The sequence below is a fragment of the Pseudomonas azerbaijanoccidentalis genome (assembly GCF_019145495.1).
Taxonomy (GTDB): Bacteria; Pseudomonadota; Gammaproteobacteria; order Pseudomonadales; family Pseudomonadaceae; genus Aquipseudomonas; species Aquipseudomonas azerbaijanoccidentalis.
Window position 1 is genome coordinate 286361 of the sequence record NZ_JAHSTU010000006.1, and the last position, 83275, is coordinate 369635.

Here is an 83275-nt window from a genome sequence, read left to right on the forward strand (position 1 = left end):
GGTGAACATCCGCGACCTGTCGGTGCAATCCGCCACCGGCGCCAACCAGACCAGCGCGGCAAGCAATGAACTGTCGCGCCTGGCGGTGGACCTGAACAGCATGGTTGGACGGTTCAGCCTGTAACGGCAAAAGCCAAAAGATCGCAGCCTGCGACAGCTCCTACAGGGAAACGCGCATCTCTGTGTAGGAGCTGCCGCAGGCTGCGATCTTTTGATCTGCAAAAGCTTTTTGACAGCATCACATTTCAACAGGTTAGAATCGCTGGCACGCAGACTGCATGGTCAGTTTGTGCCCGCCTTTCAGCTTTCTGGAGTACTGCCTTTGAATGCGACGACCATCAACAGCCTGTTCTTGATCGGCGCGTTGCTGGTAGGTGCAAGCATTCTGGTGAGCTCACTTTCGTCCCGCCTCGGCATCCCGATTCTGGTGATCATCCTGGCCGTGGGCATGGCGGCCGGCGTCGACGGCGGCGGCATCATCTTCGATAACTACCCCACGGCTTATCTGGTCGGCAACCTTGCGTTGGCGGTGATCCTGCTCGACGGCGGTTTGCGCACGCGGGTGTCGAGTTTCCGGGTGGCGTTATGGCCGGCGTTGTCGCTGGCCACAGTCGGGGTGTTGATTACCACCGGTTTGACCGGCATGGCCGCCGCGTGGCTGTTCGACCTCAATATGATTCAGGGTTTGCTGATCGGCGCCATCGTCGGCTCTACCGACGCCGCGGCGGTGTTCTCGCTGCTGGGCGGCAAAGGTCTGAACGAACGGGTCACCGCCAGCCTGGAAATCGAATCCGGCAGCAACGACCCGATGGCGGTGTTCCTCACCGTGACCCTGATTGACATGCTCGCCAGTGGCCAGACCGGCCTGCACTGGAGCCTGCTGACCCACTTGCTGCGCGAGTTCGGCATCGGTGGCGTGATTGGCCTGGGCGGTGGCTGGCTGATGCTGCAACTGGTCAACCGGATCAACCTGGCCACCGGCCTGTATCCGATCCTGGTGATCGCCGGCGGCTTGCTGGTGTTTGCCCTGACCAACGCCTTGCACGGCAGCGGATTCCTGGCGGTCTATCTGTGCGGCTTGGTGATCGGCAACCGTCCGGTACGCAGTCGCCACGGCATTCTGCACATGCTCGACGGCATGGCCTGGCTGGCACAGATCGGCATGTTCCTGGTGCTGGGGCTACTGGTCACGCCTCACGACTTGCTGCCGATTGCCCTGCCGGCGTTGGCCCTGGCGCTGTGGATGATTCTGTTTGCCCGACCGCTGTCGGTGGTGGTTGGCCTGCTGCCGTTCAAGGCATTCCATGGCCGCGAAAAAGCCTTTATTTCGTGGGTCGGCCTGCGCGGCGCGGTCCCGATCATTCTGGCGGTGTTCCCGCTGATGGCCGGCCTGCCCAATGCCCAGCTGTACTTCAACCTGGCGTTCTTTATCGTGCTGGTGTCGTTGCTGGTGCAAGGCACGAGCCTGCCGTGGGTCGCCAAATTGCTTAAAGTGACGGTTCCTCCGGAGCCGGCACCGATCTCCCGGTCCGCCCTCGAAGTGCACGTCACCAGTGAGTGGGAGCTGTTCGTTTATCGCCTCGGCGCCGAGAAATGGTGCATCGGTTCGCCCCTTCGCGAACTGAAAATGCCCGAAGGCACTCGCATCGCCGCCCTGTTTCGTGGCCAGCAACTGCTCCATCCGTCGGGTAGTACGGTGCTGGAAGTCGATGATTTACTGTGTGTAATCGGCCATGAGCACAACCTCGCGGCGCTCGGAAAACTCTTCAGCCAGGCACCGCAACGGGGCCTGGATTTGCGCTTCTTCGGCGACTTCGTTCTCGAAGGAGATGCCCAGCTGGCCGCGGTTGCTGCCTTGTATGGGTTGAAGGTCGAAGGCATCGATCCGGAGATGTCCCTGGGCAAGTTCATTGCCCAGAAAGTGGGGGGTGCTCCGGTCGTCGGCGACCAGGTGGAGTGGAACAACACCATCTGGACTGTCGCGGTCATGGACGGGAACAAGATCGGCAAAGTGGGCGTCAGATTCCCCGAAGGAAGTCGCCCGGGTCCGGGCTTGTTCCTCTAAACTCCATTCTTCGCCTCGTATTTGATCGGTCTCTATGTCAAGCCTGCGCACCTTTTTCATCATGGCCCTGCTGGGCCTGAGTCTCTCTGTCGGCACCTTGCAAGCCGCCGAACCGCCCACCCGCGATGCCGTGCAGACGAGTCTGGACAAAATCGCCGACCGCAAACTGCCGGAGGCCGATCAAAAGGCTTTGCAGTCCATCCTGCAAGGCACACTGACACAGCTCAACAATAAGCGTGACTACGAGCAGAAACTCAGCGATCTCAAGCAGCAACTGGCCACCGCCCCCAAGCAAACCATCGAGAACCAGCGTGAGCTGACGCGTCTCAAGGCCAGCGCCGTGGTGCCGGTGGCGCAACGCTTCGCCAAAGAGTCGATCCAGCAACTCGAGCAAATGCTCACCGAGCGCTCGACCCAGCAAAGCGATCTGCAAAAAGCCCTGGCGGACGCCAACAGCCTGATCATCACCGCCCAGACCCGTCCGGAACGCGCCCAGGCGGAAATTTCCAGCAGCCAGACCCGCATCCAGCAGATCAACAACATCCTCAAGGCCGGCAAAGATGCCGGTAAAACCCTGAGCGCCGAACAGCGCGACCAGCTCAACGCCGAGCTCGCCGCCCTCAACGCCCTGATTCCGCTGCGCCGCCAGGAACTGGCCGGCAACACGCAATTGCAGGACTTGGGCAACAGCCAACATGACTTGCTGTCGGAACGGTCCGACCGCCTGGACCATGAAATCCAGGAACTGCAAAACCTGATCAACCAGAAGCGTCTGGCGCAGTCTCAGGAAACGGTTACCCAGCAATCGATCGAAGCCCAGAAGGCCGGCGGCAGCAGCCTGCTGGCGACTGAAAGTACCGCCAACCTGAAGCTGTCCGACTACTTGCTCAAAAGCACTGACCGGCTTAACGAAGTCACCCAGAAGAACCTGCAAACCAAGCAACAACTCGACAGCGTGACCCAGAGCGACTCGGCGCTGGATGAACAGATCAACGTGCTCAAAGGCAGCCTGCTGCTCTCGAAAATCCTCTACAAACAGAAGCAGGCTCTGCCGCGCCTGAAGGTCGACCGTGACCTTGCCGACCAGATCGCCGACATTCGCCTCTATCAGTTCGAAGTCAGCCAGCAACGGGAACTGCTCAGCAATCCGGCCACCTACGTCGACAACCTGTTGGCGACCCAGCCACCGGAGCAAGTCACCCCGCAGCTGCGCAAGAGCCTGCTGGAGCTGGCGACGACCCGCGCTGACCTGCTGGAACGCCTGAACCGCGAATTGAGCGCGGTGCTCAACGAATCCATCACCCTGCAACTGAATCAGAAACAATTGCTCAGCACCGCACAAAGCCTGCGGGCAACGCTCGATGAGCAAATGTTCTGGATTCCCAGCAACAAACCGCTGGACCTTGAATGGATCCACAGCGTGCCGGATCGCCTGCAACGTCAGGTCGATACCCTGCCGCTGGCGTCAAGCCTGAGCGAACTGACTGATGGCCTGACCCAGCGACCGCTGCTGTTCCTGCCGCTGGCACTGTTGATCGGAGCCCTGTTGTGGCGTCGCAAACAACTGTATGCCCGCCTGAACAAGGTTCACCAGGACATCGGCCACTTCAAGCGCGACAGCCAGTGGCACACGCCGCAGGCGATCCTGATCAATATCCTGTTGGCGATGCCGGTCTCGCTGGGTCTGGCCCTTTGCGGTCTGGCCCTGCAGATCGATGCCCGCGGGCAAAACGCCAACATGGGCGCAGCGTTGCTGCAAATGGCCCAGGCGTGGCTGGTGTTCTACACCGCCTACCGGATTCTCGCGCCAGGCGGCGTGGCCGAACTGCATTTCCGTTGGGAAAAGCCCCAGGTCGAATTCCTTCGCGGCTGGGTTCGCCGCCTCGGTATGGTGGTGATGGCCCTGGTGGCGGTGGTCGCCGTTGCCGAGTTGCAACCGGCCGGGCTGGCCGACGACGTGATCGGCATGCCGGTGGTGCTCACCTGCTACGCCTTGATGACTTTGCTGCTCAGCCGCCTGCTGATCAGCAGCCCGACCCACGAAAACGCCTCGCTGTTCCGCAAGGCCGTGGGCATCATGTTCACCGCCCTGCCCGTCGCGCTGTTCGTGGCCGTGTGCTTCGGCTACTACTACACCGCCCTGAAACTCAGCGACCGCTTGATCAACACCCTGTACCTGTTGATGTTCTGGCTGGTGATCGAAGCCACGTTCGTACGCGGCCTGAGCGTCGCCGCACGTCGCTTGGCCTACCAGCGCGCCCTGGCCAAACGTCAGGCGGCCAAAGAGGCCGGCGACGGCGAAGCGGTGATCGAAGAACCGACCCTGGACATCGAGAAGGTCAACGAGCAGTCCCTGCGCCTGATTCGCCTGGCCCTGCTCGGCGGTTTCATGGCGTTGCTGTATTGGGTCTGGGCCGACCTGATCACCGTGTTCTCGTATCTGGACAACATCACCCTCTACGAATACACCAGCGGCACCGGCGCCAACATGAGCATGGTGCCGATCAGCATCGGCGACATGCTCGGCGCACTGATCATCATCGGCATCACCTTCGCCCTGGCGCGCAACCTGCCCGGCTTGCTGGAAGTGTTCGTGCTGTCCAAGCTCAATCTGGCTCAGGGCAGCGCCTACGCCACGACCACGCTGCTGTCCTACGTGATCGCCGGTGTCGGCTTCGTCTCGACGCTGTCGACCCTCGGCGTGAGCTGGGACAAGTTGCAGTGGCTGGTGGCGGCGCTGTCGGTGGGCCTCGGTTTCGGCATGCAGGAGATTTTCGCCAACTTCATCTCCGGCATCATGATTCTGTTCGAGCGCCCGGTGCGGATCGGCGACACCATCACCATCGGTAACCTCTCGGGCACGGTGAGCAAGATCCGCATCCGCGCCACCACCATCACCGACTTCGACCGCAAGGACATCATCGTCCCGAACAAGACATTCATTACCGGGCAACTGATCAACTGGTCGCTGACCGACACCATCACCCGGGTAACGCTCAAGCTCGGGGTCGACTACGGTTCCGACCTTGATCTGGTGAAGGAGCTGCTGTTGAAGGCCGCACGGGAAAACCCACGGGTTCTCAAAGAACCCGAGCCGCACGTGTATTTCCTGAACTTCGGCGAAAGCACCCTCGACCACGAGTTGCGCATGCATGTGCGCGACCTTGGCGACCGCAACCCGGTACTCGATGAGGTCAACCGCTTCATCAATCGCGAGTTCAAGAAGCAGCACATCAACATCTCGTTCCGGCAAATGGAGGTTTACCTCAAGAACCTGCACGGCCAGGAATACAAAATGGTGCCGATCGAGCCGGAAGCGAAAACCATCGTGCCGCTGACCGATGGCAAACAACCACCGCAAATGCCACCTGCCGCCAAACTCGACTAACCGGCCTTTCCCCAGCAGAATGCTCGGACATTCTGCTGGAGCCGGCCCTTGAAAGCCCTCGACGAACTGACCTTCGATAATCGCTTCGACCGCCTGGGCGATACGTTTTCCGCCCACGTGCTGCCCGAGCCCATCGACAATCCGCGCCTCGTAGTCGCGAGCCCGGCCGCCATGGCCCTGCTGGATCTCGACCCGGCCGTGGCCGACACGCCCGAGTTCGCCGAGCTGTTCAGCGGCCACAAGCTCTGGGCCGACGCGGTTCCGCGGGCGATGGTCTACTCCGGGCATCAATTCGGTTCATACAATCCGCAACTGGGCGACGGTCGTGGGCTGTTGCTGGGCGAGGTGTACAACGAGGCCGGCGAGCACTGGGACCTGCACCTCAAGGGCGCTGGCCAGACACCGTTTTCGCGCATGGGCGATGGCCGCGCTGTGCTGCGCTCCTCGATCCGCGAGTTCCTCGCCTCTGAAGCCCTGCACGCGCTGAACATCCCGACCACCCGCGCTCTGTGCGTGATCGGCTCCGACACCCCGGTCTGGCGTGAAAAACAGGAACGCGCCGCCATGGTCCTGCGTCTGGCACCGAGCCATGTACGCTTCGGGCACTTCGAGTATTTCTACTACACCAAGCGCCCCGAGAAGCAGAAAGAACTCGGCGATCACGTGCTGGCCATGCACTTCCCCGAATGCCTTGAGCAACCGGAACCGTATCTGGCGATGTTCCGCGAGATCGTCGAGCGCAACGCCGAACTGATCGCCAAGTGGCAAGCCTATGGTTTCTGCCACGGCGTGATGAACACCGACAACATGTCGATCCTGGGCATCACCTTCGACTTCGGCCCGTTCGCCTTCCTCGACGACTTCGACGCCAATTTCATCTGCAACCACTCCGATGACCAGGGCCGCTATTCCTTCAGCAACCAGGTGCCGATCGGCCAGTGGAACCTCAGCGCGTTGGCCCAGGCCCTGACGCCGTTCATCAGCGTCGAGGCCCTGCGCGAAACCCTCGGCCTGTACCTGCCGCTGTTCCAGGCCCATTACCTGGACTTGATGCGCCGTCGCCTCGGCCTGACCACGGCTGAAGAGGACGACCAGAAACTGCTGGAACACCTGCTGCAACTGATGCAAAACAGCGGCGTCGATTACACCCAGTTCTTCCGGCGACTGGGCGAGGATTCACCCGCCGCGGCCATCGCTCGCTTGCGCGATGACTTCGTCGACATCAAGGGCTTCGATGCTTGGGGCGAGCTCTACGTGGCCCGTGTCGCCCGTGAAGGCGAGCTGAACCAGGAGCAACGTCGCGAGCGGATGCACGCGGTCAATCCGCTGTACATCCTGCGCAACTATCTGGCGCAAAAAGCCATCGATGCGGCAGAGAACGGCGATTACTCAGAAGTGCGTCGTCTTCATGCCGTACTGAGCAAGCCGTTCGAAGAACAACCGGGGATGGAAAACTACGCCGAGCGGCCGCCGGAATGGGGCAAGCATCTGGAGATCAGTTGTTCGTCGTGACAGGGTTCAATCCAGAGGATCGATGGCACTGACGACTCGCGCAACGATGTCAGCCATCGTAACGTCATCAAGCCGCTCGATAAATTTGGCCGAGCCGTCACGCACTCGCTGCTCGATGTCAAAACTACGTACCTGGTTGCACACTGCAACGCCGTTCGTTTCGTGGCCGGAGACGATGACCGCCAGTCCGGAGCTTCGGCTAAAACTCCCACCGCTGGTCACTGGCACGGTCATGCTGACGCCAAGCGAATTGATTTCTCCTGGCGTGATCACCACAAAACGATGGCGATTCATCATCTCCCGACCTTTTACAGGGTTTGGGTCAATCCAATAAACATCTCCCCGTTGCGGGGCCTGACGACGAACCATCAACCCAACTCCCGACCGACTGGTCCGCCTTCACGAGCTGGCTCAGTTTCTTTGTTCAGTTGCGCCATCTCTTCGGAGCCTTCAAGAAGCTCTGCAAGGCTGTAGCGTTTGCGAGAAGGTAGTGAAACCGGGCGGGCAATCAGCTCACCGTCCACCACATTCAATTCAAGCTGCGCTCCAACCTCCAGATGCAGCAGCTTAAGCAGAGTGGGTGGGAGGGTAATCACCGCAGCGCCACCCTGACGGCGAATTTTGGAAATCACGGACATGGGAAAACTCCTATCCGATAGAAATTGAGAGGTTTCAAACCCTGAGTAAGTGCAACAAAAGTAGCACGCCGTAAAAGTCAAAGCGAACACCTCACAAGCCGAATGGGCACCGAGTTGCTTCCAGCGTAGCTCCCGAATAAAACCTCAATACCGGGAACATGTGTGCAATTACGACCGCTACCCCTGTAACCATGAACCCGCGGACTTGATTAATCCCACGCGTGACTCCAGATCAGGGTCATTGATTGCTCAACCCTTTGGAGCGTGACAATGTCCGATCCCCTGCTCATCCCCTGCCCACACTGCAACGGCCTCAACCGCATCCCCGCCGAGCGCCTGGGCGACCACCCAAAATGCGGGCGCTGCAAGGCCGACGTCCTGCTGAACAAGCCTTTCGAATTGAAACAGGGCGACTACGCCAGCCAGATCAAGGGCGATCTGCCGTTGCTGGTGGACGTGTGGGCGGACTGGTGTGGGCCGTGCAAGTCGTTTGCGCCGGTTTTTGAACAGGCCGCTGCGCAATTGGCCGGCAAGTGCCGACTGGCCAAGCTGGACAGCGAGGCCAACCAGCAATTGTCGGCTCAGTTGGGGATTCGCTCGATTCCGAGCCTGATTTTGTTCAAGAACGGCCGGGAAATCGCACGTCAGAGCGGGGCCTTCCCGTTACCGCAGTTGATGAGTTGGTTGCGTAGTCAGGGGATTTGACACAGCTCTAAAAAATCGCAGCCTGCGGCAGCTCCTACAGGGGCATCAGCGTCCAATCCGTAGGAATTGCCGCAGGCTGCGATCTCTTTGTTTCTCAGGCATTTTCCAGCAGGTTATGCAGCTCGACGAACTGCTGCGTCAGCTTGTGTCGTGGGTCGAGGTGGATCAGCGGCGTGTTGGCCTGATGGGACTCACGCATGCGCACCGAACTGGCCAGATACACCGGCAACACCGGCAGGCCTTCGGCAATCAGCTCGTCGAGAATCTGCTGGGGCAGGCTGGCACGGGCCTGGAACTGGTTGACGACGATGCCTTCCACTTCCAATCCTTCGTTATGGTCTTCCTTCAATTCTTCGATTTCCGCCAGCAGGCCATACAGCGCCTGACGCGAGAAACTGTCGCAATCGAAGGGAATGAGCACACGATCAGCGGCAATCAACGCAGAAACCGCGTAGAAATTCAGCGCTGGCGGGGTGTCGAGGTAGATTCGATCATAATCTTCGCTCAGCTCCTCCAGTAATTTTCTGAGCTTGTTGATCTTGTGCTTGGCTTCGAGCTTGGGCTGCAGGTCCGCCAATTCCGCCGTGGCGGTGACAACGTGGAGGTTTTCGAACGGGGTTTCGTAGATGTCGACCTGGTTTTTCTTGGAGAAAGGCCCTGAAGACAGGGTCTGCTTGAAGAAATCGGCAATCCCCATCGGAATGTCGCTACCGGTGAGGCCCGTCAGGTACTGAGTGGAGTTGGCTTGGGCATCGAGGTCCACCAACAGGGTGCGATAACCCTCACTGGCGCTGACTGCCGCCAAATTGCAGGCAATGCTGGATTTGCCTACCCCACCTTTCTGATTGAACACCACGCGCCGCATGTCAAAACCTCCGTGTATCAAAGAATGATCGAGTGTAGTGGTCGATGGTGTTGCTTCGCTAGCTCCCCGGCAAGGGACTACACAGTCAGTCGTCATCTCTGGCTTGAAACCGGGCAAACACCTCGTTAAATCGCCGCCAGAGCCGACAGACGGACTGATGAAAATGTGAATAATTGGCAGTCGTTCAGTTTTCGCGAACTAACCGGTACATCTCATTGAGCAAAATGTAACCAGCATTTGCTACACGTTCGTCGCACCGGGATAATGCGCACCACTCGGCGCCTCGCGCCACGTAGGGTGCGCCGTGCATTTGCGCCACTCACCGCGTCAAGGAAGCCCCAGGGGCGGGATGAATGTCTGTGATCAATTTCAACATCGCCCAGTGGCGCGCGTGGGCCCCGGGGCTCGAAAGCGTGGACGACTGGCAGGCCTGGAGTCGACAACCCGTCGTACTGCCGGGCAGCGATGCGGCCCCGGACGTCTCGTTTCTGCCGGCCATGCAGCGCCGACGTCTCAGCCGGCTGGCGCGGATGGCGTTCAGTGTCGGCTGGCCCTTGGCCGAGGGGCGTCAGGATTTGCCCTTGGTCTTTGTTTCCCGGCACGGCGAAACCCCGCGCACCTTCGACATTCTCAGCGAACTGGCCATAGAACAACCGCTGTCACCGACCCAGTTCAGCCTGTCGGTGCACAACGCGATCATCGGCCTGTGGTCGATCATGCGCGGTGAAACCAGCGAGATGACCGCCCTTGCCGCAGCCGGCGACGGTCTGGAACACGGCATGCTGGAAGCCGCCGCGTTGTTGAATGAAGGCGCGCCGGCAGTGTTGCTGGTGGTGACGGAAGAACAACCGCCAAAAGCCTATTCGACGTGGATCGATGACGTGCCATTTCCGTACGCCGTCGGCCTGTTGATCACGCCTGGCAATGACTGGCAGCTGTCCCTGAACAGCCCCTCGGATGCGTTGTCCAAAACTCGCTGGCCCCACGCGCTGAATCTGTTGCGAACGCTGCTGGGCCAGCAAACCACCTGCCAACATGCCTGGAAAAATCGTGTATGGACCTGGCAACGCAACCCATGACCGAGAAAAACCGCGACGCCTACTATTGGCGTCTGCTGGCTACCGCTGCAAGCTTCACCCTCTTCGGGCTGGGCGGGTTGTGCCTGCGCCTGATTGTTTTCCCATTGCTCGGCTGCCTGCCGGGTGATGCCCGGACTCACCGCCTGCGCGCGCGGCACATGGTGAGCCGCTGTTTCTGGTTTTTCGTGCAGTTCATGGCCCGCGTCGGCGTGTTGACCTATGACATTCAGGGTGCAGAAAAGCTCGGACGCCCAGGGCAGATGATTATTGCCAATCATCCCTCGCTGATCGACGTGGTGTTCCTGATCGGCCTGGTGCGGCACGCCAACTGTGTGGTCAAGCAAAGCCTCTGGGAAAATCCCTTCACGCGCGGTCCGCTGCGGCGCACCGAATACATCAGCAACGATGGCAGCATGGACATGCTCGATGCCGCTGCCGACGCCCTGAAAGAAGGTCAAACCCTGATCATCTTTCCCGAGGGCACCCGTACCCAGCCGGGTCAGGCGCCGGCCTTTCATCGGGGGGGAGCGGCAATTGCCGTGCGGGGTGCGAAAATCCTCACCCCCGTGGTGATCAAGGTCAACCCGACGACTTTGACCAAGGCGGAGCCCTGGTATCGGATCCCAAAGCGTCGCGTGCACTTCAGTTTCCGCGTTGGGGCCGATATAGACCCACAGGCCTTTGCTGCGTTAGGCCCGGCCCCTCAGGCCTCGCGCAAGCTCAATGATTACCTACATTCTTACTTTATTAAGGAGCTCGCCGAAGATGAGCGATCTGCACCGTGATATCAAAATGCTTATCATCGACGCCCTCGGCCTTGAAGACATTAGTGTCGACGACATCGGCGATGACCAGACGCTGTTCGGCGAAGGCCTGGGCCTGGACTCCGTAGACGCTCTGGAACTCGGCCTGGCCATCCAGAAAAAGTACGGCATCAAAATCGATGCCGACGCCAAGGACACGCGCAATCACTTCAGCAACGTGGCGAGCCTTGCGGCGTTCGTCACCGCAAAACAGGCAGCTTGAGACCGGACCATGCAAACTCGTGACGACATTTTCAACACCCTGCGCGATGCCTTGGTCGAGCTGTTTGAACTGGACCCCGAGCGCGTCAGCCTCGAATCCAATCTGTATCAGGACCTGGAAATCGACAGCATTGACGCGGTCGACCTGATCGACCACATCAAACGCCAGACCGGCAAGAAAATCGCCGCCGAAGAATTCAAATCGGTGCGTACCGTCAGCGACGTCGTCGAGGCGGTCTACCGTCTGGTTCAACCGGCCGCATGAGCCGATTGATCGGCCTTGGCCTGCTGCTGGCGGGCCTGCTGTACCCCTTTGCGGTGTATTTCGGCATGGAGCACTTCGCGCCGTGGCAGTTTGGGCTGCTGCTGGGCAGTCTGTGGCTGGCTCGCGCGGTGAGCGGCCGCCATAAACCCGGCAGCCTGTGGATGGCCTCGGCAGCCATCGTGTTTTGCCTGCTGCTGGCACTGTTCGACAGCCCGGCGCTGCTGCGCTGGTATCCGGTGCTGATCAGCGCTTTCATGCTCGCGCTGTTCGGGTTGAGCCTGAAATACGGCCCGCCAATGGTCGAACGACTGGCCCGCCTGCGCGAACCGTACCTGCCCGCCAAAGCCATTCGCTATACCCGCCAGGTGACTATCGCCTGGAGTGTGTTTTTTCTCTGCAACGGTTTGTGCGCCGCCGCCCTGACGCTGTGGGCGCCGCTGAGCTGGTGGATGTTGTACACCGGCCTGATTTCCTACGGATTGATAGGCCTGATGTTTGCCATTGAATGGCTGATACGACAACGGGTACGAGGCCACCCATGAATTGGATAAAACTTGAGCAGTTGCTGCTCAAGGCCGAGCCGGAGCGTGCCGTAACGGCCGACCCGCAACTCGATCACGCACACCTGTGCGCACAGGCCCTGAGCCTGGCCGCCGGCCTGCAAGCCCAAGGCGTGCAGCGCATGGCCGTGCACCTTGAAGACGCCGCCGAGCTGGCGATTGCCCTGCTGGGTGCCTGGCGTGCCGGGGTCAGCGTGCTACTGCCGGCCGACCTGCAACCACAAACCCGTCAACGCTGGTCGAATGACGTGGACGTGTGGATGACCGATCAGCCCGACGATGCGCACCTGAGCGATTACCGGCAATCACCGCTCAATGCTGCGGCACTGGATCTCGATCAATGTCGGCTGAGCCTGTGCACGTCCGGGTCCAGCGGTGAGCCCAAGCGCATCGAAAAATCCTTGCGGCAACTGGCCAATGAGGTCGAAGCCCTGGAACAGCTGTGGGGTGCGGATCTTGGCCCGGCCTGGATCATCGGCAGCGTTGCCACGCAACACATCTACGGTCTGCTGTTTCGAGTGCTGTGGCCGCTGTGCGCCGGACGCCCGTTCTTGCGCAGGCAATTGGCTTTCCCGGAAGACCTGCAACGCGCCAGTCGCGAGCATCCGGCCTTTGCCTGGGTCGCCAGCCCGGCGCTGCTCAAGCGCATGGGCGATAACCTCGATTGGCCTTCATTGAGCGCAGTGCGCCGGGTGTTTTCGTCCGGAGGCGCGTTGCCGACCGAGGCGGCCCAGAGCCTGCACCAACGCTTGCATCAGTGGCCGACGGAAATTTTCGGAAGCTCGGAAACTGGCGGCATCGCCTGGCGCCAAGGACTGGCACTCTGGCAGCCGTTTGCAGATGTCAAACTGAGCCAGGACGATGACGGCGCACTGCTCATCGCCTCACCCTACTTGCCCACCGGGCACGTCGAGCACACTGCGGATGCCGCGCGAATCGCCAGTGATGGCCGCTTCGAACTGCTGGGTCGACTGGACCGCATCGTCAAACTGGAAGAGAAACGCATCTCGCTGCCGATGCTGGAGCAGGCACTCGTGGCCCACGCCTGGGTGGCCGAAGCACGGCTTGGCGTCGTCCAGGAAAACCGCGCCTCGCTGGGGGCGCTAGTGGTTCTGACAGAGGCGGGTCTGCATGCCTTGCGCAATCAAGGTCGACGCACGCTCACCGCGCAGTTGCGCCAACACTTGAGCGAGCATTGCGAAGCGCTGGCCCTGCCACGACGCTGGCGCTTGTTGCGGCAAATGCCGGTGAACAGCCAAGGCAAACTGCCCCAGACCACAGTCGAAGCCTTGCTGCTGGCACCACGCCCCAAGGCCCCGGAAGTATTGGAGCAGTCCGAAACCGCGGGCGAATGGAGCCTGCAACTCGCCGTGCCGCCGGACCTTGCCTACTTCAGCGGCCACTTCCCCACCGCACCGGTACTGCCCGGGGTGGTGCAGGTGGAATGGGCGCTGAACCTGGGCCAGCAATTGATGAACCTGCCGAAGAAATTCGCCGGCATGGAAGTGCTGAAGTTCCAGCAACTGGTGCGTCCAGGCGATGAAGTCCAATTGCACCTGCGCTTCGACCCGGTGCGCAACAAGCTGTATTTCGCCTATCGCAATGAAACCGCAACGTGCTCCAGTGGGCGGATTTTGCTGGAGGCGAACGGTGAGTAAGTCAGGATTTTTTGTAGCAACTGCCGAAGGCCGCGTCCGAGCGCGAAGCGCTCGCCTGTGGAGCACCACGACTCTCCTGAAGGAACCCGATTGCCGGGTGACGACCGCTTCGCGGCCGAACGCAGGCTTCGCCAGCTGCTACAAGGGCGAGGTGTGAGTCAATATGCATAGCCCCTGCGCAATCATCCCCGTCTACAACCATGAAACCGCGATCACCACCGTGGTCGATGCCCTGATCGCCTGTAACCTGCCGTGCATTCTGGTGGACGATGCCAGCAGCCCGGCGTGTGCCAGGGTCCTCGACCGCCTGGCCCAGCGTGACATGGTTTACCTGATTCGCCTCGCCGCCAACCAGGGCAAGGGCGGGGCGGTGATGACAGGCCTGCGTGAAGCCTCGCGCCTGGGTTTCAGCCATGCCTTGCAGGTGGATGCCGACGGTCAGCATGACTTGCAAGACGTGCAACGGTTTATCGAACGGTCACGCAACCATCCCCACGCGGTGATCTGCGGTTACCCGCAATACGATGAAAGCGTGCCCAAAGGTCGCCTGTACGCCCGCTACCTGACCCACGTCATGGTCTGGATCAACACCCTGTCGCTGCAGATTCGCGACTCCATGTGCGGCTTCCGTGTCTACCCGTTGCCGCCGGTCCTGGCATTGATCGACACCGCGAAAATCGGCAAGCGTATGGATTTCGACTCGGACATTCTGGTGCGCCTGGCCTGGCGCAATCAGCCGATGCAGTGGCTGCAAACCAAAGTCCACTATCCGCTGGACGGTGTTTCGCATTTCCGCATGTTCCACGACAACGTGCTGATTTCGAGCATGCACACCCGGCTGTTCTTCGGCATGTTGTTGCGCTCTCCGATGATCCTCTGGCGACGGTGGCGAGCATGAGTACAGAAAAACAACACTGGGCCGACCGCGAGGAACGCGGCAGCTTCTGGCTGATGAAATTCACCGCCCTCGCCGCCAAAGTACTCGGTCGCCGACTGTTGAGCCCGTTGCTGTACGGCATCGTCTTGTACTTCTTCCTGTTTGGCCGCAGCGCCCGCCTGAGCGCCTGGCAGTTCCAGCAGCGTTTGGCCGACTGGAGCGGCCGCAACGAATTGCGCCCGACCCATTGGCGCGTGTTCGGCCAGTTCATGGCGTTCGCCGATTCCATGCTCGATAAGCTCGACGTGTGGAACGGCAAGCTGAGTATCGAGCAGATCGAAATCATCGACCCGGCACTGCTGCGAAATCAGCTGCGCGGTACACGTGGACAGATGCTGGTCGGGGCGCACCTGGGCAATCTCGAAGTCTGTCGCGCACTCGCGGAAATCGGCGAAAAGGTCACCATGAATGTGCTGGTGCACACCAAGCACGCTGAGCAATTCAACCGTTTGCTGGGCGAGGCCGGTGCGACTAATCTGCGCCTGATCCAGGTCAGCGAACTGGACCCGGTGATCATGCTGCAACTGCACGACCGCCTGGAACGCGGCGAGTGGCTGGCGATTGCCGGCGACCGCGTGCCGCTGCATGGCGGGCGTAGCGTAACCGTGGATTTCCTCGGTTACCCGGCCGCGTTTCCCCAAGGGCCATGGCTGCTGGCCGGCCTGCTGAAATGCCCGGTCAACTTACTGCTGTGCCTGAAGAAGCCCGACGGTGACTATCGCCTGACCATTGAACCGTTCGCGGGCTCGATAACGTGGAAGCGCAGCGACCGTGAGCAGGTCATTCATCAGTGGGCCTCCCGCTACGCCGAGCGCCTGAGTCACTATTGCCTCGACGCGCCTCAACAATGGTTCAACTTTTACCCTTTCTGGAAGACCGATGACGACGCCCACGCTTGAGCCGGTAACCTTCGGCGAACTCCCTTTGCGTATCGAAGACGTGCTGGCCCTGGCCAACCGTCAGGCACCGACGCAGCTGCAGGACGATACCGCGTATCGCGAGCGCATCGCCAAGGGCGCACGGTTCCTCGACTCCCTGCTGGACAAGGAAGGCGTGATCTACGGCGTGACCACCGGTTACGGCGATTCCTGCGTGGTGGCAGTGCCGCTGCATCACGTCGAAGCGTTGCCGCAGCACCTGTACACGTTCCATGGTTGCGGGCTGGGCAAACTGCTCGACGCTCAGGCCACCCGTGCGGTGCTGGCGGCGCGGTTACAGTCGCTGTGCCACGGCGTTTCCGGGGTGCGCGTGGAACTGCTGGAACGCCTGCAAGCGTTTCTTGAGCACGACATCCTGCCGCTGATTCCGGAAGAAGGCTCAGTCGGCGCCAGCGGCGATTTGACGCCGCTGTCCTACGTCGCTGCCACCCTGTCCGGCGAACGCGAAGTGATGTTCCGTGGCGAACGTCGACAAGCCGCCGATGTGCATCGCGAACTCGGCTGGCAGCCGTTGGTGCTGCGTCCGAAAGAAGCCCTAGCGTTGATGAACGGCACCGCGGTGATGACGGGCCTCGCCTGTCTGGCATTCGCCCGCGCCGATTACCTGCTGCAACTGGCCACGCGCATCACTGCGTTAAACGTGGTCGCGCTGCAAGGCAACCCGGAGCATTTCGACGAGCGCTTGTTCGCCGCCAAACCGCATCCGGGGCAGATGCAGGTCGCCGCGTGGCTGCGCAAGGATCTGGCGATCGACGCGCCGACCGCGCCGCTGCATCGCCTGCAAGACCGCTATTCCCTGCGTTGTGCGCCTCACGTCCTCGGCGTGCTGGCCGACAGCCTCAACTGGCTGCGTTCGTTCATCGAGATCGAGCTCAACAGCGCCAACGACAACCCGATCATCGACGCCGAAGCCGAGCGGGTTTTGCACGGCGGGCACTTCTACGGCGGCCACATCGCGTTCGCCATGGACAGCCTGAAAAACCTCGTGGCCAACGTCGCCGATCTGCTGGATCGGCAACTCGCCTTGCTGGTGGATGAGCGCTACAACCATGGCTTGCCGAGTAACCTGTCCGGCGCCACGGCTGATCGGGCGATGCTTAATCACGGCTTCAAGGCCGTGCAGATCGGCACCAGTGCCTGGACCGCCGAAGCGCTGAAAAACACCATGCCGGCCAGCGTGTTCTCGCGCTCCACCGAGTGCCACAACCAGGACAAGGTGAGCATGGGCACCATCGCCGCCCGCGATGCGATCCGTGTGCTGGAGCTGACCGAACAAGTCGCCGCCGCCACGCTGCTCGCCGCCAACCAAGGCGTATGGCTGCGCGGTCAGGCCGAAGACGCGCGACCACTGCCGCCAGCGCTCGCGGCCATGCATGAAGCGTTGGGCAAAGATTTCCCGCCGGTCATCGAAGACCGCGCGCTGGAAGGCGAATTGCGCCTGTGTCTGCAACGCATCGCCGCACAACACTGGAGGCTGCATGCGTAGCAAGGGAGTGCTTCACACCGATACGGAAATCCTCGTGCCGTTCTTTGATGTCGACAGCATGAACGTCGTCTGGCACGGCCATTACATCAAATACCTGGAAGTCGCCCGCTGTGCGCTGCTGGACAAGATCGGCCACAACTACAACGCCATGTCCGAGTCGGGCTACGCGTGGCCAGTGATCGACCTGCAATTGCGCTATGTACGCGGTGCGGTGTTCGGTCAGAAACTCAACGTGCGCGCCAATCTGGTGGAGTGGGAGAACCGGCTGAAGATCAATTACCTGATCAGCGACGCGCAAACCGGTGAACGCCTGACCCGCGCGGTCTCCGTGCAGGTGGCCGTGGACATGAGCAATCGCGAGATGCAACTGGCTTCGCCGAAGGTCTTCACCGATGCGGTCGAGAGGGCTCTGCCATGATTGTCTGCCGCCCCCGTTCCCCTGTGGGAGCGAGCCTGCTCGCGATGGTCGTTAACGATGACGTTGGGCACCTGACACCTCGCAGCGCTCTCAGGTTTTTCGCGAGCAAACTCGCTCCTACAGTGTTCTGCGTGTTGTTGGCGATTCCGGGGCTCGCTCAGGCATTCGACCTGCAACAACTCAGCGATCAACTGGCCAAGCCGGATGTCATCCACGGCCAATTCACCCAGGAAAAACACCTGCGCGCCCTGCCAAAGCCGCTGACCAGCAAAGGCACGTTCGTGCTGGCGAAAAATCACGGTCTGCTGTGGCTGCTCAAATCACCGTTGCAGCAGGATTACCGCATCACCGACAAAGGCATTGCCCGTCGTGACGCCAACGGTTGGCAAATGCTGCCGGGCAAGAGCGCTGGCGCCGAACAGAACCGTTTGTTCCTCGCCGTACTGCAAGGTGACAGCAGCGGACTGCAACGGGATTTCGAGCTGTCGCTGAGTGGCGATGCGCAGAGCTGGAAACTGACACTGCTGCCGCGCTCGATATTGCTCAAGCAGGTGTTCAACCAGATCAACATCACCGGTGGTGAACTGGTGCACAGCATCGAACTGCTTGAAACCCAGGGTGACAGCACCTTGTTGCGCATGCAGGACAGCACCAGCGCCCAACCGTTGAGTGACGCGGAGCAAAATGACTTTGCTCAGTGAACGCAGGCTGCCGTGGCTGTTCCTGATCCTGCTGCTGGCAGTGATCGCGCTCGCCGGGTGGCAATGGCGCGACGGTGCTCCGTTGTCGGCCAACCTGATGGAACTGGTGCCCGGCACTGCGCCGGACGCGTTGGAGCAGCGCGCCGAACAGCGCATGCAAGAACCACTGAACCGCGAAATGCTGGTGCTGGTCGGCCATGAAAATCGAGAGCAAGCCATCGCGACAGCGCGAACACTGGGCGACCAATGGCAAGCCAGCGGCCTGTTCGAAAAGGTCCAGTGGAACCTGCAAGCTGACTTGCCGGCGCTGCGCGCGCAATTGCTGCAAGGTCGATTGGCGATGCTCTCCGCCGACGACCGACAGCAACTGATCGAGCACCCCGACGCCTTTATTCAGCAACGGGTGCAGGCGTTGTTCGACCCCTTCACCGGTTTCAGCCTGGTGCCGAGCCAGGACGACTGGCTGGGCCTGACCGGGCGCATCCAGAACAGCCAGCCGCAGCACGGCGCAGTGCAACTGGACATCGGCAGCGGCACTTTGATCGCCGACGCCGATGGCAAGAGCTGGGTGCTGCTGCGCGCACGCACCACCGGCAACGCCTTCGACATGAGCCTGCCGCTGCAAGTGGCCGACCTGCTCCAGCACAGCCGCGAAGAAGCGGCCAAGGCTGACGTGCAACTGTTGGCCGCCAGCGGTTTGCTCTATGCCGCCAACGGGCAAAAGCAGGCTTCCCGCGAGATGACCTGGGTCGGTGGCGGCGCCACGATCGGCATCCTGCTGTTGCTGCTGCTGGCTTTCCGGCGTTGGCGTGTGTTGCTGGCGTTTGTCCCGGTACTGGTGGGCATGCTGTTTGGTGCCGTGGCGTGCGTGGCGTTGTTCGGTCACATGCATGTGATGACACTGGTGCTGGGTTCGAGCCTGATCGGTGTCGCAGTCGATTACCCACTGCACTACCTGTCCAAGAGCTGGAGCCTCAAACCCTGGCGGAGCTGGCCGGCGCTACGCCTGACCTTGCCGGGCCTGACCCTGAGCCTGATCACCAGCGCCATCGGTTATCTGGCGCTGGCCTGGACCCCGTTCCCGGCGCTGACCCAGATCGCCGTGTTCTCCGCCGCCGGTCTGTTGGGTGCGTACCTGTCAGCCGTGTGCCTGCTGCCGGCACTGCTCAAGGGTGTGGAGTTGCGCCCGGCGCAATGGCCGCTGCGCGTGTCCGAATTTTTGCTGGCGCGCCGCGAAGACCTGCTCAAACACCTGAGCACGCCTGTGTTGTTGTCGCTGTTGATCGCTTTCTGCGTCGGTGGCCTGCTGCAACTGGACACCAAAAACGACATTCGCCAATGGGTCGGTGCACCCCAGCAACTGACCGACGAAGCGCAAGCCATCGCGCGCATTACCGGTTATCAACCCACCAGCCAGTTCTTCCTGGTGCGGGCCGCCAATCAACAGCAGTTGCTCGAACGGTCGAGCGCTTTGAGCGAGCGTCTGGATCAGTTGGTCAATCTGGAAAAACTCCAGGGCTATCTGTCGCTCGACCAATTGGTCAGCCAGCCAGACAACCAGCAAACAGTTCGCGAAGCCTTGGGCAAACTGCCGCAATTCTGGCAGCCACTGCTGGACGTCGGCGTGCCGGTCGAAGCGCTGCAAGCGGAATTGGCCCAGTTACAAACGCTGCCCATTGAAGACATCGACGCAGCGCTGGCCGGGCCGTTGGCCGAACCCTATCGCCTGTTGTGGCTAGGGCCAACCGACGACGGTGTGGCCGCGATGGTCAGCCTGCAAGGTGTGAACAACCCAACCTTGCTGCAAGTTCAGGCGGAAGACCTGCCGGGCGTGGTGCTGGTGGATCGACTGGGCGAGCTGAACCGCGTGTTCGCAGCCACCCAGATCAGTGCCGCCGAACTGAAACTCGCTTCCTGCGCGCTGATCGTGCTGGTGTTGATCCTGCCGTTCGGTCTTGGCGGGGCGTTGCGCATCGTCTCCCTGCCTTTGCTGGCGGCGTTGTGCAGCCTGGCCAGCCTTGGTTGGCTGGGACAGCCGCTGACGCTCTTCAGTCTGTTCGGGCTGCTGCTGGTGACGGCGATCAGCGTCGACTACGCGATCCTCATGCGCGAACAGGTCGGCGGCGCCGCTGTGAGCCTGCTGGGCACCTTGCTGGCCGCGTTGACCACCTGGCTGTCGTTCGGCCTGCTGGCCGTGTCGAGCACGCCGGCAGTAAGCAATTTTGGTCTTTCCGTGAGCCTGGGCCTGATCTTCAGTTTTCTGCTTGCCCCTTGGGCCGGGCGCCATGTGCAGGCCCTGCCCGTCGCGGAGCCGGCAGCGTGATGGTCGTTGTGTTCTGGGCAATGGCCCTGGCGCTGTTCGCCGTGGCGACCCGGGTCGGACGCCACTTCGGCCTGATCCCGATCGTCAGCCAGTTGCTGTTGGCGACCATCGGCCTACCGCTATTGATGTACTTCTGGATCGAACCGCAATGGCAACTGAGCGGCGCCGCGCTGGTCTCGCCGGGCTGGCTGAAAAACCTCTACAGCCTGAGCTTCGCACTGCTGCTGGGCTACATCCTCAGCGATGTGATCGACCTGCAACTGGATCGCCAAAGCCTGAAGATCGCCCTGCCGAGTTTCTGCATTCCGTTTGCCTGTGGCCTGGTCACGGCCGTCTGGCTGTTGCCGCCGCAACCGTGGATCAGCTCGCTGGCGGTCGGTCTGTTGTTCGCCATTACCGCCATCCCGGTACTGTACCTCTACCTGCGTCACATCGATTACCCACCCGCCGCCACCCGGCGTCTGGTGCAGACCGCGATCCTGATCGACCTCGCCTGCTGGACCCTGTTCGGCATCGCCCAAGGCAGCCTGCACCTGAGCAGCCTGTTGCTGCCCTTGGCCGGCGCTTGCCTGCCGGTATTCCTGCGGCTACTCGGCCTGCGCCAGTTGTGGCTATACAGCCTGGGCTTTTTTGCCCTGCTGGTGGTGGCCGAACACTACAAGCTCAATGCGCTGATTTTCGGCATCGGCTATGTGCTGATCATGGCCGCCCTGAAAGCGCCGCTGGTGCTGCCGTTGCCGGCCATTTGGATGAACCGTTTGCAGACTTACTGTGCCATTCCGCTGATCCTCACGTTCGGCATTGTGCAGATCAACGTACACAGCGCGATGGAAAGCCTCGGCTGGCTGCAACTGGCGGCATTATTGCTGTTGCCGATCGTCAGCAAATTGCTGGGCAACTGGATCGGCCTTGGCTGGGCCGGCGCCTCGTTTCAGGGTGCCAGCCGCTGGCGGGAAAGCGTACTGCTGAACATTCGCGGCCTGAGCGAGATCGTCTTTCTCAACCTGCTGCTGCAACAACAGCTGATCAGCCCGGCGCTGTACTTCGCCTTGATGCTGATGGGCCTGATCGCGACACTGCTGCCGGCACTCGCCGGTATGCACCGGATTCCCCTGAACGCTGCCGCCCCGGCAAGGAGCCACCATGCCAACCGTTGAATTACAACGTCACCCGATCGTGGTCATCGGAGCCGGCCCTTCGGGCGCCATCGCCGCGGCGCTGCTCAAGCGCAAGGGCCATGACGTGCTGGTCATCGAGCGGCAGCATTTCCCCCGGTTTTCCATCGGCGAAAGCCTGTTGTCCCACTGCCTGGATTTCGTCGAAGAAGCGGGCATGCTCGACGCCGTCAACGCGGCCGGTTTCCAGCTGAAAACCGGGGCTGCTTTCGCCTGGGGCGAGCGCTACAGCACCTTCGATTTCGGTGACACGTTCACGCAGGGCAAACCGACGACTTTTCAGGTCCAGCGCGCCGATTTCGACAAGCTGCTGGCGGATCAGGCCGCACTGCAAGGCGTGGAAATCCGCTACGGCGAAACCATCGTCAGCGTCGATATCGATCGAGCCAAACCACTGCTCGGCGTTCAACGCGAAGACGGTAGCGAGTACCGGATCGAAGCGGGTTTCATGCTCGATGCCAGCGGCTATGGCCGCGTCCTGCCGCGCTTGCTCGACCTGGAGGCACCGTCGAACTTCCCGGTGCGCCAAGCCGTGTTCACCCATGTCGAAGACCATATCGACAACCCGAATTTCGACCGCACGAAAATCCTGGTCACCACCCATCCCACCCAGCGCGATATCTGGTTCTGGACCATCCCGTTCAGCAATGGTCGTTGTTCGGTCGGCGTGGTCGCGGCCGCGGAGCACTTTGAAGGCCGCACTGACAATCTGGACGAGTGCCTGCGCGGCTTCATTGCCGAGACGCCGAGCCTGTCCGGGGTACTGAACAACGCCGTTTGGGATACGCCGGCGCGCACCATCGGCGGCTACTCCGCCAATGTCAAAACCCTGCACGGACCGGGTTTTGCCTTGCTGGGCAATGCGGCGGAGTTTCTCGATCCGGTGTTTTCCTCCGGCGTGACCATCGCCATGCGTTCGGCGAGCATGGCTGCCGCGGTGCTGCACCGGCAGTTGCAAGGCGAAACGGTCGACTGGCAAGGCGAGTTCGCCGAACCGCTCAAGCGCGGCGTTGATACCTTCCGCTGCTACGTCGAGGGCTGGTACGCCGGGACTTTCCAGGACGTGATTTATTTTCCCGGCGGTGCTCCGGATATCCGCCGCATGATCAGTTCGATCCTCGCCGGCTATGCCTGGGATGAGCGCAACCCGTTCGTCGCCGAACCCAAACGCCGACTGCGGATGCTGTCGGAACTCTGTGCCAGGGATGCCACATGAGCTACTTGAGCAACACGTACGTCGAAGAAACCCGTTTCGGTCTGTGGTTCCTGCGCAGTCACACGTGGCAGCATCATGTGCTGCGCGTGGCGATCAACGATTTGCGCAACCTGTTCAGCGATGCGCTGCCGACGCACCCAGTGTTGCTCGACGCCGGTTGCGGCCAGGGCAAATCGTTTCGCTATCTGCACCAGGCCTTCATGCCCGGCCGTCTGATCGGCGTGGACGCCGACCCGCGAAGCCTGAAACAGAGTGGTGAAGAAGCGGTCAATCAAGGTATGACGGTGGAGTTGATCGGCAGCGATTGCGCGACCCTCGCCGTGCCCGACGCCAGCGTCGATCTGTTGTTCTGCCACCAGACCTTTCATCACTTGGTTGAACAGGAACAGGCGCTGGCTGAGTTCTATCGCGTGCTTAAACCCGGTGGTTATCTGCTGTTCGCCGAATCGACCGAGGCTTACATTGATACCTGGGTGATTCGGTGGCTGTTCCGCCACCCGATGCACGTACAAAAGAGCGCCGCGCAGTACCTGGAGATGATTCGTCAAAAGGGTTTTCAGTTCACGGCGAACAACGTGTCTTACCCGTATTTGTGGTGGAGCCGCGCCAAGGATTTCGGCCTGCTTGAACGCCTGGGTCTGCGCCAGCCGAAGCCTTTTGGCCAGCGGGAAGAAACCCTGGTCAATGTGGTCGCGCGCAAACCGTTGGAAGGTGCCGTGTGATGCCAATTGCTGAACGCATAATTTGTGGGAGCGAGCCTGCTCGCGATAGCGGTGGGTCAGTCATCCGGTTTGCCGCCTGTGTCGCCGCCATCGCTAGCAGGCTAGCTCCCACGGGGATCACCGGCATTCTGTTGTTCGTCATCGTTCTATTGCTCAGCGCATGCGCCAGCCAGCCGCCGTTGCCCGAGCAAACGCCGAGCCTTTCGTTGCCGTTGCAATTGCACATCCAGCGTCTGCAAGCCGAACAACGTCAGGACTGGGTGCTGGTGATCCAGCAGGAAGGCCCGGCCCTGCGCTGGTCGATGATGGACTTGCTGGGTATTCCGCAGGCACGCCAAAAACTGCTGGGCAACGATTGGCAGGCTGACGGCTTGCTGCCGCCGAATCCGGAAGCCCGGGAATTATTTGCCGCGTTGTTGTTTGCGCTGACCCCTGAAAATGAACTGTCAGGCAACTATCCCAACGCTTGGCAGCACGGATCGCAACGTTCGCTGCCGGAGCGCTGGGACGTTCGCTATTCACAACCACTGAGCTTCGAATTGAGACTGAGCAGAGGCCCGACCTATCAAATCACGCCCCTGAGCGGTGACACCCCATGACGGCCTACCTGAACGCCCTCGGGGTGATTTGCTCGCTGGGGCGCGGCAAGGAGCAAGTCGCCCGCAACCTGTTCGCTGGCGATTGCTCCGGCATGCGCAGTGAGGCTGGCTGGGTGCCGGAGCGTGCGTTGCCGGTAGGCGCGGTACAGGGCGAACTGGCAGCCATACCTGCAGAGCTGAGCCGGCAGCGCAGCCGAAACAATCAACTGTTGCTTGAAGCCGCCCTGCAAATTCACCCGGACATCGAGCAAGCGATCCAGACTTACGGCCGCCATCGCATCGGCGTGGTGCTGGGTACCAGCACTTCAGGCATTGATGAAGCCAGTCAGGGGCTGGCCCATTATGTTCGTGAGCAACAGTTTCCGGACGCGTACGACTACCAGCAACAGGAGCTCGGCGCCCCGGCCAATTTCCTCGCCGACTGGCTGCAACTGAGCGGCCCGGCCTACGTGATCTCGACCGCTTGCACCTCCAGCGCCCGCGCGTTGATGAGCGCCCAGCGCCTGCTTGATCTGGGCGTGTGCGACGTGGTGCTGTGCGGTGGCGTCGACACGCTGTGCAAGCTGACGCTCAATGGTTTTTCGGCGCTGGAAGCGGTGTCCGATCAGCGCTGCAACCCGTTTTCGATGAACCGCAACGGCATCAATATCGGCGAAGCCGCCGTGCTGTTCCTGATGAGCAAACAATCCGGCGACGGCCCGTCGATTGCCTTGCTTGGCAGCGGCGCCAGCTCCGATGCGCACCACATCTCCGCGCCGGAACCGACCGGCCGTGGCGCACAGCAGGCGATGCACAAAGCCTTGAAAGGCGCCAGCCTGCTCCCGGAGCAGATCGCCTATCTGAACCTGCATGGCACCGCCACCCAGCACAACGACGCCATGGAAAGTCAGGCGGTGGCCTCGCTGTTCCCGGCTGGCGTGCCCTGTTCTTCCACCAAACCCATGACCGGTCATACCCTCGGCGCCGCTGGGGCGCTGGAGGCCGCATTCTGTTGGTTGAGCCTGAGCGCGCAAAATCACCAGCACAATCTGCCGCCGCATATCTGGGACGGTCAGGCGGATCCAGCCCTCCCGCCCCTGAAATGGGTGACCCCGGCCGATCGCCTGGCGTCCACTGGACCTCGCTACCTGATGAGCAATTCCTTCGCCTTCGGTGGTAACAACGTCAGCCTGATTATCGGAGACGCCCCATGATTGACTGGCCGCTCGCCGAACTGCTGCCCCACGCTGGCGACATGATCTTTATCGATCAGATCCTGGCGTTCGATGACGAGCAGATTCACACCCGTCTCACCGTCAAGCCCGACGGCCTGTTCAGCCTCCCCGACGGCAGCTTGCCGGCCTGGGTCGGTATCGAACTGATGGCTCAGAGCGTTGCAGCCTTCGCCGGCTGCCATGCGCGCCAGCGTGGCGATGCGGTGGCGTTGGGTTTCCTGCTCGGCAGTCGTAAATTCGAATGCAACGTCGAAAGTTTTCCGGCCGGCACCGAATTGACCATCCACGGCCTCCGCTCGCTGGAAGACGACAACGGCATGGGCGTGTTCGAATGCCACATAAACGGGGCCGGCATTCACGCCAGCGCCCGTCTGAACGTGTATCGCCCGCCTCAAGCGGCCCACTATCTTCATGAACCTGCAGGAGTCCAGTCATGACTGAATCCGTACTGGTCACCGGTTCCAGCCGTGGCATCGGCCGCGCCATCGCCTTGCGCCTGGCCCAGGCCGGGCATGACATCGTGCTGCATTGCCGCAGCGGCCTGGCCGAGGCCACGGCCGTACAGGCCGAAATCGAAGCCTTGGGGCGGCATGCGCGCATCCTGCAATTCGACGTTTCCGACCGCACCACTTGCAAAGCGATTCTTGAGGCCGACGTGGAAGCCCACGGCGCCTATTACGGCGTGGTGCTCAACGCCGGACTGACCCGTGACGGTGCTTTTCCAGCGCTGAGCGAGGATGATTGGGATGTAGTGATGCGCACCAATCTCGACGGTTTCTACAACGTGCTGCACCCGGTGATGATGCCGATGATTCGTCGTCGCGCCGCCGGACGGATTGTCTGCATCACCTCGGTGTCCGGGTTGATCGGCAACCGTGGCCAGGTCAACTACAGCGCCTCCAAGGCCGGGCTGATCGGCGCGGCCAAGGCATTGGCGATTGAGCTGGGCAAGCGCAAAATCACCGTTAACTGTGTCGCCCCCGGCCTGATCGACACAGCCATGCTCGACGAAAACGTGCCGGTGGAAGAACTGATGAAAATGATCCCCGCACAGCGCATGGGCACCCCTGAAGAGGTGGCCGGCGCGGTGAATTTCCTGATGTCGGCGGAAGCCTCGTACATCACCCGGCAGGTTCTGGCCGTCAATGGAGGCCTGTGCTGATGAAGCGCGTCGTCGTCACCGGCATGGCCGGCATCACGTCCCTGGGCAGCGACTGGGACACCATCGCCGAGAGCTTTGCGGCCAACCGCAGCGGCATCCGCCGGATGGACGAGTGGGATCGCTTCACCGAACTCAATACACGTCTGGCCGGACCCATCGACGATTTCAAAGTGCCGAGTCACTGGACGCGCAAACAACTGCGCAGCATGGGCCGGGTTTCGCGGCTGGCGGTTGGCGCAGCGGAACAGGCGTTGACCGACGCCGGGCTGCTCGGTGACGAATCAATCAAGGACGGACGCATGGGCGTCGCTTGCGGTTCATCGACTGGCAGCACCGACGAGATCAAGGCGTTCGGCAACATGCTGCTCAACTCGGTGGCCGAAGGGCTCAATGCCAACTCCTACGTGCGGATGATGCCGCACACCACGGCGGCGAACATCAGCATCTTTTTCGGCCTCACCGGGCGCCTGATCCCCACTTCAAGCGCTTGCACCAGCGGCAGCCAAGGCATCGGTTATGCCTACGAAGCGATCAAGTTTGGCCGCTTGCCACTGATGCTTGCCGGTGGCGCCGAAGAGCTGTGCCCGACCGAAGCCATGGTCTTCGACGCGCTCTACGCCACCAGCCTGAAAAACGACACCCCGCAGCTATCCCCACGCCCTTATGACAGCGGCCGCGATGGCCTGGTGATTGGTGAAGGTGGTGGCATGCTGGTGCTCGAAGAGCTGGAACACGCTTTGGCGCGCGGCGCACATATACATGCCGAAATCGTCGGCTTCGGCAGCAACGCCGACGGCCAGCACACCACCCGTCCCGAGCAAGTCACTATGCGCCGAGCCATGGAACTGGCACTGGAAGACGCAGGGCTGCAACCGTCGGACATCGGCTACGTCAACGGTCATGGCACTGCCACCGAGCAGGGTGACATCGCCGAAACCCAAGCCACCAGCAGCCTGTTCGGCGAACACATGCCGATCAGCTCTCAGAAAAGCTTCCTCGGCCACACCCTCGGCGCCTGCGGTGCACTGGAATCCTGGTTCAGCATCGAAATGCTCAACCGCGACTTGTACATACACACCCTGAACCTCGACGAAGTCGACCCGCACTGCGGCAAACTCGATTACCTGCGCGGCGAGTTTCGGCAGATGAGCAATCAGTTTGTGATGAACAATAACTTTGCGTTTGGCGGGGTAAATACTTCGCTGATTTTCAAACGCTGGGTGTAACAGCGCGAATCGGGTAGGAGCCAGCTTGCTGGCGATAGCGGACTGTCAGGCGACATTGATGTCGCCTGCTCTGACCTCTTCGCCAGCAAGCCGGCTCCTACAGGTTTTATCACCGTGTCACGGTTTCAATGGCTCGACCTTCCTCGTCAACAACTCCACAAACGCTTTGGCCATCGCCGACTTCTGATCTTTGCGCTGCACCAGCCACACCGCTGATATCGCCGCCGGATCCAGTAATGGCCGATAGACTACGCCATCAATGCGCATCCGCTGATAGGAAGCCGGCAGCACCGATACACCTAGCCCCGCTGCCACCAAACCGATAATGGTCATCGCCTCGCCCGCCTCTTGAGCGAAGTGGGGGCTGAAACCGGCATCACGGGCCAGGCTCAGCAATTGTGCATACAGCCCACTGCCGTAACTGCGCGGGAAAAACACGAAGGGTTCGAGGGCCAACGCGGACAGGAACAAACCCTCTTCACTGCCGTTGACCAACGGATGCTTGGAGCTGAGAACCGCTACCAGTGGCTCGCGCATCAGCTCAACCACATCAAGGCAATCCGGCAGCCCGAGCGGGCGCATGATGCCGACTTCAATTGACTCGTCCACCAACGCATCGGCCACCTGGGTGCTGCTCATCTCCCGCAGGTTCAGGTGCACCGCCGGGAAGCGCTGGCGAAACGAAAAAATCGCCTGGGGGATCGTCGAGTTGAACGGAGCCGATGAGGTGAAGCCGATTTTCAGTTCGCCCAGCTCGCCCAATTGCGCTCGACGTGCCACATCCGCAGCCTTGTCGACCTGCGCCAGGACCAGCCGCGCCTCTTCCAGGAACAACCGACCGGCTTCACTGAGCTCGACCCGACGATTGGTACGTTCGAACAGCCGCGCGCCCACTTCCTGTTCCAGCGCCTGAATTTGCTGGCTCAACGGAGGCTGCGAGATGCCCAGCACCTGTGCGGCGCGGCCGAAATGCAGTTCTTCGGCGACGGCGATGAAGTAGCGCAGATGACGCAATTCCATGAAAACCCCATTAGGTCGTAGAAGCTATCAAACAGGTCGAACAATATATTGGATTGAATCATTAGCCAGCTATATGCTTTTTTCATTGCCTGACCGGCTGCGCTCCTCCGAGGTCCATCGTGAAAACTGCTGTCGCCCCACTCGCCCATGAAGTTCCACCCGCCGCACAGGGCGATGTCGTTGCTGAGCTGGCGGAAATCTACATCGAAAAAGGCACGCCGGCGTTCATGCGCACAGTGTTGGCGCTGTTCTGCGGCGGCTTCGCGACGTTCGCCCTGCTCTACTGCGTACAGCCGATGATGCCGCTGCTGTCGCACGAATATTCGATCAACGCGGCGCAGAGCAGTCTGATCCTGTCTATCGCCACCGGCATGCTTGCCATTGGCCTGCTGATCACCGGTCCGATCTCCGACCGCATCGGGCGTAAACCGGTAATGGTGGCGGCGCTGTTCGCTGCTGCGCTGTGCACCATGGCCAGCGCGATGATGCCGAGCTGGCACGGCGTGCTGGCCATGCGTGCGCTGATCGGATTGTCGTTGAGTGGCCTGGCGGCGGTTGCGATGACCTATTTGAGCGAAGAAATTCACCCGCAGCACATCGGCCTGGCGATGGGTTTATACATCGGCGGCAACGCCATCGGCGGGATGAGCGGACGCTTGATCACCGGTGTATTGATCGACTTCGTCAGCTGGCACACGGCGATGCTGGTGATCGGTGGCCTGGCGTTGATTGCGGCGGCGGTGTTCTGGAAAATCCTCCCCGAGTCGCGCAACTTCCGCGCCCGCTCGTTGCACCCGCGCAGCCTGCTCGACGGCTTCACCATGCACTTTCGCGATGCCGGTCTGCCGCTGCTGTTCCTCGAAGCGTTTGTGCTGATGGGGGCGTTCGTCACGCTGTTCAACTACATCGGCTACCGCTTGCTGGCCGAGCCGTATCACATGGAACAAGCCTTCGTCGGCCTGCTTTCGGTGGTGTACCTGTCGGGCATCTACAGCTCGGCGAAAATCGGCTCGCTGGCAGACAAACTCGGTCGACGCAAAGTGCTCTGGAGTACCATCGTGCTGATGCTCTGCGGCCTGGCCCTGACAATGTTTACCCCGCTGCCGCTGGTGATCATCGGCATGCTGATCTTCACCTTCGGTTTCTTCGGTGCCCACTCGGTGGCCAGCAGCTGGATCGGCCGCCGCGCCACCAAGGCCAAAGGCCAGGCCTCGTCGCTGTACCTGTTCAGCTACTACGCCGGTTCGAGCATCGCCGGTACGGCGGGCGGGGTGTTCTGGCACCTGGGCGGCTGGAATGGCATCGTCCTGTTCATCGGCGCGTTGCTGGTGGTGGCGCTGCTGGTCGCGTTGAAACTGGCGAAGTTGCCGCCATTGCCGGGAAGCGGTGCGACTATCTGAGCACCACCCGCGCCTCCAGCAACCCATCGCGGGTCTCCAGTGTCAGCGCTTGCAATAACACCCCGTCGCGTTCGAGGCGGTCCAGCCATGGCAACAAGGTCATGGCTTCGCCGCTGAGCGTCAGGCGCAATTGGTCGTTGTCGCTGTCCATCTGCTGCAATTCAAGCCCTGTCGCCGCCGCACTTTCGCTGATGCGCAATGACAGCGGCTGGTCGGCGGGCTGGGAAGTCTGGCTGCGAGGCTGCGACTGTTGCAGCTGCGCCGCCAGCGCCCGTTGCTGTTGATATTGGCGTTCGGCGATCACGAGCCGTTGTTGCGTCGGCTGCCAGATCAGCGTGAATGCCACCACGCTCAACATGAACATACCCAGCGCCAGTAGCAATCTCTGCTCGCGCAGGGACAGGCGCTGAAACTTCACGATTGCCGATTTGACTCCGATCAACGTCATGCACCTTGCTCCACAGTCAGGGTCGCCTGCACTCGCTGGCGAGCCTTGTTTGAACTATCGACTCGCATCGTCATGCCTTGTTGTCGCCCGCGCTCGCGCAGCTGCTCCAGTTCGGCAAAGTTGTTGGCTGTGAGCTGGATTCGCCAACCATCGCCTTCACGAAACTCGATGCGCTGAACCTCGACATTGCTGGCACCGATCACTTGCTCGACCAGTTTGACCAGCCCTGCAACACGACCGTCCTGTGCTTTAGTGCCTTGGCCTTGCAAGGCTTTGAGCTGCGCCGAAAGGTCAACGATGCGGGTCTGCTGCGGGTACAGCGCCTTGAACTGTTGCTCGCTGCGGCTGTAGAGCTGACGGCTTTCGCTGTCGAGAAAACGGATTCGCGTTTCACTCGCGCCCCAGTTCAGCAGTGCGATCATCAACATCGCCAACCCGCCAAGACGCCAGGGCATACGCAGGCGGCGAGGGGCGAAATCGCCCTGCAACAGATTGATTGCATTGCCGTGTTCGAGCCTCAGCCAAGAGTCAGTTTCGACCGTGTCGTAACGTTCATCGCGCCATTGAATATCCGAGGGCAAATGGGGCATCATCAATACCAGGGCGTCTTCGGTCAATGTCAGACGTGCGGGTAAGGCACCGCCCAGCAGCCAACGGCCAAACCACCAGACGCCGATCGCTTGATCACAGGGCAACACATCAGCGTCGACGCACACCGAACGCACTTCAATCCCACCCTCCGCCAACAACGCCAGCACCGCAGCAAAACGTTCCCGGCCAATCACCATCAACGGATACCGTCCCAGCGAGTCACGGGATCCCATGCTCAGGTGCAGACGTTCCAGTGTTTCGCTCAGTTGCTCTTCAATCGCGAAGGCGAGGGTTCGTGCATCGGGCGCGCGTCGCGATGGCCAAGGTTCAGAGCACAGCCAGCTGCATAACTCCATGGGCAGCAACACATCGACGGGCTGTCCTTTCAGCGACTGTGCCGCGTGGTTCAGGGTCGCGGGTTGTCGTTGCCCTGTTTCAGACCACGTGCAGCAGGGCCAATCCATCGTGGGGGCAGCCAAGCCTTCGGGTGTCAGGTAAAGCCAGTTTTTCATCGCGCTGTCTCGTTGCTGTTCGACGGCAGAACCCGCCGTTGCAGGATGTTCAATTGGCGCGTCTTGGGGTCGCGTTCAACGTCGGTAGCCAGTCGCAGACGGCTTTGCCCTTGGGTGACCTGGACCGTGATTCGATACCAGCGGCTCTCGATGCCCAGGCCGTGGCTGCTCAAGCCTTTGCCCGATAACAACGGGTCCTGTGTGAAGGCCTGAGCGCTCGACCAGGGTGCCGTCGAACGCTGGCGCAGCAAGGCTGCCGCCTCAACCGTATCGACGCCGTCCAGGGTGCGCAGAATCAGCTCCGGTGCCGTGTTGATGTTCAGCGCCGCATCCGCAGGCAACAGTGCGACCCAGGGTTCGAGTCGACGCAACTGCTCGCCCTCGACACCGGACAGCAGGCGCAACTGGCTCAAATCGCGCAAGGCGCCTACTTGCTTCGGTTGCCACTCCGGCAGTTCCAGCAGCTGGAGCAAGCGTGCCCAGCGCTTGAGCGTGACCGGGGCAATCTGGCCCTGATGCAACACGGCATTGACATTGAAGCGGCCGGCCAGGTCCTCGATGCTGATGCTGACCTGCGCGTCCTCGACGTCGAAAACCGGGACCTGATCAGGTATCCGGTCGCTGTCTGTTTGCTGCGCCTTTACCAGCGACAACCCCAAGATTTCCCCGGCCATGCCGAGTTGACGCAAGTGCAGTTGCTGCAGGTGTTGCCCGGTGCTTTGCAGCAACAGTCGATGGCTGCGCAGCACCCCACCGATGATCAACAGCGCCAGGCTCATGACCAGCAAGACACTGATCAACGCCACGCCACGTTGGCGCGCCCTCACCGCAACGCCCCTGGCAAAAGCATCACGCGGCGGATTGCCGGGTAACGCCCCGTCGACACCTGCATTTCCACCGCCAGTGGTGCGGTGACAGTCGGTCCGGTCGACCACTCGCTACGCCAACCCGTGCGTGCATCGAACAGGCGCCAACGCAAGTCACGCACGTCATCGAGCAGCATTTTCCGCTGCACGACTGACGCACCTTCAGCCTGGCTCTCTCGCCACAACGCGCCATTGTCGAGGCGGTAAGTCAGCGCTTGCCGTTCGCTGCGCGGCAGGTCCAGCGGGTTACGCCAGTTGCCGCGTTGCCATTGCAATTGCGCCTCTCGCAGCACGACTGGCTGCTCCGTGGCGTGAAGCACGTCACGTTCGATCACCGCGATGGCACGCTGCAGATTCCGAAACTCACGCTCGTGGGCCATGCTGCCCTGCTGCACACGCACCACGCCGTCGAACAGCGTCCAGCTGGCCAGCCCCAACAGCGCGAAGATCGCAATGGCGATCACCAGTTCCAGCAAGGTGAACCCGACCTGCTTACTCATCACGATCAGCGATCCAGCCAGTGGCTTGATGCACGGTCTGCTCGCGGTCGGCCAGACTGACATCGATCTCGACTTTGAGCAGGCGTGGCTCGGTGGTATCAGCGATGCGCTGGCGCAGCCGCCAATCACGATTGGCCATGTGCACTGCGTGCTGCGATTGCCCGTGGGCCAGGCCAGATTGCAGGCGCAGCTCATTCAACTGGTTGTCCGCCAGCCACGCCGCCAACAGCCGTTCTTCGGCCGCAGCAGATTGCTTGAGCACGTATTGGCTCGCCGACAGCACAGCCGTTGCCAGGGTCGCGAAAATCGCCAGCGCCACCATGATTTCCAGCAGCGTGAAGCCGTCCATGCGCGGTCCAATACGAGGCTTAACCATCGATGACCACCTCACCGATGCCATCGCTGGTGAGGCGCGACCAGATTCTGTCCCTGACTTCGAACGTCACGGTGAAGGAGCTGGTTTCATCACTGCTCAGCATGAGCAATTGAGGCGGGCCTTCGTCGGCGCCCAGACTCACGGAATACCCATCCTGCTTCAGGCGCAGCCGCAGTTGATCGGGCCAGCGATAAACCGCCGTCATCGCCTCCCAGCCCCGCACGTCGAGCCGCATCGCCCGGTAACCGTCGACACTCAACCGCACCCCGTACTCCTGCCCTTCGATCACCGCTCTTTCACGCAATTGCCGAATCATCCCGGCGAGGGTGTCCGCCTCGTGCCGGGCCTGGCGCGCCGGGTTCATGCCGGTGGCAAAACTGACCATGCCCACCAGTACGCCGATCAACACGATCACGATCATCAATTCCAGCAATGTGAACCCCCGACAAGAACGCCGCATCAGTCAACCACCCCAGTTACCGATGTCGGCGGCAGCTCCTTCCCCGCCAACCACGCCATCGGCGCCAAGGGAGTACAAATCGTAAGTGCCGTCGACCGATTGAATGCCTGGATTGAGGTACTGATACGGTGTGCTCCACGGGTCCACAGGCAGGGCTTTCAAGTAACCGTTCGGGTTCCAGTTGCGCGCTGCGGGCATGCCCGACGGGCGTTTGCTCAAAGCTTCCAGCCCTTGCTGCGTCGAGGGGTAGTGGAGGTTGTCGAGGCGATACATTTCCAGGGCGGTGGCGATGGCCTGGATATCGACTTTGGCAGCGGTGGCTTTGGCCTGATCGGGACGGCTCATGAACTGCGGCACCACGATGGCCCCCAGAATGCCGATGATGACCACCACCACCATGATTTCGATCAGGGTAAAACCGCGCTGGGAGGAGCTGTGACGTAAAGCGTTCATGGATCAATTCACCAATTGGTTGAGGCTGAGAATCGGAAGCAGGATGGCCAGGACGATCAGCAGCACCACGCCGCCCATCAGCACTAGCATTGCCGGCTCGAACAGGCTCACCACCAGCGCGATGCGCGCGGCCAGGGTGCTTTCCTGTTGCTCGGCGGCACGGCTGAGCATGCGGTCGAGTTCGCCGGCCCGCTCACCGCTGGCGATCATGTGCAGCATCATCGGCGGGATATCACCGCTCAGTTCCAGGCCGCGGGTCAGGGTGCCGCCCTCGCGAACCGAGCGGGCGACGTCGGTCATGCGCGCGCGGATGGTCAGGTTGCCAATGACGGCGGCGGCGATTTCCAAAGCGTCGACCAAGGGCACCGCGCTTTTGCCGAGGATCGCCAGGGTGCTGGCGAAACGTGCGGCCTCCATCGCCCGCAGCACTTCACCGATGATCGGCAGATTCAACAGCAGCCGATGCCAACGCAGCCGCCAGACCGGCTGGCGCAGGCTCCAGCGACAAAGACTGATCAGCGTCACCAGTACGCCAAGCAACAGTAGCCCATGGCTGCGCAGCCCGTGACTGGTGCTGATCAAGGCCCGGGTCAGCCACGGTAAGGGTTGCCCGCTGTCGACGAAGATTTTCACCACGTCCGGCACCACATAACCGAGCAGAAAGCCGACGATGACCACGCTGGCGAGCATCAGGATCAACGGGTACACCAACGCCATCTGGATTTTCTGTCGCGATGCCTGACGGGCCTGGGTGTACGCCGCCAATTGCTCCAGCACGTGCCCCAAATGGCCCGAGCGTTCTCCGGCCGCCACCGTGGCGCGGAACAGTTCCGGGAATGCCTTGGGAAACTGCGCCAATGCCGCGGCCAGCGCATGACCTTCCATCACCCGGCTTCTGACCGCCGACAGCAACCCGGCAACCCGTCGCTTGGCACTCTGTTTCGCCACAGCCTCAAGCGCTTCTTCCAGAGGTAAACCGGCTTGGACCAAGGTGGACAACTGCAAGGTCAGCAGCGCCAGATCGGCGCTACTCAGCCGTCCTGCGCCGGGTGTCGAATTCATGCCGCCACTGGCCCGAATCTCATTCAGGTCACGCGTCCACAACCCGCGCTCGCGCAACAGTTGTCGAGCATGGCGTGGGTTGTCGGCCTCCAGCCGGCCCTTGCATCGGCGGCCTTGGGCGTTATCGGCGCGGTAATCGAAGGTCGGCATGCCTCAGTCCTCGCGCGTCACACGCAACAACTCATCGAGGCTGGTCTGGCCATCGATCACCCGTTGGCGGCCATCCTGAAACAGACTGCGCGACACCTTGCGCGCCTCGTCGGTCAGTGCCTGCTCGCTGGCGCCCTGATGAATCAGTATCGAGATTGCCGGTGTCACGCTGATCAATTCGTAGATGCCGATCCGCCCGCGATAGCCGTGCTGACACTGCTCACACCCGACAGCCCTGAACAGCTGCAATGTCTTCGCCGTGTCCAGTCCCAGACGCTGGCATGCCGCGTCATCAGCGCTGTACGGCGCCTTGCAATGCGGGCACAACGTGCGCAACAACCGTTGGGCCAGAACCCCCACCAATGACGATGCCAACAGGTAAGCGTCCACGCCCATGTCCACCAGGCGCGTCACCGCACCGACCGCGCTGTTGGTGTGCAAGGTCGAGAGCACCAGGTGGCCGGTCAACGAAGCCTGAACCGCGATTTCGGCCGTCTCGCGATCGCGGATTTCACCGACCATCACCACGTCCGGGTCCTGCCGCAGAATCGCCCGCAAGCCACGGGCGAAGGTCATGTCCACTTTCGGATTGACCGGCATCTGCCCGACGCCGGGCAGGTGATATTCAATCGGATCTTCGACCGTCAGGATGTTGCGTGTCTGGTCGTTCAGGCTACTCAACGCGGCATACAGGCTGGTGGTTTTGCCCGAGCCAGTCGGCCCGGTCACCAGAAAAATACCGTGGGGTTTGCCCAACAATTGCCGGAGGGCCGCAAGGATGTCTGCCGGCATGCCAAGACGCGGCAACTCCAGGCGCCCGGCCTGTTTGTCGAGCAGGCGCAACACCACCCGTTCGCCGTGGGCCGAAGGCAAGGTCGAGACCCGCACATCCACTTCATGGCCTGCCAATCGCAAGGCCATGCGGCCGTCCTGCGGCACACGCTTTTCAGCGATATCCAGGCGTGCCATGACTTTGATCCGCGACACCAACAGCGTCGCCAGTTCTCGCCGTGGCCGAAGCATTTCGCGCAGTTGGCCGTCGATGCGCATACGCACCGACAGGTATTGCTCGAAGGTTTCCAGGTGCACGTCCGAAGCATGTTCACGCACCGCTTCGCTGAGCAGCGCGTTGATCAAACGGATGATCGGCGCATCGCCCTGCTGCTCCAGCAGATCAGCGGTTTGCGGCACTTGGTCGACCAGGCTCAACAGATCCAGTTCTTCATCCAGCCCTTGTGCGACTTGCTCGGCAGCACTCTGGCCTTCGCGGTAAGCCGTTGCCAGCCGCGTCGCAAATTCATCCGCTGACGACAGCCGCCAAGGCAAATCCCGACCACAGAGGCGGCGCACTTCGGCCAGAGCCGTCAACGGCGCATCAGCGCGCAACACAAGACTCGGCTCGCCTTCTTCGCACACCAGCAACACGCCGAAACGCCGGGCGAAACCGAAGGGCAGCGGCATGCATCCTTCAATCGATGGGCTCATGGCGCGGGTGATGCTGATTTGCGCAGGTCGAACACCGGCGCGCCGGAAACCGGCTCAAACAATTGCCGTGCATCCGCCGGCAGTAGCAACGAGTTGTTGTCCCGCGCCCCCGGCTGGCTCAAGTCCCGCAGCGCGTTGTAACGCCGCTGGCTGACTTCGGTCAGGTCTTCCTTGCTGCGCACGATGGTCGGCCGCAAGAACACCATCAGATTGCTTTTGGTTTGAGTGTCCCGGGTCCAGCGAAACAGCGCGCCCAGGTAAGGAATATCGCGCAACAGCGGCACCCCGCTTTTTTGCGTGCGCACGCTGTCGCGGATCAAGCCGCCAATGACGATGATTTCGCCGTCGTCCGCCAGGATGGTGCTCTTGAGCGCTCGCTTGTTAGTGATCAGGTCGGAGGAGTCGATGCCCGAAACCGACGGTGCGATGTCCGAGACTTCCTGCTCGACTTCCAGGCGCAGCGTCGATCCTTCGTTGATGTAGGGTTTGATCTTCAGGCTGATGCCGACGTCCTTGCGCTCGACCGTGGTGAACGGGTTGTCCGCCCCGCTGCTGTTGGTCGCGTAGGAGCCGGTTTTGAACGGCACGTTTTGGCCGACGATGATTTCCGCTTCCTGATTGTCGAGGGTCAACAGGCTCGGGGTGGACAGCAGATTGCTGTGGGTATTGCTCGCCAACGCCGAAATCAACGCGCCGAAACGGTCACTGCCCAGGCGTAACAATGCGCCTTCCGGCGCGGATTTTTTGTCGTCGAACGTCAGGCCTCCCACGATCGGGATGTCGGTGCCGGGGAAGTTGATGAAGCCTTTCGCGTCGCCCGTGTTCAGGCCCCACTGCACACCGACGGCTTCGGCGATGTCGCCGGAGATTTCGACAATCGCGGCATGGATCAGCACCTGCGCTCGCGGCTGATCCAACTGGCGCACGATGCTTTCGATGGTTCGAACCTGCGCCGGCTCGGCAATCAATACCAACGCATTTTGGCTCTCATCGGCCTTGATCATGAATGTCGCGCTGTTCGATGTGTCCTTTCCAGCGCCAAGGGCCGGAGTCACTTTACGGCCCTGCCCCATGCTTTCCAGAATCTGCGCGAGTTGTTTGGCATCGCTGTGTCGCAAGCGGATCACCCGGGCGTTATCCGGGCTTTCGGTAGCCGGGATATCAAGGCCACGCGCCAGCTCGGTCAAGCGTTGGCGAACCGTCGGCGGGCCGATGAGAATCAAGCGGTTGGTTCGGGTATCAGCCAACACTTGAATCGCGGTATCGGCATTGCGTTTGCCCAGCGATGTCTCCATCACTGACGCTATGTCACTGGCTTGTGCGTGGCGCAGTTGAACCACGGCATGCCTGCTGCTCTGCCCGGAATCCAGTTGCCGTACGACCTGGGCGATTCGTTGCGTGTTGGCCGCCGTGTCGGTAATCACCAGCGCATTGGCCGATACCGATGGCCCGACGTAACCATTGACCGACACCAGCGGCCTGACCAAGCCTGCGATGTCGTTGGCGCTGCTGGTATTCAACTCGATGACTTGAGTGACAAATTGCGAGGCCGTAGTGTTTTTTGCCGAGCCGCTGCCGGCGCGGGTTTTGGCTTCGGTTACCGGCGTGATCAGAATGCGGTCGCCTTCATCGATAACCGTGAAGTTATGGGCGTCGAGCACCGAGTAAAACAAACGGCGGACACCCTCTCGGTCGAGGGCCTGCCGAGACATGACCGTGATGCGCCCGGAGACTCTTGGGTCGAGCACAACGGTGGTGCCGAGAATGCCGGAAATCTCTTCGACGATATCGCGCAGTTCGGCGTTGTTCATCGCCAACTGCCATTTTTCTTGCGCGGCAGACAGCGCCCCCGCAAACGGGGTCATCGCCAAAACGGCAAGAATCAGCGCGCAGCGCAGGGTCTGCGCGCCAGTGAAGCTGTTCATGATTGGATCACTCTGACGGCCCGGAGAACGGGCGTAGAAAACGTGCAGACACAACGGGCGTTTGAGGCTCGGCTGGCGATTCAACTCGGCGCAGAAAATGTGCGACGGGTGATTGCAGGGTCAATCGTTCTTCCCCGCCTTTGTTCCACAGCACCACTTGATTGACCTCGACGCGGCGCAGAACACTGCCACCCGGCAAGCGCTCGCCGACCTGATACAGGCGCGGCCCTTGCGCATCGACCAGCAACGCTCTGGACAACCCATTGCTGACGACAAAACTGGCTTGCAGCGTCAGTGGCTCGGTGCTGGCTCGAAGCGTGGTATTCGTCGTCAATCCAAACACCGTGGCCACGGCTGTCGCATCCAGCGGCACGCGAGCAGGCTCATGGGTAAGCGTGCTTACTTCGGGTAACGCTGGGGCAAACTGTTGGCGAAAAAGCCAGGCCTGCCATACCTCGAACACGGCATACGCCAACGGCACAAGCAGCAACCCGACCTTGATCGGGCGAGAAGCTAAACGGGTCATCGCCGTCAGTGAAAACGTCACGACAGGTTCACTCGAAATTCAGCGGGAAGGCCCGGCGATCAGGCGACCCTTCGCAGGTCGCCTGAAGTGCTGCGGGAGGTTTAGAGCTTGTTCCACGCCATGTGCCAATGCGCACCGACGCCTGGCTCATATCCGTTTGCAGTCGGGCTGTATTGCTTGCAGTAGCCGGACTCCGGGAACGGCTTGCACTCAAAGACTTCGTTGGTCTTTGGTTGCAGCACTTTGGTACCCGCGGTGTAACCGCTGATGCCTTCCGGGAACACGAAGTCGTAGTCGGCACCGGCGCCTTCGCCGGTCAGCTTCGTGGTCTGGGTATCCTGGCGAGTGGTCCGGCCATCCAGAGTCGTTCCAACCAGGGTCAGGGTATGTGCGCCAGGGTTGCTACGAACATCCAGCGCCAGCCAGCTAGCGCCGCTGGCCACTTCGGCGGAGGTCGAGCCAACCGGCTTGTTGCTCTCGTCGAACAAGGTCGCTTCGACGTTCATTTTGCGATTGGAGATGATGCTGAAATCGACCTTGGCCACGCCCTTGTCCAGTACGTACTCAACTTGCTGGGAAGCCACCGAGAGACGAGCGGCGGCATCTTCCTGCATGTTCAGTTGCACTTCGTAGCGGGTCACACCGCTGTCTTTCTGTGCGAACACACTGTTGGTGCCTTTGACCGGTTCGATATCGCCGTTCTCACCACGAACGCCTGCGCGAACCAGTGTATGAGCCTGGTTGATGGCGTCCGCCAACTTGAACGACCAGTTGTTCGGCTGGCCTTCTTCGGCGCTGTTGATGGCGATCTCGACACTGAACTCCGGTTTTTCGCCATTGGCGGAGAACGCACGGGCCTTGACCTTGTCACCGACCAGCAACGTGGTCGAAGGGGAAATGCTGCCCACGGAGGACCAGCCACCCGGCAGCTCCGGCTCCGCGAGGATGTTCACGTCTGCCGGGTTATAGAACGCGGCATCGGTATCGCCCACGGTCCAGATCGCCAGGATGACGTGATGACCGGATTTGTCTGCGGGGATGGTGCAGTTGTGTTTGTCGCTGTTCGATGGCTTTTGATTGCCACCGTCGACGGTGCAGAAGGGAGTGCTTTCGAACGTGGCGCGTTTGAGCGCTTCGTTCGGGTTCCAGCCGTTACGGGTGATGAAGTACTCGTGTTTTGTGGCCGGATGAACGGCCGTGTAGTGCCATTGGAAATCGATGTTGCGATCCTTGATTTCCGTCAGTTGCCAGCGGGTAGCGGACTGCGCATCCAGTGCGGAGAACAACGAGTGACCACCGCTTGCAATCTTGCCGTCGACCGGTCCCTGCAAGGGAGCACCACCGACGCCGGCGGGAAAGCCCTTGAAGGTTTCGCCGACACTCTGTGGTTCGTACTGCGCGCCACCGCAGTTGGTGTTCAAGCCTTTCTGGCAGGCTAGCGCACGTGACGGCGGCACTTCCAGGTAGCCGTGAGCGGAAGCACTTTGAGAGGCGAACATTGCCGATAACAGGATCATTGAAGAAGTGCAGGCAGCAAACGCACGTCCCTTGTACGAAATATTTTTCATCACATGAATTCCAGACTACTTATCGAAATTTAAGGTGCACATGACTGCGGCACCGACGTTTGCGACATTGCTCAGAAGGGGGATGAGCAAGGGTCCGAAACCTTACTTGGATGAAACCACTTTCTATGTAGGGAAAGTCTCCACTGGCCGCAGGAATGGTCTCTCCGGCTGTTTCTCCGACATTGGATGAAGGAATTCTTACAAGCGGCGACGCCACCACTAAACATGAAATGAAGTGCAAAAAAAAACCTGTCCGGCGCCAAGCCGGACAGGCTTTCATTCACCGCACAGACGGTTATTCGTGGTACTGCGCCGACAGTTCATGGACTGCGCGCAAGAACGCACCGGCGTGTTCCGGATCGACTTCCGGCGTGATGCCGTGACCGAGGTTGAACACGTGGCCGCTGCCTTTGCCGTAGCTGGCAAGGATGCGCCCGACTTCAGTGCGAATGGCTTCGGGTTTGGCGTATAGCACCGTCGGGTCCATGTTGCCTTGCAAGGCGACTTTGTCACCGACGCGGGCACGGGCGTTGCCGATGTCGCAGGTCCAGTCCAGACCCAGTGCGTCGGCACCGGCGTCAGCGATGCTTTCCAGCCACAGGCCGCCGTTTTTGGTGAACAGGATCACTGGCACCTTGCGCCCTTCGTGCTCGCGGATCAGGCCGCTGACGATTTTCTTCATGTAGGCCAGCGAGAACTCCTGGTACGCCGCCGCCGACAGATTGCCGCCCCAGGTGTCGAAGATCTGCACCGCTTGCGCACCAGCCATGATCTGGCCGTTGAGGTAGCTGGTGACCGACTGCGCGAGTTTATCCAGCAGCAGGTGCATGGCTTGCGGGTTGTCGTAGAGCATGGCCTTGGTCTTGCGGAAGTCTTTCGACGAACCGCCTTCGACCATGTAGGTGGCCAGGGTCCATGGGCTGCCGGAGAAGCCGATCAGCGGTACACGACCGTTCAGTTCGCGGCGAATGGTGCTGACCGCGTCCATCACGTAACCGAGGTCTTTGTGCGGATCGGGAATTGGCAGGGCTTCGATGTCGGCCAGGGAGCTGACGACTTTCTTGAAGCGCGGGCCTTCGCCGGTTTCGAAGTACAGGCCTTGGCCCATGGCATCGGGGATGGTCAGGATGTCGGAGAAGAGGATCGCCGCGTCCAGTTGCGGATAGCGGTCGAGCGGCTGCATCGTGACTTCGCAAGCGAACGCCGGGTTCATGCACAGGCTCATGAAATCGCCAGCCTTGGCACGGCTTGCGCGGTATTCAGGCAGGTAGCGACCGGCCTGACGCATCATCCACACGGGGGTGACGTCTACGGGTTGCTTGAGCAGGGCGCGCAGGAAACGGTCGTTCTTCAGGGCAGTCATGTCGGCATCCGGAAAAAAAGTGCGGGCATTTTCTCAGAGCCGGAGGCAAAAGGCACGGTTGCAGGTCAGCCTTTTGTCTATCGGGTCAATTTGTCGCAATAAATACGCAGATTTCAGCAACACCCGGAAACCAATGTGGGAGCTGGCCTGCCAGCGATACAGACACCTCGGTGTGTCAGTTTGACCGAGGTGATGCTATCGCTGGCAGGCCAGCTCCCACAGGTATTGCATTACAGTCAGCGGGACGGGGTTAGACGCCCAGGTAATCCAGGATCCCTTCGGCGGCATTGCGGCCTTCGAAGATCGCCGTCACCACCAGGTCAGAACCACGAACCATGTCGCCACCGGCGAAGATTTTCGGGTTGCTGGTCTGGTGCTTGTACTGACCTTGTTCCGGCGCCACAACGCGGCCCTGGCTGTCGGTCTGGATGCTGAACTGTTCGAACCACGGCGCCGGGCTTGGACGGAAACCGAACGCGATGACCACGGCGTCGGCCGGGATGATCTCTTCGGAACCCGGGATCGGCTCGGGGCTGCGACGGCCACGGGCGTCCGGCTCGCCGAGACGGGTCTCGACCACCTTCACACCTTCAACCTTGTCTTCACCAACGATGGCGATCGGCTGGCGGTTGTAGAGGAATTTCACGCCTTCTTCCTTGGCGTTTTTCACCTCTTTGCGCGAGCCGGGCATGTTCGCTTCGTCACGACGATAAGCACAGGTCACCGACTTGGCGCCCTGGCGAATCGAAGTACGGTTGCAGTCCATCGCCGTGTCGCCACCGCCGAGTACCACGACCTTCTTGCCTTTCATGTCGACGAAATCTTCCGGCGACTTTTCAAAGCCCAGGTTACGGTTGACGTTGGCGATCAGGAAGTCCAGCGCGTCGTACACGCCCGGCAGGTCTTCACCGGCGAAACCGCCCTTCATGTAGGTGTAGGTGCCCATGCCCATGAATACCGCGTCGTATTCTTCGAGCAGTTGCTCCATGGTCACGTCGGTGCCCACCTCGGTGTTGAGGCGGAACTCGATGCCCATGCCGGTGAAGACTTCGCGGCGATTGCTCAGCACGGTCTTTTCCAGCTTGAACTCGGGGATACCGAAGGTCAGCAGGCCACCGATTTCCGGGTTCTTGTCGAACACCACCGGGGTCACGCCACCACGTACCAGCACGTCGGCGCAGCCCAGGCCCGCAGGCCCGGCACCGATGATCGCGACACGCTTGCCGGTCGGCTTGACCTTGGACATGTCCGGGCGCCAGCCCATGGCGAACGCGGTGTCGGTGATGTACTTCTCCACCGAACCGATGGTCACCGCGCCGAAGCCGTCGTTGAGGGTGCAGGCACCCTCGCACAGACGATCCTGCGGGCACACCCGGCCGCAGACTTCCGGCAAGGTGTTGGTCTGGTGCGACAGCTCGGCGGCGGCAAGGATGTTGCCCTCGGCCACCAGCTTCAGCCAGTTCGGAATGAAGTTGTGCACCGGGCACTTCCATTCGCAATACGGGTTACCGCAACCCAGGCAGCGGTGGGCCTGGTCGGCCGACTGCTGGGGTTTGAACGGTTCGTAGATTTCCACGAACTCTTTCTTGCGTTGACGCAACAGTTTCTTCTTCGGATCCTTGCGCCCGACCTCGATGAACTGGAAGTCATTATTCAGACGTTCAGCCATTTTAAAACCTCATCAAACTCTTCAGGCGCATATCACTGCGGGTTGGCACGGGTGCTGGAAAGCAACGATTTCAAGTTGGCAGCCTTCGGCTTGACCAACCAGAAACGGCGCAAGTAGTCATCGAGGTTTTCGGCGAGTTCACGACCCCACTCGCTATCGGTTTCCGCGACGTACTCGTTCAGCACGTTTTGCAGGTGACTGCGATAAGCTTCCATCGCTTCGCCGCTGATCCGCTGGATTTCCACCAGTTCGTGGTTGACCCGGTCAACAAAGGTGTTGTCCTGGTCGAGCACGTAGGCGAAACCGCCGGTCATGCCAGAGCCGAAGTTGTAACCGGTCTTGCCCAGGACGCAGACGAAACCACCGGTCATGTACTCGCAGCAGTGATCGCCAGTGCCTTCCACAACGGTGTGGGCACCGGAGTTACGCACGGCGAAACGCTCGCCCGCGGTGCCGGCGGCGAACAGCTTGCCACCGGTGGCGCCGTACAGGCAGGTGTTGCCGATGATGGCACTGTCCTGAGTCTTGTAGACGCTGCCCTTCGGCGGAACGATGACCAGCTTGCCGCCGGTCATGCCCTTGCCGACGTAGTCGTTGGCGTCGCCTTCCAGGTACATGTTCAGGCCGCCGGCGTTCCACACGCCGAAACTCTGACCTGCAGTGCCCTTGAAGCGGAAGGTGATCGGCGCTTTCGCCATCCCCTGGTTGCCGTGCTTGCGGGCGATTTCGCCGGAGATCCGCGCGCCGATCGAACGGTCGCAGTTGCAGATATCCAGGGCGAACTCGGCGCCGCTCAGGTCGTTGATGGCCGAACTGGCCATGTCGACCATTTTCTCGGCCAGCAGGCCCTTGTCGAACGGCGGGTTGCGTTCAACGCCGCAGAACTGCGGTTTGTCCGCCGGTACGTGGTCGCTGCCCAGCAACGGCGTCAGGTCCAGGTGATGCTGCTTGGCGGTCTGCCCTTCGAGGACTTCCAGCAGATCGGTACGGCCGATCAGCTCTTCGAGGGAGCGCACGCCCAACTTGGCCAGCCACTCACGGGTTTCTTCGGCGACGTAGGTGAAGAAATTCACCACCATGTCGACGGTACCGATGTAGTGATCCTTGCGCAGTTTCTCGTTCTGAGTCGCAACGCCGGTGGCGCAGTTGTTCAGGTGGCAGATGCGCAGGTATTTGCAGCCCAGGGCGATCATTGGCGCGGTGCCGAAGCCGAAGCTTTCAGCGCCGAGGATGGCTGCCTTGATCACGTCGAGGCCGGTTTTCAGCCCGCCGTCGGTTTGCACCCGGACTTTGCCGCGCAGGTCGTTGCCGCGCAGGGTCTGGTGGGTTTCGGCGAGGCCGAGTTCCCACGGTGCGCCGGCGTATTTGATCGAGGTCAGCGGCGATGCACCGGTGCCGCCGTCGTAGCCGGAGATGGTGATCAAGTCCGCGTAGGCCTTGGCCACACCGGCGGCAATGGTGCCGACGCCCGCTTCCGCGACCAGCTTCACCGAGACCAGCGCCTTCGGGTTGACTTGCTTCAGGTCGAAAATCAGCTGTGACAAGTCTTCGATCGAGTAGATATCGTGGTGCGGCGGTGGCGAAATCAGGGTCACGCCCGGCACTGCGTATCGCAGTTTGGCGATCAGACCGTTGACCTTGCCGCCTGGCAGTTGACCACCCTCGCCCGGCTTGGCGCCTTGAGCGACCTTGATCTGCAGCACTTCGGCGTTGACCAGGTATTCCGGGGTCACACCGAAACGGCCAGTCGCGACTTGCTTGATTTTCGAGCTCTTGATGGTGCCGTAACGCGCCGGGTCTTCGCCGCCTTCACCGGAGTTGGAACGCGCACCGAGGCGGTTCATGGCTTCGGCCAGGGCTTCGTGAGCTTCCGGCGACAGGGCGCCCAGGGAGATACCGGCGGAGTCGAAGCGCTTGAGCACCGATTCCAGCGGTTCGATCTCGCTGATGTCCAATGGTGTGTCGAGGGTTTTGACTTTCAGCAGGTCGCGGATCATCGACACCGGGCGGTTGTCCACCAGCGACGTGTATTCCTTGAACTTGCTGTAGTCGCCCTGCTGCACAGCGGCTTGCAGGGTGTTGACCACGTCCGGGTTGTACGCGTGATATTCGCCACCGTGGACGAACTTCAGCAGGCCACCTTGCTGGATCGGCTTGCGCGGGCTCCAGGCTTCGGTGGCGAGGGCTTTCTGCTCGGCTTCGATGTCGACGAAACGCGCACCCTTGATGCGGCTTGGCACGCCACGGAAGCTCAGGTTGCAGACTTCCTCGGACAGGCCGATGGCTTCGAACAACTGTGCACCACGGTACGACGTGATGGTCGAGATACCCATCTTCGACAGGATCTTGAGCAAACCTTTAGTGATGCCTTTACGGTAGTTCTTGAACACCTCGTAGAGGTCGCCCAGCACTTCACCGGTGCGGATCAGGTCGCCCAGCACTTCATAGGCCAGGAACGGATAAACGGCAGAAGCGCCGAAACCGATCAACACGGCGAAGTGGTGCGGATCGCGAGCGGTCGCGGTTTCCACCAGGATGTTGGAGTCGCAACGCAGGCCTTTCTCGGTCAGGCGGTGGTGCACGGCACCGGTCGCCAGCGACGCGTGGATCGGCAACTTGCCCGGGGCGATGTGCCGGTCACTCAGCACAACCTGGGTACGACCGGCGCGCACGGCTTCTTCAGCCTGGTCGGCCACGTTGCGGATCGCCGCTTCGAGGCCAATGCTCTCGTCGTAGTTCAGATCGATGATCGCGCGCTCGAAGCCCGGGCGATCGAGGTTCATCAGGGAGCGCCACTTGGCCGGGGAAATGACCGGCGAGCTGAGGATCACGCGCGAAGCGTGTTCCGGCGACTCCTGGAAGATGTTGCGCTCGGCACCGAGGCAGATCTCCAGCGACATGACGATGGCTTCACGCAGCGGGTCGATCGGCGGGTTGGTGACCTGCGCGAACTGCTGGCGGAAATAGTCGTACGGCGTGCGCACGCGCTGGGACAGCACGGCCATCGGCGTGTCGTCGCCCATCGAGCCAACGGCTTCGTAGCCTTGCTCGCCGAGCGGACGCAGCACCTGGTCGCGCTCTTCGAACGTGACCTGGTACATCTTCATGTACTGCTTGAGCTGATCGACGTCGTAGAACGCCGAACCGTGGTCGTTGTCTTCCATGGTCGCCTGGATGCGCAGGGCATTCTTGCGCAGCCATTGCTTGTACGGATGACGGGACTTCAGGCGGTTGTCGATCGCATCGGTGTCGAGGATCTGCCCGGTTTCGGTGTCCACGGCAAAGATCTGGCCAGGCCCGACACGGCCCTTGGCGAGCACGTCTTCAGGCTGGTAGTTCCAGACACCGATTTCGGACGCCAGGGTGATGAAGCCATTCTTGGTGGTGACCCAACGCGCCGGACGCAGACCGTTTCGGTCGAGCAGGCACACCGCGTAGCGACCGTCGGTCATTACCACGCCGGCCGGGCCGTCCCACGGTTCCATGTGCATCGAGTTGTATTCGTAGAACGCACGCAGATCCGGGTCCATGGTCTCGACGTTCTGCCACGCTGGCGGAATGATCATCCGCACGCCACGGAACAGGTCGATGCCACCGGTGACCATCAGCTCCAGCATGTTGTCCATGCTCGAGGAGTCGGAACCGACGCGGTTGACCAGCGGGCCGAGCTCTTCCAGATCCATCAGATCGTTGGTGAACTTGGTGCGACGGGCCACGGCCCAATTGCGGTTGCCGGTGATGGTGTTGATCTCGCCGTTGTGCGCCAGGAAGCGGAACGGTTGAGCCAGCGGCCATTTCGGCAGGGTGTTGGTGGAGAAGCGCTGGTGGAACACGCAAATCGAGGTTTGCAGGCGCTCATCGCTCAGGTCCGGATAGAAGGCGGTCAAATCCGCCGGCATCATCAGGCCTTTATAAATGATGGTCTTGTGCGAAAAGCTGCAGACGTAGTGGTCGGTGTCAGCGGCGTTGGCCACGGACGAGCGACGACGGGAAGTGAACAGCTTGACGGCCATGTCCTGATCGCTCAGGCCTTCACCGCCGATGTACACCTGCTCGATCTGCGGCAGGCGCTCAAGGGCCAGGCGGCCGAGCACGCTGGTGTCGATCGGCACTTTGCGCCAGCCGACCAGTTGCAGGCCGGCGGCCAGAATCTCGCGGTTCATGTTCTCGCGAGCGGCTTCGGCTTTGACCGGGTCCTGGTTGAAGAAGACCATGCCCACGGCATATTGCTTGGGCAGTTCAACGCCGAACGTTTCCTGGGCGATGGCTCGCAGGAACACGTCCGGCTTTTGAATCAGCAGACCGCAACCGTCACCGGTCTTGCCGTCGGCATTAATCCCACCGCGGTGGGTCATGCAGGTCAGGGCCTCGATGGCCGTTTGCAAAAGGGTATGACTGGGCTCGCCCTGCATATGGGCTATCAGGCCGAAACCGCAGTTATCCTTGAATTCATCTGGTTGGTACAGACCTGCTTTCATAGACACTTTCTCACCAGGCTGCCTCTTGTCGAGGCAAATTTCTTTTCAATTCAACCACTTACCATTCGCGCTGGACGTACGCCAGCTTTGCGGGGGCAAAAGGGAGGTCATTGTACACACCGACACGGAGGCTCACAAATTTGACGACGAAATGTCGCAAATCTATGTCGCATTTGTGAAAGGTTTAAAGCGATATGCTGTGCTAGTCAAAACTTTTTTAATTTTGACCGCAACGACTCAAAGACTACTGTGACGCAGACACCACAAGGCACGCGGCCTGTGGGGCCAGCGCGCTCTTGCAGAAATTTTGAGGTGCCGGGAGAGGCGGCCTGGGTAAGGCCGCCGAATCTTCAGCGAGCTGTTGCCAGTTCCTGTTGGACGCTGGCGACAGAGCGTGGCCAAGGTTTACCAGCCTGAACCTTCGCTGGCAAGGCCTTGATGGCGGATACAGCTGCATCACGGTTGGTGAAACTGCCGTAGGTGATGACGTAAAGCGGCTTACCGTTGAGGACTTTCTTGAAGTAACGGTACTCGCCGCCCTGCTCCTTGACGAAGTTTTGCGCGGTCGCTTCCGAGCTGGTGCCGAGGATCTGCACCACGTAGTTACCCGGTGCCTGACCGGCGTACCAGGTACCACCGGCAGCCTTGGTGGCAGCGACTGGCTTCTCGGCAGGCTTGGCGGCGGCAACGGCCGGTTTGGCGGGCGCCGGCGCAGGCTTGGCGGCTGGCGCTGGAACCGGTGCTGGCTTGGCAGTAGCGACCTGAGTCGGTGCAGGGGCAGGCTTGGCCACCGGCGTCGGTGCAGGGCCGGCCGGAATGCCCGCAGGCGGTGCGGTGGTGGTTACGGTCGGCGGCGTGTCGCTGGAACCTTCAAGTGGAACGCCATCGTCGCCTTCGGTAATGCCACCCGCTGCTTCGGCCAGAGGGCCACGCATGACAGGTTGCGAGTTACCGACCAACGGCAGCGGCATCGGCTGTGTATTGCCGGCAAATTCGACGGCTGGCGCGCCACCGTTCGCCTGAGGTGCACCCTGGCCGAGTGGCAATTGCGCCTGCTCGTTGGCCGGAGCACCGGTGGTCGGTGCTTTGCTGCGACCCGGCATCAACCAGGCGGCGGCTACCGCGACCACGACGACGGCGGAAATCGCCAATACGTGTTTCTTCGGCATATTGAACCCCATACTTGGACGCTTCACCGCTGAGCGGCTGGCAATCATGGCTTCGATCATTGCATCGCGGGCAACCTGGTTGATATTGCCAGGCCAACCCTCGGAGCTTTCGTGAATATCAGAGATCTGATCCGCGGTGAAAAGTTCGATACCCCGACCTGCCCCTTCAAGGCGCTGATCCAGGTATTCGCGGGTTTCTTCTTCGGTGTAAGGCTGCAGCTCGATGACGTGAAAGCGCTCTTCTTCAAGGCTCAACTGCTCAAGCTGGGCGATCATCGAGGACTCGCCGAACAGGAACACGTGCGGACGCCCTTCCGGCGCACCGGCACCCAGCGCCATCAACGCTTCAAGCGCGGATTCGTCGAGTTGCTCGGCGTCATCCACCAGCAGATAGACTTCCTGACCGGTGAGCGCCAGTTGCACCACCTGCGCCAGGATCGCGCCGATTTCCGCCTGGGCAACGTCCAGGGCTTGAGCCACTTGACGCAGCACACCCGCCGAATCGCCGGCGCCACGGGCGGAAACCACCACGCTCTGCACCGATTGCTTGTTGGTGCTGGCCACCAAAGCCTGACGCAACAGAGTCTTGCCACTGCCTTGTGGCCCCGTGACCACCAGCAGCAGTTGGCTGTAACGCGCCAGGTGATGCAGCTGCCCCAGCACGGGTTTGCGCTGGGCCGGGAAAAACTTGAAGCCAGGCACCCGTGGAGCAAAAGGGTCATGACTCAACTGGTAATGGCCGAGGAAAGCCTCGTCGGCATGCAAACTAGTCATCGCGTTCTTATTAACCTTTAAGCTGAGCCAGGGCGCGGTAATCCGCTCCCAGCGTGGCCTGTAGAACCTCTTTCGGATAATCGTCGGTCACCACCGCTTCGCCCATGTGGCGCAGCAGCACCAGGCGCAAACGACCGTCGATCACTTTTTTGTCAATTGCCATGTGTTCGAGGAAATTGGCTTGCGTCATCTCTTCCGGCGGAATCACCGGCAACCCGGCGCGCTGGAACAGCCGAATGCCGCGATCGCGTTCCTGTTCGCTGATCCAGCCCAGGCGCGCAGACATCTCAAGCGCCATTACGGTGCCAGCAGCGACGGCTTCACCGTGAAGCCAGACACCATAGCCCATATGGGTTTCGATGGCGTGACCGAAGGTATGGCCAAGGTTGAGCGTGGCGCGCACACCGGTCTCTTTTTCGTCAGCCCCGACCACCGCTGCCTTGGCGGCGCAGGAGCGCTCGATGGCGTAGGTCAGGGCTTGTTGATCCAGATTGCGCAGGCGGTCGACGTTTTCTTCGAGCCAGGTCAGGAACGGCTCATCGCAGATCAACCCGTACTTGATGACTTCAGCCAGGCCGGCAGACAGTTCGCGGGCCGGCAGGGTATTGAGGGAAGCGGTGTCGATCAGCACGACGTTCGGCTGATAGAAGGCGCCGACCATGTTCTTGCCCAACGGATGGTTGATCCCGGTCTTGCCGCCCACCGAAGAGTCGACTTGCGACAGCAACGTGGTCGGGACCTGAATGAAATCAACACCACGCTGGTAGCAGGCCGCAGCAAAACCGGCCATGTCACCGATGACGCCGCCACCGAGGGCGATCACGGTGGTACGGCGATCGTGCCGCGCGGTCAGCAGGCCATCGAAAATCAGTTGCAGGGTTTCCCAGGTCTTGAAGGCTTCGCCATCGGGCAGCACCACGGAAATCACCGAGAACTGCGCCAGACTGCGGGTCAGACGTTCGAGATAGAGCGGCGCAACGGTTTCGTTGGAGATGATCGCCACTTGCCGCCCGCGAATATGCGGGGCCAGCAGCTCAGGCTGGTCCAACAAACCTTCGCCAATGTGAATCGGGTAGCTGCGCTCGCCTAGATCGACCTTGAGTGTCTGCATGTGTCCCCACAGTGAAGATGTAATCAGGCGTCTTGCCTTGAATTAACCAATGTCCGCGGCCTCTGCTGGTGTGACGCCGTTCGGTAGCCATCCGCCACAACCTGGAGCGGTCATGGCAGGACGCCGAGGATAGCGCATTTCGTGCGGCGCTTTAACGGGGCGGAAGTTGCTGCAGGCGTTCCAGAATATCGAGCACAACCATACGCGGTGGCCGCTCATCGGTTTCCACCACCAGATCGGCGATTTCCCGATAAAGCGGATCGCGGACCGTCAGCAGATCCCGAAGCGTCTTGGCCGGATCAGCGGTACGCAGCAATGGCCGATTGCGGTCGCGCGAAGTGCGCCCGACCTGCTGTTCGACAGAAGCATGCAGATAGACCACCCGACCTCCGGCATGCAACGCCCGACGGTTGGCTTCGCGCATGACAGCGCCACCACCGGTCGCCAGCACCACACCGTCGTAATCACACAGCTCGGCAATCATTGCCTGCTCGCGATCACGAAAGCCTGGTTCGCCTTCCTTATCGAAGATCCATGGGATATTGGCGCCCGTGCGTAATTCAATTTCCTTATCGGAATCTTTGAATGGCAAGCGCAGCTCTTTGGCCAGCAACCGGCCGATGGTGCTTTTTCCAGCGCCCATCGGTCCTACAAGAATCAAATTTCGCACAGAATCAACGACTCACAGCAATCGCCTGGTTATTCATGATACGCGGAGTGAGAAACACCAACAGCTCGGATTTTTTCTCCGAAACCACGTCACGCCGGAAAAGGCGGCCAAGATACGGCACATCGCCAAGAAATGGCACCTTATCTACAACCTTGCTCTGAGTATTTGAGAAAACACCACCAATGACGATGGTCTCGCCATCGTTGACCAGGACCTTGGCGTTGACTTCGTTTTTCTTGATGGGCGGCACATCCTGGACCTTGTTCAGGTAGTCAGGTTCGTCCTTGGTGACCTTGACCTCCATGATGATCCGGTTGTCCGGGGTGATTTGCGGCGTCACCTCCAGCGACAGCGATGCCTCCTTGAAAGACACCGAAGTAGCGCCGCTGGAGCTGGCCTCCTGATAAGGAATCTCGGTGCCCTTGAGGATTTTTGCGGTTTCCTTGTCGGACGTGACCACCTTGGGTTGCGAGACAATTTCGCCGTTGCCGGTTTTCTCCATGGCGGTCAGTTCAAGGTCCAGCAAGACGTTGTCGGTGATGAAGGCGATGCCGATTCCCGAGGTATTGTTGACCGTCCCCAAATCGACGAACGGTGAGTTGGTGCTGGTGCTGCCCGGCGTGCCGATGGTCGATGACGCGTTGGCACCGTTGCTGACGCCTGAAGTATTCCAATTGCCCTTGTTCTGGATAGAGCCGCCCCAGCGCACACCCAGACTCTTGTCGTAATCGACGTTGGCTTCGACGATTCGTGCCTCGATCATCACTTGGCGTACCGGAATGTCCAGTTGCGCCACAATGCGCCGTAACTCGTCGAGCCGATCCTGTGTCTGGTAGGCAATAATGTTGTTGGTGCGCTCATCGACGGTGATCGATCCCCGCTCGTCGACTTTCGCTTCAGCGCTGGTCACCGACTGGAACAACTTGGCGATATCGGCTGCCTTGGCGTAATTGACCTGCAACAATTCACGCCGCAGCGGGGCCAGATCGGCGATCTGCTTCTGCGACTCCAGCTCCTGGCGTTCACGGGCAGCGATTTCATCGGCTGGCGCCACCAACAGCACATTTCCGATTTTGCGCTTGTCCAGCCCCTTGGTTTTCAACACCAGATCCAGTGCCTGGTCCCACGGGACGTTTTGCAGGCGCAACGTAATGCCACCCTGAACCGTGTCGCTGGCCACCAGATTGAGATTGGTGAAGTCGGCGATCAATTGCAGCACCGAGCGCACATCGATGTCCTGGAAATTCAGCGAGAGCTTTTCGCCACTGTAGGCATAGCGGTCAGCGTTACGCTTTTGCAGGTCGTCGACGGTCATCGGGCGGATGCTGACGGTCAACTTGTTGTCGGTCTGGTAAGTCGAATAATCGAAGGCGCCGCTGGGCTCGATAGTGATGGTGGCCCTATCGCCCGTGGCATTGGCATTGACGAACTGCACAGGCGTGGCGAAATCCTTGACGTCGAGGCGCACTCGCAACGGCTCGGGCAGGCGGGTTCTGGCGAAGCCGAGAATGATCTTGCCCTCGCGCTCTTGAATGTCGGGCGCGATGGTCGGATCCGACAGGTCGATCACTACATTGCCTTCACCCTGCGTGCCGCGCTGGAAGTCCACCCCGCGAATGGCCTTGCCGGACGGCGCAACGGCACGCGCTGGAGCTGGGCCCGGAACGGCGGTAGCGGTTGGCCTTTGTGCCGGAGCTTTGCCACCCTGCCCGACCACCACAAACAGGTTATTGCCCTCGACTCGCGTGTTGTACGGGGTCAGCTGGGTCAGATTGATGATCAGCCGCGTACGGTCCTTGGCCTCGACCACCGTTGCACTGCGGGCGTTGCCGGCACCCAGGTCACGGGTCTTGCTGGACAACTGACTGACTACACCGGGGAGATCGAGAGCGATCCGTGCAGGCGATTCCGTTGTGTATCCATTGGGGGCGGGAGGCGGCTCATCGAACGCCAACTTCAACTCGACGCGGTCGCCCGGCAGCGCGGCGACGTCCAGCGCTTTGAGATTGGCCGCTTGTACCATCGGCGACAGCAACGCTATCCATAGCGACATTCCGAGGGTGGAGAAAATCCTGTTCATTGTTCGAGTTCCACTATGAGTGCTCTTTCAAAGGGATGGTCCGCGGTCTTTCCAGCCAGGCGCCTTCGCCATCCGGGACGATTTCGACCACATCGACCTGGTCGCCGCTGATGGCGACTATTCGCCCATCGTTGCGCCCCAGGTAATCGCCGACCTTCAACCGATGGACCCCGCCGGCACCGCGCAGCAGCGCAAAGGAGCCCGCCGCATTGGACATCGTGCCGACCATTTCAAACTGCTCGATGTTGAAACCTTCGAGGTATTGCTTGACCCGACTGGGGTCTGGCTTGACGTTACGCGAGCCATGTTTCTGGCCGGCCAGGTCGACTCTGACCTGACGGGAAAACGGGCTGCGCAGGTTGGCCGCGTTGTAGGTGAATGTCGGGTAAGACCGGAATGTCGGCGTTGGTTCAATCTTTCCCGGTGCCCGCAGACGCATTTCATTCATGTAGGCGTCCAGGTCACCGAAGTCTTCCCCGCCACCACAACCGGCCAGCCCAAGCAGCAACACCAGCATGGCAAATCCACGAACAAGGCTCATTCCTGCAGCCCTTTGTCGTTGTAGCGGTAGGTCTTGGCAAGGATGCTCATGCGCAGTTTCGGCCCGCCGTCAGGATTGACCGGGGCCAGGTCGAAATCATGCAGGGTGACGATGCGGGGCAGCCCGGCGACGCCGCTGGCGAACGTCGCCAGGTCGTGATAGGCGCCGGTGACGGTGATCTGGATCGGCAGTTCGATGTAGAACGGTTGGGTGACCTCCGGCAGCAATTTGATTTCTTCAAACTCCAGGCCACTGCCCAGGCCTGTGCGGGTGATGTCTTCCAGCAAACCGGGCACTTCGGTATCACTGGGCAATTGCCGCAGCAGCACACCAAAGGAGTTTTCCATCTCTTTCATCTGTTGCGTGTAAAGCTCGAGATTCGCGGCCATGTGCGCCTTGGTGGCGAACTGTTCTTTGAGGGTCGACTCTTCTTCGCGCTTGAGGTCGAGCTGACTCTCAAGCTCGCTGGTGGAAAAACTGTAGCCCAGCGACAGCACCAACATCATCAGCAGCACACCCACCAAGACTTTGATCGCAGGCGGCCAGGAGCCAATGTTATTGGTGTCCAGTTCGTTGATATCGATTTTGCGCAGCCCTTCAAACCATTCAGAGAGCCTCATTTCCTGCCCTCCACGACAGCGGGCTGGGTCTGACGTACGCTCAGCTGAAAGACGTTGGCCTGGTCCAGTTGACCGGCGGTGGTCGCTTTCACTTCAGTCAGGCTGGGGGCATCGAACCAATCGGAGGCATCCAGGTTACGCATCAGATCAGATACACGATTGTTGGATTCAGCCGCCCCGGTGATCGACAAGGTCTTGCCGGACATTTTGACTTCGGTGAAGTACACCCCGTCCGGCAGGGTGCGCGCCAGCTGATCAAAAATTCGCCCACTGATCGGCCGATTGCCTTGCAGGTCCTGGATGATGCGCATGCGCTCGACCAGTTGCTGGCGACGCGCCTTGAGTTCACTGATCTGCTTGATCCGTTCGTCGACCACGACGATCTGCTTGCCGATGTAATCATTGCGCGCAACCTGTCGGTCGATGGCGCCGTTGATGGCCTGATTGGCAACCAGCACCGCACCCGCCGAGCCCACCAGCACGCCCACCAGAATCAGTAAAAAGCGCTTGCGGCGTTGTTCGCGCAGCTCCTCACGCCAGGGTAAAAGATTGATCCGCGCCATCAGTCAAAACTCCTGAGCGCCAGCCCGCAGGCGATCATCATGGCCGGGGCGTCGCTGGTCAGGGCTGCGGCATTGACCTTGCTGTTCAGGGTCATTTCGGCAAAAGGATTGGCAACCTGCGTCGGTGTGCCCAACTGCTGCTCGATCAATCGATCCAGCCCGGGAACCGAAGCAGTCCCGCCCGCCAAAAGAATCTGGTCGACCGAATGGTACTGACCGGACGCGAAGAAAAACTGCAAGGAACGGGACACCTGCTGCACCAGCGCCTCGCGAAACGGCTGCAGTACCTCGCGCACATAATCGTCCGGCAGACCGCCCTGTTTCTTCGCCAACCCCGCCTGTTCAACGGTCAGGTTGTAGCGACGCTGAATCTCTTCGGTCAGTTGACGCCCGCCGAACAATTGCTCGCGGGTATAGATGATCCGCCCGTTGTGCAGCACGCTCAGGGTGGTCATGGTTGCGCCGATGTCGACCACCGCCACCAGACGCTCTTTCGACGCTGCCAACTGATTGGCCAGCAACCCGAACGAACGCTCCAGGGCGTAGGCCTCGACGTCGACCACCCGCGCAGTGAGCCCGGCCAGGGTCAGTGCCGCCTCGCGAACTTCGACGTTTTCCTTGCGACAAGCCGCGAGCAGCACATTGACGCGTTCCGGGTTGCGCGCTGACGCCCCCTGGACTTCGAAGTCGATGGCGACTTCATCCAGCGGATAAGGGATGTACTGATCGGCCTCGATCTTGAGCTGGCTTTCCATCTCGTCATCGGAAAGTCCTGCGTCCATCTCGATGGTCTTGGTGATCACCGCCGATCCGGCCACGGCCACGGCAACGTTCCTGAGGCTGGTTTTGGCCTTGATCAGCACACGCGAAAGGGCCTGGCCTACACCTTCGAGTTCAGCAATGTTTTTTTCGATCACCGCGCTGGCAGGCAGGGGCTCGACCGCGTAGGCCTCGACCCGATAACGGTCGCCCTGGCGGCTCAGCTCCAGGAGTTTCACCGAAGTTGAGCTGATGTCGATCCCTAAAAGCGTATTGGCTTTTTTGTTGAAGAGTCCTGGCACTAGCAATTCCCTATGACTATCCGTGAGTTACGGACTCTGTAATGTGTGTTGCGTTCCCTCCGCCCGTCTTGACAGCAGCCGCGAATGACGCCTGCATCGGAAAAATGCTTATAATGCCCAGCGTTTTTTTTCCGCTTTTCTCAAGCGCGGGTCGTTCGCCTTTAGCCTGAACCCTGATGCCTAATTCATTCTTTGCCCTGGATATCCAAAAGCCTTGATTCGTCTGCTGAAATTTTTCGGTTGGTCCATCGTCGCGGTTTTCTGCGGACTGCTTCTGGGTCTGAGCGGGGCGTTTCTTTACCTTAGCCCCGGATTGCCGTCCGTGGAGGCGCTGAGAAGCATTCAGTTGCAGATTCCGTTGCGGGTCTACAGCAGCGACAACAAATTGATCGCAGAATTTGGCGAAATGCGCCGCACACCGATCAGGTTCGCCGACATTCCCCCCAATTTCATTAATGCGTTACTAAGTGCTGAAGACGACAATTTCGCCAACCATTACGGCGTCGACCCCAGCAGCCTGATGCGCGCCGCCACCCAACTGGTCAAGAGCGGTCACATCCAGTCTGGCGGCAGCACCATCACCATGCAGGTGGCGAAGAACTTCTTCCTGACCAGCGAACGCAGCTTCTCGCGCAAAACCACGGAAATCCTCCTGGCACTACAAATCGAACGGCAGCTGACCAAGGACGAAATCCTTGAGCTGTACGTCAACAAGATCTATCTGGGTAACCGCGCCTACGGCATCGAGGCCGCGGCGCAGGTGTATTACGGCAAGTCGATTCGTGATGTCAGCCTGGCGCAGATGGCGATGATCGCCGGCCTGCCCAAAGCCCCGTCGCGCTTCAACCCGCTGGCCAACCCGGCCCGCAGCAAGGAACGTCGCGACTGGATCCTGGGCCGCATGTACAAGCTCGGGAAAATCAGCGAGGCCGATTACACCACCGCAATCAACGAGCCGCTGAACGCCAGCTATCACGTGCCGACGCCGGAAGTGAACGCGCCTTACATCGCCGAAATGGCCCGCGCCGAGATGGTCGGCCGTTATGGCAGCGACGCCTATACCGAAGGCTTCCGTGTCACCACCACGGTGCCAAGCAACCTTCAGGAAATGGCCAACACCGCCCTCCACGAAGGCTTGATGACTTACGATCAGCGTCATGGTTATCGCGGCCCCGAGTCGCGCCTGCCCGGCAAGACTCGTGAAGCCTGGGCGACCGAACTGACCAAGCAGCGCACCATCAGCAGCCTTGAGCCGGCCATCGTGACCCAGGTCGACAAGACCGGCCTGCAAGTGCTGACCCGTACCGGCAGTGAACACGTCAACTGGGAAACCATGAAATGGGCTCGCCCGTTCCTGAACACCAACAGCATGGGCGCCAATCCGAAGCAGCCGTCGGATGTCGCACAGGTCGGCGATCTGATTCGCGTACAGCGTCAGCCGGACGACTCGCTGAAGTTCAGCCAGATCCCGCAAGCCCAGGGCGCGCTGGTATCCCTTGACCCACAGAACGGCGCGATCCGCTCGCTGGTCGGCGGCTTTGCCTTTGAGCAGAGCAACTACAACCGCGCGCTGCAGGCCAAGCGCCAGCCGGGTTCGAGCTTCAAGCCGTTCGTATACAGCGCAGCACTGGATAATGGCTACACCGCCGCCAGCCTGGTGAACGATGCGCCGATCGTGTTCGTCGATGAGTATCTGGACAAGGTCTGGCGTCCGAAGAACGACACCAACACCTTCCTCGGCCCGATCCGCCTGCGTGAGGCCCTGTACAAGTCGCGTAACCTGGTGTCGATCCGCCTGCTGCAAGCGATGGGCGTTGGCAAGACCATCGACTACATCACTCGCTTTGGCTTCAACAAGCAGGACCTTCCGCCCAACCTCTCGCTGGCGCTGGGCACCGCGACGCTGACGCCGATGGAGATCGCAACCGGCTGGAGTACGTTCGCCAACGGTGGCTACAAGATCACCCCCTACATCATCGACAAGATCGAAAGCCGCAACGGCGACACGCTTTTCGTCGCCAACCCGCCAAGCGTGCCCAAAGGCGGCGCTGCCACCGACGGCATCGCCGCCCCAGTCGCCGAAGCCTTTACGGTCAACGCAACGCCGAGCGACGCACAGACCGCGCAACCGGCGCCACAAACACCGGCCGTGGCTGAACGCATCGTTGATGGCCGCACGACCTACATCCTCAACAGCATGCTTGAGGACGTGATCAAGCTCGGCACCGGCCGTCGCGCCCTGGCCTTGGGCCGTGGCGACATCGCCGGCAAAACCGGTACCACCAACGAGTCCAAGGACGCCTGGTTCTCTGGTTACAACGCCGATTACGTGACCACCGTGTGGACCGGCTTCGACCAGCCTGAAAGCCTGGGCCGCAAGGAGTTTGGCGGCACCGTCGCCCTGCCGATCTGGATGAACTACATGGGCGCCGCACTCAAAGATCTGCCGCCTCACACGCAGCCAGAGCCGGAAGGCATCCTGAGCCTGCGGGTCGACCCGGTCAGCGGGCGTGCGGCCTCCCCTGGCACGCCAGGTGCCTACTTCGAGCTATTCAAGGCCGAAGATACGCCGCCATCCGCCAACGAGCTGGGTAACGGCAATGCGCCGGGCAGTCCGTTGCCGGCGGATGAGCAGGCGCCGATCGACCTGTTCTGATCGCAGCCACATTGAAAAGCCCCGCCTTCGAGAGAAGTACGGGGCTTTTTTGTGCCTGCGGGTTTTGTGATGACTGGACTGGCCTAATCGCTAGCAGGCTAGCTCCCACAGGGGACCGCATTTCAAAGGTGGGAGCTAGCCTGCTAGCGATCAGGCCATTACTACTGACACAAAACCTTCAGGCAATAAAAAACCCCGACTCATTACGAGCCAGGGCTTTCGGTTGAAGCGCTACAACGGCTTAGCCGTTGAACACGTCATCCACGCTTTTCAGCGGGTAGTTCTTCGGATACGGCAGGGTCGCCACGCCGGTCTCGATGGCAGCTTTAGCCACGGCATCGGAGATCAGGGTGATCAGGCGGGCATCCATTGGTTTCGGAATGATGTACTCACGCCCGAATTCCAGCTTGATGCCGCCGTAGGCGTCGCACACTTCCTGTGGCACTGGCAGTTTGGCCAGTTCGCGCAGGGCGTTGGCTGCAGCCACTTTCATTTCTTCGTTGATGCGCTTGGCGCGAACGTCCAGGGCACCGCGGAAGATGAACGGGAAGCCCAGTACGTTGTTGACCTGGTTCGGGTAGTCCGAACGGCCGGTGGCCATGATCACGTCGTTACGGGTGGCGTGCGCCAGTTCCGGGGAGATTTCCGGATCAGGGTTGGAGCAAGCGAACACGATCGGGTTAGGCGCCATCGACAGCAGGCCTTCAGCGCTCAGCAGGTTCGGGCCGGACAGGCCGACGAACACGTCAGCACCTTGCAGTGCGTCAGCCAGGGTGCGCTTGTCGGTCGCGTGAGCGAAGACAGCCTTGTACTGGTTCAGGTCGTCACGGCCGGAGTGGATCACGCCGGTACGGTCGATCATGTAGATGTTTTCGATGTTGGCGCCCATGCTCACCAGCAATTTCATGCAGGAGATGGCGGCAGCACCGGCGCCCAGGCAGACGATCTTGGCTTCCGGCAGGGTTTTGCCAGCGATTTCCAGGGCGTTGATCATCCCGGCAGCGGTCACGATAGCGGTGCCGTGCTGGTCATCGTGGAATACCGGAATGTCGCACTGCTCGATCAGAGCACGTTCGATCTCAAAGCACTCAGGTGCCTTGATGTCTTCCAGGTTGATGCCACCGAAGGTGATGGAGATGCGTTTGACGGTGTCGATGAAGGCTTGCGGGCTTTCGGAGTCGACTTCGATGTCGAAAACGTCGATGCCGGCGAAGCGCTTGAACAACACGCCTTTACCTTCCATGACCGGTTTGGAAGCCAGTGGGCCGAGGTTACCCAGGCCCAGAATCGCGGTGCCATCGGAAATGACTGCAACCAGGTTGCCTTTGCCGGTGTATTTGTAGGCCAGTTCAGGATCGCGGGCGATTTCGCGTACTGGTTCGGCTACGCCGGGGCTGTAGGCCAGCGACAGGTCGCGAGCGGTAGCGGTGGCCTTGGTGAGCTCGACACTCAGCTTCCCTGGACGAGGATTGGCGTGATATTCGAGAGCGGCAGTTTTCAGATCAGACATTTTGGCATTCCGCTTTTACTGTTGGACAGACTGGTCAGCGAGGATACGCGCCTCGCAAAATCCCCACAAGACTGACCGGTCACCCCTGTCAAGCGCCCTGCCCTACGACTTTGGGCCAAGAGCCGCGGAACACAAGGGATAGACTGTTCACAATCGACATAAAAAATGTCTACAATTTTTTATTACTGCGCCACCTGGATCATCGCCGGATCCGTCAATGGCAACATCCAGCGCGCCTGACCGTTCTGCAGCCCACCGCGGCGCGAACGATCCAGCACCCAGCCGCGAGCCTCAATCTGCTTGCCTTTGAGGCCTTCAAGCGAAGCCACGTCAAAACGGCCGAGCAAATTGGGTGCAACGCGCAGTACAACCGAATCCTGCAACTCGATCCAAACCCCGCCACGATTACGCTGAACCTTGCTGACACGACCGCTGAGCACGGCAAAACCGGAGGTGCTGATCTGATCCGCTTTCAGTACAGGTGACTGGCGCCAAACGCCGAGCCCAGCCTGGCGGGCACTACGTTCAGCCGCCTGCTGACAGTCAACCAGATCGACATTCGGCGCGACCGCCACCAGAAACCCGAGGCCTTCGGCGAGCATTTGCGCTTCGAGGTTGGCGCCGTCGGCGCCATAGACATGGGCCAGCGTGCGGCCATAACGGTCTTTGCTTTCTTGACCGGGTTGCAGATCGACCCGCCCGTCACTGGCTGCAATCAATGCTTCCAGGCGTTTACGCGCTGTGACCGCGAAGGGCTCGTCGGAGCGACCTTTCTTGCCCAGTTCCGGCGTATTCAGGCCGATCATGCGCACATTGCGCCCATCGTTCAGGCGCAGTGTGTCGCCGTCGACCACCCGCTGCACCGTGACGGATGTCAGGCCGGCCGGCGCCGGGCAGAAAGCCTGGGCGGCGGAGAGCCAAATCGCGGACACAAAAAAGGCGCCCACAAGGGACGCCTTTTTCATCAGCATGGAAAAACCGCAACGGCTTCCCAAGTTGATCGGCCTTAGGCCTTTTTCGCGCCGAAAGCACCGAAACGGTCTGCGAAGCGCTGAACGCGGCCGCCAGTGTCCAGAGTCTTTTGCTTACCGGTGTAGAACGGGTGGCATTCGTTGCAAACGTCGATCGCCAGGGCTTTGCCGAAGGTCGAACGAGTTTCGAACTTGTTGCCGCAGCTGCAAGTAACAGCTACTTCTGGGTATTCTGGATGGATATCAGCTTTCATGGTGTCTTCCTCGGGCTAGCGTGCCGCCACCCAACACTATTGTTGAATACCGCACGTAATTAGGCCGCGGATTCTACCAGACAATGCCAATCACGCAAGCTGTCCCTTAGACCGACCGTCTGCTAGGCTCCCGGCCCATGTGGGAGCGAGCCTGCTCGCGAAAGCGGTCTTCCAGACATGCAAATGTTGACTGACACACCGCTATCGCAAGCCAGCCGCCCGCTCCCACCTGTCATGTGCCAAGCCCTTTTATTGCCTGCTGATCGAGAACCCCCGCGTGCCCGACGCCATTCTGCGCCTCGCCCTGCCTTCGCCGCTGCGCCGCCTGTTCGATTACCGCGCTCCGGCGGGTGTGCAGCGCGACCAGTTGCACCCCGGCATGCGCCTGCGCGTGCCATTTGGCCGACGCGAGATGATCGGGATCCTGGTGGAAGTCGCCGACACCAGTGAGGTGCCGGCGGAAAAACTCAAGCCCGCATTGGCCCTGCTCGACGCTACGCCGCCGCTACCGCCCGCGCTGTTCAAGCTGTGCTTGTGGACTTCCCAGTATTACCAGCACAGCCTCGGCGACACCTTGAGCTGGGCGTTGCCGGTATTGCTGCGTCAGGGCGAACTGGCCGAAGCGCGCCAGGAACGCTTCTGGTCCGCCGCCCCGGGCGCCAGCCTTGATGACTCACGCATCGCCCGCGCGCCGCGCCAGCGTGAAGCGCTGGCGACGCTGGCCCAGCACCCCCACGGCGTCGCCCATCAACTGCTGAGCAAACTGATGCTGAGCAAGGACAGCCTCGACCTGTTGCTGGCCAAGGATCTGGTGCAGGTCGAGATTCGCCGCCACGCACCCGGCGCCCGTCATGAACACTGGCTCGCACAACCCGAGCTGCCGCTGAACCCGGAACAACGTGCCGCGTACGAAGCGATCCGCGCCGGGTTCGACAGTTATCACGCGTTCCTGCTGGCCGGCGTTACCGGCAGCGGCAAGACCGAAGTCTATTTGCAGTTGATCCGCGAGACCCTGGAGGCAGGCAAGCAGGCGTTGGTGCTGATCCCGGAAATCAACCTCGGCCCGCAAACCCTCGCGCGGTTCGAGCAGCGGTTCAATGCGCGCATCGCGCTGATCCACTCGGCGGTCAACGATCGCGAACGCCTCGACGCCTGGCTCGCCGCCCGCGATGGCGAAGCCGACATTATTATCGGCACCCGCTCGGCGCTGTTCACGCCGATGAAAAACCCGGGGCTGATCATCATCGACGAAGAGCACGACGGCTCCTATAAACAGCAGGAAGGCCTGCGCTATCACGCCCGCGACCTGGCATTGGTGCGGGCGCGGCAGGAAAACATCCCGATTGTCCTCGGCTCCGCCACGCCTTCGCTGGAAAGCCTGCACAATGCCTACACCGGCCGCTATGGCCTGCTGCGCCTGAACGAGCGCGCTGGCGGTGCCAAGCAACCGCGTTTCTTGCGACTGGATGTGAAGAGCCGCCCGCTGGACAGCGGCATTTCCGGACCGATGCAACAGGCCATCGGCCAGACCCTGGCTGCCGGCCAGCAAGTCTTGGTTTTTCTCAATCGCCGAGGTTTTGCGCCAACCCTGCTTTGCCACGATTGCGGCTGGATGTCCGAGTGCCAGCGCTGCGACGCGCGCATGACCGTGCACCAGCGCTACGGCGAACTGCGTTGCCACCACTGCGGCTACGTCGAGCGCGTGCCTCGCCAGTGCCCGAAGTGCAACAAGGTCGACTTGCGCCCGGTGGGAGCCGGCACCGAACGTGCCGAAGAACGCCTGGCGATTCTGTTCCCGGACTACCCGGTTTTACGGGTCGATCGCGACAGCACCTCGCGCAAGGACGCGATGAATCAGTTGTTCGCGACCATCCAGAAAGGCCAGCCGTGCATCCTGATCGGCACGCAGATGCTCGCCAAAGGGCACCACTTTCCCCGGGTGACCTTGGTGTCGATCCTCGATGCAGACGGCGGACTGTTCTCCGGCGACTTCCGGGCCAGCGAGCGCATGGCGCAGTTGATTGTTCAGGTGGCGGGCCGTGCAGGCCGCGCCGAGGAACCGGGCAAGGTGATCATCCAGACGCACCTGGCCGATCATCCGTTGCTGATACAACTGACCGAACAGGGTTATTTCGCGTTTGCCGAACAAGCCTTGAGCGAACGTCGCGCGGCGGGGCTGCCGCCATTTGCGCACTTGGCGTTGCTACGCGCCGAAGCGCACAAACCGGGCCAGGCCGAGGGCTTTCTCGATGAGGCATGCAACGAGGCCGAACGCCTTCTGACCGAACAGAATCTGACCGGCATTGAATTGCTCGGACCGGTGCCGGCGCCAATGGAGCGCCGGGCCGGGCGTTATCGCGCGCAGTTGCTGTTGCAGGCGACCGCGCGGGCGCCGCTGCATCGGTTGCTGGCGAGCTGGTTGCTGGTGCTGGAGCAGATGCCGAGCGGGCGGGCGGTGCGCTGGTCGCTGGATGTTGATCCGGTCGATTTGTATTAACCGGAAAAAGATCGCAGCCTTCGGCAACTCCTACAGTAAAGCGCAATCCGTGTAGGAGCTGCCGAAGGCTGCGATCTTTGCCGCATTTGTCACCACACATCCACAACCTGCCTGCTAAGGTTGGCAAGCCTGCCTCGGCAACGGATAATGCCCAGTTTTTCCACCAGCGCATGATGCGCCGCCGCGCCAGCGGTCGAAAGAGAAGACCATGAAAGACACCATTCGCCAGCTGATCCAACAAGCCATCACCCAACTCGTCAACGAAGGTGTGTTGCCTGAAGGCCTGTCGCCGGCGATCCAGGTGGAAAACTCCCGCGACAAGAAGAACGGCGATTTCGCCAGCAACATCGCCATGATGCTGGCCAAGCCTGCCGGCATGAAGCCACGCGACCTGGCGGAAAAAATCATTGCCGCGCTGCCGGCTGACGAAAACGTCAGCAAGGCCGAAATCGCCGGCCCTGGCTTCCTGAACTTCTTCCAGAACACCGACGCCTTGGCCTCGCGTCTGGACGCGGCCCTGGCCGACGCCCATATCGGCGTGCGCAAGGCTGGCCCGGTGCAGCGCACCGTGGTCGACCTGTCGGCGCCGAACCTGGCCAAAGAGATGCACGTCGGCCACTTGCGCTCGACCATCATTGGCGACGGCGTAGCCCGCGTGCTCGAATTCCTTGGTGACACCGTGATCCGTCAGAACCACGTTGGCGACTGGGGTACCCAGTTCGGCATGCTGATGGCCTACCTGCAAGAAAACCCGATCACCAGCGATGAGCTGTCGGACCTTGAGAACTTCTACCGCGCCGCCAAGCAACGCTTCGACGAGTCCGAAGAGTTCGCCGACCGCGCCCGCGGCCTGGTGGTCAAGTTGCAGGCCGGTGATCCTGACTGCCTGGCGCTGTGGACCAAGTTCAAGGATATCTCGCTGTCCCACTGCCAGAAGATCTACGAACTGCTCAACGTCAAACTGACCATGGCCGACGTGATGGGCGAAAGTGCCTATAACGACGACCTGATCAACGTGGTCAACGACCTCAAGGCCGCCGGCATGCTGGTCGAAAGCAACGGCGCCCAGTGCGTGTTCCTCGACGAGTTCAAGAACGCCGACGGCGACCCGCTGCCGGTGATCATCGTCAAGGCTGACGGCGGCTACCTCTACGCCACCACCGACCTGGCGGCCGTGCGCTACCGCAGCGGCACGCTCAAGGCTGACCGTGCGCTGTACTTCGTCGACCAGCGTCAGGCCCTGCACTTCCAGCAAGTGTTCGCCGTGGCCCGCAAGGCTGGCTTCGTGACCCATCCGATGGAAATGGAACACATGGGTTTCGGCACCATGAACGGCGCCGATGGCCGTCCGTTCAAGACCCGTGATGGCGGCACCGTGAAGCTGATCGACCTGCTGACCGAAGCCCAGGAACGCGCCTACACCCTGGTGAAAGACAAGAACCCTGAGCTGGCCGAAGGCGAGTTGCGCAACATCGCCAAGGTGGTGGGCATTGGCGCGGTGAAATACGCCGACCTGTCCAAGCACCGCACCAGCGACTACAGCTTCAACTTCGACCTGATGCTCAACTTCGAAGGCAACACCGCGCCTTACCTGCTGTACGCCTACACCCGCGTGGCCGGCGTGTTCCGCAAGCTCGGCAAGGACTTCAGCGAAGTCGAAGGCCAAATCGTCCTCGAAGCCGCGCATGAGCATGAGCTGGCAGCGAAACTCGCGCAGTTCGGCGAAGTGCTGAACAACGTGTCCGAGAAAGGCACGCCGCACATCCTCTGCACCTACCTGTACGACGTCGCCGGCCTGTTCTCCAGCTTCTACGAGAACTGCCCGATCCTCGCCGCCGATACCCCGGAACAAATGCAGAGCCGTCTGCGCCTCGCCGCGCTGACCGGACGCACCCTCAAGCAAGGCCTGGAACTCTTGGGCCTGGAAACACTGGAGCGCATGTAAGTTGGCTGCCAAGAAAAAACCTGCACCCAAGCGTGGCGCCAGCCGTTATCAAGCTCCAGCGAAGCAACCGATCCCGGGTTGGCTGTGGATGGCCATCGGCCTGACCGTCGGCGCATTCATCGTGTTCCTGATGAAACTGGAGCCGGGCAAGGGCAGCGATACGGTCAAGCGTGAAAAGGTCGAGCAGCAACAGAAAGCCACCAAGATCGCCGAAGCCAACAAGACCCCGCCGAGCCCGACGCAACCGGTGAAGCCGAAGTACGACTTCTACACCCTGCTGCCGGAGTCGGAAGTCATCGTGCCGCCGGATGCCGTGCCGGAGAAAACCCTGCCGACGCCGCAAGTGCCGGCCATTCCGACCACGCCGGTAACCCCGGCCGAAGCCGCGAAAATCGACACCGCCCGCGCCCAGGCAGCCCTGGCTGGCATTACGCCGCCGCCAGCGCCGCCCGTCACCAAGGCAGCACCGGTGACCAAGTTCTTCCTCCAGGCCGGTTCGTTCCGTAAAGAGACCGATGCTGACAAGGTTCGCGCGCAGATCATTCTGCTCGGCCAGGCGGTGGCGGTTGAATCGGGCACGGTGAAAGACGAAACGTGGTATCGCGTTTTGGTCGGACCGTTCAGCAACCGCGAGCAACTGACTACCGCACAGAAACAACTGGCGGGCGCCGGTTTCAGCAACCTGTTGTTACAACAACGCCAGAGCCGCTGATCAACCGCTGAAACAGCTCCCACAGGGAACACAAAACCCTGTAGGAGCTGCCGCAGGCTGCGATCTTTTCAAGCCTTGCACGGCATTCATCTTCCCGGCATAAAGAGCGAGATCAAAAGATCGCAGCCTTCGGCAGCTCCTACGCACCTCGCACCACTCGTCCCCTCTCCCGACCTACAGTTGAAATCCACTCCACCACCCCCATATGAATGGGCATAAGGCATTTTCGCCCCGCTGCGTGGAGACTCTTCCCTTGACCACCATCGTTTCAGTTCGCCGCCACGGCAAAGTCGTCATGGGCGGCGACGGCCAGGTTTCACTTGGCAACACCGTGATGAAAGGTAACGCGAAAAAAGTTCGTCGCCTGTATCACGGCCAGGTCATCGCCGGTTTTGCCGGTGCCACCGCTGACGCCTTTACCCTCTTCGAACGCTTCGAAGGCCAGCTGGAAAAACACCAGGGCCATCTGGTTCGTGCCGCGGTCGAGCTCGCCAAAGAATGGCGCACCGACCGTTCCCTGAGCCGCCTCGAAGCCATGCTCGCCGTCGCCAACAAAGACGCTTCCCTGATCATCACCGGCAACGGCGATGTGGTTGAACCTGAAGACGGTTTGATCGCCATGGGTTCCGGTGGTGCTTACGCTCAAGCCGCTGCCAGCGCATTGCTGAAAAAGACCGATCTGTCGGCCCGTGAAATCGTCGAAACCGCCCTCGGCATTGCCGGCGACATCTGTGTATTCACCAACCACACCCAGACCATTGAGGAGCAGGACTGCGCCGAGTAAGCCTTTTTCGGCCCCGTGCCACGGCTCATTCTTGCTTGAGGTCCTTTAAATACTATGTCCATGACTCCCCGTGAAATCGTCCACGAACTCAACCGCCACATCATCGGCCAGGACGATGCCAAGCGCGCCGTCGCCATTGCCCTGCGCAATCGCTGGCGCCGTATGCAGCTGCCGGAAGAGCTGCGCGTTGAAGTGACACCAAAGAACATCTTGATGATCGGCCCGACCGGCGTCGGTAAAACCGAGATCGCCCGTCGCCTGGCGAAACTGGCCAACGCACCGTTCATCAAGGTCGAAGCGACCAAATTCACCGAAGTCGGCTACGTTGGCCGCGATGTCGAATCGATCATTCGTGACCTCGCCGATGCCGCGATCAAACTGCTGCGCGAACAGGAAATCGTCAAAGTCCGCCATCGCGCCGAAGACGCTGCCGAAGAGCGCATCCTCGATGCACTGTTGCCACCGGCGCGCATGGGCTTCAGCAACGACGACGCCCCGACTGCCGATTCCAACACCCGCCAGCTGTTCCGCAAGCGCCTGCGCGAAGGTCAGCTGGATGACAAGGAGATCGAGATCGAAGTCGCCGAAATGGCTGGCGTCGATATCTCCGCGCCACCGGGCATGGAAGAAATGACCAACCAGCTGCAAAGCCTGTTTGCCAACATGGGCAAGGGCAAAAAGAAGGCCCGCAAGCTCAAGGTCAAAGAAGCGCTGAAACTGGTGCGTGACGAAGAAGCCAGCCGCCTGGTCAACGATGAAGAGTTGAAGGCCAAGGCCCTGGAAGCGGTCGAGCAGCACGGTATCGTGTTCATCGACGAAATCGACAAAGTTGCCAAGCGCGGCAATTCCGGCGGCGTCGACGTGTCCCGCGAAGGCGTGCAGCGCGACCTGCTGCCGCTGATCGAAGGCTGCACCGTCAACACCAAGCTGGGCATGGTCAAGACCGACCACATCCTGTTCATTGCCTCCGGTGCGTTCCACCTGAGCAAGCCGAGCGATCTGGTGCCTGAGCTGCAAGGTCGCCTGCCAATCCGTGTCGAACTCAAGGCCCTGTCGCCGGAAGATTTCGAGCGCATCCTCAGCGAGCCGCATGCTTCGCTCACCGAGCAATATTGCGCACTGCTGAAAACCGAAGGCCTGGGCATCGAGTTCCAGCCGAGCGGCATCAAGCGCATCGCCGAGATCGCCTGGCAGGTCAACGAGAAAACCGAAAACATCGGTGCCCGCCGCCTGCATACGCTGCTCGAACGCCTGCTTGAAGAGGTGTCGTTCAGTGCAGGTGACCTGGCCAGCAGCCACGACGGCAAGGTCATCCAGATCGACGCCGACTACGTCAACAGCCACCTCGGTGAATTGGCGCAGAACGAAGACCTGTCCCGTTATATCCTGTAGGTCACCTACTCTCCTGTGAGAACGAAACACTTGTAGGAGCTGCCGCAGGCTGCGATCTTTTGATCTGGTTTTTGAAGCAAGATCATATGATCGCAGCCTGCGGCAGCTCCTACAGATCGTTCCACATAGACGGACGACCAGCCATGACCCAACTCCCCACCGACATCAAACTGCACAAAGCCTCGAAAACCCTGACGCTCAAATACGCGTCCGGCGAGGAATACACCCTGCCCGCCGAATTCTTGCGCGTGCACTCTCCTTCCGCCGAGGTCCAGGGCCACGGCAAACCCATCCTGCAATTTGGCAAGATCAACGTAGGACTGAGCCAGGTAGAACCGGCCGGTCAGTACGCACTGAAATTGACCTTCGACGACGGCCACGACAGCGGCTTGTTCACCTGGGAATATCTGTACGAGCTGGGGCGACGTTATGACGCACTCTGGGAAGATTATCTTGCCGAGCTCAAAGCCGCCGGAAAAACCCGCGACCCCAACGAGTCTGTCGTCAAGCTGATGCTCTAGCCTGAGCCTCTTGCTCTTTAGAGGGCATTTTCTAATTTCATCTGTTTGAATGCTCCGCTTCAGGGTCGGCGTTTGGCCTGCTTGCGAAAAAAATTAAACTCGGGTAACCAATGGAGCTGGCAAGTTCCCTGCAGTGCTCTCTGCGAAATAAAAAGCAGCGATGCAGTATTAACGGTCACCCGAGCAGTAGTACCTGGCATTGGCTGTGTGACTACACAGCAGGCCCCGGTACTCGTCTCAGGACAATGGAGCGTCGTAGATGAGTAACAAGAATAACGATGACTTGAAGTATCAGGCCTCGGAAAACACCTTGGGACTGAATCCTGTCGTTGGGCTGCGTGGAAAGGATCTACTGGCTTCTGCTCGAATGGTGCTCAGGCAGGCCATCAAGCAACCGGTGCACAGCGCCAAGCATGTTGCGCATTTCGGCCTTGAACTCAAAAACGTGCTGTTCGGTAAATCCGAGCTGCAACCGACCAGCGATGACCGTCGTTTCGCGGACCCGGCCTGGAGCCAGAACCCGCTCTATAAACGTTATTTGCAAACTTATCTGGCGTGGCGCAAGGAACTCCACGACTGGATCGACGACAGCAACCTCGCGCCCAAGGACGTCGCCCGCGGGCACTTCGTGATCAACCTGATGACTGAAGCGTTTGCCCCGACCAACACGGCGGCCAACCCGGCGGCAGTCAAACGCTTTTTCGAAACCGGCGGCAAAAGCCTGCTCGACGGTCTCTCGCACCTGGCCAAGGACATGGTGCACAACGGCGGCATGCCGAGCCAGGTCAACATGGGCGCATTCGAGGTCGGCAAGAGCCTGGGCGTGACCGAGGGCGCGGTAGTCTTCCGCAACGATGTGCTGGAACTGATCCAGTACAAGCCGATCACCGAACAGGTCCACGAGCGCCCTTTGCTGGTGGTGCCGCCGCAGATCAACAAGTTCTACGTTTTCGACCTGAGCCCCGACAAGAGCCTGGCGCGGTTCTGCCTGCGCAACAATGTGCAGACCTTCATCGTCAGCTGGCGCAACCCGACCAAGGAGCAGCGCGAGTGGGGCCTGTCGACCTACATCGAGGCGCTTAAGGAAGTGGTCGACGTGGTCACCGCCATCACCGGCAGCAAAGACGTGAACATGCTCGGTGCGTGCTCCGGCGGCATCACCTGCACCGCACTGCTGGGCCACTACGCCGCGATCGGCGAAAACAAGGTCAACGCCCTGACCCTGCTGGTGAGCGTGCTGGACACCACCCTGGACAGCGATGTCGCCCTGTTCGTCGACGAGCAAACCCTTGAAACCGCCAAGCGCCATTCGTATCAGGCCGGTGTGCTGGAAGGCCGCGACATGGCGAAAGTTTTCGCCTGGATGCGCCCAAACGACCTGATCTGGAACTACTGGGTCAACAACTACCTGCTGGGTAACGAGCCTCCGGTTTTCGACATCCTGTTCTGGAACAACGACACCACGCGGTTGCCCGCAGCGTTCCACGGCGACCTGATCGAGATGTTCAAAAACAATCCATTGATCCGTTCCAATGCACTGGAAGTGTGCGGTACGCCGATCGACCTGAAGCAGGTCACGGCGGACATCTTTTCCCTGGCCGGCACCAACGATCACATCACGCCATGGAAGTCCTGCTACAAGTCGGCGCAACTGTTCGGCGGCAACGTTGAATTCGTGCTGTCCAGCAGCGGGCACATCCAGAGCATCCTGAACCCGCCGGGCAACCCGAAATCGCGCTACATGACCAGCACTGAAAAAATGGCGACCAGCGCCGAGGAGTGGCAAGAGAACTCCACCAAGCACACCGACTCCTGGTGGCTGCACTGGCAGGCCTGGCAAGCCCAGCGTTCTGGTGAAATGAAGAAGGCCCCGGCAAAACTGGGCAACAAGGCTTATCCGGCGGGCGAAGCGGCACCGGGCACGTATGTACATGAGCGGTAACTGACACACTCCGCGCTCCCTGTAGGAGATGCCGCAGGCTGCGATCTTTTAATGACCCGATCAAAAGATCGCAGCCTGCGGCAGCTCCTACAGGGGCAGGGGATGAATTCATAAACAGGGCCAGAAGCATGCCGCAACCGTTCATATTCCGTACTGTCGACCTGGATGGCCAGACCCTCCGCACGGCGGTACGCCCCGGCAAGCCTCACTTGACGCCCTTGCTGATTTTCAATGGCATCGGCGCCAACCTTGAGCTGGTGTTTCCGTTCGTCGCGGCACTGGATCCGGACCTGGAAGTCATCGCGTTCGACGTCCCCGGTGTCGGTGGATCGTCGACGCCGAACCGGCCTTATCGTTTTCCGGGCCTGGCCAAACTCACCGCGCGGATGCTCGATTATCTCGACTACGGGCAAGTCAACGTGATCGGCGTGTCCTGGGGTGGCGCACTGGCGCAGCAGTTCGCTTACGACTATCCGGAACGCTGCAAAAAACTGGTGCTGGCAGCCACGGCGGCAGGCGCGGTGATGGTACCGGGCAAGCCCAAGGTGCTGTGGATGATGGCCAGCCCGCGGCGCTACATCCAGCCTTCACACGTGATCCGTATTGCCCCGATGATCTACGGCGGCTCGTTCCGTCGCGACCCGACGCTGGCCGCCAGCCACGCTGCGAAAGTGCGGTCGGCGGGCAAGCTCGGTTACTACTGGCAGCTGTTCGCCGGCCTCGGCTGGACGAGCATTCACTGGCTGCACAAGATCCATCAGCCAACGCTGGTGCTGGCAGGCGATGACGATCCGCTGATCCCGCTGGTCAACATGCGTTTGCTGGCATGGCGAATTCCCAACGCCCAGTTGCACATCATCGATGACGGGCATTTGTTCCTGATTACCCGGGCCGAAGCGGTGGCGCCGATCATCATGAAGTTCCTCGAAGAAGAACGTCAGCGCGCCGTGATGCATCCGCATCCGGCGCCATTGGGCGGTTAAATCCGTCCATTGTCGGTCGGCAGGACGCCGCGCCGCGCAACAACCCGTTACAGCGTCTATGGTGTTCTGGTTCGGTGTGTTTGTTTTTGGCCTGAAGACGAAGGAGTGTTGACTGATGCGTGACAAACCAGCGAGGGACTCGTTACCCACTCCCGCCGCGTTCATCAACGCACAGAGTGCGATTACCGGTCTGCGCGGCCGGGATCTGATTTCAACGTTGCGCAGCGTCGCCGCCCATGGCTTGCGCAACCCGGTGCACACGGCCCGGCACGCCTTGAAACTGGGTGGTCAATTGGGGCGCGTGCTGCTGGGCGATACCCTGCACCCGACCAATCCGCAGGACAGCCGATTCGCCGACCCGGCATGGAGCCTCAACCCGTTTTATCGCCGCAGCCTGCAGGCGTATCTGAGCTGGCAGAAAGAAGTCAAAAGCTGGATCGACGAAAGCACCATGAGCCCCGACGATCGTGCCCGTGCGCACTTTGCGTTCGCGCTGCTCAACGATGCCGTGTCGCCGTCCAACAGCCTGCTCAATCCGCTGGCGATCAAGGAAATCTTCAACTCCGGCGGCAACAGCCTGGTGCGCGGGATCAGCCATCTGGTTGACGATTTGCTGCACAACGACGGCTTGCCCCGGCAGGTTACCAAGCAGGCCTTTGAAGTCGGCAAGACCGTCGCCACCACCCCCGGCGCCGTGGTGTTTCGCAATGAACTGCTGGAGCTGATCCAGTACAAGCCGATGAGCGAAAAGCAGTATTCCAAACCGCTGCTGGTGGTGCCGCCGCAGATCAACAAGTACTACATTTTCGACCTGAGCCCGCACAACAGCTTCGTCCAGTTCGCCCTCAAGAACGGCTTGCAAACCTTCATGATCAGTTGGCGCAACCCGGATGTGCGCCATCGCGAATGGGGGCTGTCGACGTACGTTGAAGCGGTGGAAGAAGCCATGAACGTCTGCCGCGCAATCACTGGTGCGCGCGAGGTCAACCTGATGGGTGCCTGTGCCGGCGGGCTGACTATCGCGGCGCTGCAAGGTCACTTACAGGCCAAGCGACAGCTGCGGCGCGTCTCCAGCGCGACTTACCTGGTGAGCCTGCTCGACAGCCAGCTGGATTCCCCGGCAACGCTGTTCGCCGACGAGCAAACCCTCGAAGCCGCCAAACGTCGCTCCTATCAAAAAGGCGTGCTCGATGGTCGCGACATGGCCAAGGTCTTCGCCTGGATGCGGCCCAATGATTTGATCTGGAGTTACTTCGTCAATAACTACCTGCTGGGCAAGGAGCCGCCCGCGTTCGACATCCTTTACTGGAACAATGACAACACGCGTCTGCCGGCGGCCCTGCACGGCGACTTGCTGGACTTCTTCAAGCACAACCCGCTGAGCCATCCGGGCGGTCTTGAAGTGTGCGGCACGCCGATCGACTTGCAGAAGGTCACCGTCGACAGTTTCAGCGTCGCCGGGATCAACGACCACATCACGCCGTGGGATGCAGTGTATCGCTCGACGTTGCTGCTGGGGGGCGAGCGCCGCTTCATCCTGTCCAACAGCGGCCATGTGCAGAGCATTCTCAACCCGCCGAGCAACCCGAAAGCCAACTATGTCGAGAACGGCAAATTGAGCGGCGACCCACGTGCCTGGTACTACGACGCCAAGCGGGTCGATGGCAGTTGGTGGACGCAATGGCTGGAGTGGATACAGCAACGTTCGGGTGCGCAAAAGGAAACCCACATGGCCCTCGGCAACCAGAACTATCCACCGATGGAGGCGGCACCCGGTACTTACGTGCGCGTGCGCTGACGTTCAAACGAACCACGGTCACCGTCGGCCGTGGCATGACCCGAATCACTAAGAAGACTGGATGAAAACCCGCGACCGCATCCTCGAATGTGCCCTGCAGTTGTTCAATCAGAAGGGCGAACCGAACGTTTCCACCATGGAAGTTGCCAACGAAATGGGCATCAGCCCAGGCAACCTCTACTACCACTTCCACGGCAAGGAGCCATTGATACTCGGGCTGTTTGAACGCTTTCAAGCCGAGTTGGCGCCACTGCTCGATCCACCGGCCGATGTAGAACTGGCCCCGGAAGATTACTGGCTGTTCCTGCACCTGATCGTCGAACGCCTGTCCCACTACCGGTTTCTGTTCCAGGATCTGTCGAACCTGGCCGGACGCCTGCCAAAACTGGCCAAGGGTATTCGCAACCTGCTCAACGCGCTCAAGCGTACGCTGGCCTCGTTGTTGGCTCGCTTGCAAGCGCAGGGGTTGTTGGTCAGCGATACGCAAGCGCTGGGGCAATTGGTGGAACAGATCACCATGACGCTGCTGTTCTCGCTGGACTACCAGCGGATTCTCGACCGTGAGGGTGAGGTGCGATTGGTGGTTTACCAGATCATGATGCTGGTGGCGCCGCACCTGTTGCCGCCGATCAAGGCCGCGACCGAGCAGATGGCGATGCAGTACCTCGAAGACCATGAATAGAAACCACCACGCGACAGGTAGCAGCTACCGAAGACTGCGTTCGGCAGCTGCTACCAAATCGGCGTCCACTGGTGCACAAACAAAAACGCCCGACCTTGGCAGGCCGGGCGTTTTTTTGAGCCCTGAGAATCAGGACTGACTGGTTGGCGTCGACGAGGCCGGCGCGGCAGTCGGGGTCACAGCAGGGGTTGGTGCGGTCGCGGAGTTCGATGCGCTGACCGGTGCGGCTACCGGGGTTGCCGGTTTCGCAGCAGCCACTGCTGGCTTGGCGGCAGCTTTGGGAGCGGCCGGTTTTTTCACTGCAGGCTTCTTCGCAGCAGCAGGCTTTGCCGCTGGCTTGGCGGCCGGTTTGGCGGCAGCGGTTTTGGCTGCAGGTTTAGCCGCTGGCTTAGCCGCCGTTTTGGCTGCCGGCTTAGCCGCCGGCTTGGCTGCTGGTTTAGCGGCTGCTTTGGCGGCGACCGGTTTGGCCGCAGTTTTAGCAGCTGCCGGTTTGGCCGCTGCGGTTTTTGCCGCTGGCTTGGCAGCAGGTTTAGCCGCTGCTTTAACCAGTGGTTTAGCCGCTGTTTTTGCAGCAGGTTTGGCAGCGGGTTTCGCCGCCGCGGTTTTCGCCGCAACAGGCGCAACCTTGGCACCGGTCAGTTTTTCGATCTGCTTGGTCAGGGTATCGACCTTGCTGTGCAGTGCCTTGACTTCATTGCGGCTCGGCACGCCCAGACGCGAAATGGCGCTGTTCAGACGCTTGTCGAAAGCGCCTTCGAGCTCATCCCACTTGCCCAGCGCGCGGTCTTTCACACCGCTGATGCGCGACTTGGCCGAAGAAGCGGAGTCCTTGGCGGCGTCGACTTTTTTGCCTACGGCACTCTTGGTGAGCTTCTCGGCTTTCTCGCCGTCCTTAACCAATGCATCGAAGAGTTTGCTGCCGTCGGTGTCGATCTTCGAGTACACGCCTAAACCAGCCAGCCAGATTTTCCGGGAGTAGTCTTCGACCTTCCCGATCCACGAGCTGCCTTCTTTTTCGGTGTTCTTTTTAACAGCCATCCCGTTCTCCTTAAGATTTACGCGCGACACGTTCGAGCAATGCCGTCAGCTCATCGAGCTTAGCAGAGAGTGTCTCAACGTCATGTTTAGACGGAATGCCGATACGATTCAAGGCACTTGCGACACGCGTGTCGAACGCCTTCTCGACCTTGTCGAGTTGAACTTCGACCTTGCCCTTGAAAGTGCTGACTTCATTCTTGGCTTCGTCGATCTCGGCATTCGCCGCTTCAAGTTTCTCAGCGACTACTTTTTTGCCTTTCTTTTCAACAGTTTGGCCAGTTTTTACCAACTCTTGAAAGTAATCGCTGCCCTCTTGGCCAACCTTGGCGTAGGCACCCAGGCCTGCCAGCCAGATCTTGCGGGCATAGGATTTGACGTCGCTCAGAGCACTGGTCGATGCGTCGATTTTTTTCTTCAAAATAACTTTGGCCATGGTTCACCTCACGCGCAGAAGGTTTGAGGAACTGCCCGGATAAGTGTCGGGCTCTGGCACAAAGTAGGGAGAAAAATTAGAAACGGCACCCTAACAAATGACATAAACCGGTGGTGCCTGGAAGAGATCGCAGCCTCGTTTCACTCGACAGCTCCTACAGATGCCGCGGTGTACACCTGTAGGAGCTGTCGAGTGAAACGAGGCTGCGATCTTTTCGGGATCAGACCAGGGCTTTATCCAGCGCCTTCTCGATTTCCGCTTTGATCATGCCGCTCATGGCCGACATCATCAGGCCCAGTTCCACATCGACCTTGATCAAATCGTCACTGACATGCACCGCGCCTTTCACGCCCGAGCGCTTGAGGTTCAGCGTGTCACCCGACCACTGCGGCTCCAGGCCATATTGCTCGTTGAGTTTCTGCGCCAGCTTGTCGGCCTTCTCGCGCGCCGCTTCCTTACCCAGGCCGTGGGCACGTTCAACACTGATACGGGCCATCGAATGACTCCTGTTTTGTTAATGCTTGTACGGTAAATCTTGACCGCTGCTGCGGCAAAACGTCCCGAGGGTGATCCATCTTACCTTCAGCCTTGCCAAGACAAAGCATCCCTTGGGGATTAGAATGTCGCGCATTCTCTTTTGGTGACAGCGATATGACTGATCAGCGCAAAGGCAGCGATGCCGAACCCACCACTCACTTCGGCTTCAAAAACGTTCCGGAAAGCCAGAAAGCGGAAAAAGTTGCTGAGGTTTTCCACTCGGTAGCCGCCAAGTACGACTTGATGAACGACCTTCTGTCGGGCGGCATGCACCGTCTGTGGAAGCGTTTCGCGATCGAGCTGTCGGGCGTTCGCACCGGCAACCGCGTGCTCGACATCGCCGGCGGCACGGGCGACCTGACCAAAAAGTTTTCGCACCTCGTTGGCCCGACCGGCCAGGTGGTGTTGGCCGACATCAACGAATCCATGCTCAAGGTCGGTCGTGACCGCCTGCTGGATCTGGGTGTGGCCGGCAACGTCGAATTCGTCCAGGCCGATGCGGAAAAACTGCCGTTCCCGGACAACCATTTCGACTGCGTGACCATCGCCTTCGGCCTGCGCAACGTGACGCACAAGGAAGACGCCCTGCGCTCCATGCTGCGCGTGCTCAAGCCGGGCGGCCGCCTGCTGGTGCTGGAATTCTCCAAGCCGACCAACGCACTGATGTCCAAGGCCTACGACGCCTACTCGTTCGCCTTCATGCCGCTGATGGGCAAGCTGATCACCAACGACTCGGAAAGCTATCGCTACCTGGCCGAATCGATCCGCATGCACCCCAACCAGGAAACCCTGAAGTCGATGATGGTCGAGGCCGGTTTTGACCGCGTGACCTATCACAACATGACCGCAGGCATCGTCGCCCTGCACCGTGGCATCAAGCCCTGATGCTGCTCGCCGGCCTGCTCGCCAGCGTTGAACTCGGTCTGAACCGGGTGCTTCGCCTCGACAGCACGGCGCTGCCGCGGCTCGCGCATTTGACCGGCAAAGTGATTGCCGTCGATTGCCGCAGCCCGGCGCTGCAACTGTTCATCCTGCCCAGCGATGAGGGCCTGATGCTCGCCTCCCAGTGGGAAACCGGCGCCGATTGCACCTTGCGCGCACCGGCCTCCAGCCTGTTGAAACTGGCGATGAGCAAGGACAAGACGTCCGTCCTGCATGGCCCTGAAGTCGAACTCGACGGCGACAGCGGCGTGCTGCTGGAACTGGCGGCGATCCTTCAGGACCTCGAACTGGACTGGGAGTATGAACTCTCGCGCTGGCTGGGACCGGTCGCCACGCAACTGGTTGGCGGTCATTTGCGCAGCCGCGCACGCTGGTATCAGCAAGGATTTACCAGCCTGGGCCAGAACCTGGGCGAATACCTGGCCGAAGAGTCGCGCGCCCTCGTCGGTCAGCGCGAAGCCGAAGCCCGATTCAGTGAACTGGACCAGATCAAGCTCGATCTGGAACGTCTCGAGGCGCGTTTCGAGCGCCTTTCCCGATCCCTCGACCCAAGCGATAACGCATGAAGCTGCTTGCCGTCCGCCGTTTGTTGCGCATCCAGCGCGTCGTGATCCGCTACCGCCTCGATGACCTGTTGTTCGCCCTGCCGCTGCCCTGGTTTCTGCGGGCGTTGCGTTATGCCTTGCCGTGGCGCTGGTTCCCGCGCAAGACCCTGGACCTGAGCCGTGGTGCACGCCTGCGCCTGGCATTGCAGGACCTGGGGCCGATCTTCATCAAGTTCGGACAGATCCTGTCCACCCGTCGCGACCTGCTGCCCGAAGACATCGCCGATGAGCTGATGAGGCTGCAGGACCGCGTGCCGCCGTTCGACTCGCAGGTGTCGGTCAAGCTGATTGAAGAACAGCTGGGCAAGAAAATCAGTGAAGTGTTCAGCCGTTTCGACGTCCAACCGCTGGCCTCGGCTTCGGTGGCCCAGGTGCACGCCGCGCAGTTGAAAACCGGTGAAGAAGTCGTCGTCAAAGTGATTCGTCCGGGTCTCAAGCCGATCATCGCCCAGGACCTGGCGTGGCTGTTCATATTGGCCCGCGCCGCCGAAAAATTTTCGGCCGATGCGCGTCTGTTGCATCCGGTGGACGTGGTCAGCGACTACGAAAAAACCATCTACGACGAACTCGACCTGCTGCGCGAGGCCGCCAACGCCAGCCAGTTGAAACGCAACTTCGAAGGCTCGCCGCTGCTGTATGTGCCGCAAGTCTATTGGGACTGGTGCCGGCCGAAAGTGCTGGTGATGGAGCGCATCTACGGCATCCAGGTCACTGATCTGGCAACCCTCGCCGACCAGCGCACCGACATGAAAATGCTCGCCGAACGCGGCGTGGAGATCTTCTTCACCCAAGTGTTCCGCGACAGTTTCTTCCACGCCGACATGCATCCGGGCAACATCTTCGTCAGCACCGTGAGCCCGTGGAGCCCGCAATACATCGCGATCGACTGCGGCATCGTCGGCAGCCTGACCCCGGAAGACCAGGATTACCTGGCGCGTAACCTGTTCGCCTTCTTCAAGCGCGATTACCGTCGCGTGGCGCAGTTGCACATCGATTCGGGCTGGGTGCCGGCAGAAACCAAGCTCAACGAATTCGAAGCGGCGATCCGCACCGTTTGCGAGCCGATTTTCGAAAAACCGTTAAAAGATATTTCATTTGGCCAGGTGCTGATGCGCCTGTTCCAGACCGCGCGCCGCTTCAACATGGAAGTGCAGCCGCAACTCGTTCTGTTGCAAAAGACCCTTCTGAACATCGAAGGCCTGGGCCGTCAGCTGTACCCGGACCTCGATCTGTGGAACACCGCGCAGCCGTTCCTTGAGCGCTGGATGCGTGAACGCGTCAGCCCAAAAGCCTTGATCGGCAACGTGCAGAGCCAGTTCGAACAACTTCCGCATCTGGCCAACATGGCCCGTGACCTGCTCGAGCGCATGTCCCAACCTCACGCCTACGACCCGCCACCACCGTGGCACCGACGTCGCGATGACTGGTTCCTGCGTCTGCTCGGCACGGCACATCTGGCCGGTGGCGCGATCCTTGCCGCGGGTGGTCCGTTGAACGAACTGGCCTACTGGCCGGCCGGGATCATGATGGCGGTCGGTTTGTATCTGGTCGTTCGTCGATAGCATCAATCAGCTGCAAGTTATAAGCTTCAAGTTATGTTCATAGCACTCATGTTTAATTCACGCCTGTAGATATGCGTTGCACAATACGAAGGATCGAAGCGCACTGGCTTTTACTTGCGGCTTGAAGCTTATGGCTTGGGGCTGCTTCAGGAACTGAAGATGAAAAACTGGCTGGACGAGATCAAATGGGACGCAGATGGCCTGGTGCCGGCGATTGCCCAGGATCACAAGACCGGGCGCGTCCTGATGATGGCCTGGATGAACCGTGAAGCGCTGGAACTGACCGCTGCTGAAAATCGCGCAATCTATTGGTCCCGCTCCCGTGGCAAGCTGTGGCGCAAGGGCGAAGAGTCCGGCCATGTGCAAACCCTGCACGAGATGCGCCTGGACTGCGACGCTGACGTTATCATCCTGATGGTCGAGCAGATCGGCGACATCGCTTGCCATACCGGCCGCCAGAGCTGCTTCTATCGCGTTTATGAGAACGGCGACTGGACCACCGTCGACCCGGTTCTAAAGGATCCGCACGCCATCTACTCCGCAGGACACAAACATGAGTGACACTCTGACCCGTCTGGCCGAGGTACTGGAGGAGCGCAAAGGCGCCGCCGCCGACAGTTCGTATGTCGCCAGCCTGTACCACAAGGGCTTGAACAAGATTCTGGAGAAAGTCGGCGAAGAGTCGGTCGAAACCATCATTGCCGCCAAGGACGCCGCCGTCAGCGGCGACTGCAGCGATGTGATCTACGAAACCGCCGATTTGTGGTTCCACAGCATGGTCATGCTCGCCCAATTGGGGCAGCATCCACAGGCTGTACTCGATGAACTGGACCGTCGTTTCGGTCTGTCCGGACACGCCGAGAAAGCCTCGCGCCCGTCCGCCTGAATAACGATTAGAGAGGAGCAGCAACATGGGCATTTTTGACTGGAAACACTGGATCGTCATCCTGGTTGTTGTCGTACTGGTGTTCGGCACCAAGAAGCTGAAAAACCTCGGCACCGACGTCGGCGAATCGATCAAGGGCTTTCGCAAAGCCATGAACGATGACGAGAAACCGGCCGATCCGACAGTGACCCCGGCCCAACCGGTTCCACCTGTTCAGCCACAGACCACCCAGTCCGTGAATCAGCCGCACACCATCGACGTGCAGGCGCAGAAAGTCGAAGAGCCGATCCGCAAAGACGTGTGAGCACTGACTAATGTTTGGTATCAGCTTCTCTGAACTGCTGCTCGTCGGCCTCGTCGCCCTGCTGGTGCTGGGCCCCGAGCGCTTGCCGGGCGCTGCGCGCACCGCTGGCCTGTGGGTCGGGCGACTGAAGCGCAGCTTCAACGCAATCAAACAGGAAGTTGAACGTGAGATCGGTGCCGACGAGATTCGTCGGCAACTGCACAACGAGCACATCCTGTCGCTTGAGCAGGAGGCGCGGAAGATCTTCACGCCGACCCAGCAAGAGCCGGCGCCGGTCGAACACGTGGGAGAGCAGACGATTCAAGCACCTGCCCCGGCTGCCGCGCCAACGCCTGCACCTGCCCCGGCAGTTGTAGAGCCTGCGCCCACTGTGGCTGCAGCCTCTCCGGTTGAACCCGTTACCCCTGCGGCAGCGCCCGTTGCGCCAGCCCCTCATGACCCAACATTGCCGCCGCGAGCCCCATGAGCGATCTTCCTGAAAACGACCAGCACATGCCGCTGGTTTCGCACCTCACCGAGTTGCGTACCCGCCTGCTGCGCTGTGTAGCGGCAATTTTCATCATTTTTGCCGGGCTGTTCGCCTTCACCCAGCAGATCTACACCTTCGTCTCGACACCGCTGCGCGCGTACCTGCCGGCCGGTGCAACGATGATCGCCACCGATGTGTCGTCGCCGTTCCTGACGCCGCTGAAGCTGACCATGATGGTCTCGCTGTTCCTGGCGATCCCGGTGATCCTGCATCAGATCTGGGGCTTCATCGCGCCCGGCCTGTACAAGCATGAAAAACGTATTGCCGTGCCTTTGCTGGTTTCCAGCATCTTTCTGTTTTATGCCGGCATGGCCTTCGCCTACTTCCTGGTGTTCCCGCTGATCTTCAAGTTCTTCGCCGCCGCCACTCCGGCCGGTGTGGAAATGATGACCGACATCACCAGCTACCTCGATTTCGTCATGACGCTGTTCTTCGCCTTCGGCGTGGCGTTCGAGATCCCGGTAGCCGTGGTGT

The 83275-nt window shown here is 60.6% G+C and carries 78 protein-coding genes (1 of these 78 only partly in view); 45 read left to right on the forward strand and 33 right to left on the reverse strand.

Annotation, left to right across the window (positions count from 1 at the left end; translation table 11 throughout):
* From KVG88_RS31405 to selO, 4 genes are all read left to right on the forward strand, one after another.
* On the forward strand, positions 1 to 124 hold the 3' portion of the coding sequence (locus tag KVG88_RS31405) for a methyl-accepting chemotaxis protein (protein WP_437179959.1). It extends 740 nt beyond the left edge of the window; 124 of the gene's 864 nt are visible here — the last part of the coding sequence; its start codon lies off the left edge, out of view; its stop codon occupies positions 122 to 124.
* Positions 125 to 322: 198 nt separating this feature from the next.
* Positions 323 to 2065, forward strand: a complete 1743-nt coding sequence (locus KVG88_RS20790; RefSeq protein WP_217872616.1) for a potassium/proton antiporter — start codon at positions 323 to 325, stop codon at positions 2063 to 2065.
* Between the two features lie 34 nt (positions 2066 to 2099).
* On the forward strand, positions 2100 to 5453 hold the full coding sequence (mscK, locus tag KVG88_RS20795) for a mechanosensitive channel MscK (protein WP_217872617.1): 3354 nt from the start codon (positions 2100 to 2102) through the stop codon (positions 5451 to 5453).
* A 48-nt stretch (positions 5454 to 5501) separates the two neighbouring features.
* Positions 5502 to 6965, forward strand: a complete 1464-nt coding sequence (gene selO / locus KVG88_RS20800; protein WP_217872618.1) for a protein adenylyltransferase SelO — start codon at positions 5502 to 5504, stop codon at positions 6963 to 6965.
* Between the two features lie 6 nt (positions 6966 to 6971).
* Here the strand turns inward: selO and mazF are convergent, their stop codons facing one another.
* Together mazF and mazE are read right to left on the reverse strand one after the other, a co-directional pair.
* The gene (mazF, locus tag KVG88_RS20805; protein WP_217872619.1) at positions 6972 to 7334 is read right to left on the reverse strand and encodes a type II toxin-antitoxin system toxin MazF; all 363 of its coding nucleotides are present in this window, start codon (positions 7332 to 7334) and stop codon (positions 6972 to 6974) included.
* Positions 7334 to 7603: a type II toxin-antitoxin system antitoxin MazE gene (gene mazE / locus KVG88_RS20810; protein ID WP_217872620.1), complete on the reverse strand. Its 270-nt coding sequence runs from the start codon at positions 7601 to 7603 to the stop codon at positions 7334 to 7336. Before mazE ends, mazF begins: the two co-directional genes overlap by 1 nt.
* 270 nt (positions 7604 to 7873) lie before the next feature.
* Between mazE and trxC the strand changes: the two genes are divergently transcribed.
* A complete protein-coding gene (trxC, locus tag KVG88_RS20815) occupies positions 7874 to 8308 on the forward strand; it encodes a thioredoxin TrxC (protein ID WP_217872621.1) in 435 nt (144 codons plus the stop codon).
* A 94-nt stretch (positions 8309 to 8402) separates the two neighbouring features.
* Here the strand turns inward: trxC and KVG88_RS20820 are convergent, their stop codons facing one another.
* Entirely contained in the window at positions 8403 to 9173 is a 771-nt protein-coding gene (locus KVG88_RS20820) for a ParA family protein (RefSeq protein ID WP_217872622.1), read from the reverse strand.
* 353 nt (positions 9174 to 9526) lie between these two features.
* Between KVG88_RS20820 and KVG88_RS20825 the strand changes: the two genes are divergently transcribed.
* The 20 genes from KVG88_RS20825 (at position 9527) to KVG88_RS20920 (ending at position 27877) form a co-directional block, all read left to right on the forward strand.
* Positions 9527 to 10252 carry a beta-ketoacyl synthase chain length factor gene (locus KVG88_RS20825; RefSeq protein WP_150703457.1) on the forward strand — a complete coding sequence of 242 codons (726 nt, stop codon included), beginning with the start codon at positions 9527 to 9529 and terminating at the stop codon, positions 10250 to 10252.
* The gene (locus tag KVG88_RS20830; RefSeq protein WP_150703456.1) at positions 10228 to 11037 is read left to right on the forward strand and encodes a lysophospholipid acyltransferase family protein; all 810 of its coding nucleotides are present in this window, start codon (positions 10228 to 10230) and stop codon (positions 11035 to 11037) included. The genes KVG88_RS20825 and KVG88_RS20830 overlap by 25 nt, the downstream gene beginning before the upstream one ends.
* The gene (locus tag KVG88_RS20835; RefSeq protein WP_150703455.1) at positions 11018 to 11278 is read left to right on the forward strand and encodes a phosphopantetheine-binding protein; all 261 of its coding nucleotides are present in this window, start codon (positions 11018 to 11020) and stop codon (positions 11276 to 11278) included. The genes KVG88_RS20830 and KVG88_RS20835 overlap by 20 nt, the downstream gene beginning before the upstream one ends.
* A 9-nt stretch (positions 11279 to 11287) precedes the next feature.
* Complete coding sequence (locus tag KVG88_RS20840) at positions 11288 to 11542, forward strand: acyl carrier protein (RefSeq protein WP_007992314.1); 255 nt, start codon at positions 11288 to 11290, stop codon at positions 11540 to 11542.
* The gene (locus tag KVG88_RS20845) at positions 11539 to 12084 is read left to right on the forward strand and encodes a COG4648 family protein (RefSeq protein WP_150703454.1); all 546 of its coding nucleotides are present in this window, start codon (positions 11539 to 11541) and stop codon (positions 12082 to 12084) included. The genes KVG88_RS20840 and KVG88_RS20845 overlap by 4 nt, the downstream gene beginning before the upstream one ends.
* Positions 12081 to 13760 (forward strand): acyl-CoA synthetase family protein, encoded by a 1680-nt coding sequence (locus KVG88_RS20850; RefSeq protein ID WP_217872623.1) that lies wholly within the window; start codon positions 12081 to 12083, stop codon positions 13758 to 13760. Before KVG88_RS20845 ends, KVG88_RS20850 begins: the two co-directional genes overlap by 4 nt.
* 163 nt (positions 13761 to 13923) lie before the next feature.
* Complete coding sequence (locus tag KVG88_RS20855) at positions 13924 to 14658, forward strand: glycosyltransferase family 2 protein (protein ID WP_150703452.1); 735 nt, start codon at positions 13924 to 13926, stop codon at positions 14656 to 14658.
* The gene (locus tag KVG88_RS20860; RefSeq protein WP_217872624.1) at positions 14655 to 15596 is read left to right on the forward strand and encodes a lysophospholipid acyltransferase family protein; all 942 of its coding nucleotides are present in this window, start codon (positions 14655 to 14657) and stop codon (positions 15594 to 15596) included. The genes KVG88_RS20855 and KVG88_RS20860 overlap by 4 nt, the downstream gene beginning before the upstream one ends.
* On the forward strand, positions 15577 to 17121 hold the full coding sequence (locus KVG88_RS20865; protein ID WP_217872625.1) for an HAL/PAL/TAL family ammonia-lyase: 1545 nt from the start codon (positions 15577 to 15579) through the stop codon (positions 17119 to 17121). Before KVG88_RS20860 ends, KVG88_RS20865 begins: the two co-directional genes overlap by 20 nt.
* A complete protein-coding gene (locus KVG88_RS20870) occupies positions 17114 to 17539 on the forward strand; it encodes an acyl-CoA thioesterase (RefSeq protein WP_217872626.1) in 426 nt (141 codons plus the stop codon). The genes KVG88_RS20865 and KVG88_RS20870 overlap by 8 nt, the downstream gene beginning before the upstream one ends.
* Positions 17536 to 18240 (forward strand): outer membrane lipoprotein carrier protein LolA, encoded by a 705-nt coding sequence (locus KVG88_RS20875; RefSeq protein ID WP_217872627.1) that lies wholly within the window; start codon positions 17536 to 17538, stop codon positions 18238 to 18240. The genes KVG88_RS20870 and KVG88_RS20875 overlap by 4 nt, the downstream gene beginning before the upstream one ends.
* Positions 18224 to 20563 carry an MMPL family transporter gene (locus KVG88_RS20880; protein ID WP_217872628.1) on the forward strand — a complete coding sequence of 780 codons (2340 nt, stop codon included), beginning with the start codon at positions 18224 to 18226 and terminating at the stop codon, positions 20561 to 20563. Before KVG88_RS20875 ends, KVG88_RS20880 begins: the two co-directional genes overlap by 17 nt.
* Positions 20563 to 21720 (forward strand): cation:proton antiporter, encoded by a 1158-nt coding sequence (locus KVG88_RS20885; RefSeq protein WP_217872663.1) that lies wholly within the window; start codon positions 20563 to 20565, stop codon positions 21718 to 21720. Before KVG88_RS20880 ends, KVG88_RS20885 begins: the two co-directional genes overlap by 1 nt.
* Positions 21707 to 22954, forward strand: a complete 1248-nt coding sequence (locus KVG88_RS20890; protein WP_217872629.1) for an NAD(P)/FAD-dependent oxidoreductase — start codon at positions 21707 to 21709, stop codon at positions 22952 to 22954. Before KVG88_RS20885 ends, KVG88_RS20890 begins: the two co-directional genes overlap by 14 nt.
* Positions 22951 to 23676, forward strand: coding sequence for a class I SAM-dependent methyltransferase (locus tag KVG88_RS20895; protein ID WP_217872630.1), 726 nt, complete (start codon positions 22951 to 22953; stop codon positions 23674 to 23676). The genes KVG88_RS20890 and KVG88_RS20895 overlap by 4 nt, the downstream gene beginning before the upstream one ends.
* Positions 23676 to 24275, forward strand: coding sequence for a hypothetical protein (locus tag KVG88_RS20900; RefSeq protein WP_217872631.1), 600 nt, complete (start codon positions 23676 to 23678; stop codon positions 24273 to 24275). Before KVG88_RS20895 ends, KVG88_RS20900 begins: the two co-directional genes overlap by 1 nt.
* Positions 24272 to 25468 carry a beta-ketoacyl-[acyl-carrier-protein] synthase family protein gene (locus KVG88_RS20905; RefSeq protein WP_217872632.1) on the forward strand — a complete coding sequence of 399 codons (1197 nt, stop codon included), beginning with the start codon at positions 24272 to 24274 and terminating at the stop codon, positions 25466 to 25468. The genes KVG88_RS20900 and KVG88_RS20905 overlap by 4 nt, the downstream gene beginning before the upstream one ends.
* A complete protein-coding gene (locus tag KVG88_RS20910; protein ID WP_150703441.1) occupies positions 25465 to 25926 on the forward strand; it encodes a hotdog family protein in 462 nt (153 codons plus the stop codon). The genes KVG88_RS20905 and KVG88_RS20910 overlap by 4 nt, the downstream gene beginning before the upstream one ends.
* A complete protein-coding gene (gene fabG, locus KVG88_RS20915) occupies positions 25923 to 26651 on the forward strand; it encodes a 3-oxoacyl-ACP reductase FabG (protein ID WP_217872633.1) in 729 nt (242 codons plus the stop codon). The genes KVG88_RS20910 and fabG overlap by 4 nt, the downstream gene beginning before the upstream one ends.
* Positions 26651 to 27877 carry a beta-ketoacyl-ACP synthase gene (locus KVG88_RS20920; RefSeq protein ID WP_217872634.1) on the forward strand — a complete coding sequence of 409 codons (1227 nt, stop codon included), beginning with the start codon at positions 26651 to 26653 and terminating at the stop codon, positions 27875 to 27877. Before fabG ends, KVG88_RS20920 begins: the two co-directional genes overlap by 1 nt.
* A 117-nt stretch (positions 27878 to 27994) precedes the next feature.
* Here the strand turns inward: KVG88_RS20920 and KVG88_RS20925 are convergent, their stop codons facing one another.
* Positions 27995 to 28897 carry a LysR family transcriptional regulator gene (locus tag KVG88_RS20925; RefSeq protein WP_217872635.1) on the reverse strand — a complete coding sequence of 301 codons (903 nt, stop codon included), beginning with the start codon at positions 28895 to 28897 and terminating at the stop codon, positions 27995 to 27997.
* Positions 28898 to 29016: 119 nt separating this feature from the next.
* Between KVG88_RS20925 and KVG88_RS20930 the strand changes: the two genes are divergently transcribed.
* On the forward strand, positions 29017 to 30297 hold the full coding sequence (locus KVG88_RS20930; protein ID WP_217872636.1) for an MFS transporter: 1281 nt from the start codon (positions 29017 to 29019) through the stop codon (positions 30295 to 30297).
* Here the strand turns inward: KVG88_RS20930 and KVG88_RS20935 are convergent.
* The 23 genes from KVG88_RS20935 to KVG88_RS21045 all read right to left on the reverse strand — a co-directional run bounded on the left by KVG88_RS20935 (position 30290) and on the right by KVG88_RS21045 (position 57318).
* The gene (locus KVG88_RS20935) at positions 30290 to 30745 is read right to left on the reverse strand and encodes a type II secretion system protein M (protein ID WP_217872637.1); all 456 of its coding nucleotides are present in this window, start codon (positions 30743 to 30745) and stop codon (positions 30290 to 30292) included. The genes KVG88_RS20930 and KVG88_RS20935 overlap by 8 nt on opposite strands.
* Entirely contained in the window at positions 30742 to 31848 is a 1107-nt protein-coding gene (gene gspL, locus KVG88_RS20940; protein WP_217872638.1) for a type II secretion system protein GspL, read from the reverse strand. Before gspL ends, KVG88_RS20935 begins: the two co-directional genes overlap by 4 nt.
* A complete protein-coding gene (locus KVG88_RS20945; protein ID WP_217872639.1) occupies positions 31845 to 32675 on the reverse strand; it encodes a type II secretion system minor pseudopilin in 831 nt (276 codons plus the stop codon). The genes gspL and KVG88_RS20945 overlap by 4 nt, the downstream gene beginning before the upstream one ends.
* Positions 32672 to 33214, reverse strand: a complete 543-nt coding sequence (locus KVG88_RS20950; protein WP_150703433.1) for a type II secretion system protein GspJ — start codon at positions 33212 to 33214, stop codon at positions 32672 to 32674. Before KVG88_RS20950 ends, KVG88_RS20945 begins: the two co-directional genes overlap by 4 nt.
* The gene (gene gspI, locus KVG88_RS20955; RefSeq protein ID WP_217872640.1) at positions 33207 to 33590 is read right to left on the reverse strand and encodes a type II secretion system minor pseudopilin GspI; all 384 of its coding nucleotides are present in this window, start codon (positions 33588 to 33590) and stop codon (positions 33207 to 33209) included. The genes KVG88_RS20950 and gspI overlap by 8 nt, the downstream gene beginning before the upstream one ends.
* On the reverse strand, positions 33583 to 34050 hold the full coding sequence (gene gspH, locus KVG88_RS20960) for a type II secretion system minor pseudopilin GspH (protein ID WP_150703431.1): 468 nt from the start codon (positions 34048 to 34050) through the stop codon (positions 33583 to 33585). The genes gspI and gspH overlap by 8 nt, the downstream gene beginning before the upstream one ends.
* A gap of 3 nt (positions 34051 to 34053) precedes the next feature.
* Complete coding sequence (gspG, locus tag KVG88_RS20965) at positions 34054 to 34503, reverse strand: type II secretion system major pseudopilin GspG (RefSeq protein ID WP_150703430.1); 450 nt, start codon at positions 34501 to 34503, stop codon at positions 34054 to 34056.
* Between the two features lie 3 nt (positions 34504 to 34506).
* On the reverse strand, positions 34507 to 35715 hold the full coding sequence (gene gspF, locus KVG88_RS20970) for a type II secretion system inner membrane protein GspF (RefSeq protein ID WP_217872641.1): 1209 nt from the start codon (positions 35713 to 35715) through the stop codon (positions 34507 to 34509).
* Between the two features lie 3 nt (positions 35716 to 35718).
* On the reverse strand, positions 35719 to 37176 hold the full coding sequence (gene gspE, locus KVG88_RS20975) for a type II secretion system ATPase GspE (protein ID WP_437179956.1): 1458 nt from the start codon (positions 37174 to 37176) through the stop codon (positions 35719 to 35721).
* A 20-nt stretch (positions 37177 to 37196) separates the two neighbouring features.
* Complete coding sequence (gspD, locus tag KVG88_RS20980) at positions 37197 to 39125, reverse strand: type II secretion system secretin GspD (RefSeq protein ID WP_217872643.1); 1929 nt, start codon at positions 39123 to 39125, stop codon at positions 37197 to 37199.
* Positions 39126 to 39132: 7 nt separating this feature from the next.
* Positions 39133 to 39672, reverse strand: coding sequence for a type II secretion system protein N (locus KVG88_RS20985; RefSeq protein ID WP_367616851.1), 540 nt, complete (start codon positions 39670 to 39672; stop codon positions 39133 to 39135).
* Between the two features lie 80 nt (positions 39673 to 39752).
* A complete protein-coding gene (gene gbpA / locus KVG88_RS20990; RefSeq protein WP_217872644.1) occupies positions 39753 to 41219 on the reverse strand; it encodes an N-acetylglucosamine-binding protein GbpA in 1467 nt (488 codons plus the stop codon).
* Between the two features lie 295 nt (positions 41220 to 41514).
* A complete protein-coding gene (gene hemE, locus KVG88_RS20995; RefSeq protein ID WP_217872645.1) occupies positions 41515 to 42582 on the reverse strand; it encodes a uroporphyrinogen decarboxylase in 1068 nt (355 codons plus the stop codon).
* 250 nt (positions 42583 to 42832) lie between these two features.
* Positions 42833 to 44251 carry an FAD-dependent oxidoreductase gene (locus tag KVG88_RS21000; RefSeq protein ID WP_150703424.1) on the reverse strand — a complete coding sequence of 473 codons (1419 nt, stop codon included), beginning with the start codon at positions 44249 to 44251 and terminating at the stop codon, positions 42833 to 42835.
* Positions 44252 to 44283: 32 nt separating this feature from the next.
* Entirely contained in the window at positions 44284 to 48729 is a 4446-nt protein-coding gene (gene gltB, locus KVG88_RS21005; RefSeq protein WP_150703423.1) for a glutamate synthase large subunit, read from the reverse strand.
* Between the two features lie 350 nt (positions 48730 to 49079).
* Positions 49080 to 50672, reverse strand: coding sequence for an AAA family ATPase (locus KVG88_RS21010; RefSeq protein WP_150703422.1), 1593 nt, complete (start codon positions 50670 to 50672; stop codon positions 49080 to 49082).
* Positions 50673 to 50682: 10 nt separating this feature from the next.
* On the reverse strand, positions 50683 to 51783 hold the full coding sequence (gene aroB / locus KVG88_RS21015; RefSeq protein ID WP_150703421.1) for a 3-dehydroquinate synthase: 1101 nt from the start codon (positions 51781 to 51783) through the stop codon (positions 50683 to 50685).
* Between the two features lie 151 nt (positions 51784 to 51934).
* A complete protein-coding gene (aroK, locus tag KVG88_RS21020) occupies positions 51935 to 52453 on the reverse strand; it encodes a shikimate kinase AroK (protein WP_150703420.1) in 519 nt (172 codons plus the stop codon).
* Between the two features lie 4 nt (positions 52454 to 52457).
* Positions 52458 to 54533 (reverse strand): type IV pilus secretin PilQ, encoded by a 2076-nt coding sequence (locus KVG88_RS21025; protein WP_150703419.1) that lies wholly within the window; start codon positions 54531 to 54533, stop codon positions 52458 to 52460.
* 13 nt (positions 54534 to 54546) lie between these two features.
* Positions 54547 to 55074 (reverse strand): pilus assembly protein PilP, encoded by a 528-nt coding sequence (locus KVG88_RS21030; RefSeq protein ID WP_217872646.1) that lies wholly within the window; start codon positions 55072 to 55074, stop codon positions 54547 to 54549.
* The gene (pilO, locus tag KVG88_RS21035) at positions 55071 to 55694 is read right to left on the reverse strand and encodes a type 4a pilus biogenesis protein PilO (RefSeq protein ID WP_217872647.1); all 624 of its coding nucleotides are present in this window, start codon (positions 55692 to 55694) and stop codon (positions 55071 to 55073) included. Before pilO ends, KVG88_RS21030 begins: the two co-directional genes overlap by 4 nt.
* Positions 55691 to 56257: a PilN domain-containing protein gene (locus KVG88_RS21040; RefSeq protein WP_150703416.1), complete on the reverse strand. Its 567-nt coding sequence runs from the start codon at positions 56255 to 56257 to the stop codon at positions 55691 to 55693. Before KVG88_RS21040 ends, pilO begins: the two co-directional genes overlap by 4 nt.
* Positions 56257 to 57318 (reverse strand): pilus assembly protein PilM, encoded by a 1062-nt coding sequence (locus tag KVG88_RS21045; RefSeq protein WP_217872648.1) that lies wholly within the window; start codon positions 57316 to 57318, stop codon positions 56257 to 56259. Before KVG88_RS21045 ends, KVG88_RS21040 begins: the two co-directional genes overlap by 1 nt.
* Positions 57319 to 57535: 217 nt before the next feature.
* On the opposite strand from KVG88_RS21045, the gene KVG88_RS21050 reads away from it, so the two are divergent.
* A complete protein-coding gene (locus tag KVG88_RS21050) occupies positions 57536 to 59974 on the forward strand; it encodes a penicillin-binding protein 1A (protein ID WP_437179960.1) in 2439 nt (812 codons plus the stop codon).
* A 241-nt stretch (positions 59975 to 60215) separates the two neighbouring features.
* Here the strand turns inward: KVG88_RS21050 and KVG88_RS21055 are convergent, their stop codons facing one another.
* The 3 genes from KVG88_RS21055 to rpmE form a co-directional block, all read right to left on the reverse strand.
* Positions 60216 to 61484, reverse strand: coding sequence for a malic enzyme-like NAD(P)-binding protein (locus KVG88_RS21055; RefSeq protein ID WP_217872650.1), 1269 nt, complete (start codon positions 61482 to 61484; stop codon positions 60216 to 60218).
* Between the two features lie 182 nt (positions 61485 to 61666).
* Positions 61667 to 62455 carry a thermonuclease family protein gene (locus KVG88_RS21060; RefSeq protein WP_150703411.1) on the reverse strand — a complete coding sequence of 263 codons (789 nt, stop codon included), beginning with the start codon at positions 62453 to 62455 and terminating at the stop codon, positions 61667 to 61669.
* 35 nt (positions 62456 to 62490) lie between these two features.
* On the reverse strand, positions 62491 to 62709 hold the full coding sequence (rpmE, locus tag KVG88_RS21065) for a 50S ribosomal protein L31 (protein ID WP_150703410.1): 219 nt from the start codon (positions 62707 to 62709) through the stop codon (positions 62491 to 62493).
* A 277-nt stretch (positions 62710 to 62986) separates the two neighbouring features.
* On the opposite strand from rpmE, the gene KVG88_RS21070 reads away from it, so the two are divergent.
* From KVG88_RS21070 to KVG88_RS21115, 10 genes are all read left to right on the forward strand, one after another.
* Complete coding sequence (locus KVG88_RS21070) at positions 62987 to 65206, forward strand: primosomal protein N' (protein WP_217872651.1); 2220 nt, start codon at positions 62987 to 62989, stop codon at positions 65204 to 65206.
* Positions 65207 to 65414: 208 nt separating this feature from the next.
* Positions 65415 to 67151, forward strand: a complete 1737-nt coding sequence (argS, locus tag KVG88_RS21075) for an arginine--tRNA ligase (RefSeq protein ID WP_217872652.1) — start codon at positions 65415 to 65417, stop codon at positions 67149 to 67151.
* A gap of 1 nt (position 67152) precedes the next feature.
* Positions 67153 to 67863 carry an SPOR domain-containing protein gene (locus tag KVG88_RS21080; protein ID WP_217872653.1) on the forward strand — a complete coding sequence of 237 codons (711 nt, stop codon included), beginning with the start codon at positions 67153 to 67155 and terminating at the stop codon, positions 67861 to 67863.
* A 253-nt stretch (positions 67864 to 68116) separates the two neighbouring features.
* Complete coding sequence (hslV, locus tag KVG88_RS21085) at positions 68117 to 68647, forward strand: ATP-dependent protease subunit HslV (RefSeq protein WP_007975582.1); 531 nt, start codon at positions 68117 to 68119, stop codon at positions 68645 to 68647.
* Positions 68648 to 68701: 54 nt separating this feature from the next.
* Positions 68702 to 70039, forward strand: a complete 1338-nt coding sequence (hslU, locus tag KVG88_RS21090; RefSeq protein ID WP_217872654.1) for an ATP-dependent protease ATPase subunit HslU — start codon at positions 68702 to 68704, stop codon at positions 70037 to 70039.
* 143 nt (positions 70040 to 70182) lie between these two features.
* Entirely contained in the window at positions 70183 to 70560 is a 378-nt protein-coding gene (locus KVG88_RS21095) for a gamma-butyrobetaine hydroxylase family protein (protein WP_150703405.1), read from the forward strand.
* Positions 70561 to 70819: 259 nt separating this feature from the next.
* A complete protein-coding gene (phaC, locus tag KVG88_RS21100) occupies positions 70820 to 72502 on the forward strand; it encodes a class II poly(R)-hydroxyalkanoic acid synthase (protein ID WP_217872655.1) in 1683 nt (560 codons plus the stop codon).
* A 128-nt stretch (positions 72503 to 72630) separates the two neighbouring features.
* Positions 72631 to 73485, forward strand: coding sequence for a poly(3-hydroxyalkanoate) depolymerase (phaZ, locus tag KVG88_RS21105; protein ID WP_150703403.1), 855 nt, complete (start codon positions 72631 to 72633; stop codon positions 73483 to 73485).
* A gap of 115 nt (positions 73486 to 73600) precedes the next feature.
* Positions 73601 to 75283, forward strand: coding sequence for a class II poly(R)-hydroxyalkanoic acid synthase (phaC, locus tag KVG88_RS21110; protein WP_150703402.1), 1683 nt, complete (start codon positions 73601 to 73603; stop codon positions 75281 to 75283).
* Positions 75284 to 75344: 61 nt separating this feature from the next.
* The gene (locus KVG88_RS21115) at positions 75345 to 75965 is read left to right on the forward strand and encodes a TetR/AcrR family transcriptional regulator (protein WP_217872656.1); all 621 of its coding nucleotides are present in this window, start codon (positions 75345 to 75347) and stop codon (positions 75963 to 75965) included.
* Positions 75966 to 76094: 129 nt separating this feature from the next.
* Here the strand turns inward: KVG88_RS21115 and KVG88_RS21120 are convergent, their stop codons facing one another.
* The 3 genes from KVG88_RS21120 to KVG88_RS21130 all read right to left on the reverse strand — a co-directional run bounded on the left by KVG88_RS21120 (position 76095) and on the right by KVG88_RS21130 (position 77932).
* Positions 76095 to 77003: a phasin family protein gene (locus KVG88_RS21120; RefSeq protein WP_217872657.1), complete on the reverse strand. Its 909-nt coding sequence runs from the start codon at positions 77001 to 77003 to the stop codon at positions 76095 to 76097.
* 10 nt (positions 77004 to 77013) lie between these two features.
* The gene (locus KVG88_RS21125) at positions 77014 to 77436 is read right to left on the reverse strand and encodes a phasin family protein (RefSeq protein WP_150703399.1); all 423 of its coding nucleotides are present in this window, start codon (positions 77434 to 77436) and stop codon (positions 77014 to 77016) included.
* A 220-nt stretch (positions 77437 to 77656) separates the two neighbouring features.
* Complete coding sequence (locus KVG88_RS21130) at positions 77657 to 77932, reverse strand: polyhydroxyalkanoic acid system family protein (RefSeq protein ID WP_150703398.1); 276 nt, start codon at positions 77930 to 77932, stop codon at positions 77657 to 77659.
* A 155-nt stretch (positions 77933 to 78087) separates the two neighbouring features.
* Here KVG88_RS21130 and ubiE point away from each other — a divergent pair, with 155 nt between their 5' ends.
* The 8 genes from ubiE to tatC form a co-directional block, all read left to right on the forward strand.
* The gene (ubiE, locus tag KVG88_RS21135) at positions 78088 to 78858 is read left to right on the forward strand and encodes a bifunctional demethylmenaquinone methyltransferase/2-methoxy-6-polyprenyl-1,4-benzoquinol methylase UbiE (protein ID WP_007948968.1); all 771 of its coding nucleotides are present in this window, start codon (positions 78088 to 78090) and stop codon (positions 78856 to 78858) included.
* The gene (locus tag KVG88_RS21140; RefSeq protein ID WP_150703397.1) at positions 78858 to 79481 is read left to right on the forward strand and encodes a ubiquinone biosynthesis accessory factor UbiJ; all 624 of its coding nucleotides are present in this window, start codon (positions 78858 to 78860) and stop codon (positions 79479 to 79481) included. The genes ubiE and KVG88_RS21140 overlap by 1 nt, the downstream gene beginning before the upstream one ends.
* Positions 79478 to 81082 carry a ubiquinone biosynthesis regulatory protein kinase UbiB gene (gene ubiB, locus KVG88_RS21145; protein WP_217872658.1) on the forward strand — a complete coding sequence of 535 codons (1605 nt, stop codon included), beginning with the start codon at positions 79478 to 79480 and terminating at the stop codon, positions 81080 to 81082. The genes KVG88_RS21140 and ubiB overlap by 4 nt, the downstream gene beginning before the upstream one ends.
* A 159-nt stretch (positions 81083 to 81241) precedes the next feature.
* A complete protein-coding gene (gene hisI, locus KVG88_RS21150) occupies positions 81242 to 81643 on the forward strand; it encodes a phosphoribosyl-AMP cyclohydrolase (protein ID WP_007989281.1) in 402 nt (133 codons plus the stop codon).
* Complete coding sequence (locus KVG88_RS21155; protein WP_007975564.1) at positions 81636 to 81968, forward strand: phosphoribosyl-ATP diphosphatase; 333 nt, start codon at positions 81636 to 81638, stop codon at positions 81966 to 81968. Before hisI ends, KVG88_RS21155 begins: the two co-directional genes overlap by 8 nt.
* A 25-nt stretch (positions 81969 to 81993) precedes the next feature.
* Positions 81994 to 82272, forward strand: coding sequence for a twin-arginine translocase TatA/TatE family subunit (locus KVG88_RS21160; protein WP_150703395.1), 279 nt, complete (start codon positions 81994 to 81996; stop codon positions 82270 to 82272).
* 10 nt (positions 82273 to 82282) lie between these two features.
* Positions 82283 to 82738, forward strand: coding sequence for a Sec-independent protein translocase protein TatB (tatB, locus tag KVG88_RS21165; protein ID WP_217872659.1), 456 nt, complete (start codon positions 82283 to 82285; stop codon positions 82736 to 82738).
* The coding region (gene tatC / locus KVG88_RS21170) for a twin-arginine translocase subunit TatC (protein WP_225934087.1) at positions 82735 to 83275 on the forward strand (541 nt) is incomplete at its 3' end. The genes tatB and tatC, both read left to right, overlap by 4 nt.

Bases quoted from the DNA above. Each gene is read 5' to 3' on its own strand.
- mscK (WP_217872617.1), top strand. From the start codon at position 2,100: ATGTCAAGCCTGCGCACCTTTTTCATCATGGCCCTGCTGGGCCTGAGT.
- mazF (WP_217872619.1), bottom strand. From the start codon at position 7,334: ATGGTTCGTCGTCAGGCCCCGCAACGGGGAGATGTTTATTGGATTGAC.
- mazE (WP_217872620.1), bottom strand. From the start codon at position 7,603: ATGTCCGTGATTTCCAAAATTCGCCGTCAGGGTGGCGCTGCGGTGATT.
- trxC (WP_217872621.1), top strand. From the start codon at position 7,874: ATGTCCGATCCCCTGCTCATCCCCTGCCCACACTGCAACGGCCTCAAC.
- KVG88_RS20820 (WP_217872622.1), bottom strand. From the start codon at position 9,173: ATGCGGCGCGTGGTGTTCAATCAGAAAGGTGGGGTAGGCAAATCCAGC.
- KVG88_RS20825 (WP_150703457.1), top strand. From the start codon at position 9,527: ATGTCTGTGATCAATTTCAACATCGCCCAGTGGCGCGCGTGGGCCCCG.
- KVG88_RS20830 (WP_150703456.1), top strand. From the start codon at position 10,228: ATGGACCTGGCAACGCAACCCATGACCGAGAAAAACCGCGACGCCTAC.
- KVG88_RS20835 (WP_150703455.1), top strand. From the start codon at position 11,018: ATGAGCGATCTGCACCGTGATATCAAAATGCTTATCATCGACGCCCTC.
- KVG88_RS20840 (WP_007992314.1), top strand. From the start codon at position 11,288: ATGCAAACTCGTGACGACATTTTCAACACCCTGCGCGATGCCTTGGTC.
- KVG88_RS20845 (WP_150703454.1), top strand. From the start codon at position 11,539: ATGAGCCGATTGATCGGCCTTGGCCTGCTGCTGGCGGGCCTGCTGTAC.
- KVG88_RS20850 (WP_217872623.1), top strand. From the start codon at position 12,081: ATGAATTGGATAAAACTTGAGCAGTTGCTGCTCAAGGCCGAGCCGGAG.
- KVG88_RS20855 (WP_150703452.1), top strand. From the start codon at position 13,924: ATGCATAGCCCCTGCGCAATCATCCCCGTCTACAACCATGAAACCGCG.
- KVG88_RS20860 (WP_217872624.1), top strand. From the start codon at position 14,655: ATGAGTACAGAAAAACAACACTGGGCCGACCGCGAGGAACGCGGCAGC.
- KVG88_RS20865 (WP_217872625.1), top strand. From the start codon at position 15,577: ATGACGACGCCCACGCTTGAGCCGGTAACCTTCGGCGAACTCCCTTTG.
- KVG88_RS20870 (WP_217872626.1), top strand. From the start codon at position 17,114: ATGCGTAGCAAGGGAGTGCTTCACACCGATACGGAAATCCTCGTGCCG.
- KVG88_RS20875 (WP_217872627.1), top strand. From the start codon at position 17,536: ATGATTGTCTGCCGCCCCCGTTCCCCTGTGGGAGCGAGCCTGCTCGCG.
- KVG88_RS20880 (WP_217872628.1), top strand. From the start codon at position 18,224: ATGACTTTGCTCAGTGAACGCAGGCTGCCGTGGCTGTTCCTGATCCTG.
- KVG88_RS20885 (WP_217872663.1), top strand. From the start codon at position 20,563: ATGGTCGTTGTGTTCTGGGCAATGGCCCTGGCGCTGTTCGCCGTGGCG.
- KVG88_RS20890 (WP_217872629.1), top strand. From the start codon at position 21,707: ATGCCAACCGTTGAATTACAACGTCACCCGATCGTGGTCATCGGAGCC.
- KVG88_RS20895 (WP_217872630.1), top strand. From the start codon at position 22,951: ATGAGCTACTTGAGCAACACGTACGTCGAAGAAACCCGTTTCGGTCTG.
- KVG88_RS20900 (WP_217872631.1), top strand. From the start codon at position 23,676: ATGCCAATTGCTGAACGCATAATTTGTGGGAGCGAGCCTGCTCGCGAT.
- KVG88_RS20905 (WP_217872632.1), top strand. From the start codon at position 24,272: ATGACGGCCTACCTGAACGCCCTCGGGGTGATTTGCTCGCTGGGGCGC.
- KVG88_RS20910 (WP_150703441.1), top strand. From the start codon at position 25,465: ATGATTGACTGGCCGCTCGCCGAACTGCTGCCCCACGCTGGCGACATG.
- fabG (WP_217872633.1), top strand. From the start codon at position 25,923: ATGACTGAATCCGTACTGGTCACCGGTTCCAGCCGTGGCATCGGCCGC.
- KVG88_RS20920 (WP_217872634.1), top strand. From the start codon at position 26,651: ATGAAGCGCGTCGTCGTCACCGGCATGGCCGGCATCACGTCCCTGGGC.
- KVG88_RS20925 (WP_217872635.1), bottom strand. From the start codon at position 28,897: ATGGAATTGCGTCATCTGCGCTACTTCATCGCCGTCGCCGAAGAACTG.
- KVG88_RS20935 (WP_217872637.1), bottom strand. From the start codon at position 30,745: ATGACGTTGATCGGAGTCAAATCGGCAATCGTGAAGTTTCAGCGCCTG.
- gspL (WP_217872638.1), bottom strand. From the start codon at position 31,848: ATGAAAAACTGGCTTTACCTGACACCCGAAGGCTTGGCTGCCCCCACG.
- KVG88_RS20950 (WP_150703433.1), bottom strand. From the start codon at position 33,214: ATGAGTAAGCAGGTCGGGTTCACCTTGCTGGAACTGGTGATCGCCATT.
- gspI (WP_217872640.1), bottom strand. From the start codon at position 33,590: ATGGTTAAGCCTCGTATTGGACCGCGCATGGACGGCTTCACGCTGCTG.
- gspH (WP_150703431.1), bottom strand. From the start codon at position 34,050: ATGCGGCGTTCTTGTCGGGGGTTCACATTGCTGGAATTGATGATCGTG.
- gspG (WP_150703430.1), bottom strand. From the start codon at position 34,503: ATGAACGCTTTACGTCACAGCTCCTCCCAGCGCGGTTTTACCCTGATC.
- gspF (WP_217872641.1), bottom strand. From the start codon at position 35,715: ATGCCGACCTTCGATTACCGCGCCGATAACGCCCAAGGCCGCCGATGC.
- gspE (WP_437179956.1), bottom strand. From the start codon at position 37,176: ATGCCGCTGCCCTTCGGTTTCGCCCGGCGTTTCGGCGTGTTGCTGGTG.
- gspD (WP_217872643.1), bottom strand. From the start codon at position 39,125: ATGAACAGCTTCACTGGCGCGCAGACCCTGCGCTGCGCGCTGATTCTT.
- gbpA (WP_217872644.1), bottom strand. From the start codon at position 41,219: ATGAAAAATATTTCGTACAAGGGACGTGCGTTTGCTGCCTGCACTTCT.
- hemE (WP_217872645.1), bottom strand. From the start codon at position 42,582: ATGACTGCCCTGAAGAACGACCGTTTCCTGCGCGCCCTGCTCAAGCAA.
- KVG88_RS21000 (WP_150703424.1), bottom strand. From the start codon at position 44,251: ATGGCTGAACGTCTGAATAATGACTTCCAGTTCATCGAGGTCGGGCGC.
- gltB (WP_150703423.1), bottom strand. From the start codon at position 48,729: ATGAAAGCAGGTCTGTACCAACCAGATGAATTCAAGGATAACTGCGGT.
- KVG88_RS21010 (WP_150703422.1), bottom strand. From the start codon at position 50,672: ATGACTAGTTTGCATGCCGACGAGGCTTTCCTCGGCCATTACCAGTTG.
- aroB (WP_150703421.1), bottom strand. From the start codon at position 51,783: ATGCAGACACTCAAGGTCGATCTAGGCGAGCGCAGCTACCCGATTCAC.
- KVG88_RS21025 (WP_150703419.1), bottom strand. From the start codon at position 54,533: ATGAACAGGATTTTCTCCACCCTCGGAATGTCGCTATGGATAGCGTTG.
- KVG88_RS21030 (WP_217872646.1), bottom strand. From the start codon at position 55,074: ATGAGCCTTGTTCGTGGATTTGCCATGCTGGTGTTGCTGCTTGGGCTG.
- pilO (WP_217872647.1), bottom strand. From the start codon at position 55,694: ATGAGGCTCTCTGAATGGTTTGAAGGGCTGCGCAAAATCGATATCAAC.
- KVG88_RS21040 (WP_150703416.1), bottom strand. From the start codon at position 56,257: ATGGCGCGGATCAATCTTTTACCCTGGCGTGAGGAGCTGCGCGAACAA.
- KVG88_RS21055 (WP_217872650.1), bottom strand. From the start codon at position 61,484: ATGTCTGATCTGAAAACTGCCGCTCTCGAATATCACGCCAATCCTCGT.
- KVG88_RS21060 (WP_150703411.1), bottom strand. From the start codon at position 62,455: ATGCTGATGAAAAAGGCGTCCCTTGTGGGCGCCTTTTTTGTGTCCGCG.
- rpmE (WP_150703410.1), bottom strand. From the start codon at position 62,709: ATGAAAGCTGATATCCATCCAGAATACCCAGAAGTAGCTGTTACTTGC.
- argS (WP_217872652.1), top strand. From the start codon at position 65,415: ATGAAAGACACCATTCGCCAGCTGATCCAACAAGCCATCACCCAACTC.
- hslU (WP_217872654.1), top strand. From the start codon at position 68,702: ATGTCCATGACTCCCCGTGAAATCGTCCACGAACTCAACCGCCACATC.
- KVG88_RS21095 (WP_150703405.1), top strand. From the start codon at position 70,183: ATGACCCAACTCCCCACCGACATCAAACTGCACAAAGCCTCGAAAACC.
- phaC (WP_217872655.1), top strand. From the start codon at position 70,820: ATGAGTAACAAGAATAACGATGACTTGAAGTATCAGGCCTCGGAAAAC.
- phaZ (WP_150703403.1), top strand. From the start codon at position 72,631: ATGCCGCAACCGTTCATATTCCGTACTGTCGACCTGGATGGCCAGACC.
- phaC (WP_150703402.1), top strand. From the start codon at position 73,601: ATGCGTGACAAACCAGCGAGGGACTCGTTACCCACTCCCGCCGCGTTC.
- KVG88_RS21115 (WP_217872656.1), top strand. From the start codon at position 75,345: ATGAAAACCCGCGACCGCATCCTCGAATGTGCCCTGCAGTTGTTCAAT.
- KVG88_RS21120 (WP_217872657.1), bottom strand. From the start codon at position 77,003: ATGGCTGTTAAAAAGAACACCGAAAAAGAAGGCAGCTCGTGGATCGGG.
- KVG88_RS21125 (WP_150703399.1), bottom strand. From the start codon at position 77,436: ATGGCCAAAGTTATTTTGAAGAAAAAAATCGACGCATCGACCAGTGCT.
- KVG88_RS21130 (WP_150703398.1), bottom strand. From the start codon at position 77,932: ATGGCCCGTATCAGTGTTGAACGTGCCCACGGCCTGGGTAAGGAAGCG.
- ubiE (WP_007948968.1), top strand. From the start codon at position 78,088: ATGACTGATCAGCGCAAAGGCAGCGATGCCGAACCCACCACTCACTTC.
- KVG88_RS21140 (WP_150703397.1), top strand. From the start codon at position 78,858: ATGCTGCTCGCCGGCCTGCTCGCCAGCGTTGAACTCGGTCTGAACCGG.
- ubiB (WP_217872658.1), top strand. From the start codon at position 79,478: ATGAAGCTGCTTGCCGTCCGCCGTTTGTTGCGCATCCAGCGCGTCGTG.
- hisI (WP_007989281.1), top strand. From the start codon at position 81,242: ATGAAAAACTGGCTGGACGAGATCAAATGGGACGCAGATGGCCTGGTG.
- KVG88_RS21155 (WP_007975564.1), top strand. From the start codon at position 81,636: ATGAGTGACACTCTGACCCGTCTGGCCGAGGTACTGGAGGAGCGCAAA.
- KVG88_RS21160 (WP_150703395.1), top strand. From the start codon at position 81,994: ATGGGCATTTTTGACTGGAAACACTGGATCGTCATCCTGGTTGTTGTC.
- tatB (WP_217872659.1), top strand. From the start codon at position 82,283: ATGTTTGGTATCAGCTTCTCTGAACTGCTGCTCGTCGGCCTCGTCGCC.